The organism is Saprospira grandis str. Lewin, assembly GCF_000250635.1.
GTDB lineage: Bacteria > Bacteroidota > Bacteroidia > Chitinophagales > Saprospiraceae > Saprospira > Saprospira grandis.
On sequence record NC_016940.1, the window covers coordinates 2,431,372 to 2,546,714 of the forward strand.

Sequence of the window (115,343 nt, forward strand, 5' to 3'; positions counted from 1 at the left end):
ATAAGGCAAGCGGAAGCTAATTTCCTCCTGATAAGCGCTATTTTGCATAGCATTGGGAATGCTGTCTAAATAGACCGTATCGGCAGGCATTTGCGGAAGATTAACGGTACAGTTGGGGCATTGGGCCCAGCTGTATTGGCTACAAAGCAGTAGCAAAAGTGCGAAAAAAGAAAATTGACGCATAATTATAATAGTTTAATTGATTAGCTAAAATGTATGGGCCAGGGGCTAATCGGCCTAGCGATGCGGAAGGGTGGCCGCAGGCCAGACCGAGTTTTTTGAGCGCAGCGAAAAAAACGAAGGGCCGAGCGAACAGCGAGCCCTGTAGCGTAGCGCCGCAAGGCGAAGCCGCAGCGGAGGCCCCAAAAAAAAAGACTATTAAAGAAGCCAATAATTAGCATTCTCAAATAGTCTTTTATGGTTTATCCTAGAGATAGCGGCAAATTAGCGCAAGATAACTTTCTGTGTGCTAGAAGCGCTACCATTGTTGATCTCGATGAGGTAGATACCCGCAGTAAACTGAGCAGTAGGCAATTGGAATTGCTGTTGGCCCATTTGCTTGCCTAGGTTTTGGCTGTGTAGACGTTGGCCCAAGCTGTTATAGATGTTGATCTGTAGATCCTGCTCCTCCTGAAGATCGAGGAACAATTGTACATCGCCAGCGGCAGGGTTGGGGAATACGCTAAAGGCATTGAGGCCATCAATATGCGTAGTGGCTACAGTAGTAGATGTGCGGTAGTAGTGAACTTGAGAAGGGTTCAGGCCATAGCAGATGAGTACGTTGTCGGTAAGGTCGCCACATTCAACATCATTTACCGTAGTAGCATAGCTGTTCACAAGGTTCATATAAGAAATCAAAGCAGGAGCAGAAAGCTGAGCATCGGTAAAGGCGTCAAAAACAGTCAATACATCACTAAGAGTATTGATATCATTCACAGAAGTAATGCCTAAATTACTAAGCGTATCACAAAAGCCCATAGTAGCATTACTAACATTGAAAATATCACAACAAGGGCTGACGAAGGGGGGGGCAGATTGTCCATTTAGAATACTATCTAGGAGTGTTTGTACTTGTCCCATATCATATCCAATAGCAATCATACCAAAGGTATCGCCAGGAGCAACCGTTACGCCATAGCGGCTAAGGGTTGCGGGATCTAAGATTCCATCAGCATCAGTGCCAATGATCACATCTCCACCACCATTAGTGGTGTCGCAGGCCGTACGAGCGCTATCTAGAGCACAAGTTCCCTTCTTCACGATCAAGTACTCTACATTGGCAAAACCAACGCCCTGTATACTCATAGGAGGAGCAGGTGTCCAAACTGTACCGCCCACATCATAGCTATTTATGCCAGTTTGTACTTCGGGAGCCGTTCTGTTATTACAAGTAGTTGTGGCTTGAGCAAAAAGTTGTTGGCCAACAAAAAGTGATAGGGCCAAGAAAAGAGTGAGTTGTAGTCCTTTCATTAGATGAAATTTAAAGGTTCATAATTTTAGTGTCAGAATGCTTGCTAGGCTTACAAAGTTAAAGATTATCGGCAAACAAAATCTTTTTCCTTAGTTTTTTTAAGCCTAGAACTAGAGTAAGCTAAGGAAAATGAGGCTAAATGGCCCGTTTTGGCAGAAGTTCCCCCCTTTTTTACCCATTTAATTTTAGAAGCAAAGGCTTTTAGCTTGCTCCCCCTACTTTTGTTTGGCCAGTCTATGTCTATCCAAAATAAATAAGAAGAGAAGCGCCAAATGGAAGAAAATTATACATCTACCTAGAAATTAGTTTATTTGCCTTAAATTTGTCGGCGTTTTACTCAATGAGTCCAACGCAGAACATCCAAAATATACTTTAAAACTTGATGAAATGAAAAACTTTAACGTATTGGGCCTTTGCCTGCTACTCAGTTTGCTGACTAGCTGGGCCTATGGGCAAAAAGCCACGGTAAAGGGTGTCGTGACCGACGCTAACTCTAAAGAACCCCTTCCCGCTACCCTCCGTATCCTCGATACTGAGGGCAAGTTAGTGACTGGCGCCGGAGCCGATGTGCTTTCTGGAGAATATATGATCTCTGTAGATGCCGGAACCTATAAAATGACGGTCTCTTATATCGGCCTAGCCGATCAATCTTTTGATCTGGAATTAGCCGCAGGAGAAACCAAAGAGGTCAATGTGGAAATGAAAGAGGAGGATAACCTCATGAAAACAGTGACCGTAACAGGCTCTAAGGCCGGAACCCAATTGGCCAAGAATACCGTCTCTATTGATGTGGTAAAACCCACTCTAGTCGATAATACCAATGCCACTAAGGTAGATGAGGTGGTCGATAAGGTGCCTGGTGTAACTGTTGTAGACGGCCAAGCCAATATCCGCGGGGGCTCTGGCTATTCTTATGGAGCCGGTAGCCGAGTGCTTATCCTCGTAGATGACCTCCCCTTCATGTCTGCCGATGCCGGCTTTGCCAACTGGAGAGATATCCCCGTAGAAAATATTGAGCAAATCGAGGTCCTCAAAGGAGCCGCCTCTGCTCTCTATGGCTCTTCTGCCCTAAACGGAATTATTAATATCCGCACAGCTTATGCCAAAGCTAAACCCGTTACGAAGTTCTCGCTTTTCCAAACTTCTTTTGTTCAACCTAGCAGCAGAAAAATACCTTCTGTATATAATCCAGACACAATGGTGGAAGTCTCTGGCCAGGCTTGGTGGGCCCAAGACTCTATCTCCGCCAACCTTACCGATGATGGGGGAGCTTCTTATTATGATACTACTTTTACCCCCCAATGGCTAGCGGGCCCCCGTGGCTATCGCAAACCCATCGAGTTTGGCGCCTCTTTGGCCCACCGCCGAAAAATTGGTAAACTCGACCTTACCCTAGGTGCCAACGGTTTCTATAAAGATTCTTACCTAGCCGGAGAATACGAACGCAAACTCAGAGCCAACGCCAATGTCCGCTACCGCTTTACCGATAGCCTCAATGTTGGCGCAAATATCAATGTGAATTTCGGAAACTCTTCTTCTTTCTTCCTCTGGAATAACTCGAATTATTATCTCCTAGCCAGAGAAAGACGATATATAGATAATGCCTCTTTCGTTACTTACCCAGGTTCTGTGACCGAATCAGTAACCTCTCGGATCAATGTCGATCCCTACCTCACTTATTTTGATCGCAAAGGAAATCGCCACCGCCTACAAACTCGTATCTATTATATCAATAATGAGAATGGCAATAACCAAAGTAATAGCTCTACGCTCTACTATGGCGAGTACCAGTTCCAAAGAGAGTTCAAACAACTACAAGGCCTCAAAATGGTGGCCGGCCTAGTCGGTCAGTATTCTGCCGCCCAATCTCAACTCTATGGAAATGCCGAATACGATATCTCTAATTATGCCGCCTATGTCCAACTCGATAAGGGCTTCCTTACCGATGAATTTGGCGATAGTAAACTCAATTTCTCTTTCGGCGCCCGTATCGAACGTAATGCCATTACAAGCCCCGACTCTATCCTAGTTTCTGTCTCTCAACCCAAAATTGAGAACCCCGAACCTAGTTCTGTGGAAGCTAAACCCGTTTTCCGCGCTGGGGTAAATTACGAACTGACGCCCTTTACTTTCCTTCGCGCCTCTTGGGGACAAGGTTACCGCTATCCCACTATCGCCGAACGATATATCACTACTTTCGTAGGCGATCCCGCTGGCCTAGGCCTAGAAATCCGAGCCAACCCAGAACTAGAATCTGAAACTGGCTGGTCTGCTGAACTCGGTATCAAACAAGGCTTCATGATCACTTCTAACTGGAAGGGATTTGTTGATGTCTCTTTCTTCTGGACCCAATACCAGAATATGATGGAGTTCTCTTTCGGTGGTGGAGATACTGCCGCTATTAACAGAATTACTCTAGGAGGCGCAAATGATGGGTCTACTCCTGTCTTCTTCCAATCAGCCAATATCGGAAATACAAATATCCGTGGTGCTGAGTTTAGCGTAATGGGTACCGGAAAAATCGCTGGCGTAGATATGAACCTCCTCGCTGGCTATACGTTCCTCGATCCCCGCTTCCAAGATTTTGACGAGCGCCAACAACTCCTCAGCTCTAACGATACCACCAATATCCTCAAGTACCGCGCCCGCCATACGGTTAAGTTTGATGCCGAAGCCTTTTTCCTCAAAGAAAATAACCTCTCGGTCGGACTCTCTGTAAATGCTAGCAGTAGTATGCTCGCTATCGACCGCGTTTTCCAAGATCTCGTTTTCTCAGATAATGATTATGAACGCTATGGCCCAGCTGATGTCTTCGGTATCGGCCGCTACCGCCAACACGTTAATAGTGGCGAATATGTAAACCTCAGCGCCCGTATTGGCTACCGCCACGCTTTCAAAAATGCTGAAGGCGAAGAAAAATGGGGCGCTAAGATCTCTGTCGTAGGCAAAAACTTGCTCAATCAAGAGTATACTCTACGCCCCGCTCTAGTAGCTGCTCCTGCCAACTTTACTCTACGCCTAGATTTCGATTTCTAGTCTCCTGATACATATATTGTATAGCCTCTATTCTGCCTAAGAATAGGGGCTTTTTTTTGGGGCCTCCCGCCTTCGGCGGGCGCTACGCTTTGGGGCTCGCAGGTCTGCTCGGCCCTTCGCCAGCAAGCTGGCTCGGTCTGGCCTGACGGCCACCCCGCCGCATCGCTAGGCCGTTTGGCCTTCGGCCATAGCTGCAGGTTGAAACCCGCAGCCAATTTCGGAACCACTAAGCTAGATTTTGGCCACCCCTTGGCCTGCAGCTTAAAAGCCGCAGGTCCTGAAAAACGAATACCTTCGCCTTTCTTCAATGAAGCAGGGGCTTTTAAGCCGCCATGACTAAAGACAAAACAGCCCATCAAAACCTTTATGCCCTATTTGACAGAGATCAAACAGCCCATCAAAACTTGAACAGTCCCCCCCCAAAAAAAAGGAGCTGGCCTCCACAACCAACTCCTTGCTTCCAAAACAAAGAAGATAAAAGCAAGCTCAAGCTGCCTTATCTGGCCTAAAGACGCTAGGCCCATAGCAAGGTTTAATCTGGGCCAAATTTCCATCTTCTATAGCTTTTTGTACGTCTCTGTTCTATCTTATCTTATCTTATCTTCGGCCCGAAAACTAAAACCATAAAAATGAACTGGAAGCTAAAAGCTGTGGTCCAAAAAGGCATCTCCTTTTTACCCGCCCCCTTTGATCACAAAGTCAATTACCTCATGCAAAAATATGTGACCAAGGGTGTGCAACTCTCGGATGCCTATTTTCTAGACCGTTTAGAGCATGCGCAAAAACATATAGCCGCCTATCAGCAGTATGCGGGCAGTTTGCAGGGCATACAAACCTTAGAATTGGGAACGGGTTGGTATCCGGTGGTGCCCATTAGTTTGTTTTTGGTCGGGGCGGAGCAGGTCCGCAGCCTAGACCTTAACCCCTTGACGCATCGAGCGCATTGGGAGCGCTGCCTGCAAGTATTTCTGGAGAAAGAAGCGGAGGTCCGGCTGCGTTTGCCCATTTTGGAAGAGCGCTGGGCCATTCTTCAAGCCTTGGCCAAGGAGAGTAGCCATTTGGATGATGCCGCATTTTTGGCCCAATTGCGGCTGTCCTTCCTCTTGGGCGATGCTCGAGAATTGAGAGAATTTAAGGAGCAATCTATACAGCTAATCCACTCCAATAACACCTTTGAGCATGTGCATCCAGCAGCCTTGCGGCAGATTTTGCAGCGTTTTCAGCAATTGCTGGACCCCAAAGGCCTGATGTCCCACTTTGTCGATATGTCAGACCATTTTGCGCATGCCGACCCCAATATTACTATCTATAATTTCTTGCAATTTACGCCCAAACAATGGGCCCGCATAGACAATGAAGTGCAGCCACAGAACCGCTGGCGTCTCCCCCAATACTTGAGCCTTTACCAAGAGTTGGGCTTGGCCCTTTTGGCCGAAGAGCATCGCCCCGGCCGGCCCGAAGAAGTAAAAACAGTAGCCATAGACAAGAGCTTTTCGCAGTTTACAGTAGAAGAGTTGGCGGTCAGTCATGTCTATTTGTGGAGTCGGTAGTTGTTTTTTTCTCTTGAACTTGTATCTTTAAGGAAGAACAATTTTTCTCTGCACAGACCCTTTTTTATGAAACGATACACCCTTGCTGCCCTAAGTCTATTGGCTATTTTTGCCCTACTGCCTTTGTTGGCCTTCTTTAAGCCCGAATCGCTTAAAGTGAGCTTTTCTGAAATGGAATGGACGGCAGCCAAGCAACAAGCAAAAACAGAAAACAAACTCTATTTTGTCGATTTTGACGCCAGTTATTGTGCGGCCTGTCGCAATATGGATATCTCGACCTATCAGGATAGCCGCTTGGCCAGTTATATGGGCCAAAATGTAGTGGGCCTGCGCTTGGATGTCCAAGATTTTGATGGGGTCATGTGGTCCCAAAAATATGAGATTGAAGCCTTGCCGACCCTACTCATCTTTAATGAAGAAGGCAAATTGGTCAAGCGATTAGTGGGCTATCAGTCTTCGGCAGATTTGCTCAAGGCTTTTGAGGAGGTGCGCAGCCCCAAGGGCAGCCCTTCGGTGCCTAGCACAACAACAACGCCTAAGCAAAGCCCGCAACCACTTGCGGAAGAACCCATTTTGCCGCCTGCAAAATCGCCAGCCAAAACCAATGAGTCGCCCCGTTTATCGGGCAACCTCTCTATTTTTGAGCAGGGCATACAGGCCAGCGGAAAAGGTTTGTATGAGGTGGAGCTCAAGCGGCAAAAATCAGAGGGTTTTTCTTTGCAGATGGGCGTCTATAAAGAAGTCAATTACTGGACCTTAGAGGCGGAATCCCTGCAAAAGCAGCTGCCTGGCCACAAAATCCTCATGCATGTCGATGAGCTGCGGGGCAAAACGGTCTACCAGCTGTTGTTGGGCGAATTTGAGAGCCAGGCAGCCGCCAGACGCTTTCAGAATGTTTTGCAGCAAAAGAAAATCCGCAAAGGATTGATTAAAGATTTGCGATATTTTAAGTAATACCGCTCAGAGTTCAATATCTTCTCCCCCGCAGCCATGGGCTGCGGGGGAGTTTTTTTTAGCTGGGGCCTAGCCTAGGGCCGCAGGCCCTAAATGGCCCAGCGCTGCGCAGCCGTGGCGCGAAGCGCCAGACCAAAGCCCGCAGGGCTGCAGGGCCGAGCAGACTTGCGAGCGGCGAAGCCTAGCGGCGGCCGCCCCCCTGAACAGGGCGGCCGCGGGCCCCAAAAGAAACAACATAAATAGCAATAAAAACGAGATGCAATTACTAACAAACATTGGCTGCATTTGGCAGCAAGCGCAAGAGCTACCCGCCTTGCGCAGAGGCGCCGAATTGGCCCAATTACCCTATTTGAAAGATGCTTATATGCTATTGGAGGGTGACCGAATTGTAGAATTTGGCCCCATGGATAACTGTCCCGAAAAAGAGGGATATAGCGTTTATGATGTGCAAGGAAGAGACCTATTTCCGAGCTTTTGCGACTCGCATAGTCATTTGGTTTTTGCGGCCCCGCGGCAGGAGGAATTTGTCTATCGGATTCAGGGCTTGAGCTATCATGAAATAGCGGCCAAGGGGGGCGGTATCCTCAACTCGGCCAAGCGCTTGCAAGCCATGCCCGAGGAGCAGCTGTTGGCCGAGGCCAAAAAGCGCTTATTGGCCCTTTTGCGTTTGGGGACAGGCGCCTTGGAGATCAAAAGTGGATATGGATTGACCTATGAGGCCGAGCTCAAAATGCTGCGGGTCATTAAGGCCCTCAAAGCTTGGGCGCCCATTCCCATTAAGGCGACTTTTTTGGGGGCGCATGCTTTGCCACCCGAATATAAAGAAGACCGAGCCGCCTATATGGACCTATTAATAGAGCAACTATTGCCCAAAATTGCCGAAGAAGGACTAGCCGATTATATCGATGTATTTTGTGAGAAAGGCTTTTTCTCTTTGGAGGAAGCGCAGCGGATTATGGAAGCGGGCAAGGCCTATGGTTTGCCGGCCAAAATACATTGCAATCAGTTTAATTCTATGGGCGCTATTGAGGCGGCGATAGCGGCTGGGGCTCGTTCGGTGGACCATCTAGAGGTCCTCAATACCGATGAAATGAAGGCCTTGGGCCAAGCCGATACCCTAGCTTGCCTCTTGCCCACGGCCCCCTTCTTTTTGAATGATGATCATCGGACGCCAGCTAGGGCATTAATTGAGGCGGGAGCCGCTGTAGTTTTGGCCAGTGATTATAATCCGGGCACCACCCCTTCGGGCCGAATGAGCTTTGTTTGCTCTTTGGCCTGTATTCAGTTGCGGATGTTGCCCGAAGAGGCCATTAATGCCGCTTCTTTGCATGGGGCCTATGCCATGGACCTAGAGCAGGAGCTGGGCTGTATTCGTCCGGGCGCTAGGGCCAACTTCTTCCTCACCGAAGCCTTGCCCAGCTTGGCTTATTTGCCCTATAGCTTTGGTTCGGACCTCATTGAGGCCGTCTTTTTGAATGGGGAGTTGCATTGGGAAAAACAAGCCTTAATCTAAGATAAAAGCACTAGATTTCCATTGCTTTATTGGGTCTAACTCTTTTTATATGAAAGGAGTTAGGCTTTTTTGATGTATATACAACAATTTTCCACTTTGATTGTATATATTGTCGTTCTAATCAACAGCTTCTTATCTAAATCAATACCTTATGAAAAACTGCATAATGGCCCTAGGCCTATTCATGGCCTTGTTTATGGGCCCCAAAGCATGGTCTCAGGCCGAAGAGCTGCCCAAGGTTTACAACAGCTTGGATCTAGCCATAGGAGCAGGCTCTGCCTCGGAGAGTACGCTTTATATTAACGCCCTTTCTTTTCAGCGAGAGCATGCCCTGCTTAAAAACCGGCGATTGTTATTGGGCTATGGCCTTCGGTTTTCGGCCTTTGGGGCCAGCGATCAATTGCTTTATACCACGGCTCCCTACAAGCTGACCAAAGATGATTTGATTGATAGTATGTTGGTGGATCAGCCCTTTAGTGCTGCTTTGGCCGCCTCTTTGCATGTTGGCTACTTGATTACGCCCAAGCTTAAGGCGGGCTTCAATATTGATGCCCTCGGTTTTGGTTTTGGCAAAGAAACAACAGGCATTTTTACGAGTAGTGATAATAATAATCAGTATGCCATTAACCAAACGGGCCGCCCCACAACCCCTTCGGTCCTGCTCATTGGCGATAATGACATTGGGCAATTGGTTTCGGAGTTTTATCTGGCCTATGACATCACTGAAAAACTGGGTGTTCGTGGCGGCCTCAATATGACCTTTGTCGAATTTCAGTCGGATGAAAAACTAACCCAAGACAACGACCGTTTTCGGCATAAGGCGATCTTAGGCTTTTTGGCCTTCTATTACCGTCCCTTCTAAGATTTTTTCCCTTCCAAATTTAATTGACTATGAAACAACTATGGTTAAGTTTGAGCCTATTATTTATGCTCAGTTCGCTCACTGCTCAATCGAGTATTACGTTTAAAATTAAGAATGCGGGCTTTACGGTGCCGGGCTCTTTTTCCGATTTCAAGACCGAGATCAAATATGATAAAAAGGTGCCTCGACAAAGCTATTTTAATGGCAGCGTTCAGGTCAAGTCTATAGATACCGACAACAACGCTAGAGATAAACATTTGCGCAATGAAGACTTTTTTGAGGTGGATACTTATCCAGAAATGAGCTTTCAGTCGACGGCGGTTAGCGAGGTTTCGGCCAACCGCCTAAAGATTGCGGGCAATCTGAAAATCAAGAATGTGAGCAAAAAGGTCGTTTTTGATGTGAAGGTTAGCGAAAAGAACGGCAAAACGGTTTTTGATACCGAGCTGCAGATTAACCGCAGAGATTTTGAGGTGGGGGGCAGCAGTTGGACCCTAGCCAATAAGTTGACGCTCTTTTTGCATATCGAGCAATAAGTTTTCTTTAAGGTCCGAGGAGCATCCTCGGGCCTTTTCTATTTTGGGCGCTCCATAAAAAAGGCTTATTTTGTAAAAAAATTAACCAATGAGAAGATCAATTATAGGGCTAGCCTTTGCCCAATATCTATTATTATTGTTTGCCCTTTTGGGCAGTTCCTCAGCACTTTTGGCCCAAGAAGAAGAGGAGGATGATGAGCAGAGTGGCGGCTTTTATTATGGCCTTTATGGGGGTGGAACGGTAGCCACCCAAAACTGGAATAACTTTCAGCGAAATGCTTTGTTGGCCTATCATGCCGGCCTTTTTGTCGAAAGTTTGGGGGCCGCAGAAAATGGCCAACAAACCTCTTATCTCTTTGCTCTGGGCTACCACAAAAAGGGCAGTAGTTTCCGCAATATGTTTGTGGGCGGCAGTAGTGTTCCCGCCAATGAGTTTCACAATTTGAGCCTTTTAGGCGCCTTCAAAAAGAATTATCTAACTGGTCCCGAAGAGCGGGATCGCCTTTATTTTCTCCTCGGTTTGCGGGCCGAATATACCCTAGATTATCAGTTGGTGGGCTTTGGGGTAGAGGGCGTTAATCGAGCGCTTTTGGGCGTAAAATTAGCGGGCGGCTATGATTTGCGCTTGCCCGACTCGGGCCTGGGCTTGCGCTTAGAGGCCAGCATTAGTCCCGATATTACTCGGCAGGTTTTTGTGCCCGCTGGCTACTCTACGGGCACGGTGGACCAAAATGGAAATGCCATTATGAGCCAAGAACAAAAGGTCTATAACCTCATTTTTGAGCTCTCTGCCGCTGTATTTATCATGCAGTAAGATAAAATTTGGGGCCCGCGGCCAGCAAGCTGGCCGCCGCTATGCTGCGGGGCTCACAGGTCTGTTCGGCCCTGCGCGGGCTTCGCCCGCTGGGTCTGGCCTTCGGCCACCCGCTCCGCAGCGCTGGGCCTGCGGCGGCTTCGCCGCCTGTAGGACGCAGAACTTCATCCTCATCCTTAAACTATTGCCTTATGGACATCATGATTTATGCAATTCCGGTCTTCTTCCTCCTCATCGGAATAGAGTTATTGATTGGCTATTTTAGTCAGCAGCAGTTGTATCGCTTAGGCGATGCGGTGGCCAATATTAGCTGTGGGGTAGGGCAGCAGGTCACGGGGGTGTTTATCAAAATTATTGGCTTGGGCAGCTATGTTTATATCTATGAGCATTGGCGCTTATTGTCGGTACCAAATCATTGGGCCAGCTATATCCTGCTATTTATTTTGATCGACTTCCTTTATTATTGGTTTCATCGTTATTCGCATGAAATCAATAGCTTTTGGGGGGCGCATGTGGTCCATCATCAGAGTGAGGACTATAATTTGTCGGTGGCTTTGCGCCAAAGTGCGTTTCAGGGCGTTTTTTCGGCTATTTTTTACTGGCCCTTGGCCTTTTTGGGTTTTGATCCTGTTCCCTTTTTCATTATTGGGACCTTTCAGACCTTATACCAATTTTGGATTCATACGGAGGCCATTCGAAAAATGCCCGCTTGGTTTGAGTATGTCTTTAATACGCCTTCTCATCATCGGGTGCATCATGGCCGCAACCCAGAATATATTGATAAAAACCATGGGGGCACCCTCATTTTATTTGACCGTTGGTTTGGCAGCTTTGAGCCCGAAAAAGCGGAGGTGGTCTATGGCGTAACTAAGCCCTTAGCTACATATAATCCCATTTGGGCCAATTTAGATTATTATGCCGACTTATGGGCGGCGGCGGGGCAAATGCCCCGCTGGGAAGACCGTTTGCGACTTTGGGTAGAGCGGCCGGGCTGGTTGCCTGAAGATATGGGCGGGCAGCAAAAAGTACCCGCAGTAGATCGACAACAGACCGAGAAATATAATCCCTCCCTGCCGCCCTTTTTGCCCATTTATGTGCTCATACAATATGTCGTTATCCTTTTGGGGGCTACGGTCTTTCTGATGGTTGAAAGTCAGTTGGATTGGCCTAAACTTTTGGCTTTAAATGTCATCATACTTTGGGCACTAGGCAATTTGGGGGGCTTATTGGACCTCAAGAGATGGGGCCTGTCCTCCGAGTATTTACGGCTGCTCGCTACTCCCTTGGCCCTTTATTTCCTCTTTCCTTTGGGGAGCTATATTTGGGGACTAGCCGCCTGGGCCATCCTCTCTTTAGGGCTGCTATTTTACTACCAACGGCGAACGGCAAACTCCTAGTAAAAGCATAAAAGCTGGAGCTAGATTTTTAGAATGCGAACAAAAGCCTAACTTTGCGGCTGTTGGCCTAGCGATGTGCAGCAGTGGCCGTCAGGCCAGACCCAGGCGCTGTAAGCGCCGCAGGGCCGAGCGAACAGCGAGCTGCGAAACGTAGCGCCGCAAGGCGAAGCCGCAGCGGAGGCCCCAAAACAACAGCGAGCTGCGACAACAAGCCCTTTAGGGCGCAGTTCGACGACCGAAGGGAGTAAACGTAGCGCCGACGAGCGAAGCGAGGCGGAGGCCCCAAAAAATAAAAAGAAATGTCAGATACAATCAAAGTAACGGTTATTGACCGAAATGGGCAGGCCCATGAACTGGATGCCCCCACCGACATGAATATGAACATGATGGAGCTCTGCAAGGCCTATGAATTGCCTGTAGAAGGGACCTGTGGGGGGATGGCGCTTTGTGCAAGCTGCCATATGTATATAGAGAGCGATCATGAATTGAATGAGCCCTCTGATGATGAAGAAGATATGCTGGACCAGGCCTTTTTTGTGGAGGACAATAGCCGTTTGGGCTGTCAAATCCATTTGCGGCCCGAACTAGAGGGCTTGGTGGTGCGCTTGGCCGCAGCAGATGACTAAGGAACCTAAGCGGTTTTATTTTAGAAAACAAAAACAAGAAACAAAATGGCTGTTACATTAAAAGCAGGAGATAAGGCCCCTAACTTTGAGGGCAAAGACCAGAATGGGAAAAGCATTAGCTTGGCTGATTTTTCGGGTAAAACCCTGATTTTATATTTTTATCCCAAAGACGATACCCCCGGCTGTACCAAAGAAGCCTGCAACCTCCGAGATAACTATGAGGCTTTGTTGGAACAAGGCTATGCGGTCGTTGGCGTCAGCCCCGATGGCGAAGCCTCACATCAGAAGTTTATTGAAAAATATAGCCTACCTTTCCCTTTGATTGCCGATGAGGAAAAGGAAATTATGGAAGCCTATGGAACCTGGGGCGAGAAGAACATGTATGGCAAAATCAAACTAGGGGTATTGCGGACCACCTTCATCATAGATGGAGAGGGCGTCATTTTGAAAGTATTTAAGCGCCCCAAAACTGCAGAACACACAGAGCAGATTTTGAAGGCCATGGAGAAATTATCCTAGGCCAAACCATTTAGGAAGTGGGCATGAATACAGATCGTGAAACACTTTTGCTAGAGCAATTGAGTATGGGCCAAGAACTGGCCCTCAAGGCCATTTTTGAGCAGCATTATCAGTCGATATATCGCATTATTTATCGGATGTTGCAAAATAAAGCTACGGCCGAAGACCTCTCTCAGGAGGTCTTTCTCAAACTTTGGGAAAAGCGAGAAAAGCTGAATATACGTGGACCAATAGGGCCTTATTTGCGTCGGATGGCGGTAAATGAGGCCTTGGGCCATTTGCGCAAGCACAAAAAGTACTTTATAGAAGATATAGAGGAACAGCACGATCTGGCCGCGCCCCCAACTGCCGATGCAGAAGCGGTTTATGCAGAAAAAGAATTGAAGCAGGCCCTAAATAAAGCGATCAAAAGTTTGCCGCCTCGCTGCCGCTCTGTCTTTGTCCTTAGCCGATTTGATGGCCTCTCTTATAAGGAAATTGGAGAGAGCATGAATATCTCGGTGAAAACGGTAGAAAACCAAATGGGCAAGGCCCTAAAGGTGATGCGCAAATTACTGAGTCCCTACTTGCCTTTGGCGCTCTTTATTGTTAAAGTTTGTTCTAGCATAGGGGCCAAGCTCTTTTAAGGCATCCAGCAATAAACCAAAGGCAGAGCCCCAAATTAGATTCAAGAATATATGGCAACACTATACAATGGCGAAGATATTCCATGGTCCTTATTGGCCAAGGACATCCAAAATTGCTTAGCAAAAGAGGAGGAAGAAGCCCTGGCCGAATGGCTGGCCGCTTCAGAAGAACATCAGGCTCTACAAGCCGAGCTAGGACGCATTTGGAGCCTGCCAGAAGCCGATTTGCCCCCGAGCAGCCAGGCAGAGGTTTGGCTAGAGCTACAGAAAAAGCTACAGCAAAGAAGGCCGCAAAAAACCTTTTGGCAACGCTATACCAATCTGACGGCCGTCGCCGCTAGCCTGCTGCTGCTGGTTTTTGTGCTTTATGGGACAGATAGCTTTAACTGGAAATCAGAGGCCGTGGCCGAGCTCAATTGGCTAGAACTAGAGGCCCAAGATAGCCGCAATTTGCAAATGCCCGATGGCAGCATCATTTTCCTCAATAAAAAAAGTAAACTCCGCTATCCCGATCGCTTCCAAGATCGTAGAGAGGTGGAGCTTTTGGCCGGAGAGGCCTTTTTTGAGATTAACCGAGATCTAGAACATCCCTTCGTTTTGCAAATTGCTAAAGCTGGACAATTAGAGGTGCTAGGCACCAGCTTTAATGTTCGGGCCTATGAAAATGAAAGCGAAATGTGCCTGTCGGTAAGCACAGGAAAGGTCCGCTACCGTAGCCCAGAAGGAGAGGAGTACGTTTTGGAAAAAGGAGAGGCCGTTTATTATAACTATAAAGACAAAAGGGCCAAATTAAAAAGCCCGATCAATCCCACTTATTGGCGAGATGGCCTCCTCAATTATAAGGATTTTGCCCTAGCCGATTTGCGCCAAGATCTAGAACAAAAATATGGAGTGCATCTAGAGTTTGAAGATGAAGCTTTGGGCCAATGCCTTTTTAATGGCAGCTTTAAGTCGCCTAAGGTAGAGGAGATCCTACAAGCGCTTAGCTTTACCCTCAATTTATCGGTAAAAAAAGTCGCCGATAAGACCTATTTGCTCTCTGGAGCAGCCTGTACTTCTGCTTTAGATTAAAGCTTTTCAAGCTATTGTCATGCGTTTATTTACCCGCTTTCTTTTGCTGTTTTTATTAGGCAGCCTGCCGCTTTTGATTTGTGGGCAGCGGGCCCAATGGGATTTTAAGGGAGAAACTTTAAAGGAAGTCTTAGTTGAATTAGAGCAATCTTATGGATTGCGTTTTGCCTATGGCCAAGGTCGCTTGACTTTGGCCAAAGCTATTTTTCATAGGGCCAATAATTTGCCCCTAGATACGGCCCTAGTCGATTTGTTGGGGAAGAATAATTTGGCCTACCAAAAACTCGGGCAGCTTTGGGCCCTTAAGGATAGTACGCCCAAGGAACAATGGAGCTTGGCGGCCCCCCTTTTGGCCCCCAAGCAACAACCCCTAGCCCCCCAATCGCCTTTGCCTTATAGCCGCCCACTGCCGCCTGAGGTCCGCCTGAGTTCGGTGGTTTTGCCCCCTCTTTATAGCGAGGGCCTGCTGATTTCTCTAGATGCACAACCTCATGCTCAGGGCATTTTGGTCGACTGGGGAGCGCTTTGGAAGGAGGCCCTAGAACGGCAGTTTTTAGAGGAGTTGTCCATTTTTCAGCTGTCTTTTTTTGGTACGCCCGAGGAGGAGGCCGTCAAGGCGCAGGTTTTAGCCCTAGATATTGGCTGGGGCCGCCGCCGACAGCTTTTGGGCCTGCAGCTGAGTTTGGGCGCTAGCCGAGTCGATGAGTCGGCTATGGGCTTTCAGTTTGCACTTTTGGCCAATCAGGTGAAGGGCGAGCTGATGGGCTTGCAGGCCGCTGGGCTTTACAATCAGACGGCCACACTTTATGGGAGCCAGCTTTCTTTGGGCCTCAATCGAGTTGATAGCAGCTTGTCGGGCTCGCAGTTTTCACTTTTGGGTAATTTGGCCTTGGGCCAAGGCTATGCGGCCAATAGTTTGCAGTTGGCGGGCCTCTTCAATTATAGTCGGTCCAATGCGCATGTACAGTTGGGCGGCTACTACAATCGGGCGCCCAAATTGCAGGGCTGCCAGCTTTCTTTGGGCCTCAATGATACGGATAGTTTGCAGGGCCTACAGCTAGGCAGCATCAATTATACGGGCCATTTGCAGGGCTGCCAGTTGGGCCTCTTAAATATTTGCGATACGGCCGCCGCAGGCCTAGGCCTTGGCCTGCTCAATATCTATAAAAAAGGAGGCTACAACCGCATCAGTCTAGGGAGCTCTGCCGCTTTGCACGCCCAGCAAAGTCTGCAAATTGGCCACCCCCGCTTTTATACTATATATGAAATGGGCCAGCGCCTAGATCAGCCGATTTGGCTCTTGGGCTTTGGCTTGGGCTGCCGCCTGCCCATGGAAAAAGGCTATTATTTGCATCCCGAGCTGCTTGCTTATAGCTTGCAAGAAGGTCCCGATTGGACCAATGGCCGAGGGCATTTGTTTCAATTACGAGCCCTTTTTGCTCATCCCTTGGGGGCAGGTTTGGAGCTGCTCACGGGGCCCGAGCTCAATTTTATCCACCAAAATGTAGAAGCTAGCCAAGCCCTAGGCCAACAACTACTCTGGGAAAGAAGCCGAGGCGATTGGGAACAACGCTTGTTCTGGGGCTGGCAGTTGGCGGTTCGTTATAAGTTGTGGTAGGATTTGGGGCCTCCGCCTCCCTTCGGTCGTCGGCGCTACGCTTTGGGGCTCGCAGGTCTGCTCGGCCCTGCGTCGCCTTCGGCTCCTTGGTCTGGCCTGACGGCCACCCCGCCGCATCGCTAGGCCGCTCAACGGTCATCTTTTGGCTGGGCATTCTGCTTCGGCCGCCTAAAAGGCGCAAAACCTAAGTTTTGCGCCTTTTTTATGCTCAATTGTTACGAATAAGTTAAAATACTGACTTAATGAACTTATTCCCAAAGGCTAATGAGCTAACTTTTTCCTAGCTCGACTTAGAATTCGCCTAGCTCGACTTAGCGTTTGATTAGCTCGAGCTAGCTTTTTCCTAGCTCGACTTAGTGTTTGATTAGCTCGAGCTAGCTTTTTCCTAGCTCGACTTAGCGTTTGATTAGCTCGAGCTAGTTCTTTCCTAGCTCGACTTAGTGTTTGATTAGCTCGAGCTAGCTTTTTCCTAGCTCGACTTAGCGTTTGATTAGCTCGAGCTAGCTCTTTCCTAGCTCGACTTAGTATTCGCCTAGCTTGAGCTAGCTTTTTCCTAGCTCGACTTAGCATTTGACTAGCTCGAGCTAGCTTTTTCTTAGCTCGACTTAGCGTTTGGCCAATAGTCGCCTAGGGATAAGCCCCTAGGCGTAGGAAAGAGTCTCATTTTATGCGTCTAGAGGCGGCGAAGCCGCGGCAATAGCCAGATTTAAACGCACTCACTTTTATAGTTTGCAGCAATTTCCCGCTAGTCGGCCCTATTTTTCTCGGCCATAGCGAAGGCTATGCCCTTAAAAAATAGCTGGCCTAGCAGAAAATTCATAGCAAACTATGGCCAAAGCAGCGCGATTAAATCCGGCTGAGGGATGGTTAAGGGGGCGGCGAAGCCGCAGACCCAGCAAAATGAGCGTAGCGAAATTTTGCGCAGGGCCGAGCAGACCTGCGAGCCCTGACACAGCCCGACCCGCCCGCAGGGCGGGGCAGCCCCAAAACAAAAAACTTTGTAACTTAGTGAGTGAAAAAAATGAAAAGATATGCGACTAAAAATAATGCTGCTTCTAATCTGTTTATCGGGGAGTTTATGGGGGCAAAAAAAGCTGCTTTTACGGCTAGAGCCGGGGCAATCCTTGAACCTATTGGCGCAAAAAAAAGATTGTTTGGCCAAAGATTGGGGCATTTGGCGCTACAGCATAGCGGCAGAAGACAGCGCAGAAGTGCAGCAGTATTTGGACCAAAGCTTGGGGCCTCAAAACTGGCAGTGGGAGCATCAACTGCAGTATCGGGCTCGGCCCAACGACCCCGAATATGAATTTTGGCAGTGGAATATGGACCTATTGGGTTTGCCCGAAATTTGGGAAGAAACGACTGGCGGTTTGGCGGGCTCGGATACCCTTGTTGTGGCCCTAATTGATGGGGGAGGCGATTGGGCGCATGAGGATTTGGCGGAAAACATATATATAAACTGGGGGGAAGTTCCGGATGATGGAATAGACAATGACCAAAACGGCTACATAGATGATTATCGGGGTTGGCGAGCGGATAGTGGAGATGATGAGCATGCGCCCGACAGCCATGCGAGTTCGGTAGCGGGCATTATTGGGGCCAAGGGGAACAATGGGGTCGGCATGGCGGGCATCAATTGGAACATAAAAATAATGTTGCTTTCGGGGCAGTCGGCCAACAGCCTTTTGGAGGAGAGCAACATCTTGGCGAGCTACTACTACATCTGGAAAATGCGGCAGCTCTATGAAGAAAGTGGGGGGCAGCAGGGGGCCTATATTCTGGTCAGCAATTTATCGGCGGGCATAGACTTTGGGCGGCCCGAGGATCATCCGCTTTGGTGTGGAGTTTATGATAGTTTGGGGCAGGCGGGTATATTGAGTGTGGCGGCTAGTATGAATCGGAAAGAAAACATAGATGAGGTAGGAGACATGCCCTGTCTTTGTCCATCCGAGGCCTTAATGACCGTAAGTTTGAGCAATCGTTATGATGCATTGGACCGCAATGCGCCCTATGGCCCTTTGCATTTGGATTTGGCGGCGCCGGGGGCTGTTTATACGCTTCGGCCCAACAATACATATAATGTATTTGGGGGAACCTCTGGGGCGGCGCCTCATTTGGCGGGGGGCATCGCCCTATTGGCGAGTTATCCGGCAGCAGACTGGCAGGCCTACCTCAAGGCCGAGCCGCAGGCGGCTATGTACTTATTGCGGGATATTCTATTGGCCAGCGTGAGTAAAAAGGGCGATATGGAAGAATTAAAATCTGGGGGGCGTTTAGATTTGGGGGCGGCCTTTCGCTTATTGAAATTCTTATATGGGCCAAAAGAGGAGGAAAATTCTTTTTTGTGGCGGCGGACTTCGGATCAAATATATTTAAGTTATCGGGCCAAAAGAGCGGGAAATTACCGTTTGCGGATAGCCGATATTGGGGGGCGGCAAGTTTTTTTTGCAGAAAAAGCCTTGGGAGAAGAAGAACTAACTATTTGGGAACTAGGGCCTTTTGAGGGGCGGCAGCTTTTGTTTGTCTCGCTCTATGAAGAAAATCGTTTAATAAAGACAGAAAAATTTGTCTATTAGCAATTGCTTTTCTACCTTTGCAAAGCCCAAACGGGAAGCCCACAAGCGGCTTAAGAAAAGAAATAGTGAAAAAAACTTCAAAAAGTTTTGCGAATATAAAAAACCATCTTATATTTGCAACCGCAACGAAGAAAACACACTACTTGCAAAATGGCTCTGTAGCTCAATTGGATAGAGCATCTGACTACGGATCAGAAGGTTAGGGGTTCGACTCCCTTCAGGGTCACATCTTTATTGTTTTAAAGAATTGATTAGGTTCCACAAGCAATTGTGGAACTTTTTAAATTAGAAAGAGCAGTCATGTCGAGAATTTGTCAATTGACCGGAAAGAAAGCTATGGTGGGAAACAACGTTTCTCACTCTAATCGCAAGACCAGACGTCGTTTCAATGCGAATATTAAAACTAAGCGTATTTTTGTACCCGAATCAAATGTTTGGATCAAAGTAAAGGTGAGCATGCGTGCTCTACGTACGATGAACAAATTGGGGGTATATAACTTCTTGAAGCGTCAGATCGCTAAAGGATATGATCCCTTTATTTGGGTAGAAGATCCTAAGGCTGCTGAAAAGAGTAATGAGCGTGGTTACCGTCGCCTAGAGCACACTGATGCTCAGGGTAACAAGAGCTACAGCATTACTTTTGAGCCTGAAGCTGCAGATAATAATCGCAAAGTGCGTCTCTCTTCTGTTATTAAGTAAATAGAAAAAATCATCACACATTATGGCTAAGAAAAGCAAAGGTAATCGCGTACAGGTGATTTTGGAGTGCACAGAGCACAAAGATTCTGGTCTTCCTGGCACTTCACGTTACATCACTGTGAAGAACCGTAAGAACACACCTGCTCGTATGGAGTTGAAGAAATACAATCCCATCTTGAAGCGTTACACTATCCATAAAGAGATTAAGTAATTTTTCGAGAACTATCCGCTCGACAAAAAATAAATCGTCATGGCTAAGAAAGTATCAAAAAACGCACGTGTAGCCCAACGTGCTGCGAATGCAGGCAGTGGTAAAGATCACGTGAGAGTTGTTAAGTCCGTAAAGGACCCCAACACAGGAAAGTATTCTTATAAGGAAGTTATCGTCCACAAAGATCAAGTGGAAGACTTCTTCAAGAATAAATAATCAGGTAATTAAGGCAAATTATGAAAGTGGCTCTTCCTGTTGAGGGATGAGCCCTTTCTGTTTTTTTATTTGACCTTTTTTTGCGTTCTTTAGGCGCGCTCCTTATTGTTCATCTAGATTAAGCAGTCTCGTATGGGATTTTTTAACAAACTTTTTGGGAAGAAAGAAAAAGAAGACCTGGATAAAGGCCTAGAAAAAACGAAGACCAATTTCTTCAATAAAATGTCTAGGGCTATTGCCGGTAAAACGAAGGTAGATGATGAGGTACTAGATGAATTAGAGTCGGTACTGATTCAGTCTGATGTAGGACTAAAAACGACCATTAAAATTATTGAGCGGATTGAGGAGCGAGTAGCTCGCGATAAGTATATGTCTACTTCTGAGCTCAATGAGATTCTCCGAGACGAGATTGTTCAGTTATTAGGCGAAAACACCACAGAGGAGACCAATTTCTTTTCTATTCCCAAGGAGGCCAAGCGCCCTTATATCATTTTGATTGTAGGCGTAAATGGAGCGGGCAAAACAACCACTATTGGCAAATTGGCTAAGCGTTTTGTAGATCAGGGCCATAAGGTGGTTTTGGGTGCAGCCGACACTTTCCGTGCTGCCGCTGTTGATCAGCTAGGCATTTGGGCCGAAAGAGTGGGCTGTGATTTTTATAGCAAGGGCATGAATACAGACCCTGCTGCAGTGGCCTATGAAACGACTCAGTACGCTATCCAAAATAACTGCGATATTGCTATTATTGATACGGCTGGACGCTTGCACAACAATAAGCAGTTGATGGCCGAGCTCTCTAAGATTAAGCGCTCTTTGTCTAAGCAAATTGAGGATGCTCCTCATGAGGTGATGTTGGTCCTCGATGGCTCTGTAGGCCAAAATGCCTTCATTCAGGCCGAGGAGTTTACCAAGGCAACAGATGTAAGTTCGCTCGCTATTACCAAATTAGACGGTACCGCCAAGGGCGGGGTGGTCATTGGAATTAGCGACCAGTTTAAGATTCCTATTAAATATATTGGGGTAGGAGAGGGCATAGAGCACCTCCAAGCCTTTAATAAGCGCAGCTTTGTCGATTCTTTCTTCTCACAAAAAGAAGGATAGTAGATGCTGCTACTTACAGATATTGACCAGCTCGAGCTGGCTTTTAGTCCAAGTACCCAACTTCTTTTGAAGCTGGTACTTGGACTTATTATTTTTGGGGTGGCCCTAGACCTTCGGGGGCAAGATTTTATGGCTCTATTCAAACAGCCATTAGCTATTGTTTTGGGGCTGTTGGGGCAGCTGCTGCTTTTACCCGCCCTTTCTTTTGCTTTTTTGTATCTGGCCTATTTTTTCAATATGGCGCCCCTGCCGAGCATTGCGCTAGGCATGCTGTTGGTGGCCGCTTGTCCAGGCGGCAATATGTCCAACTTTTTTACGCATCTGGCCAAAGGAGATACGGCCCTTTCGGTGAGCTTATCGGCTTGTACTACCCTTTTGGCTGCCCTGACTACGCCCCTCAATTTTATGTTTTGGGGGAGCCGTTTGCCCTTTGCTCAAGAAGAGATGAAGAGCCTTTCGCTAGACTTTCTTCCGCTTTTTCTAGATGTTAGCCTGATGCTGGCCTTACCGCTTTTGCTAGGCCTTATCTTGGCCCATTTTAAGCCGAAGTTGGCAGCTAGGATGTCGCCCATTTTCAAATGGTTGTCTATTCTGTTTTTTGGCCTTTTGCTGGTCTTGGCCTTTATCTCCAATATTCAGGTTTTCCTAAATTATATCGGCGCAGTTATTTTCTTGGTCATTTTGCAAAATGCCTTGGCCTTAGGGCTGGGTTTTGCACTGGCTAAAGGAAGCAAGCTGTCTTGGCCCCAACAGAAAACTCTGAGCATTGAGCTGGGCATTCAGAATTCTGGCCTTGGCTTGTTACTCTGCTTTCAATATTTTAGTGGGCTGGGCGGTATGGCCCTTATTGCGGCCTGTTGGGGCATTTGGCATATTGTCTCTGGCCTGAGCCTGGCCTTTTATTGGTCCAAGAAATGAAAAAGCGCAACAGCTAAAATAGCTGTTGCGCTTTGGTCCTAAAACGGCTTCAATTAGAAATTGGGGCTCGCTTTTACAATGCGATCATTCACGGGCTGCTCATTGCGGTAATTATGAACAGGCATGTTTTCTTCTAGTACTTTGGCCTGCTTCAAAGAAATGTCAATGGGTGTCTTGAAAACATACCACTGCACATTTTCAGAACAAGGAGGAGTGGTCAAGGAACCCGTGTAATGGTAGTAACTTCTGTCTTTAGGAAGGTTGAGGTTCATGTCAAATGGCTTCCCAATTTCTTTCTTCGCTCCTGGCTCTAAAGGAAGGTAAGCCTCCAAGAAGTCAAAGGGAGCACTCTGCCCACCTTCTTTGGCCATAACCGCCAAAACAGCAATGTCGCCCTCTTTGTTGGCATGTACCAAATGCATCTCTAAAGGATAACGAACGCCCTCAATGGTGTGCTCAGAAGGCTCGTGAAAGTGAAATTGCTTGAGGTAGTATTTCTCTCCCTCCAAAACAATATAGTCGCCTTCTTCAAAATCATACTGAATAGAGTGACCATTGTTGACCACATCATGCAATACCGTCTGATCTGCATACTGAATGTCTAATGGAGGAAGGGTCTCGTCTGTTTTGTACTCTACAATGTTAATTGGAGACTGATGCATCCCCCCACAATCAGAGGTTTTTTCTAACTCAGCCCAATGTTCTGGCCCGGTCTCTCCCTGATAACTCCAGTCCTCATGATGATGCCCCTCATGCCCTTCTTCTGGAGCCGCCTCTAGTTTTACGGGGCTTTTTTCTACAGTTTCTGGGTGGTGCTCATTAAGGTGTTGCTCATTGGAAGAACAGGCCGTTAGGCCTAGCCCTAATAGAAATAGGGCTAAGTAGCTTAGCGTTTTCATAAATTTTCTTTTTTGTAGCTATTGGATAACTACAAATGTCGAGGCCACTCTAGACTTCTTTGATGATTTTTGTCACAAAGTCAAATTTTTGTCATGAAAAAATGAAGTACGGTTATATTTTAGAATGTTTATAAAGTAAAATTGTGTTCTAGGTTCCTAATTAGGATGTAACCAAATAAAAAAGCCAGCTAATTAGCTGGCTTCTGTATTTATATAGATAATATTCTACTTAGTCATCATCTTCTTCCTCCAAATCAATCTCCAAACCAATTTGCTCCTCTATAGAGGGTTTGGGCTTTTCTTCTTCCTCCAAAACAGTAGGCTCTTCTTGGTCTACTACAGGCGCAATAGCTTCCTCTTTAGCGGCTTTCTCTTCTTCTTTGGGCGGATTGCCCACGGTTTCCATAAAGTCCTGATAACAGAAGATGATTAAAAATACCCCTAAGCTAATCGAAGCATCGGCCAAATTGAAAATGGGCTGGAAAAACAAGAAGTGCTTGCCTCCCACAAAGGGCATCCAAGCCGGATAATCCCCCTCCAAAAGCGGAAAGTAAAACATATCAACTACCCGACCATATAATAAGGGCGCATAGCCTTCTCCAAATGCAGTAACTTCAGCCAAACCACCATGTATCGGACTTTCCGTGAAAAATGCCCCATAAAATACACTATCCAAAATGTTCCCCAAGGCCCCAGCCAAAATAAAGGATACACTGCTGATTAAGGTCCGCCCTTTCTTTTTCTTGATGATCTGATATAGGTAGACAGACATGATGCTGACAGCCACCAAACGAAAACTAGTCAGTAGTAGTTTGCCGTATTCTCCCCCCAGTTCTAGGCCAAAGGCCATGCCCGGGTTCTCCGTAAAATAAATCTGTCCCCAATCTTGCCCCTCGCCAAAGATGTTAAAATGTTGGCCCATCTGCATGTTGAGCTTGACCCAAATCTTGAGCCACTGATCCGCCACTAAGACAATGATCAATAACAGACTCGCTAGTATTCCTCTTTTCAAAATGTATTTGTTTTCTGTTCCAGATATGCTATCTCAACAAAAATAATAAAGTTCTGCATAACTAGCTTTGAGAAACCCAAATTCTAAACTTTATTGCCGCTCTGGCCCCGCCAAGCGAAAGTATTTCCGATATATCGGTTTCCGATAGGCAAATTGTAACCAAAGCGAAGGATACAACAATAAATTTAAGCCCGAAGGAGCCTCATAATCAATCTCGTCTACAATCCAACTCCCCGAGTCCGCCGGCAGTACCCAATGCTTATGCCGCCACTTTTTTAAGAAAAAAGGCAGCTCTTCCCCCTCGGCCTCATCCACAAAGTAATATCCGCCCCGCTCTTCGCCATGATCCGTAATCCGCCCCCGCCAGTTTTGCTTAAATAACCCAAAGTTCAATTGCATTTCTACCCGATCTCCCGTTTCACTACCATCAAAACGCAGCAATTTTAAGCCAACTCCAGGCGGCTTGAGCTGAATAAATAGTTCTCGGTCAAAAGCCGCCATGACCGCTTTGGGAGCCTGCTCTACCTTCGTTTTTAATAAAATTTGCATCTCTTTTTTTTCTGCTTGATGAGTTGATTATTTTGGGGCCTCCCGCCTTCGGCGGGCGCTACGCTTTGGGGCTCGCAGGTCTGCTCGGCCCTTCGGCGGCTTTGCCGCCTCGGTCTGGCGCTTTGCGCCACCCCGCCGCATCGCTAGGCCTGCGGGCCTGACGGCCCTGCAAAACCTTTTATTGGACCATCATATCTATATTTATGTCTGCTTCTATTCCATTGTTTTTTCCAGAAATAGAAATCCTTTTAGCTTCCAAATCGCCCAGAAGACAACAACTGTTGCGAGATATGGGCCTGCGCTTTCAGCAAATTGCCCAAAATGTAGAAGAGGATTATCCCCCTACTCTCCCCCTAGCCGATATTGCCCTCTTTTTGGCCCAAAAAAAGGCCCGCTCGGTGTTGCACCTACTAAAGAAACCCGAACAGCTGCTCCTCTGTTCAGACACTACCGTCATTGATGCCAAAAATAGCTACGAAAAACCCCAATCTGCAGAAGAGGCCAAGGCCTTTTTAAGGGCCTTATCGGGCAAAACGCATGAGGTCCGTACCGCTGTTTGCCTTTGGGGCCAAGAAAAACGCTACGATATTGTGGGCAGCTCTAAAGTAGAATTTGCCGAACTGACCGACCAACAAATTGAGTATTACGTCAGCCATTTTCAACCCTTTGATAAGGCAGGCGGCTACGCCATCCAAGAATGGATCGGCCTCATTGGCATTAAGGGCATCCAAGGCAGTTATTTTAATATTGTGGGCCTGCCCAGCCAACAATTATTTGCCGCCCTTTGCGATTACCAAACTATTTTGGACCAAAAAAAATAGCGCTCCTACAGGCGGCGAAGCCGCCGCAAAGGCGCGCAGCGCCTCGGCTGAGGGATGGACAGCAGTGGCCGAAGGCCAGACCAAGGCGCTGTAAGCGCCGCAGGGCCGAGCGAATAGCGAGCTGCGAAACAGCCCGACCCGCCCGCAGGGCGGGGCAGCCCCAAATCCTTTAAAACAACAAAAAAAGCGACTCGCTCAGCAGCAAGTCGCTTTTTTTATAGCCTTTGAAAAAAAAGGCAAAAAAAACTGTAACCAAAACATAAGATAAGACTTATTGAAGTGAAATCTGTCGTTCCTCAATCATTCGGCGAATATTGATCAAAGCATAGCGCATGCGGCCCAAAGCCGTATTGATGCTTACTTTGGTGAGCTGAGCAATTTCTTTGAAAGAAAGCTCGGCATAATGGCGGAGGATAATGACCTCACGTTGTTCTTTGGGTAGGCAATCGACCAGTTGACGGACTTTATCGTAGGTTTGGCGCTTCATGATGCGAGTTTCTTGATTATCCTCATTGACTTTAAGGATGTCGAGGATATCAAAATCATCGCTAGCGGCCACAGTAGGCCGGCGCTTATTCTTGCGGAAATGATCGACACAAAGATTGTAAGAGATGCGCAAAGCCCATTGAAGAAATTTGCCTTCTTCATTGTAGCGGCCAGAGCGAAAAGTGTCGATAATTTTGATGAAAGTCTCTTGGAAAAGATCATTGGCTAGATCCTTATCTTTGACAAACATATAGATAGAAGTATAAATTCTAGCTTTATGCTTGTTCAATAGGTTTTCAAAAGACTTTTCGTCTCCTTGCATATAGCTACGGATAAGGTCCCGATCGTGAGCAGATTTACAGGTCATGGCAGTATTTTTTAGGTACAACAAGAGTATGCAGTCCTGGGACAGGCTGTTCTGGGCAGACTATGCCCATAAGGTAAGGAGTGAACAGATTAAGGAGTGGCCCAAGGCGCATGTTTAAGAACTAGGAAATTTGAACTAAAGGTGTAAATCTTTGTACGATAGGCAAAGCTTGTTTTTTCTTATTAGAGGAGAAGGTTATTTTTTTTGGAGTATTGGGGGCTAGGCGCAAATATAATTCATTATTTAGGGAATTGGCCTATGTCCAAGTTTGTTTTTTATCTTTGTGGGCCTAATAATTAGCTGTGGGACATTATTTTTTGCCGCAGCGAGGACCCATTTTTTAGTTTTCCTTAAGATTACGCACAATTGCCTGAAAGGTTGCAAGATGAGAGAAAAAAAATCAATTCGCATTAAGGGGGCCAATGCCAACAACCTTAAAAACGTAGATGTTCATATTCCCTATCATCAGCTAGTCGTGGTGACTGGTGTTTCGGGTTCGGGAAAATCATCCTTGACCATGGACACCCTCTATGCAGAAGGGCAGCGCCGCTATGTCGAGAGTTTATCTTCTTATGCTCGACAGTTTTTGATGCGGATGAAAAAGCCCGAAGTAGACCAAATTAGCGGCCTTTGTCCCGCTATTGCTATTGAGCAAAGAGTGGGCAATAAAAACGCCAGATCTACAGTAGGCACCCTAACCGAAGTCTATGATTATCTCCGAGTGCTCTTTGCTAGAGTAGGGCATACTTTCTCGCCAATTTCTGGCCAAGAAGTTAAGAAGCAATCCGTAACCGATGTGATTGATTTTTTACATCAGCTAGAAAATGGCCAAAAGGTCCTTTTACTCGCTCCTGTTTTGCTCCAAGGCCGAAGCCTAGAACAAAGCCTAGATCTACTCCTCCAAAAAGGCTATACTCGCTTGCAATGGGAGGGCAAAACACGTAAAATACAAGAACTTTTAGAAGCAGAACTGCCCAAAACGGAGGCTGTTCCTTATCTTCTGATTGATCGATTTGTGATAAACAAAGACGATGCCGAAAACAATAAACGAATTGCGGATTCCGTTGACTCTGCCTTTCAGGAGGGCCTTGGCCGCTGCTTTATTGATTGCCTAGATGGCCAGTTGCATAGCTTTAGTACTCGCTTTGAACTAGACGGCCAAAGCTTTGAAGAACCCAGCCCCCAACTCTTTAATTTTAATAGCTCTTTGGGCGCCTGTCCCGCCTGCGAAGGCTATGGCAAAGCCCTAGGCATTGATGAGGAAAAAGTAATTCCCAATAAACAAAAGTCTATTTTTGAGGATGCCGTGGCCTGCTGGCGTGGAGATAAGGCCAGCCGCTGGCTCAAAAAATTACTCAAAGTAGCCGATAAGTTCGATTTCCCCGTTCACCGCCCCTATCGAGAACTCAATGCCCAACAACTTAAGGACCTCTGGGAGGGAAATAAGCATTTTGCTGGTATCAATGGCTTTTTTGAGGACCTCGAAAGCCATTCCTATAAAATCCAAAACCGAGTGATGCTGGCCCGCTACCGAGGGAAAACAGTTTGCCCCGCCTGTAACGGAACTCGCCTACGCCCCGAAGCCCTCTATATAAAAATCAATGGTTATCATATCGGAGAATTGGTCCAAATGCCCATCGATCAGTTGGTCAAGGTTCTGGATGCGCTGGAGCTAAGCCCACAGGAGGCCGAAATCGCCGACCGCCTGCTGGAAGAAATCAAAAGCCGCCTAAATATTATGCTAGAGGTCGGCCTGAGCTATCTTAGCCTCGATCGACTTTCGGCTAGCCTCTCTGGCGGAGAAATTCAACGTATTCACCTTACCCGAACCCTAGGTAGCAACCTAACGAGCTCGCTCTATGTCCTCGATGAACCCAGTATTGGGCTGCACCCCAGAGATACGGACCGCCTGATTAAGGTCTTGCGCAAGTTGCGCGATTTGGGCAATACCGTGGTGGTGGTCGAACATGAAGAGGATATTATCGCCCAGGCCGACTATCTCATTGATGTAGGCCCTTTTGCTGGCGTACATGGCGGAGAAATCGTTTTTGCTGGCCCTTATCCCGAAATTCATAGCACTGCCGCCGATAGCCTTACCGCTAAGTATATGAGCGGCCGCATGAGCATTCCCCTGCCCGATAATCGCCGAAAACCGCATAGTTTTATCCGCCTAGAAGGTGCGGCAGAACATAATCTCAAGAATATTGATGTCAATTTTCCCCTGCATAGCTTTTCGGTGGTAACAGGCGTGAGCGGTAGCGGAAAAACAACTCTGGTCAAGGGCATTTTATATCCTGCGCTTTTGCGAGCCCTGGGCGAAGACAGTAAGAAAAAACCTGGCGCCTTTAAGGCCCTAACCGGAGATTATGAGCAAATTGGCCAAATCGAAATGGTCAATCAATCGCCAATTGGCCGCTCTTCTCGCTCCAATCCCGTCACTTATGTCAAGGCCTATGATGCCATCCGTAAGCTCTTTGCCAAACAGCATACGGCCAAAATGCAAAATTTTAAGCCCAAGCATTTCTCCTTTAATGTAGAGGCGGGCCGCTGCGAAAGCTGCAAAGGCGAAGGCGAAACAGTCGTGTCTATGCAGTTCCTCGCCGATGTGCGCCTGATCTGTGAAGATTGCAATGGCCAACGTTTCCAAAAAGAGGTGCTAGCCGTAAAGTATAATGATAAGTCGATCTATGATGTTTTGGAAATGACGGTAGAGGAGGCGCTGCTCTTTTTTGAGGACCAAAAAGATATTGTCCGTAAGCTACAACCCCTAGCCGATGTCGGTCTGGGCTATATCCGCCTCGGCCAATCCTCTAGTACGCTCTCTGGCGGAGAGGCCCAAAGGGTAAAACTGGCCGCTTTTTTAGGCAAGGACGAAGGCCGAACCCCACATATCCTCTTCATTTTTGATGAACCCACCACGGGCCTGCATTTTCACGATATCAAAAAATTACTAGATGCCTTTAATGCCCTAGTAGAGGCTGGCCATAGCGTGATTGTGATCGAGCACAATATGGAGGTCATCAAATCTGCCGATTATATTATTGACCTTGGCTTAGAAGGCGGCAAAAATGGCGGCCAACTCCTCTTCCAAGGAAGCCCAGAGGAAATGCTCAAAATCAAAGGCTCTTATACAGCCGATTTCCTCCGAACAAAGCTCAAAGAAGTAATGAAGTCTTAAATTAAGATGCTGTTTTGGGGCTGCCCCAGCCTTCGGCTGGGTCGGGCCATTGCGCAGCTCGCAGCTCTGCTCGGCCCTGCAGCGCTTTCAGCGCTTTGGTCTGCCGCCTGCGGCGGCCCTGCTACAGCCCCTCAGCCTGCGGGCGCTTTGCGCCCTGCTAAACGCAAAAGTAAAAGCCCCCTTTTCCAAATCGGAAAAGGGGGCTTTTGCTTGGGGAGCAAGGCCTACCAGCCCTCTCCATCAGAATTATCGTTCTGATCAAATTCCCATTCGCCATCATCTTCATAACGACGGCTGTATTCTTCGTAGTCGTAGTCTGGCAACAACTCCGTTTTAACATGATCAACTACATCGTTTAAGCTTTCGACAAAACGATTGAAGTCCTCTTTGTACAAGAAAATCTTGTGTCTAGAGTAACTGTCGTCCTCAAAACGGCGCGTACTCTCCGTAATGGTCACATAATAATCATTCCCTCTGGTCTGCCGTACATCAAAGAAGTACGTTCGGCGTTTGCCCGCTTTTACTTTGCGCGAGAAAACACTCTCGAAGCGCCGGTCTTTTTTGTCAAATCCCACGTCCTACAAATTTTGGTTGCGTAAAAAGAAAATCTTGCGAACAAATGTAATTTTTTTATCCCAAAAAAAAGAAAGCCAGCTTTAGCATTCTTGCCCTTTTTGCGATTAACAGGCGGCGAAGCCGCCGCACGCCTCGGCTGAGGGATGGATAGGGTGGCCGAAGGCCAGACCAAAGCCGCCGCAGGCGGCTGCAGGGCCGAGCAGACTTGCGAGCCCGGCACAGCCCGACCCAGCCGATCATTCATGAGGGTTTTAACCCTCATTTTGTATAAGCTCGCAAAGCGATACCGCTTTGCGCTGGGTTTTAACCCGGCGGAAGGGGCAGCCCCAAAAAAATATCCTAACCTCTCAACTGATCCAATAAATCACTGAGCTGTCCTGCCTCTTCTTCCTCCAAATGACTCATGCAGTCCGCCATCTGGGCCTCTAGTTGGGCAGAAGCCTCCGCCAAGACCTTTAAGCCCTCCTCCTCAATGTAAATGTCTACCCGCCGACGATCCTGCCTGCAGGATTTACGCAAAACCAAACCCTTGCGCTGCAATTTCTCCACCAAACGAGAAGCATTAGAGGTCTTGTCAATCATGCGCTCTGTCAATAACTTGACCGTGGCCGGCTTGCCCCGCATCCCCCGTAAAATCCGCAAAATGTTAAATTGCTGCACCGATAAACCATAGGGCTTCAAAACATCGGTCTGTAGCTTACTGAGCCAAGAGGCCGTAAACAAAATATTGACTCCTACCTTCTGATACATATCTTTAAATGGACGCTGTTGATTGATCTCTTCCTCTATTTTCATCTTGCTTTAAGTTGTTAATTATTAGACAATTTTAAGCCTAAAAAGTTGCTAAACTGTCTAACTGGCTTTTATCTATTTTGATCCCTAAAAAGGCTTCTATCTCGTCTAGCTTTTCATAAATAGGCGTGGCCCGCCCCGCCTCAATTAAACGCAAACTCTCTAAGGATATCCCCAAACCCTCTGCCAGTTCCTCCTGGCTCCAAGCCCGCCGCTGCCGCTCCAATCGAATCTGCTCTCCCAAGTCGTTGGGCCAATCCATCTTTGGCGCAGGCTCCGATATACAAGCAACAAAAAGAAGGCAAAACCCAAAAGTAATTGGATATAAATTGTTTTTTATCGAAAAATATCCAAACATATGCGTTTATTTTTTGCCAAAAATACTAATTTTAAGGCCTAATTGTTTGAAACATAAGTATTTAAAACTTTTTGTTGCTCCTTTGGCCACTATTCTATTAATTGCAACTTTATGTTGCTAGTTGGCTAGGCGCAAACGAATTCTATAGCTATATGACTGACTTCAGTAAAAATATCGTCAACCAACGCTTCGGCCTTATCTATGATGAGCTGACCAAAAGTAATAAAATTAAAGGAAAATCAGATCTCGCCGATAAACTGGAGACCTATAATCATGTGATCAATAATGTCCTTAAAGGAGATCGCAGCCTAACCGTTAAGCAAATCAATCTGCTGGTCGAGCATTTCGATATTAACGCCAATTTTGTCTTCGGCTGTAGCGAGCAACTCTATAATAGCGATAGCGACGAAATCCCTACTCACTCTCTAGCCGAAAAGATTATCCAGGGCCGTAATAATATTACCCTAGTGCCCGATAAGGCCTCGGCAGGTTATGCCCTCGCAGTAGATAGTAAGGAGTACCTAGAGCAGTTCAAACGCTTTTCGGTCCCCGGCCTAGAAGGCCCCCTGCTGGCCTTCGAAATTAGCGGAGATAGTATGCTCCCACATATTACTAATGGCGATCTCGTGATCTGCGAAGCCCTAGAACGCAACCAAATGCCCCGAGATAATGGGGTCTATGTGGTAGTTACCGATACAGTAGTCACTAAACGCATCCGCCGAATTAAAGACAGCGATAGCAACCAAGTGGTGGGCCTCGAATTGCTCTCCGATAATGAGGTCTATCGCCCTTATCAAGTCGATCTAGAGGAGATTCGCCAAATCCTAAAGGTAAAGGCCCGCCTAACCGCTCACGGCCTAGCTTAATCTTCTGCTAGTTTTTCTTATCTTTCAAGGACCTAAGGTAATTTCACCTTAGGTCCTTTTTTATACTTACTGAACTATGCAAACCTATAACTTTCATTGGAAGAATGCCCAAGGCAAAAAGATCTTTGGCCAAGGCTGGCTTCCCAATACGCAAGCCCCCAAAGGGGTGGTTCTTTTGGTCCACGGATTGGGCGAACATATTGGCCGATATGCCCATCTCGCTCACTTTTTTACGCAAAGAGGCTGGGCCCTGCTGGCTTCCGACCGCATCGGGCATGGCCAATCTGAAGGCCAACGCGGCCACACGCCTAAATATGAGGACCTCTTTAAGGAGATCGATCAACTGCTGGCCGAAAGCCAACGCAAGTTTAATAGCTTGCCCACTTTTCTCTATGGCCACTCTATGGGCGGCAATCTGGTCCTCAATTATATGATCCAAAACCCTAAGGTGCCTATTCAGTGCGTAATCGCTACCTCCTCGGCGCTCCGCCTAGCTTTCGAGCCCCCCGCCATCCAACTCTTTCTAGGCAAACTGATGCGCAAGATTTATCCCGCTTTCTCGCAGGGAAATGGCCTAGAACTAGAAGCCCTCTGCCAAGACCCCAAGATCATCCAAGCCTATCAAAATGATCCGCTGGTGCATACCAAAATCTCCGCAGAAACTGCCATCGGCATGATCGAATGGGGGCAAAAAGCCCTAGCAACCGCCCCCCAACTGAAAAAGCCCGCCTTGCTGCTCCATGGTAGCGCCGACCGTATCTGCTCGCCCCTCGGGAGCCGCCAATTTGCCGAGGCCAATCCCATTGCCCAACTCAAACTTTGGGAGGCAGGCTATCATGAGTTGCACAATGAAGCTTTTCAAGATGAACTTTTTGCTTATATTTGGCAGTGGATGCAGGCCCAACTGTAGTTGCCGCCCCCTCCAAATTATATAGCACTACCTAATAAAAATAGAATAACTATGAATGTTCGCGAATTCCTAATGGATCTCCCCTCTAAGATTAGCCCCGAAGCTATTGAGGGAAAAGAAAGTTTGTTCCACTTCCTCATCTCTGGAGAAGAAGGAGGCAATTTTACTGCCCGTATTAAAGACGGTAAGGCAGAGGTGATCGAAGGTCTAGAAGATGAGCCCAAATGCGTGATCAAAACTTCTGATAGCGTATTTAGCAAGATCCTTTCTGGTAAACAAAATCCCCAAATGGCGGTCTTTACTGGCAAACTCAAGATTAGCAACCTCAGCGAAATGATGAAGTTTGCTAAGGTGCTTGGCCTTATGTAGCCGATTGTCCATGCTCTGGACCCAAAGCCAGTATGCTTTTTTAGCGTACTGGCTTTTTCTATTTTTTCCCCTGCTGCTTTTCTTTTTGTTTGGGGTTTGGGGCCCGCGGCCAGCTAGGCAAAGCCTAGCTTGGCCGCCGCTATGCTGCGGGGCTCACAGGGCTGTTCGGCCCTGCAGCCGCCTGCGGCGGCTTTGGTCTGGCCTTCGGCCACCCCTCCGCAGCGCTGGGCCGCTCAACGGCCTTTTTTTCTCTGGGCTTGCTGCTTCGGCCCCCAATTTTAGAATGAAAAAAGGCTCCGCTTCATATTTTAGCGCCTAAGCGCTTATCGATCAATGCTAGTAGGGGCGTACCCGAAAAAAGCAATAGGACCATTTAGATGCCCCCACGGCTAAATGTAAGGATCCAGATGGCTGTGGGGAATCCCCACGGCTAAATGTAAGGATCCAGATGGCTGTGGGGAATCCCCACGGCTAAATGTAAGGATCCAGATGGCTGTGGGGAATCCCCACAGCTAAATGTAAGGATCCAGATGGCTGTGGGGAATCCCCACAGTTAAATGTAAGGATCCAGACGGCTGTGGGGAATCCCCACAGCTAAATGTAAGGATCCAGATGGCTGTGGGGAATCCCCCAGCTCAAATGTAACGATCCAGATGGCTAGGGGGAATCCCCCAGCTTAAATGTAACGATCCAGATGGCTAGGGGGAATCCCCCAGCTCAAATGTAACGATCCAGATGGCTAGGGGGAATCCCCCAGCTTAAATGTAACGATCCAGATGGCTAGGGGGAATCCCCCAGCTTAAATGTAACGATCCAGATGGCTAGGGGGAATCCCCCAGCTCAAATGTAACGATCCAGATGGCTAGGGGGAATCCCCCAGCTTAAATGTAACGATCCAGATGGCTAGGGGGAATCCCCCAGCTCAAATGTAAGGATCCAGATGGCTAGGGGGAATCCCCCAGCTCAAATGTAACGATCCAGATGGCCAGGGGGAATCTCCTTCAGCCAAAGCAAAAGGGCCTGCTCATTCATTATTATTCATTGATTTATCAATAAGAGAGACAAAATTTTAAAGAGCGGCCCTTTGAGTTAGACTGACTTTAGTAGAAAGTTGTATTTTTAGGCAGTACAGCCCTAAGCAGGGCGTTTTGGTCCAGAAGGGCGCGAAGCGCCCGCGGCTGAGGGATGGAAAGCAGTGGCCCGAAGGGCCAGACCTAGCAAAAAAGCGCTTTGCGCTTTTTTGCGCAGGGCCGAGCAGACTTGCGAGCTGCGACACAGCCCGACCCGCCCGCAGGGCGGGGCAGCCCCAAAAGAAAACATCAAAAAACATCCTTTTCCTTGAACATTGCCATATTTATCGCCCGTCGATTAGGGTTGGGGGCAGGCCCCTCTTTTTCAAAGACCATTATGCGCATCGCCATTTTGGCCATTGCCCTCTCGGTGACCGTCATGATTTTGGCCACTGCCATCGTGCGAGGCTTCAAAACGAGTATTTCAGAAAAAGTCTTTGGCTTTTGGGGGCACATTCATATTACGAGCAGCAGCTCGCCCTCTAGCTATGCCTTTGAGGCCCAACCGATGAACAAAGACCAAATCTATTATCCCGATTTGGGGCAGCGGGGACCTATATATTATATAGAGCAGGCTAGCAATTGGCGGGGGGAGATCCAAGAAGAAGAACGGCAAACCCAAGGGGGGCTGCGACATATACAGGCCTTTGCCCAAAAAGAAGGCATCATTAAAACCGAGCAGCAAATTGAGGGAATCATTTTGCGTGGGGTGGGGGAGGACTACGACTGGAGCTTTCTGAAAAATTACCTCTTAGAAGGAGAATTGCTAGACCCTAAAAGCGAGGAAAACGCCAATCAGATTCTTATTTCGGAGGTGACCGCTAGGCGGCTTAGCCTCAAAGTTGGCGATGATTTTCGGATTTACTTTGTACAAAATGGAAGTTCTCAGGCGCGCAAATATAAAATCAAAGGGATATTTAAGACAGGTTTAGAGGAATACGACCGTCGTTTTGCCTTGGTTGATCTGCGTCAAATTCAGAAGCTCAACAACTGGCGGCCCTACCGAAACTACGGGCCAGATTTGGAGCTACATGAAGAAAACCTCTACCTCAAAGGCGTGACCAATGCTAGCTTTGCAGAAAGCCGAACCGCCATTCAGAACTACCTCAAAGCGGGGCAGATTCCAGATTTTTCAGACAGCAGTAGCCAGCTTGTAATTGTCTCCTCGGTTTTGGCGGGAGCCAGAGGCTGGTCCCTAGGCGATACCATTGGCCTAAAATACCTTGACTTTGGCGAGCAGAAATACGTCTATCGCTTTATCATTGGGGCCATTTATCAGGCTCCGGCCAATTTGCGTTGGGAGAAAACGATTTTTGTCCCTTGGCAGGCCCTACAAGGCCCCAACTATTTGCTGAGCGAGCAGGTTTCTGGCTTTGAGGTCTTTGTTGAAAACATAGACGATCTCGATGCTTTTGGGGAGTATATCAACTACAACACCCTTATGGGCAAAGATCAGTTTGCCAATACCATCAAGGAAGTAGAGCCCAATATTTTTGATTGGCTCAATTTGACCGATATGAACGAGCGCATTATTATTTTGCTCATGATTTTGGTTTCTATCATCAATATGACCACCTCTTTGATGATCCTTATTTTGGAGCGCACCAACATGATTGGTTTGCTCAAGGCTATGGGGGCCAGCAACTGGAGCATTCGGCAACTCTTCTTGTACAAGGCCAGCCAAATTATTATCTATGGCTTATTTTGGGGCAACCTCTTGGGCATTGGTCTTTGCTACCTGCAGCAAAGCTTTGGCCTAATTCGCTTGCCCGAAGACCTTTATTATGTATCGGTGGCTCCGGTCCAATTAGAATTTTGGCCTATTTTTTTGCTCAATTTAGGGACCTTGTTGCTTACCTTATTGGTCTTGATTATTCCCTCTTGGTTGGTGGCGACTATTGCCCCCCTCAAGGCCATCCGCTTTAAATAGCGCCCAAAAACAGACAACCTATGCGAAAACTACTGCTGCTTTTTCTGGCTTTTTTGGCCAGTATCTTTTTCCTCCTTCTATTATTTAATACCCTAAGCTGGCGGTCTATGCAGCCAGCCCCGCCCGCTCCCGAAAAGGCCGCCTTTTCGCTAAAAAAGGCTGCCAAACGTTTGAGCTTGGCCATCAAGCGGCCTTCGCCCAAGCAGCAGCAACTGGACAGCCTAAGCTGGGAGGCTTTTTTACGCCGCTATTATCCTAGTTTGCTTAAGCACCCCAATACCGAGCTCATTGTTTTGGGCGAAAACCTTACAATTTTGCATTGGAAGGGCCGAGACCTGCGGCTATTGCCCTTTTTGGCGGTCAGTTATATACAGTTTAAAGAGCCCGAGCTAGATAACTTGCCGGCTTGGACCCATGGCCCTTACTCTGGGGAGCAACAAGATGCTTTTATTTGGGGATTGGGCAGTCAAAGAGGCATGGCCAACGCCATAGCTTATTTAGAGGTCTTTCAGCAGAAGCTAGCCGAAAACAGCTGGCCCGAACGCAGCTTTTACTTGCTTATGGGCCCAAAAGATCGGGCTTCTGCCCAGCGAGCGGCCCGCTACTTCAAGCGCAAAGGGCTTCGTTTTGAGCTGGCTTTAGGTCCAGAATCTGATATTTATACAGAAAACGAAATGGGCATTGGGGCTCCTATTGCGGCCTTGGCCATTGGAGAAGTACAAACCCTAGAAACCAAGATTTGGCAGGCCGATGAAAGTCAATTGAAGGCCGCTTTACATTACCTAGAGGGGCAAACTTATGACTGGAGCCAGGAGCAGGCCGCTTATCAGGCCATTTATCCCTATTTGGGGCCAGAGTTGCCTTTTGTCAAGCGTTTCCTTTGGGCCAATCGCTTCTATTTGGGCGATTGGAGCAGCAGTAGTTTGGGCCAAGGCCCCATATTATCGGCCTGGAAGAATGAGGTCGCCATTAAGGAGGAAGAAGCGGGTTATTTGCGCCTGCAACAGCCCTTGGCCCCGCATTATCAGGCTAGCGACTTTAGTGAACTTGGGCAATATGTCGATTCAGTTAAGCATAGGAGTTGGGGCGATAGCACGCTCAGCCTTACGCAAGGTTTTGCCTATGAGTTACTACAGACGCATGTCCGCCAAATTTTTCCCAAGACCTTAGTCTTGCCCACTGTTCTGCCCAAAACAAGCTGCTATCGGGCTAATTTACAGCCTTTTTGCGAGCAATATTATCATTTTTCGCCTTGGCGCTTTGATGCGGCAGAGCGTTTGCGCTTGTCTAAGCAAGAAGATGAGCGTTTGGGCCTAGACAACTTCATGCGGGGCCTTCAGTTCTACGAACAACTACTCGAAAGGCTGTTGTTTTAATAGGGATTTGGGGCCCGCGCCCAGCTAGGCAAAGCCTAGCTGGGCCGCCGCTATGCTGCGGGGCTCGCAGGTCTGCTCGGCCCTGCGGCGGCTTTGCCGCCTTGGTCTGGCGCTATGCGCCCCCCCTCCGCAGCGCTGGGCCGAGGGCCTTGGCTAGGCCTTAGGCCTTCATTTCTCTTTCGGCCTTTTCGGTCAGGGCCTGCCAATCTACCTGAGAGCAGTCGCTACAGCCGCCGGCACAGCCAGGCGCCTTCTGTTTGGGCCAAAAATGCCAAACTAAATAGGCTAGGGCCAAAAGGCCAATGGCCCAAACGATATAATCTTGTATTCCCATACACTAAATTTTTTATAGAACCCTTAAAAAAAGAGAGGGGGTTGTAAAATCCTGTCTATCCTCTTAACTTAAAGGGCGCAAAACCGTTTAAGGTAGACGCTAAAACTGCTATTTTATGTTGAAATCCCTATTGAGTTTGCTCTTTCTGGCCCTTCCTTTTTGGGGGCTATGGGCCCAAGATGCCCCCCAAGACTTTATCATTACTATTAGCTATGATACCCTCTACGGCAAAGTTGTGGGCGGCTTTACCCCAGGCAAAAGCTCGGTAATGGTCAAATTTAAAGAAGCCGAAACGGGCGAAACTAAAGTCTATAAGGCCAAAGATATTAAATCTTGGCATGCTGCAGGGGCTCCCTACTACTTTGAGTCTAAGGTCTATCATCCTAAGGGGCGGCATAAGCTGGATATGGGCTATGCCGTCTTTATGCGTCGGCTCAATCCGGGCAAGGTCAAAGTAAAGCTCTATGAATATTATAATACTGAGGGCTCTATTGGCTACACCCAAACCTATTTAGAGCGCAAAGGGGAAATGGAAGAAGTGGTTTTTCGCCGTTTTCGCAAACAACTGGCCGCCTATTTGGCCGATCAGCCAGAAATTGTGGCCAAAATTCAGCAAAAGGAATACAAAAAGCGAGATCTTGAGCGCCTCATTGCCGATTATAATCAAGCGGCTAAATAGTAGGCCCGAAGGGCCGTCGGCCACAACAAGCCCTTCAGGGCGCAGTTCGACGACCATCGGGAGTAACCGCCCGCAGCTTGCTGCGGGAGGCCCCAAGAGATACAAAAGTATCTACTTGCCTAGCTTCACTTAAAATATAGAACACTGTGAATATTGTTTTTCAATATCCGACCTACTTTATCCTTTTTTGTTTGCTCACGGCTGCAGCTTATGCTGCGGCCTTGTACCTCAAAGACCGTCGTTTTGGCGAGGCGACTCGCTGGCTCAATCCGCTCTTGATGGGGCTGCGGTTTTTGGCCGTTTTCATCATCTGCTTATTGCTCTTAGAGCCCGTCATGCGAAACCGAGTTGTGGAGCAAAAGAAACCCATTGTGGTATTGGCCCAAGATCAGTCTAGCTCTTTGGTCGATGAGGTAGATTCGGCGAAATATGCCGCTCAAATCCGTGCCTTGCAAGAAAAACTGGGCGCCGATTATGAGCTGGAGACCTACGCCTTTGGGCAGGAGGTGCGGCCGGGTATTGATTTTAAATTTACGGACCCTAGTAGTAACCTATCGGCCCTGATGCAGGAGCTTTCTGCCCTTTATGGCAATCAGGATTTGGCCACGGTTATTCTCGCTTCGGATGGAATTTACAACCAAGGCAACAACCCCATTTATGCTGCGGGCCAACTCAATACGCCCATCTATACTATTGCTTTGGGCGATAGTTTGCCTAAAAAAGACCTTTATATCAAGGAGGTCTATAATAACCAAATTGCCTATTTGGGCGATAAATTTAGTGTGCAACTAGATGTGGCGGCCAATAACTGTGCGGGCCAACTAAGTCGCCTAGAATTGCGGCAGGGCCAAAGGGTCTTGTATCAAGAGAATATTAACATTAAGGAGAAAGACTTTTTCCAGACCATTGAGTTTGAGCTGCCTGCCGACAAAGTGGGCCTACAAAGCTATGAGCTGAGTTTGAGTCCGGTAGAAGGGGAGTATAGCAAAAGCAACAACCGCAAGAAAATTTATATCGAAGTCCTAGATGCTCGTCAAAAGATCTTATTATTGGCCCATTCGCCCCATCCCGATTTGGGGGTCTTTCGTCGGGTGGTAGAAGGCAATAAAAACTATGAGATAGAGCTGGCTTATCCCAAGGATTTCAAGGGGCGGCTCAAGGATTATGATTTGGTCCTTTTGCATCAGTTGCCCTCTGCGGTTTACCCCATTACGGCCCAGCTCAATGCCCTAAAAAAAGACAAGATTCCCCATGCTTTTGTAGTGGGGGCACAAACCGATCTGGCCGCTTATAATCAGGCCCAGAACCTACTCAGTATCCGCGCTTTGGGCAATGGAGATGCCAATGAGGTAACGCCTATTGCAGCGCCCAACTTTAGGGCCTTTACCCTCAATGAGAAATGGGCCGATATTGGGGCGCAACTGCCGCCTATGCAGGCCCCCTTTGGCGAATTTACCGCCCGTGGCGATGCCGATATTTTGTTCAAGCAACGAGTGGGCAGTGTCAGCACCGATTATCCGCTCTTGCTCGTTGGCGAAGAGGGCAATCTGCGGCAGGGCGTTTTGGCCGCCGAAGGCCTCTGGAAGTGGCGCATCTTTGATTATGTGCAGCACAAAAACTTTGATCTCTTTGATGAGCTGATTAGTCAAACGATTCAGTATCTCAGCGTCAAGGCCGATAAGCGTCGTTTTCGGGCCATGGCTACCCAAAGCGTTTATGGCGAAAATGAGCGCATCCGCTTTGCCGCCGAGCTTTATAATAGCAGCTATGAGCGGGTCAATGAACCCGATGCCTTTCTAAATATTTATGATGAGGAGGGCAAGGAATTTAACTTCACCTTGGCCAAAAATGAGAAGCAGGCCTATGCCCTAGATGCGGGTATTTTTCCCGAGGGGAACTACCGCTTCAAGGCCAAGACTAGCTACAATGGCGAGTCCTTCACGGCCGAGGGGCAATTTAGTGTGCAGGCCTTGCAGCTAGAGCGCTTCGAGACCCAGGCCCGGCATGACTTGCTTTATGCCATGAGTGAACAAACGGGCGGCAAGCTCTATTTTAGCGATCAGTTGGACCAACTTGCGGCAGAAATTGACCAAAAGGGCCTAGCCAAACCCGTCCTATTTGATAGCCTAAAAACGCAGGGCCTCATCCACCTCAAATGGATCTTTTTCTTGATCCTCGGCCTCTTGAGCCTCGAGTGGTTCTTGCGTCGCTATTACGGAAGTTATTAAATGATAATTTGGGGCTGCCCCGCCCTGCGGGCGGGTCGGGCCATTGCGCAGCTCGCAGGTCTGCTCGGCCCTGCAGCCCTTCGGGCTTTGGTCTGCCGCCTTCGGCGGCCCTGCTACAGCCCCTCAGCCAGATTTAATTGCGCTGCTTTGGCCATAGTTTGTTATGAATTTTTGGCTAGGCCAGCTATTTTTTAAGGGCATAGCCTTCGCTATGGTCGAGAAAAATAGGGCCGACTAGCCGAAAATTGCTGCAAACTATAAAAGTGAGTGTGATTAAGTCTGGCTATTGCCTGCGGCCCTATTGGGCCTGTAGGACGCAGAAAAAGAAGTATGTCAGCAATAGATAAACTCTTACAGCTATTTAGTAGTCCTTTGCCCAGCAACTGGGAATTGGGCCTACAATTGGCGCAGGCCAATGCTATATCCTTGGAGCCCTTGGCCCAGGGAATTAAGCAGTTATTGGCCTTAGGCGAGAGCCGTCCCAACCTACAGCAATGGGAGGGAGCTAGTTTTGAGCAACTGTTGCCAGCTTGTCGGCAAATATATGCCATGAGTATAGAAGAAGAGGAGTTGCTAGCATTGCCTGCGGTCATTGCCATTTTTCAGCGTTTGGGGATTTTGGAGTTGCATGCTTTGGGTTTGCAAACTTTGCCCGAAAGTCTGGGCCAGCTTCAAGCCTTGCGCAGTTTGGGCCTAAAAAACAATCAGTTGCAGCAGCTGCCCCAAAGCATGGGAGAGCTCAAGAAGTTGAAAACCCTCTTATTGCCCAACAATCAATTGCGGGAGCTACCAGAAAGCATGCGTTATATGTCTGCTCTACAAACCCTAGACCTAGCGGAAAACCCCTATCTCCTAGAACTACCCACTTGGCTGGCTGAGCTCCCCAATTTAAAAACCTTGGCCCTAGACCCCAGCGTCTTTGCCTACCAACTACCGGCTAATTTGACCCATTTGCCGGCTAGGGTAGGGCTGCGTTGGGGGCGTTTGAGCTCTAAATTTGAGTTTTAGAGGAATAAGCAAATATAAATCGCTATATTTGAAACAAAATGTTTTACCTATTAAAGGAAGCAGGATAAACCATGTTGAATACAATACTGAATGCGCTATTGGTAGAAACTCAAAAAAGTAAAGATCCTCAGCGCTTTTTTGACTTAGCTGTTTTAACTCACCAATTATATGAAGCAAAAGAGGTAAGTTCTACAGCGCTTTATACTCAGATAAAAGAGTTTAGTTTTAATAAGTTAGAAAAGATAGAGGCCTTACTGGAAGAAAAAGCATTGCAGTATAAGCTATTTACGCCGAATAATTTAGATGTTCCATTTCCGCCAGCACAACCTGCTAAGTTCAAGTTTATAGACTTATTTGCAGGAATCGGGGGCTTTCGTTTAGCACTTCAATCCTTGGGGGGGGAGTGTGTCTTTTCTAGTGAGTGGGACAAGCAGGCCCAAAAGACCTATTATACCAATTTTGGGGAGTATCCTTTTGGAGATATTACGAAGGAGAGCGTAAAATCTCAAATACCAGATGATTTTGATATTCTTTGTGCTGGATTTCCCTGCCAGGCTTTTTCCATTGCAGGTAAGCGTGGAGGTTTTGAAGACACTCGAGGAACCTTATTTTTTGATGTAGCAGAAATCATCCGTCGTAAAAAGCCTAAGGCTATTTTCCTGGAGAATGTAAAGGGGTTGAGAAATCATGATAAGGGAAAGACCTTAAGCACTATTTTACATGTCTTGAGAGAAGATTTAGGTTATTCTGTTCCAGATCCTCAGGTTGTAAATGCAAGAGATTTTGGTGTGCCTCAAAATAGAGAGCGAATTTTTATTGTGGGTTTTAGAGAAGACATAGCCAATGAAGTAGCATTTGAATATCCTAAAGCATTAAATGAAGAGGTTACTTTTTCTGATATTAAAGAGGAGGAAGAGGTTTCGGTAAAGTACTATCTGTCAGAAACTTATTTGGATACTTTAAGAAAACACAAGGAACGACATGCTCAAAAAGGCAATGGGTTTGGCTATCAAATTATTGCAGATGATGAGATTGCGAATGCTGTTGTTTGTGGTGGGATGGGAAGAGAACGCAACTTGGTACTTGATCATAGATTGACAAATTTTACTCCTGTTACCAATATTAAAGGAGAGGTGAATCGTGAAGGGATCAGAAAAATGACCCCAAGAGAATGGGCTAGACTGCAAGGGTTTCCAGATAACTATATTATTCCAGTTTCAGATGCAGCAGCATATAAGCAGTTTGGAAATTCTGTAGCCGTACCCGCAATAAAAGCTACTGCAGAAAAAATTGTAATGGAGCTAGAGCCATTCTTTCAAAAAGACTAAGGGCGCAAGGGGATGAAGAAGGGAAATAAAGGAGAGTGGAGTGAAATCTATACTTTACTCAAGCTAATTTCAGATGGTGTTTTGCCTCAAGGAGATGCACATCTAGTAGCAACAGACTTTGAGTATATTGTTGAAGCCGTCTATCGATCCGAGAAAGATGGGCTTAAGGAATATCATATTAACTCAGATCAAAAATCTGTTTTGCTTATAGACGGAGAGGAGCAAGTTGAGATCCCTTTAGAGGAGTTTGAGGCTATAAAGACCGTTGTACTAGATGGCATTCGTCAGGCTCCAAAAGGAACATTTCTTATTGAAGAGGCTATTCCTTTTTTATCTACAATTCATTGCTTGAGTTTAAAGGCTAAATCGTCTTCAAAAAAAGATATTGAAGTACTTATCTATGATTATAGGGTTGCACGTTCTTCGAAATTAGGGTTTAGCATTAAATCGCAGTTGGGAAATCCGTCAACTTTACTTAATGCAAGTAAAGCAACAAATTTTCAGTTCTGGCTGCCTCAAGAAGTAAATGCTGAGTCAATCAATAAGATTAGTACTTCTTCTAAGATAAAAAAGAGGATAGAGGCCATTTATGAAGAGGTTGGGCAACTTGTATTTACAACCATTCAAAACCAGACATTTGCTAATAACCTCTGTTTAATTGATAGTGCACTACCTCAAATTATAGCAGCATTATTACTCATTTATTATAGTGGAAGGGCTAAGAGCAGCAAGATTACAGATCTAGTAGAACAGCTTAGAATAGAAAATCCACTGGGTTTTCCAGAGATAGAAGGGCAGCATTTCTATGAGTATAAGATCAAGCGATTTTTAACTGATGTCGCACTAGGAATGACGCCCAATACAGTTTGGGATGGTCGTTTTGATGCTGGAGGAGGATATATTGTTGTTCGTAATGATGGAGAATTAGTTTGTTACCATATCTATGATCGCAATCAGTTTGAAGATTATCTTTTTCATAATACAAAGTTAGATACGCCTAGTAGTAGTCGTCATGGTTTTGGCCTTATTTATAGAGAAGGGGGAGAAAACTATTTTAATCTCAATATACAGATACGCTTTAGCAACTAACCCCCAAACATAAAAAAAGCCCCCAGTTTTGCATTTGCAAAACTGGGGGCTAGCTTTTGGGGCCAGACCTAGGCTAGAATAGGCCCGAAGGGCCGTCGGCCACAACAAGCCCTTTAGGGCGCAGTTCGACGACCAAAGGGAGTAACCGATGTGTAGCAGTGGCCGAAGGCCAGACCTAGGCGGCAAAGCCGCCGCAGGGCCGAGCGAAAAGCGAGCTGCGAAACGTAGCGCCGCAAGGCGAAGCCGCAGCGGAGGCCCCAAAACAGCTTAATAACCAAATACCTGATCTACAGAGAGCTCTTTATAATCGCCCAAAGATTTGAGATAGTCGGTATCCATGCGGCTCTTATCGCCAAGGACCAAAACCGTGTATTTGCGGTCTTTGATCTTGTTTTCATGAAATTTATTGAAGGCCTCTACACCGCCTTTGCCCTCTACATTGAGGCCAGAGAAGAACTCATAGCGGTCTTTGCGGAGATCTTGGGCGTAGCCGCGCTTTTTGTTGCTGCGGTAGGTCCAATAAACATCAGAGCCCTTGAGGCGGTCCGCTTCTAGCTTTTTGAGGATGGCCCCAATCGCATTGTTGAGCTGATCCTCTACCAGAGGAACTTCCTCGATAATGCCTTTCATGGCCGGAATTGCCTGCTTGATCTTATCTGATTGAGTACCTACAAAGGCACGGAAATAATGCGAATCATCGGCACGAACGGGTGAGCTGTTGAAGGCATAGGCAGAATAAGCCAAAGCGCGCTTTTCACGGATTTCTTGGAAAACAATAGAAGACAAACCTGCGCCAAAGTACTCATTGTAGAGCTGCGACATGATGTTTTCTTCTAGATTGAAGCCTTCGGTCCCCTTAGACACCATCATGATTTCGGCCTGAGGCATGCCCGCAAAAGGAACGAAAATTACCTGGTCCTTTTCGGTGGCTAGCTCCTTATAATCGGGACGTTTGGGACAAGGAAGCAACTGGTCGGCAATTTTGTGCTCCATTTCCAAAACCTTGGCAATATCTGCCTGCTCTTGGCTACCATAATAAAATACCGAATGCTCGTATTGGGTCAAGCTCTTGATTTTGGCCACCAATTGCTCGGCAGTCAAGGCATCCATTTCCTCAAAGCTCAAGATATCTCTAAAGGGCGATTTTTCGCCATAGCGAGCATAGTTAAACATGGCATTGTTGAGGATCTGACGCTTGTCCTTTTTGGCATCTAGGCGGTCCTTTTTGATTTGGGCCACTAGATTCTTGAGCGCTTCCTCATTGGGTTGAGCATTGGCCAAAATGTGCTCAAAGAGCGCTACCCCTTCTTGGAAAGAGCGATCTAGACCGCGAAGGGTCACATAGCTAACATCTCCACTGGTGTATACATCGAAGCTGAGACCCAACTTGAAGAACTCTTGTTGCAGTTGCTCTGGGCTGTACTTATCGGTGCCCAAGAAGGGAAGATAACGAACGGCAATAGGCAAGACCTTATCATTTTGTGAGCCCATTTCAAGGATATAATAGAGGCTAAAGGTCTCGTTGGTCTTGTTCTGTACATAGTCAAAAGGAATCTTCCCTTTGAGTTGGCTCTGTTGAATAGCTTCTTTGAAATCGACAAACTGAGGGCTGAGGTTTTGGCTAGGCATTTCCTCAAAAGCTTGGCGGAAAGTAGAAAGCGTATCTTTAGCGGGCTCTACGGCGGTAATGCTGGGCTTGTCTACCTTAGCAATATTGTTGTCTTTGCCTTCTCTTTTGAAGACCACTACCCCATTATCTTCGCCCATATAGGTTTTGGCAAAGTCGGTAATTTGCTGCTTGCTAAATTTGCGCATGCGAGCAAACTTTTTGCTTACTTTGGCCCAATCCTGATTGCTAATAAAGGCATCGAGCATTTGGCCAGCACGGCCACGGTTGCTTTCCAATGACTTTTGGTAACGATATTCCATATCATTGATTACCGCTTCAATCATCCAGTCTTCAAATTCGCCAGCTTTGAGCTTGCGAACCTGTTCCAAGACCAACTCCTTAGCTTCTTCTAGGCTTTGGCCAGGTTTGGGGTAGGCATAAATACCCAAGAAAGAATAATCGTTGGCGGTCCAGCAAAAGGCCATACTATTGCTTCCTACGGCTTGTTTTTGGACCAAGTTAAGGTCAATCAAACCGGCTTTGCCATTCGACAAAATGCCCATGGCAATATCTGCGATTAAGGCCTCATCTGTACCTGCGCCAGGAGCCACCCAACCCATATCGAGAACAGCGGCTTCTTGGCCAATTACTTCTTTGACAACCATTTCTTTGCGCTCGGGCAATGGCTTTTTCTCAAATTGGGGAACCTCTTTGCTTTCATAGCCCCCAAAGTACTTTTCAATCAGTTCTACGGTTTGGTCGGGATCAAAGTCTCCAGCCAAAACGATGGCCATATTGTTAGGCACATAGTAGGTGTTAAAGAACTCATGGATCTTAACCATAGAGGGACGCTTGAGGTGCTCGCTGGTTCCAATGGTCGTTTGTGTGCCATAAGGGTGGTTGGGGAGTAGGCCCGACATAAAGGCCTGAAAAACCTTGCGGCCATCATTGCTCTGCCCAATATTAAACTCTTCATAAACGGCTTCTAGCTCGGTATGAAAGAGACGAAGAACCAATTCGCCAAAGCGCTCTGACTCTACTTTCATCCAACGCTCTAGTTCGTTAGATGGAATATCATTCACATAAACGGTTTGGTCCAAAGAGGTGTAGGCATTGGTCCCTTTGGCCCCCAATTGCGAAATCATTTTGTCATACTCATTGGCGGCAACCAATTTGGCGGCCTCAAAAGAGATGCTATCAATCTTTTTATAGATGGTTTTGCGGGCTTCTGGATCGGCCTTGAAATGCTCTTCATAAAGGGCCGAAATTTGGTCCAACATGGGTTTTTCTTTCTCCCAATCTAAGGCTCCAATTTTAGAGCTGCCCTTAAAGAGCATATGCTCTAGGTAGTGGGCCAAACCGGTTGCATCGGCGGGGTCATTCTTAGAACCTGCACGAGTGGCAATATAAGTTTGGATACGTGGCTCGTCTTTATTGACGCTCATATAGACCTTCAGGCCATTTTTGAGGGTATAGATTTTGGTCCCCAAAGGGTCATTCTCTACCGTTTCGTATTGATACTTTGTCATTTCTTTTTCTTCTGTCTTTTTTTCGGATGGACTACAACTCCAACTCAGACAACATAAACTGAGTAGGCAGCTAAAGATGCTAATTTTTGAGGACATAGGCTAGTCTAATTCTATGGGTAAAATAATAGTATTCACTTTTCTACTAGCTAAAGATACAAATATCTCTAAGGCTCTTTAGGTCCTTGTTCTTTTATTAGATCAATTACAGATTTTATTGGATGAGAAGGGGCCTCCCGCCTTCGGCGGGCGCTACGCTTTGGGGCTCGCAGGTCTGCTCGGCCCTTCGCTTTTTCGCTTTGCTCAAAAGCTCGGTCTGGCCTGCGGCCACCCCGCCGCATCGCTAGGCCGTTTGGCCTTCGGCCATTACTGCGGGTTGAAACCCGCAGCCAGATTAGACCCGAATTAGCTAGCTTTTAGCGATCCCATGGCTTGCAGCTTAAAAGCCGCAAGACCTGAAAATCGGATGGCTGCGGCCTTTCTCCAATGGAGCAGGGGCTTTTAAGCCGCTGCGGCGAGCAGAATGATGGCCCAACATGATTGGCTGCGGCCTTTAGGCTGCAGAATCTTAAGCAAAAAATACAACCGTATCCAATATTTTGCTGCTAAGCGAGCTTAACTTTCTTGCAGAAGGGGCTAAAAAAGGCCGAAGAAAATAGCCCAAAGCAACAACTAAAGATGAGCGGCCTAGCGATGTGCAGCAGTGGCCGTCAGGCCAGACCGAGGAGCGAAGCGACGAAGGGCCGAGCGAACAGCGAGCTGCGGAACGTAGCGCCCGCCAAAGGCGGGAGGCCCCCAAAAAAACAAGAAAAAACAAAGGACTTAGGGCCTTGAAAAGGAGTCCTTCAGCGCTTTGGAAAATGTAAAAAAGGAGCTGCGAGTCCGCAAATCCGCAAAAAGCTTTGTATCTTCGAACCTTGGGAGAGGGACGCCTCTTCAAACCTTAAAAAGTATAGCTATACCTATTCTTATGAAACAGTTTTCTTATTTGTTGTTGTTGGCCCTGTTGGTCTACAATGGCAGCAACTTGCAAGCACAGTCTGCTCGAAATCCTTGGGGCCTTGGTATTTATCCGGGGGCCTATAGTTTTTATGCCCTAGAAGGAACCGATCTTTTTGCCCCCGAAAAGTATGGGACGGGCGTAGAGCTCTCTTTGATGCGCCGTATTGGTAGTTACTTTGACCTAGGCGTAGAGACTAATTTTGCTCGTTTGGCTCATCCGCTAGATTCTGCCTCGGCTTTGGCCGCAGATCAGGGAAATTATGGCAACCGCAGCAACTTTTTGTCGGGCCAAATGGCCCTGCGTTTCCGCTTAGACGGAGGCATTATGGATAAAAACTCGGCTTTTGTGCCCTTCTTTAAAGTGGGTGTTGGCGGAAGCAGTTATGGTGATTTTGCCAATTGGAGCCTGTACGTGCCGGTTGGTTTGGGCTTTCATTATCATTTGCCCAAAACGCCCCTAACGATTACGGCCCAATCGAATTATAATCCGCATTTTCTCTTGCCTGATGGCCAAGAAATGATTGGTGTTTTGCACCATTCTATTGGTTTGACCGTGCAGTTGGGCAAAACCCAAAAGAAAACGGATAATACAGAATTTATTGAGCTGGCCAAGCAGGAGGGACCCAAAGCGCCCGACCGCGATTATGATGGCGTGCCCGATGAAAATGACCTTTGTCCCGATATTTATGGCTCTCAAAAAACAATGGGCTGCCCCGATAGCGATGGCGATGGCATCAAGGATATTGATGATAAATGTCCACAACAAGCAGGTTTTGCTAACCTAGAAGGTTGTGCAGATAGTGATTATGATGGCATTATTGACCCAGAAGATAATTGCCCAGATATCTATTCTGAAAATGAAAATGGTTGCCCCGATGGTATGGGCGGCGGCGAGGATGCCGATGGCGATGGCATTGCTGATGCGGATGATCTTTGCCCCAATGAAGCCGGCTCATTTACAGCCAATGGCTGCCCCGATGCCGATGGCGATGGCGTGCAAGATGCCCTAGATATCTGCCCCGATTATTATGGCACCGATGAGTATGCAGGTTGTCCCATGCCTAAAAAACAATTGGATAGCCTCAAGGCTTTGGTGGATGCCGTACGCACACAAAGCGACTTCAATGAGAAAGGCTATACCACCACCAATGGCGGTAAAACCATCCAAGATAAGTTTGGCAATGTTCTAGAAATTGATGTAGATGGAAACATCATGAATGCCAAAACAGAAGAAAAATTGACCACTACAGGCGGTTACCGCCTAGAAAAAGGCCAAATCCTCAATGAAAATGATGAAGTCATGAACATTGGCGATGATGGCTTCCTTTATGCCAATGGGCAAAAAGTAGATACCGAAAACAACCTCTGGGCTTGGGGCTCTAATCCCGACCCTTCTGGCGCACGCACAGGAGGAATCAGCCTGGGTAATCCCGTTTCTGATAAGTTTGCCAATAGCAACCTTACGGGTTATGCGCCTGTCAAGCAACTAAGCCCTCAAGAAGCGGCCTACTGCCAGCAATTGGACCTCAGCGAGCTTCGGGCCGCTATCTATTTTGATTATGATGCTGGCCAAGCCGATGCCAACTCACTTCGCGCCCTCAACCGCATTGTAGAAGCCATGCGCCGCTGCGCCATTTTGGAACTACAGGTGGCTGGCCATGCCGATGCAGATGGTTCGGAAGTTTATAACCTAGAGCTTTCTGAACGCCGAGCAAAATCTATCCTCCGCTATATCAGTGGCGCCGGGGTAGATGATCGCCGCCTCAAGTTTAATGCTTATGGAGAGCGCTACCCCATTGCCCCCAATGTAGAGGGCAGTAAATCTAAAAACCGCCGCGCAGAAATTCGCGTACAGAGAGCCTACTAAAATGGCGATCTATTGATAAAAGAACAAAGCAGAAGCATCTCCCTTGCGGGCGCTTCTGCTTTTTTTTGGACCAACCAACGACTTATGTTTGACCTCATCCCGAGCTTCATTACGGCCTTTATTATTACCTTTTTTGCCATCCCTTCTATTATTAAAGTGGCCATAGAAAAGAATCTTTGCGATGAACCTGGCGAACGCCGTTCGCACAGCCGAAGCATTCCCACCCTTGGCGGTTTGGGCATTTTTGCAGGCCTTATTTTTTCAATTACCTTCTGGATCCCCTTTGATAGTGCCGCTTATCCGGCCCACCGCTACGTACAATATGTCCTTTGCGCCTATATCATCATTTTCCTGATTGGGGCCAAGGATGATATTATCCCGCTCAGCCCCGTCAAAAAGTTTTTGGGCCAAATTGTGGCCGCCTGTATTTTGGTTTTCAAAGCAGGCATCTATCTCAGCAGTCTTTATGGTATTTTTGGGATCAATGATATTCCCTATGCCTTGGCGGCCCCGCTTTCGGTCTTCAGTATGTTGGTCATTATCAACGCCCTCAATCTCATTGATGGCATCAATGGCTTGGCCGCCACGATTGGCATCATTTGCTGCGGAGCCCTAGGCCTTTGGTTCTATCAGTTTGGCCGACTCGATTTGGCCATTTTGGCCTTTGCTATGCTGGGCTCATTGGCCGCTTTCCTTTATTATAATGCCAGTCCCGCCGAGATTTTTATGGGCGATACGGGCTCGCTTTTGCTGGGCCTCACCCTCTCGGTTTTGGCCATTTCTTTTATCGAGAGCAATAAGTTGCCGCATGAGCATTGCTATATCGAATCGGTGCCAGCCGTAGCGATCGCCATCCTGATTATTCCCCTTTTTGATACCCTCAGGGTCTTTAGCCTTAGGGCCATGCGCGGCAAATCGCCCTTCCAACCCGATCGCACGCATATTCATCATATTCTCATCGATCTGGGCTGTAGCCATATGCAAGCCACCGCCATTTTGGCCCTCGTCAATCTGCTTTTCATTGGCATTGCCTTTCAGTTGCAGTTTTTGGGCAGCCTAGAACTCCTTTTAGTCTTGCTATTGATTGCCGTTTTACTCACTAGCTTTTCCTTTTATCTGATCAATCGCAAGCAAAAAAAACAGCTCTAAAGGTATAAATTTAGTAGTTTTTGGGGCCTCCGCTGCGGCTTCGCCTTGCGGCGCTACGCTTTGGGGCTCGCTATTCGCTCGGCCCTTCGCCAGCAAGCTGGCTCGGTCTGGCCTTCGGCCACCCCGCCGCATCGCTAGGCCGTTTGGCCTTCGGCCATGGCGGCTTCGCCGCACTGCTGCACATCGGTTACTCCCTTTGGTCGTCGAAGACGCCCTAAAGGGCTTGTTGTGGCCTGCGGCGGCAAAGCCGCCTGCAAAGCGCAGAAGGGCCAGAATAGCCGAATTCTAGCAATTTCAAGACTAAAATTCTTCAATGCCATAGTTTTCCCCTATTTTTGTAGACCAACACCTTTTGATGATTTTCATTAAAAAAACGGCCCTATTTGCCCGTTTTTTCCATTTTGAGACTAAGTAGATTACATGAAAAATATTCGCAATTTCTGCATTATTGCCCATATCGACCACGGAAAAAGTACCTTGGCCGACCGTATGCTCGAGATGACCAACGCCATCTCTGAACGTGAAATGCAAAGCCAAGCCTTAGATGATATGGACCTCGAAAGAGAAAGAGGGATTACCATTAAGGCCCACGCTATCCAAATTCAACATGAACATGAGGGAGAAACCTATATCTTCAACCTCATCGATACCCCCGGCCACGTAGATTTCTCTTATGAGGTTTCTCGCTCTATTGCCGCCTGTGAGGGGGCCCTCCTTTTGGTAGATGCTACTCAAGGCGTACAGGCCCAAACTATTTCTAACCTCTATTTGGCCATTGAGCACGACCTAGAAATTATTCCGGTCCTCAACAAAATTGATATGCCCTCGGCTATGGTCGAAGAAGTATCAGAAGAGGTCATTGATTTGCTTGGCTGCGATCCCGATGATATTTTGACCGCCAGCGGTAAAACTGGAGAAGGGGTAGACAAAATCTTTGAGGCAATTATCAATCGGATTCCCGCCCCCGAAGGCGACCCCGAAGCTCCCCTACAAGCCATGATTTTCGATTCTGTCTTTGATAAGTACCGGGGCGTTATTGCTTATTTCCGTATTTTCAATGGCAAGATTCGCAAAAATGATATGGTGCAGTTCTTTAGCAATAAAAAGAACTTGCAAGCCAATGAAATCGGCGTACTCAAAATGATCCAACAGCCCGAAAAAGAGCTATCTGCAGGGGCGGTAGGTTATGTAATTACAGGAACTAAGGACTCTAGTGATATCAAAGTGGGAGATACGCTCACTTTGCAAGAAAATCCCACCCCCACTCCCGTAAAGGGGTTTGAGGAAGTAAAACCTATGGTTTTTGCCGGTATTTTCCCTATTGATAATGACGATTTTGAGGACCTTCGCGATGCCCTCGAAAAACTACAGCTCAATGATGCTTCACTCATCTTTGCCCCCGAAACTTCAGCCGCATTGGGCTTTGGTTTCCGCTGTGGTTTCTTAGGGATGCTGCATTTGGAGATTATCCAAGAGCGCTTGGAGCGAGAGTTTGACCAAAATGTCATTACCACCGTACCCAACGTAGGTTATTTTGCCTACAACAAAAAAGGGGAGGAGATTATCGTGAATAACCCTTCCGAATTGCCTGACCCCACGGTTTTGGACCGAGTAGAAGAGCCTTATATCCAAGCTCAAATTATTACTTCTCCAGATTATATTGGACCAATTATGGGCCTTTGTATGGAAAAACGGGGGATGATTAAGAATCAGGTCTATCTTACCACCAACCGCGTAGAACTCACCTTTGAATTGCCCTTGGCAGAAATCGTTTTTGATTTCTACGATAAGCTAAAAACAATTTCTAGAGGATATGCCTCTTTTGATTATACGCCTATTGATTATCGAGCTTCTGATTTGGTCAAACTCGATATCAAACTCAATAGCGAGGCCGTAGATGCCTTCTCTAGCTTAATTCACCGAGATAAGGCTGCTGCTTTTGGCCGCCGTCTTTGTAAGCGCCTCAAAGAGATTTTACCCAGACAGCAGTTCCAGATTGCCATTCAGGCAGCTATTGGGGCCAAGATTGTCGCTCGAGAAACCATTTCGGCCCTCCGTAAGGATGTAACCGCAAAATGTTATGGTGGAGATATTAGCCGTAAGCGTAAACTCCTCGAAAAGCAGAAAGCGGGTAAAAAGCGCATGAGAGAGGTGGGGAATGTTCAGGTTCCACAAAAGGCTTTCCTCGACGTTCTCAAATTAGGAGATTAAGCCTAAGTTTATGAAAATCATCACAGTTGTGGCGGCCATCTGGCAAAGAGCAGATGGCCGCTTTTTTTTAGCCCAACGAGCTACAGGCCAATCATTTGCGGGCCAATGGGAGTTTCCAGGCGGAAAGCTAGAGGCCCAAGAAACGGAGCCCCAGGCTTTGGCCCGAGAAATGGAGGAGGAGTTTGGCGTTCAGGCCCAAATTGGTCCCTTCTTTATGGAGAGCCTGCACCCCTATAAGCCCCAAAAAACAATTCGTTTGCGGGCCTATTGGATCAAGTCTGTTCAAGGAGTACCCCAAGCTTTGGAGCATGCTCAACTGGCTTGGGTTTTGCCCCAAGAGCTATTAAATTATAGCCTCTCTCAGGCCGATATTCCCATTGCCAAGGCCTTGTTGGAGCAGTTGGATTAAGGAGTCCTCCCTTTAAAAATCTTTATACTTATGTCTATACTCAAATACATGTTGTTGTCTTCTGCACTTTTGGCTAGCCAATTGGGCCAAGCACAAAAGGCAGAGGAGCAACGGCCAGAAGAAGCCGAAATACTCTTGCAAAAACAATTTATTGAGGCCTCTAGAGAAAAGATTTTGGGCAATAGCAGCGAGGCATTAGCCCGCTATAAGGAAATTGTAGAAAAGGCGCCCAAATTGACTGCGCCCTACTACCAAATGGCCGAAATCTATGAGGAGCTTAAGCAGCCCGAAGAAGCGCTGAAGGCCTTGGCCCGTTGCCATGAGCTCGCCCCAAAAGAACCCATTTATTTGACGGCCTATGCCAAAGCGCTAAGTAAACAGGGCAAACATAAGGAGGCGGCCAAACTTTATGAGGATCTGGTCAAAGAGAATAAAGAAGAACGCTACTTTCATGATTGGATTTTCTATTTGCTCCGAGATAAGGACCAAAAAATGGCCCTTAAGGTCTATGACCGCCTAGAAAAAGAGAAAGGCCCTAAAGCAGATTACTACCTCAAGCGGCATAAGATTTATGCTCAAATGGGGAAGGATAAAAAGGCGCTCAAAGAGTTGGAAGAGCTACAAAAGAAGCTGCCCCCCTCTGCGGAGCATTATTTGCTTTTGGCCCAATACCAAGAACGCTTGGGTTTAGAAAAAGAAGCCAAAGCCAGCTATAAAGAAGTATTGGCCCTAGATCCCAAACAAGCCGATGCGAACATTGCCATGGCCGAGGTTTTTCGGGCCGAGGGGGATTACCCCCGCTACTTAAAGGCCCTAGAACAGGTCTTTGCCGATGGGGGACAACCGCCTTTGGCCAAGATAAAAGTCTTAGAACCCTTGGTCAATGCCTATTTATCGGGCAATAGCCAAATTGATGGACCAAGTTTGCAGCGTTTGGCCAAAAATATTCTTCAGCAGCATCCGGGCTATGCGCAGGCGAGCCTGCTCTATGGCGATTTGCTCAGCCAGGATAGAAAATATGGCCTAGCCGCCCAAGCTTATGAGGAAGCCCTGGCCCAAAACAAAAACCAACTGCCCATTTGGGGGCAATTGATGGCGAGCTACAACCGCTTACAGAATAGTCAAGCCTTATTGAAAACGGCCCAGGAATGTGTGAGTTTGTTTCCTGCCCAAGCCCTAGGCTATTACTATCAGGGATTGGCCCAAAACCAACTAGAGGATTATACCGCAGCAGGCAAAAGCCTAAAAAGAGCCATTGAGCGGGCCTTTGACCAGCAGCAGCTCAAGGCGCATGCGCAGGCGGCCTTGGGGCAAGCCTTGGCTGGGCAAAAGAAATATACAGAGGCCGAAAAGCAATTTGAGCAAGCTCGGGCTATTTTACCCAAGGCGCCTGCGCCTATGGCCAGCTATTGCCAAAGTTTATTGGCCCAAAATAAGTCTTTGGAGGAGGTAGAAAAAATGAGCAAAACCCTACTGAAAGAAGATGCCTATAATCCGCTTTATTTGGGCATTGCCGCCCGTTTGGCCTATTTGAAAAACGACTTTAGAGGGGCCAAAAAAGAATTTGGAAAAGCCTTTGACAATGGGGGCGAACGAAATCCGCTTTTGCAAGAACAATATGGCGATCTGTTGTTTAAAATGGGAGATATGGAGGGTGCCCTTACGGCTTGGAAAAAAGCCAAAGAACTGGGGAGCGTCTCGACTATATTAGAGCGGAAAATTGAAAGCAAGAGCTTATATGAGTAAATCTGTGCGAAGAAAAACGGCCCTAGCCGCCCTAGGCGGCAGCGGCCTAGCGATGCGGAGCGGGTGCCCCGCAGGGGCAGACCGAGGCGGCCAAGCCGCCGAAGGGCCGAGCGAGCAGCGAGCCCCGCAGCGTAGCGCCGCAGCTTGCTGCGGAGGCCCAAAAAAACAGTACTTAGAATTCCTACTTTTCTTCTTTTTAGTGCTCAGCTTGGGCGCTTGTAAATCTGGCGAGCGCTTGGCCAAAAAGACTGAAGAGCGGACGAAAAAAGAGCTGCTCAATCGCTTAAAAGCCCAATATCTGGATTTTGAGTGGTTGGAGGCCAAGGGTAAGGGCAAACTGAAGACTGAAGAAGAAAACCTTTCTTTTAGTCTGAAAATGAGGATGCGAAGGGATAGCCTGATTTGGATGACCTTTAAAAAAGTGAGTGTAGAGGGCCTGCGTTTGCAGATTTCTAAAGACCGTTTGGAGACCTTAAATCGACAGGCCAATGAATATCGGGCAGAGCCTTATGGCAAACTGGAAGAGCAATTGGGGGTGAGTTTGAGCCTGCGAGAACTGCAAGATTTGCTCTTGGGGAACCCGATTTTGCTGGAGCGTTTAGATTTCAAATTAAAGCAGGATAGTCAGTATTATCATTTGACGAGCCCCCTGCCAAAGGATGGGCAACTGCAGCTCTGGTTGGATGCTGATTATCGGATTCGGAAAAGCCGTATTCAGCGGACGGAAGCGGAATATATGACCGTTACTTTTGAGGATTATCAGGAGGTAAATGGGAAATATTTGGCTTTTACAAAGATCTTGGAGGCCCAAAATGCAGCGGGAAAATCCGTATATTTGAAGATTGATTTGAAGAAAATAGAATTAAACGAGCCGCAGCGCATGCGTTTTAAGGTGCCCGATCATTATGAGCAATGGATTAATGGCTATAAGCAGTAGCATTTGTTTATTGATATGTTTGTGGACCCTGCCCTTGCTCGGGCAGAGTCGGGCCGAGCTATTGGCCAAACGCAAGCGCCTGAGCCAACAAATTGCGCAAACGGCCTCTTTATTGGACCAAACCGCCAGCAACAAAAGCCAAACCGTAGAAGAATTGGCCTCTTTGCAAAAGCAGTTGGAGCAGCGGCAAGAGCTCTTGGAGGTTTTGGAAAAAGAACAGGCCCAATTGGCCGCCGAAACCAAGGAAAGAGAGGGTAAACTGGCCGAACTACAAGGCCAATTATCCGCTTTTAAGGCCAGCTATAAAAAGGTGTTAGTGGAGCTCTACAAAACCAAAAAGACCAGCTCCTATTGGGGAAATTGGTTGAGCTTTAGTGGCTGGAGCCGCTCTTACCGCCAAAGCATTTACCTTAAAGAATTGGAGGAGAAACGGCGGCGACAAGCCCTGCTCTTGCAAAAAACCGCCGATAAAGAAGCCGAGGAATTGGCCCAACTAGAAAAAAAGCGCATCGAGCAAGAACAACTGCTCATCGCCACCAAAGAACAGCAGCTACAACTAGAAGAAGAACTGAGCGATAAGGACCAATTACTCAAATCGCTTAAGCGCAAAGAAGGCAGCTTGCGGCAGGCCCTAAAAGCCAAAGAACGGCAGAAAAAACAGCTCAACCGAAACATTGAAGCCGCTATTCAGGCCCAAATGCTCGCCGCCAAAAAGAAAGCCCGAGTCTATGAAGACGGAGGTAGTAGCAATAGCTACAAAACAAGTAGTAATCAACAATTTAAATCTAAAAAAGGGAAACTTCCCGCCCCCGTAAACGGTAGCATCATTGCCGCCTTTGGCCGAAGAAGACACCCTCTTTTTGAAGAAGTATATTTAGAAAACAATGGAGTAGATTATCGAACAGCGGCCAAGGCGAGTGTCCGTAGCATTGCCGACGGACGAGTGGTCAGCCTTTTTGAGATACCCGGCAGCGGAAAAGCAATATTGGTCCAACATGCCAATTATTATAGCTCTTACGCCCATATCCAAAACGCCAAAGTAAAAGCTGGACAAAAAGTAAGTGCGGGCCAGCAATTGGCCGAAGTGAGCAAAGACCCGCAATCAGGAACCTATATCCTGCATTTTGAATTATGGGAGGGCAAGAAAAAACTGAACCCACAACAGTGGTTACGCCCTTAGATTTTGAACGAACTCGAAGTTATATAGTATGTCAGAGAAGTGGAACTTAGGAGAAAAGAATTTTCAGCCCAAATTGGGCATCGAAAAGGCCGTTTTGGTGGCCGTTATTTTACCCGATCAGCCCGAAGAATTGGTGCATGAGCATTTGGATGAACTAGAGTTTTTGGCCGAAACCGCCGGGGCAAAAACGGTCAAACGCTTTACCCAACGCCTAGATCATCCCGATCGCAGAACCTTTGTGCGCAAAGGGAAAATGGAGGAGATCCGAGATTATGTAGAAGATAAAGAGATCAATCTGGTCATCTTTGATGACGATTTGACGGGTAAGCAAACGAGCTTTTTGGAAGAGGAAATTAAGTGTAAAATTGTCGATCGCTCTAGCCTGATCCTCGATATTTTTGCCTCTAATGCCCAAACCGCCCAAGCCAAAGCGCAGGTAGAATTGGCCCAAATGCAATACCTTTTGCCCCGTTTGAGAGGGCTCTGGACCCACCTCGAACGCCAAAGAGGGGGGATCGGTATGCGTGGACCTGGAGAAAAGGAAATTGAAACGGATAGACGGATTGTCCGCGACCGCATTTCTTTGCTCAAAAAGAAGCTGGCCAAAATTGACCTGCAAGCCAGCACCCAAAGAAAAAGCCGTCAGGGCATGATCCGGGCCGCTTTGGTGGGCTATACCAATGTCGGAAAATCTACCCTGATGAATCGCCTCGGAAAATCAGAGGTTTTGGTTGAAAATAAACTCTTTGCCACCCTCGATACTACGGTCCGTAAGGTGGTGGTGGGCAATATGCCTTTCCTGCTCTCCGATACGGTCGGTTTTATCCGAAAACTGCCCCACCATTTGGTCGAAAGTTTTAAGTCTACCCTCGATGAGGTCCGAGAAAGTGACCTGCTGATCCATGTGGTCGATATCTCGCATCCCCAATATCGCGACCATATTCAGGTGGTGGAGCAAACCCTCAAGGAGCTGGGCGCGGGCAGCATTCCCTGCCTCTATGTCTTCAATAAAATGGACCGCTACCGCTCGGAGGTTTTTGACGATTTCTTGACCGCTGAAGAAAGAGAGCAGCTCGAAAGCGAACTGAGAAAACAATGGCAGGAGAAAACCCAAAATAAGGCGACCTTCATGGCCGTTACCGAAGAGGAGGGCATCGAGGAGTTTAGAGAAAGCCTGGCCCAACATATCGGCGAGCTCTATATAGAGCGCTACCCGCACAAAAAGAACTTTTGGTATTAACCGCCTTTTTTAAGGGATCATATAAATAGCAAGTGGATGTTAGATCTGCTTGCTATTTTTTTGGGGCCCGCGGCCGGCTAGCCTTCGGCTAGCTCGGCCGCCGCTATGCTGCGCCGCTCGCAGCTCTGCTCGGCCCTGCGTCGCTTCGCTCCTTGGTCTGGCCCTGCGGGCCACGGCTGCGCAGCGCTGGGCCGCTCAGCGGTCTTTCTTCTTTTGGCGGTCTTCTTCGGCGGCTTGGCCGTTTTGGGGAGACTGTTTAAAATTTTGTGTTTCTCCTTTTTGCTGCCTAGGGACAAGCCCCTAGGCTAGCTTTTTCAGACAGCCCTCTAAAGAGGGCCTTTGGATGAGGTCCTTTTTTGAAATAACTACTTAGCAAGGCCTTATATATCAGCAGTTGAGGCCCTCGCAGAGGGCTGACTCCATTGGATTAGCCTAGGGGCTTGTCCCTAGGCGATGAATGGCTGAATCCTGCTTTTGAGCACTAAGCTAAAGGCCAAAATTTTATTCTAATACACACAAAATCCTGAACAGTCCCTTAGCGCAGTTTACAAATGCCGTTTCACAAATTGCGAATAGGGCAAAAAGGTATTGATGAGGTATTTGATCTCTATCAAATAGGGCGTAAAGGTTTTGATGGGGTATTTGATCTCTGTCAAATAGGGCAAAAAGGTTTTGATGGGGTGTTTGATCTCTGTCAAATAGGGCAAAAAGGTTTTGATGAGGTGTTTGATCTCTGTCAAATAGGGCAAAAAGGTTTTGATGAGGTGTTTGATCTCTGTCCAATAGGACAAAAAGGTTTTGATGGGGTATTTGATCTCTGTCCAATAGGGCAAAAAGGTTTTGATGGGGTATTTGATCTCTGTCCAATAGGGCGTAAAGGTTTTGGTGAGCTGTTTTGCCTTTAGTCATGGCGGCTTAAAAGTCCCTGCTTCATTGAAGAAAGGTGAAGGTATTCGATTTTCAGGACCTGCGGCTTTTAAGCTGCAGGCCAAGGGGTGGCCAAAATCTAGCTTAGTGGTTCCGAAATTGGCTGCGGGTTTCAACCTGCAGTTATGGCCGAAGGCCAAACGGCCTAGCGATGTGCAGCAGTGGCCGTCAGGCCAGACCCAGCGGGCGCAGCCCGCGCAGGGCCGAGCGAACAGCGAGCTGCGAAACGTAGCGCCGACGAGCGTAGCGAGGCGGAGGCCCCAAAAAAATAGAACTAGAATAGGATACTCTATAATAGCTTATGTACCTTTGTGGAAACTACAACTGCGATGAAATACCCTCTCCTCCTTTTCCTTCAGTTTTTGAGTTTTTGTTTATTGGCCCAAACGGGCTCTATTCGGGGTAAGGTCAGTGATGCCGAGGCGGGCAAGCCTTTGGTTGGGGCTTTACTGCTTTTGGAGCAAAATGGGCAACAGCTCAAAGAAGTACAAACTGATTTAGATGGCAACTTTGTCATTTTGTCGGTACCTGCGGGCGTATACAGTTTAATTTGTACGCATCCGGAGGCGCCCAAACAAGAAATAAAAGGCATGACAATTCGGGAGGGCGGCATTCGCTTGGCCTATTTCCGCTTGGGGAACCCCGATATAGATTTGGGCGGTAAGGCCGAAGAAAATCATCAGAGCCAGAACCTCAATCGCTATTCGGCCCAAAGTATGCTCCTGCGCAGAAAAAGTAGCCAGCAAATTATAGAAACCCTAGCGGCCGAATCTGTTTTCCACTCTGGCGATGAGGACCTGAGTAAGGCCTTGCGCCAATTGCCCCAAGTTAATGTAGAAAACAACAACCAATTATTTATCCGAGGACTAGGCGGGCGCTATCTAAAAACCCTGCTCAATGGGGCCGAACTACCCAGCTTGGACCTCAACAATAGCCTGATTCAACTCGACCTTTTTCCCAGCACGATCATTGACCATATCATTTTGGAAAAAGGCTATTCGGCAGAGCAGTTGGCGAGCTCGGGCACGGGCATTATCAATATAGAAACCCGCCGCTTTCCAGAAAAACAACAGTTGCAGCATCAATTGCATATTGGGATGCACCAAAGCGCTAGCTTCAACCCCAACTTTATGAGCTATGAGGGGGGGACGCTAGACTTTATCGGCCTAGATGATGGCAGCCGAAGTCTGCCCTCCGATGCCCTGAACCTACCCGATAATCCCTCTTCTAGAGACCTCACCCTAGCCTTGCGCAATAGAAGTCTGGCTTTTCCAGCCAACTTTAGCACGAAAATGAATATGCCTGGCCCCAATCTGGGCCTCAATTTCTCCATCAGCCGCCGAAAAGACCTTAAAAAAGGCCGCTCGATTAGCTACGCTTTTGTGGCCCTCTTCAAGCGATTTTCTATGATGTATGAGGGCGGTTATGCCGCTATGCACCACCTCACTGGCGACTATGAAGCCAATTATGAGCTAGAAAATCAGTTGGAGCTTAGCGACCAATTTTATCAGGAACAAAGCCGAGCCAATCTCTTTTTTACCCTATCTTATAAGAGCCGCCGTAACCGCATCTCCTTGGTTATTATGGATAATCTAGGGACCGAAAAAAGCTATCGAGAGCTAGAAGGCCTGGGTGGCAGATATCAATTTGCCTCGGGCTTAGGAGAAGATACTCGCTACCGCACAAAGAGCTGGGATTTTGAGCAGAAGAATATTGCAGCCTTGCAGCTTTTGGGCCGGCATCTCCGCCAAAATGAAGCCCTAGAAATTGATTGGACCCTCTCGGCTAGCCTCTCTAATAATAACCAACCCGACCTCCGCTATTTTAATGAGGTCTATAGCGTGAATACCTTTAGCGGAGAAGAACAAAGCCACCGCATTATTGAGGGCGCCGGGGGAGAACCTCGCCGTTTTTACCGACAAATTCAGGCCTTTAGCGGAGAAGGACAACTCAATTTTAAGCGAAAGTATAAGCAAAAACGACTCAAAAGCCTGAGCTGGGGCTTTAGAGGCACCGCCAAATACCAATACTTTGATGAACGCCAATTGCGCTATTCTACGAGCTATTTGCCCTATACGGGCGGGGGCGCAGCCAATTATATTCAAAGCAGCAACTACATCAATTGGTCTGATAGTACAAACAGCCTTGTGCCAGGTATCTTCATCGAAAATGCCTATGATTCTACCAATAATTATGTGGCTCTAGAGCTCCTTTTGGGCGGCTATACCTCTACTCTCTGGACCCTCGGGCCAAAAACGCAGCTAGAGGCGGGCTTCCGCCTAGAAGGCGTCATCAATGCCTATACGGGCTTCGATCAAGATAGCATTTCGGTCGATGGGCTCAATATGTATCCCGTCCTTCTACCCGCCTTTTCGCTTCGGCATGAACTGGATAAAGATATGCTTTTCCGCCTGGCCTATTCGGCCACTATTGCCCGCCCTTCTTTGCGAGAACTTTCGGCCTTTACCTCTTTTGATTATATGGGCGACTACCAAATTACGGGAAATTTGGAGCTGGCCAAGCAGCCTACGCATTTACAACATCTCGATATTCGCTGGGAGAATTATGAGGGCCAACGCAGCCTTTTGGCTGGGGGATTTTTTGCCAAATACCTCCAAAACCCTATTGAGTTGGCTACTCTAGAACCTGGCTTTAGCGACCAAATGCAGTTTCGAGCCGCTCCTTGGGGCTATCTGCTGGGCATGGAAATCGAACTGCGGCAAGAGCTAGGCATGCTGGGCCAATGGGGAGATGCCTGGTGGATGCAGTTCAATTTTAGCTACATCTATGCCCGAGCCAAAATTGCCAAAGAAGAACTAGATTTTATGCGCCTAGAACGAGCCGATGCCCCTAGTTTTCGCCCGCTTTTTGGCCAATCTCCCTATAATTTGAGCATTCTCTTGCAATATCAAAATAAAAAGTTAAATTTTGAGGCTAACTTGGGCCTTCAGGTCCAAGGCGAACGCCTAGCTTATGTCATTTATGGCAATACCCCCGATATTATCGAGCAGCCTCGCCCCAATTTAGATGTTCATCTGAACAAACCGTTGGGCCGACATTTTGAGCTTCGCTTTTCGGTACAAAACCTCTTAGATAGCCCATTTTTGCAAACCCAAACCTTCAAGGCGAGGGAATACGCTTATCGGCAGTTCAATTGGGGCCGTAGCTTCAATTTTGGCTTCTATTATAATATGTAATTTTTTGGGGCCTCAGCAGCAAGCTGCTGCGGGCTGTGTCGCGGCTCGCAGGTCTGCTCGGCCCTTCGGCGCTTGCAGCGCCTTGGTCTGCGGCTTCGCCGCCCCGCTTTCCATCCCTAGGCCGCTCAACAGTTGGCCTAGCTCAGGGCCCTCTTCTTCGGCCCCCCAAACGAACTTATCTCCCTAAATAAAATTTCCCCCTTATGATTTATCGGATACTCCTCTTTTCTTCCTTTTTGCTCTTTAGCCTGAGCCTTTTGGGCCAAAATAATTTGGGCGACTCTGTGCTGCAAGCCCGAAAAGCCCTGGCCGAAGTCGAATTGCTCAATTCTAAAGAACATCCCAATTATGCCGAAAAGGCCATGGATTTGGCCATGCTCTATTATCGCCAAGACCTAAGCGAAGAACCCGATAGCTTGGTCGCCCAAGCCCTAAGAGTTTTGGGCCGAGAATATGGCGAAGCCTCCGACAAGTTTCAAAGCCAATTGGCCAAATTAGAAGATGAAAAAGCTTGCTTCCTCTATAGCAATTACCAAATCGAAAAGGCCAAATATACCGATGGCGAAAATAGTCTGGCCCACCTCAAAGCGATGCGAGAACTGGTAAAATGTTACCTCATTACCGTAGATTATGCTGGCCACGATTTAGCCGTCTTAATCGCCCAAAAATTAGAAGAAAATTATCCCGAAGAGGATCTCGCCGACTTTATAGCCTTTCTGCCCAAAAACTTAAATCAGCTGGTCCTGCTTCAACGCAGCTTTGAACGCCAAAGAGGCGAAAACTTTCAGGATTTATCAGACCTGATTGAAACAGAAGCTCAAAATAAAACCGAACGACTTATCCTACAAGATATTAGCCTTTTGCTGTATAAGGCCCTTTTGGTCGAAAGTGAGTCTTCCCTCTATTACGGAAGTAAGTTTCAGTCTTATATGCAGCTAAGGGAACAAATTCTTAGCCTCCAAGAAGAAGGGCTAGATGCCGAAGCTAGACGCATTAAACAAAAAATGCCCGCCGAAATGCAACGCTTTTTTGCCCAAGAAATGGAGGTCCGTGCTCTGCTCGCTAAGCATGAAACCAATAGCGAAACCTTCTATAAAAAGTTTAAGGCTTTTATTGATGATAGTGACCAAGGCTATGCCTATGAATTTACCGATGTAGATATTACCGAGGAAGTAAATGCTGTATTAGCAGACCTGAAAAAATATCATGGCGGCCGCAAAGCTCCTTTCTATTATCAGTTTAAATATATCAAAGATAGTCAGCGCTATAGCGATGAAGAAATAGAACGCCGCAGCCTAGCCGAGGAGCTAGAAGCTATTCAGGAAGAAAATGATGGAGATATTAGTGAGGAGGAACTAGATGTCCGCCTCAAAATGGCCCTGCTAGCCGTTAAGGACCTAGATGATGAACTGGCTTTTCAGTCTTTTCAAGACCTATTATCTGCCGCCCTAAGTAAAGACCTAGACGACCTCGATCTTGATGCCATAATGGCCGATGATTATGTTCCAGATGATAGCCCCGATACGGAAGAGATTTACTTGGCCAAAATTCCACAACCTTGGCGGGATATTATGGAGGAAGAGACCAAAATTCTCATTGCTGACTATAATGAAGATCAAAAACTTCCCTTTTATAAGGTAGCCGCAGGAGCCCAATTGGTTAAAGCCGGGATTCTGGTCTATGAGAAGGGCTTCAAGTATATTCAGGAGGCCATCCGAGAAGTAAAACCCAAGGATGAAGAGGCGCTCGTTCAGGCCATTATTCCTATTCTAGAAGAACGCCCACTAATGTTCTATGATGATATTTATAAGGCCGCTGTGGCCCATTTATCTTTGGCCAGCAATAGAGCATTAACCGCTGCCACCCTAGAGTTTATCCGCAAAGCAGAGGGCGGCATCTACAATGATGAGTATGCCGATGTTTTGGCCATGAAGGCCCGCTACCTTTATGATCAGGAGGATAGCGAAAAGAATGGCCTGGCCCAAGAAGCCCTAGCCACCTACGAACAAGCCCTCATGATTTATGAGAAAACAGAGGGGATCTCTATCTTTTATGTAGAACTACTAGAAAAAATTACCGATAAGCTCCTTAAGGATGACCGCTGGGAGACCGCTAGTAGCCAACAACTTTTTGAGCGCCGCCTCAAGGGGTTTGAGCTGCAAGATATAGAGGTCTATATGGGCCGCTACTTGCGGGCCTATCAGGATTTTGCCAATTGGCATTATGACAACGACCGCTATGTAAAGGCCGAGGGACTCTATAAAAAGATGCTGCTCCGCCTGCCCGATGCCGATGAATTTGACCGCGAAGTGGTGGATGAGGCAGAAGTCTACTACCGCCTAGGCCGTATTTATCGCAAAACGGGCCGCTATATTGCCGCCTATGAAGCCCTACAAACGGCCCAACAAAAGGTGGCCGAGCCCAGTGGCCTTTTGGTCCAAATTCTAGATGATTTTGGCCAAACACTACAAGCCCTAGGCGAATACCAAGAGGCTAAAGATTATTTTGACCAAGCTCTTGTCCTACTCCTAGAACTCGAAAGCCAAGGCCAAGTAAACCGCAGTACAAAGTTTAAGGATGCCCTGAATTATATCAAAATCCTTCGCCACCAAGGAGGCGCCATGCTCGAAGAAGGAGAGTACGAACAGGCCTACGATATCTTTAAGCGAATTATGGCCTATGAGGAGCAGTCTAGCTTGCTCGACTTTAAATACGATGCCTCTCTACAACAATTGTTGGCCCTTTATTATGACCTCATGTATGAGGATGAAAAAGCCAAAAAATATCAGGAAATGGCCCTAAAGGGCTTAAAAGACCCTACCGAATTGGCCGACCTTCAACTGCAAATAGCTAGCTTTTACCAAAAAAGAGAACAGCTAGAAAAAGCAGAGGTCCACTACCTAAAGGCCTTGGATATTGACCTAAAACGCCTAGAGGATAGCTATAATGATTTGCCCGAAGAGGAACGCCTAGAGTTTTTGCGCCCCTTGGCCAAACGACTCAATGCCTTTTTCTTGTTTGTGGCCCAAAACCCTCAGCCCAATTTGGTCCAAACAGCCCTAAACGCTCACTTTAGAGTAAAGGGCCTAGCCCTAGAAACTAGTAGCAATATCCGCCAAGTTATTTATGCCTCCGATAATGTGGTGCTGCAAAATAACTTTGAGAAAATGCAAAATCTCAAAAAGGAGGTGGCCCGCCTGCTTAGCCTTAGCCCCAAAGAACGAAAGGCCGAAGGCGTACAACTGACGGTCCTAGAAAAAGAAATTAAGGACCTAGAAGAACGAATTAGCCGAGACTCTAAACCCCTCAGAGAGGTCTTTGAACAAGAAAATCAACAGCTCAATTTGGCCCAACTCAAAGAAAAGTTAGGCGAAAATGAGGCCGCTGTCGATTTCTTGCGCCTAGAGCGAAGCGATGATTATGGAAATATTAGCGCCCAGTATTATGGAATGCTCATGCGGCCCGAATGGGAGGGACCAAAAATGATCCCCCTTTGCCTAGAAAGCGAATTGGCGATGAGCCTGCAAAATGAGGTTTCTCCTGCTGGACTCAACTATATTACAGATGACCTAGAGAGCAATAATCTCTATTTTATGCTTTGGGAACCCATGGAAAAAGAGCTGGAAGGCGCCAAAACTATCCACCTTTGTCCCACCGGATTATTGGCCAAAATTGCCTTTGCCACTCTGCGAGTAGATGATTTTTCTCGCCTGCGCCTGATGGACCGCCACGATATTATTTATCATAGCGCCATGCGAGACCTCCTCCGAGAACAGACCGCTAGCCAAAAGGCCAAAATCTCTTTGATTGGTGGGGTGAAATTTGACCTTAGCCAAACAGAACTAGAAGTTGTGGCCCAAGCACAAAATGTAGAACTCCCCTTTGATAAAATCAAAGAGGGCGAACTGGGTATTCCAGATTTTGGAACCTTTAATGAGGAGGCCCTAGCCGCCAATTTACCAACCCCCAAGGCTGGCGCTAGCCGTGGCGAAGACTTCCTTTATTTGCAAGGAACAGAAAAAGAGGTCAACCAAATTGCCCAGCAGTTTCAGGCCGAAAACTGGGGCGTAAATAAAATTATGGGCCTCAATGCCCTAGAAGAAACCGTAGTAGAGCATATCAACCGAGAGGAGCCCAATATTTTGCATGTAGCCACACATGGCTATTTTTTCCCTGCGCCAAAAGTAGAAACGGACCTGCGCAAGGCCTTGGCCCAAAAGAAGCAAGAAAAAACCTTTGAAGAGCGCTTGGCCGAAATCGAAAATCCGCTCTTCCGCTCGGGCTTGGCCCTGACTAATATTAACTATGTCTGGAAAGGCCGAGCTCCCATTGAGGGCCTAGCCGATGGAATCTTTAGTGCCTATGAGGTCTCTAACCTCAATCTTTTCCAAACAGAATTGGTGGTCCTTTCGGCCTGTGAAACAGGCCGAGGCGATATTGATAATAACGAAGGAATTATGGGCTTGCAAAGGGCATTTAAGATGGCCGGTGCCCAACGCCTGATTATTAGTCTTTGGAAGGTGCCCGATGCCCAGACCTCTGAACTGATGCAGCGTTTTTATCGCCACTACTTATCTTTGGGCAATTATCATAAGGCTTTCCGCTTGGCCCAAGACGAAATGCGGGCGCAGTACCGTAACCCCTATTATTGGGCGGCCTTTATTCTGCTCGAGTAAACGGCCCCGCCTGGCCTAGCGCTGCGGAGCGGGTGGCCGAAGGCCAGACCGAAGGCGAAACGAAGTGAAGCCTGAAGGGCCGAGCAGACTTGCGAGCCCCGTAGCATAGCGGCGGCCGAGCTAGGCGTAGCCTAGCCGGCCGCAGGCCCCAAAAGTATATCCAAAACAAACATTCATCATATTTAATTGCAATTGTATGAAAACCTATCTCCATTATTTTGCAGCCCTTCTGCTGCTGTTTACCCTAAGCCCTTCCCTAGAGGCCCAGATGATTCATGACGCCCGAAAAATTCGGGAAATGATTGATGAAGATGGGATGCTGATGACGACAAAATCGACACAATCAGAACTCATTAAGTTGTTGGCCTACAACTTGGACCGCCCCTTAGCCAAGTCGGCTAGCCAGGCGGATGTACTAGAAGCCTATGAAGACAACCCCTTTATTGCCCCCTATTTGGTCCTAGTAATGGCCGAGGAAGACCGAGGCGTAGAGGGCGACGGACAGCGGGCCATTGGTGGTTTGGCCGGAGCCGCTAGTGGTTTGGGCATGCCCGGTTCTACCTTTATTATGGGCCTAACCGACTTTCTAGTCAATCGGACCAAACAAGAGCTGACGATTGCCTTTTTTAAGGATTTTCAGAAAAAAGTGGAGGAATCTGAGGAGATGCGCTACCTCTTTCCCACCACTTCGGCCGTTTTGCTCCAAATTGATAAGGATATTTACCGCTTTAATGCCTTTTGGGAGGTTTTGAGAGAAAGCTTTTTGACCGACCTCAATGACTTGGGCTACCATCTAGATGATTTTGTGCAAAATTCTTCTCGCATCAAGAGCCCCATGCAGCGCCATATGATGAGCGACTTTTTTAAGGTAGGCGAGCTCTTGCAAGAGCAAACTCCTCCCGCTCAAATTGTGAGCTATATGGCTGAAGATGCCTATTTGCACGTGCTTACGCCCGAGGATGATAGCGCCGCTTTTGTGCCCGTGATGCAACGCAACCTCAAGCTATTGGGCTTGTTCTCTAAGGCCTTGGAGCAAAAAGATCAGTCTGGCTATTGGGTGACCCCCAATGAGGTGGTGGACCTTGTTCGCGACACTACTTTTAATGATATTTTCTTTGGCCTACTCTACCAAAAAGGAAAAGATTATCAAATTGATGAGGAGAAAACCTTGGGCGAAAGCCTTTTGGACCTCCGTGGCGATAACCTCAAGATGCGTTCATTGGTCAATAACCTTAAGCGCTTTGCCGATGAGGGCAAAAATGTACAGCGCATTGCCAAGGATATTCGCGGCAGAAAAAATGCTCGCCGCCGTGCCAAAGGAGGTGCTACCCTAGACGAAAGCGAGAAGGAACTGGAGTTTGACGACTATTATCATTTTACTCAGGGAGTCTCGAATATGCTGCTAGAAGGTTATAATTTTAAGAAGCAGTTGGTGGGCGCCACTACCGAGCAAGATAGTATTGTAGACCGTTATTTGGGCATTGTGGGCGACCTCAACACCCTGGGCCTCAATATCCGCAAGAAGCATTATACTTCTGCCGTGATCAATACTTTGGTCATTATTGAAAAGCTCTTGCCCCAAGACGAATATGCTTGTGAGCGCAAGAATTTGATGAAGTACGGTAGCTTTATCGCTACGGCGGTACAGGCCAAATCTTCTAAGGAAGTGAGCCAGGCGATTTCGGCTTTTGCTTTGCCTCCTGGCGGCTCTGCCATCAAGAAATACTCTCGCTTTAGTGTGGCCATCAATGCCTATGTGGGCCTTTCTGCTGGCCAAGAGCACCTAAATGGTGTTGGAACGAGCAGCTTTTATTCTTTGGCCACTCCCGTTGGCGTGACCTTCAACTGGGGCTTCAAAGGCGCGGGTTCTATCAGTATTTTGGCCTCGGCTATCGATCTTGGCGCCCTGACTACCTTCCGCTTTGAGGCCGAAGGCGAGGATAATGTGAGCGAATTGCCCGAGCTAAAAATGGAAAATGTCTTTGCTCCCGGCGCTTACCTCATTTATGGGGTGCCCAAATATCCACTTTCTATTGGGGTGGGTGCACAGTTAGGCCCCAACCTCAGAGAGGTGACCAATGCGAGCCTGAATATCGATAAAACTAGCGGCTGGCGCTGGGGCGCATTCATCGCCGTCGATATTCCCATCGTGAGCCTTTATAGCTCTAATAAATACTACAAAAAATGCTGCAAAAGCTGTAATCAATAGATAACGCAAAGAGAAGTGCTTCAACAAGTGCTTCTCTTTTTTTTGGGGCCCGCGGCCGCCCAAAATAGGGCGGGCGGCCGCCGCTATGCTGCGGGGCTCGCTGTTCGCTCGGCCCTGCGCGGGCTTTGCCCGCTCGGTCTGGCCTTCGGCCACCCGCTCCGCAGCGCTGGGCCATGGCTCGCTGCGCTCGCAGGCGGCTTCGCCGCCTATTAAGGACCAAAAAGGACATAAAATAGCCGAATAAAGGCCTTAAACTATGCGCTAGTTCTTTAACTTTGCGGGCAGTTTGATGTTAAAATCAAAAAATAAACGATCCGATGAAAAATATGTCTAAAATATGGGCCTTCGGGAGCCTGTCGCTCAGCTTTTTATTAACGGCCTGCTTTGCTATCGAAAATGGCCAAGGCTTTCAGAAAATTGCCCCCGGCGGCTGGCGGGCGGTCTTTATGTTTGGAGAAGGAGAAGATGCCGAGCGAGTGCCCGTCCTCTTTAAATCTATTAGCAGCCAAGAGGTGGATAAACCCCGCCTGCTTTTCTATAATGGAGAGGATAGCGTCTATGCCGATAGCCTCCGTTTTTGGGGCGATACCCTCTTTGTGCACTTCAAAGAAACCGAAAACTACCTCCGCCTTATTCGAGAAGTAGACCTGATGGAAGGCAATTATATGGTGAAAGGCGCCGCCGCCAAAGGCGAGGACCTCCCGATTAAGCTCTATGCTAAGTTTAGCCGCCCACATCGCTTTAAGGATCTGCATATGGAACCCGCACATGATATCAATGGAAATTGGGCCTTAGATATTTTGGACCAAGAAGAAAACTTGATTCCCGGACAACTTAAGTTGCGGACAGATAAAAATACAGTCTATGCCGAGCTCAAATCAGGCATTAGCAAAAGCCCCATCCACTTAGAAGGTACGGTCCAAAAGGACCAAATTAGACTTTCTGCTTTTACAGGCAAGGAACTGGTCTATATTTCGGCAGACCTTAGAGATGCCAATACCCTCGGCCGAGCTAAAATTCGCTATAATCAGCTAGAGTATGCCTGCTCTGCCAAAAAAATGAATCAATAATGTTGTTATTTGCCTTATTAGCCAGTTTGCTTTTGGTTGGTTTGGGGAGCTATTTTTTGCTGGCCCACTGGAACAAAAGACAAGAAAAGGCCATGCAAATACAATGGCAGTTTCTGCTCGACGAATATGCTCTCCAAAGCCTAAGCGCAGAAGAAGACGAGGCCTTTTTTCGCCTAGCCGCCAAAGGGAAATTGGCCGGCTTTCCGCTCTATATGGAACAGTATAGCCGCAGCAGCAATAAAGCCGATAGCTATCAGTTTTTTGCCGAGCTGAGTCTCCCCAAAAATAGTCCGAAAACTTATTTGGGCCAAGAAACCCTGCTCAGCCAAATTCAAGCAGAACTAGGCTGGATAGATATCCAAATAGGAGAGGCCAAACTAGATGATAACTTCTTGCTCCGCTCAGAAAATGAGGCTTTTGTCCATCAGCTACTCAATGAAGAACTCATTCATAAATTGCTGCGCCTAGAACGCCAATGGAAAGGGCATTTTGAATGGGAGGCCAATACTCTCCGATTTGAAGCCTCTGCCATTTTGCTAGATGCAGAGGACCTGAAATGGGCCAAAGCGATGCTCAACCTCCTAGCTCTATTGGCCCAAAAAACAATTAAATAGTAGAAAACCACCTTTTTGTCGAATATAAAGGAATTATCTATTGACTAAAGGGAAAGCTTAAGGCCGTGGCAATATTTTTGAAGAAAATGTTAAGAAAATTGCCTATCTACTAAGCAATTAAGAATAATTCTACGTTCTAGTAGTATACCTATAACTAGAGGCTTTATTTTTTATACCTTAGCTGCTCAACGCCCTACACCTATGAAGTACATATATGGACCTTTTGTCCTCCTCTTGTTCTGTCTGTATAGCTGCCAGCCAGAAATGAAAGATGCAGCAGCACTTAGCCAAATTCCTACCGAAAAGGAGTTGGTAGAACGCCCAGTTTTATCGCCTACCCCTATGGCCGATAGTATCTCGCTTCGTTTAGAAATGAAGGAGCACTCTATTGAAATTGCCATGAAGGAGGAAGAGTTGGGCCAAAAGGAATTATCGGCAGAGCGCTTGGCCGCTTTGCGGGCGTGGTGGGAGCAACTGCCCGAAAATGTGCAGCAGCAAATCCAAAGAAAAGAGGTGGAGCTCGAGCTGGTCACGCAGCTAAGCTCTACCGATGAGGCCAAAATGCAGCCCGAACAAACGGACCCTCAAATTGAGCAAACTGGAGAAGCCCTAGAAGAAATTATTGGCAGTAGCCCAGAAATGACGTTTAGAGTGAATACCACTTTACTCAATAAAACAGCAGAACTAGCCAGTACAGAAGGCTCTACTTCTATCCATATCCTGAAAAAGGTATCTGCTGATTTGAAGAGTTTTGACCAAGAGGTGCATTTGACTACGGCCAGCATTCGCCAAGCTAATTTGCAAACGATGCAGCAATGGTGGATGAACCTGCCCGAAGATATACAACTTAAAATCCAACAAGGCGAGTTGCGGATCGATCTCAGTGCGGTGGCTTTGGACCGAGGCATTGAGTCGGCAGAGCTCCTCGGCGAAAAGTCACATCAGCAGGCGCTGTTGATGGGTGATTTGCTGCAACAAATTGTGGGTTTTTATCGCCAAGATGGAAAAAATTATCCCTTGGGCCGCATTCGCACTCAAGCGCTCATTGAGCCTTATCAAGAAGAGATGAAGCTAGACGAAAAAGTGAATACTTTGATTCGCATACAGTTGCGCCCAGCCAATGAATTACCCGCTGGTCCAATTTAAACGCCTAGCCGCATTAACGCAAAGCGAGCTCAGCCATTTGGCTGAGCTCGCTTTTTTCTTGGCCTAGCGCTGTGGAGCAGTGCGGCGCAGCCGCAGACCAAAGCCCGAAGGGCTGCAGGGCCGAGCGAGCAGCGAGCTGCGCAACATAGCGCAGCAGCTTTAGCTGCTGAGGCCCCAAATCTTTAATAAATTACTTCGCCTCGAACCAAAGGGGGCTATCATCAAAGCGTTGGCCATTATAATTGAAGCAAATCTCTTGACCAGGCTCAATGTCCTCGCCCGCATAAACATCAATAGATTGGCCATCTTTATTCATCTGATAATAGGCATTGGGCTGATAGGAATGGTTGTACAAAGAGCCGTAGCCCAGGGCAATAGCGGCCTGTTTGCCCTCTTTATCCCACAAAAAATAGTAATCGTGCAAAAAGGTCTGATGAATCTTTTCTCGATCTTCATTAGAGAGGACCAGCACGGGGCAGATCTCGATCAGGGTGTCTTTGGGAATATAATCGGCGGTAAAAATGCCGCGGCCCCCCTTGGGGCTATCCTTAAAATAGATAAAGTCTAATCGTTGCATCTTAATCGGCTTGATTTGGTCCAGAACTAATGCGACTTGCTCGTAAGGCGGGCAAATAAGCGGCCCCAGTTCCTATAGTTAAAACGGTAATAATGACAATCAGAAAGTCGCTTAGGCGCATGCTCACGGGATAAGATTGGACCACAAAGTTGCTGCCGGCCCCTTCTAAGGCCACCAAGCCAAATTCCTGCTGCAAAAGGCAAAGCAAAACGGCCATTAGGCAGCCGCCAAAGAGGCCAAAGGCAGAGAGCAAAAAGCCCTCGGCCAAAAAGATGTTGCGCAAAAGCGATTTTTGGGCGCCCATGGCTTGCAGATGGGCAATATCGGCCTTTTTTTCTAGGACCAGCATCCAGAGCGCACCCACCATATTGAAGGCCACCAAAAGCAGGGTGAAGGCAAAGATCAGAAAGCCCACCCATTTTTCCATATTGGTAATTTTATAAAAGGCCTCATCTTGTTGGTAGCGGTTTTGGACCTTAAAGTTGGGGCCCATAATTTCCTGAACAGCAGCTTGAACGCTTTGCTCATTGGCGCCAGGCCGCAGGCGCAGCTCCAAAGCCGAGATTTCTCCCGCCTTATAAGCCAATACATCTTGGACAAAAGCCAGGGGCAAAATGGCCATATTATCATAGTCAATTTGCCGAACCGCATAAATGGCCCCCGGATAAAAGTTCCGCTTGCGAAAAGGCTCTCCCGTGGTGGCCGTATACTTTTTTAGCTCTCTTTTGGGCATAAAAATTTTTACCGGCCGATCGCGTAGGGCCCGCAGCCCTAAGGTATGCTCCAAAGTAGCGCCGAGCAAGCCCACCGGCTGGCTATCATCGGCAAAGTCTTTGGGCAAAGGCCGCTTGCCTCGCTCAATGCAGGTATCCAAGCTCAAGACCTCCCAAAAACTAGGGTCTACACCTTTTAGACTGCCCAAATTTTGCCGGCCCTCATACTCAAAAAGGGCAATTTCTTCTAAGGTTTGGCTGAGGGCCAAAATGTCGGGATGATCTTGCAAACGCAAAATTTGCTCTTCTTCTGGAGAAAAAACTTTGCCCTCTATAGGCGAGACCAAAAGCTCCGGTTTGAAGCTATTCATCAGGCTTTGGAGCAATTCCTCAAAGCCATTAAAGACCGACATAATGACCAATAGGGCCATACTCCCTAGGCCAATCCCGAAAACCGAGATGGCAGAGATCAAATGAATGGCATTGGTCGATTTCTTAGAAAAAATATAGCGCAGGGCAATCCAAAAGGCTAAACGCATAAGTTGGGGGATTTAGTCCTCTTCACGGTCCTGCTGCGCCTCTTTCATCGAGCGCATCGTATTCTTTTCTCCATTGATTTTCTGAAAGAGCTTATCGATCTCTTCCACCTGGTCCAAGGTGTCATCAATAAAAAACTTGAGGCGAGGAATGCGACGCACCTGCTTGCGAATGCGCTTGCCCAATTCGGTCCGCAAACGTACCAAATTTTCCCACATTTCCTTAATGACTTCCTGCTTGTATACGCTATTATAGACGCTGAGATAAATATAAGCAATCCCCATATCAGAGCTCATGCGCACTCGGGTAACGGTCACCAAAGCATCGCCATAAATGAGGCGGCCTTCATTTTGGAGGACCACAGAAAATTCTCTTTGAATCATAGCAGCTACTTGCCGCTGCTTTATCGTTTGCTGTTCCATTTCTATTATTATTTTATGCTGATTTTGGGGCCTGCGGCCAGTTCGGCCTTTGGCCTCCCTTGGCCGCCGCTATGTTGTCGGGGCTCGCAGGTCTGCTCGGCCCTGCGGCGGCTTTGCCGCCTTGGTCTGGCCTAACGGCCACCCCTACACAGCGCTAGGCCAATAAACGCCTAGCCAATGGGCCAAACGCAAAGGTAAAAAAGAGCGGGCAGCTTTTTTAATTTTATCGTTCAGAAGCTTAAAGCCCCAAATTCCCTTAATACTGACGAGCATTTTTAAGGCAGCATTGTTTGTACTTTTTGCCACTGCCGCAGGGACAAGGGCTGTTGCGGCCCAGTTTGCGCCCATTATAGCCAATCATGGCTTGGGCCGCTAGGCGAAAATGCTGTTTGGTATCTTGTTGGAAAATCTTTTGCATCAGCTCGTAAAGCTCGGGCTCTCTTTTTTGCATAACTTCGGGCCGCTCAAAGAAGTATTCGCTGGCCACGGCAAAAAATTCCACCTTATTAGTGGCCCCATAGGGATTCATATTCGATTTGCCCGCCTTGATGTTCTCAATTTCTTTGTGCATGACCTCTAGCCAAGGCTCCAAATATTGATTTTGTAAAAAGACCTCGGGCACCCCATCGTAGTTGCCATCGGCGGCATCTAGCAAATGAGCAAACTCATGAATGCCCACATTGAGCTTATCGCCAGAATTTTGGAAGCCAGAAATTAGGGCCGGTTTAGAGAGAATCATCATGCCCTGCATCACACCCGTGCCCACCATGCCCCAAACGGAGCGGCCATGGCCTTCGGTGCGAAAATTTTTATCAAAAGCGCCGGGATAAATAAGGATTTCGCCTAAGTTTTCATACTCCCAATCGGGAAAACTAAAAACGGGAATTTCGGCGCTGGCGGCAGCTAAGACCAAGGTGAGGTCATCCACCTCAGTTTTGACGCCCGTCACTCGGGTTTCATGCAAAAAGATTTGGATTTCGGTTTCAAAGCGTCTTTTATCTACTTCAGAAAGGGCGCGATAAAAGGCCACATACTCCTCTAAAATCTCCCGCCATTTTTCGGGGAAAGGCGTGTTTTCTAGCTTTTGCCGTTCTCTGTATTTTTTGGTCAGAATGCTATATATATTATAGCTGACGACAAAGTTGGTCAGTATGAGTATAATTAAGATCTCGGGAGTAACGGCGCTAACAAAGGTAAATAGATGAAAGGTCGCGCTAATAATGAGCACAATAGCTAGGGATAGCAGTTGATTGATACGGACTTTTTTGGCGGAGAGTAGCATAGGCAAATCTAAGATGAAGCTTGGAGTTTGGCTTGAAAATACCGCTTTTAGCTTAAAAACTGCTAGTTTTGCCCTCCAATATCTAGTTTATGATTTATACCGTATTGCGCCAGTTTGTTCGCTTATTGCTCTTTGGTTTTTTTCGCCGTATGTATTGGCGACAAAAGCAGAGTTTGCCTAAAAATGGGCCCTTATTGATTATTGTCAATCATTCGACTGCTTTTACGGAAATGCTCATTTTGGGGGCATTTCTGCCCCGCTCTATTTATTATTGGGCCAGGGCGTCGGTTTTTACTAATCCTTGGGCCCGTTGGTTTTATCGGCAAATTCACATTTTGCCCATCATGCGGGCCGAGGAAGGGCTGCGGAAGTTGGACCAAAATGCCTCGACTATGCAGCAATCGCAAGCTTATCTAAAAGAGGGCTTGGCGGTGGTCATTGCGCCAGAGGGAAATTGCGTGATGGAAAAGCGTTTGCGGCATTTTCGGACGGGCACGGCACGTTTGGCGCTCTCTACTTTGGAGCAATTGCCAGCGGGCCAAGATTTGCAAGTTTTGCCCATTGGGGTCAACTTTAGCCATCATAAAAATTGGCGGGCGGAGGTCAAAATTAGCATTGGCGAGCGCTTTTCGGTCCGAGATTTTGACGAAGATTACCAAAAAGACCCACAAAGAGGGGCCAAGTTATTGACCTACGCCATGCGGGAAGCCTTGGCCAAAGAAGTCATTTGGATAGAGCGAGAAGAGGATGAAGAACTGGCCGAATACCTCTACAGTTTTGCCCGTCAGGGCCAGGGCCAAGCCACTGGCTTCCTACAGGCCGATGCGGGAGCCTTAGGCGAAGATCAGCGCTTAACCGAGCAGCTCAATGCCTTGGAGGAAGAGAAAAAAGCGCAGCATTTGGCCGCTTGTCGAGATTATTTTGGGACTTTGGCCGAGCATAAATTGCCCTTGGCCATTTTTCAGCCAAACCCAATTTCGCCTGTTTTATTTATTTTGTTTTTGCCGCTCTATTTGGCGGGTTGGCTACTTTCTTGGCCCTTATTTACGGCTATTCGGGCCTTGAGGGCGCATTTTATCCGCTCGCCTAAAAGTCAGCATTTTTGGGGCCCTATGGCCATGGCCTTTGCCCTAATTTGTTGGCTGCCTTACAGCTTAATTTGGAGTATTTTGGGCTTGATTTACTTTGGTGGCTTGGGTTTGCTTTTGCCCGTATTGGTCCTTTGCCTCAGCTTATTTTATGTTCGGATGCGAGATGCGGCCCTTTTATTTTTGGCCAAACTGCGTTGGATGAAATTGGGCGCTAGCCAAAAAGAAAGCCTGCAAGAGCGAGGAAAATCGCTATTGCAGGCCTTGCGTCAAGATTTTGATCTTTAGAACTGAAAAGTATCAATATCCTTCACTTTATTTTCGAACCAGGCAATGGGCTGTTGGGTCTTGTTGCCCGTCCAAGTATCACATTTAAAGAAGTTATAGAAGAGCTGTTTATTTTCTGGCCCAAGCTGCTTAAAAGTTTGGGCCAGTTTATTTTCTGCCTCCTCCTTGCGGCCTTTTTGCCAAAATTTCCAAGCATAATAGGCTTCATCATGCAGGGCAATCAGTTGCAAAAGCCGCTCATCGCTCAAGTAATTTTTGGCAAAGCGCTTAGCAATTGCCGCATGATGCTTAGACCAATCTCTTCTGGGGCGCTGGCTTTCCTCCAAATACTTAAAGGTATCGTGAATAATAGCCACCAAACGAAGATCTTGGCGCACATCGGCCGAAAAATTCACGGCATTAATATTGGCCAAAACATCTTGGATATGAAAAAGAATTTGCCCCTCGGGATGGCCAGGTCGAGGCTTACCCCAAAAGGCACCACGCAGCCAAGCCGGATCCATCAAGAGAATCTGCTCTAGCTTGGTTTCGGGTTGAATATAATGCTCCAAAACCGCCCGCTGTCGGTTAACCGTTAGCGGAACATGAATAGGCCTGGGCGCTTGATAGTTGAGGTTAAACATAAAATTAGGGCGTAAAACTGCTTTTTAGCTAAAAAATAAGGCCCAATAAGGGGCCAATGCTGTCTCTATTTAGACCAAATATCTTACCAAAAGTTAAGTTTTCTTTAGTAAATTAAACGATCGTACAAAGTCTTTTAGTATAGACGAAAACAGGGGGCTCTAGGTTCGATAAAGCCTGTTTATTCCTTATTTTTATTTGGGGCTGCCCCGCCCTGCGGGCGGGTCGGGCTGTGCCGGGCTCGCAGCTCTGCTCGGCCCATCGCTTTTTTCGCTTCGCTCAAAAAGCTCGGTCTGGCCTTCGGCCACCCTTTCCATCCCTCAGCCGCGGGCCTTCGGCCCTTTGTAGCGCCAAAAATTGGTCAGTATACGATAACAAAATTTTGACAATTAGTTGATTACCCAATAAAAATGCCTATATTAGAAACAACTAGTAGGGCCAAAAGCACTACTTTTTTTTATACAATTTTATAAATTAAATAAACGTACAATCAAAAAAATGAAAAAAGTCTCCTTCCTCCCCTTTTTTTTACTGCTCGGGCTTTCTTTATCGGCCCAAAAGGCGACATCTTTTAGCCTTTTAGATTTTCCTTATACGGATGTGCATTTACATTCTGCGCTCAAGCCTTTCAATTCTTTGGATGTTTGTAGTTATAGTATTTGGGAGCCCATCAATCATAATTGTGAGGGCAAGTTATCTAAATTATTTGTGAGCAGCTCTAAGGAGGTCCCTCGCTATTCGCAATGTCATTTTGAGGGCTTAATGCAGGGAAATGTGGGCCTAGGCTTTTTATCGCTTACGCCTTTAGAAAAGGGAATGATGCATGTGCGTTTACTGAATGAAAAGAAAAAGGGGAAGGGGACCATGGCCTGTGTCTCTGGAGTAGAGCTTGAGGATATGCCCTGCCGTAAGGCCCAGATTAACTACTATGAAGATTTGCGGGCCAATATAGAATATGTATTGGCGGCAGAGGGCCAAAATTATTATATGAATGCCATGCCCAAGCAGTATGAGGTGGCCAAAAGTCGAGAGCATCTGCAAGAGCTCTTGGCCGATGAGCATAAACTGGCCATTGTATTAAATATAGAGGGCGGGCATAGTTTGGGGCTTTCCTTAGAAGAAAATGATATTTCTCAAACAGAAGAGTATGCCCAGTTCTACCTCAAGAATGTGGACCGTATGAAAGGGGTTTTGCCCCTGACCGAAGGTAAGGAGGATTATTTGGAGCAGCCCATTTTGAGCATGAACATCAACCACTTTTTCTGGAACGGCCTTTCTGGACATGCCAGAACCTTTAGCGGACTACAAACCTTTGTGTTTGGAGGCAAAAAAGGAGTAGGAGAGGGGCTGACCCCCTTGGGCAAAAAAGTGATTAAGAAAATGCTAGACCAAGAAAATGGTCGCCGCATTTTAGTCGATGTAAAACATATGAGTCTAGATGCTCGTCTTTGGTACTACAGCTATCTAGAAGAGCTCCGCGCCCAAGGAGATACCGTAGGCATCATTAGCTCGCATTCTACAGTAGCGGGCTGCTCTATTCATGATAAGGCCTTTAAGCGCAAAGACAATAAGGCCAAAAATAAACATGCTTACCTCAATCGCTGGACCATCAGCCTGGCCGATGAGGATATTCGCCAAATACATCAATCTAAAGGCATTGTCGGCATCATGCTAGATAAATACCGCCTGATGGGCAATAAGGCCAAAAAGGCCGTAGAACAAACCGTAGAAGGCTCGGCCCAAAGAAGAAAACTCTATGTTCAGGTCATTATGGCCAATGTTTTTGCTACCGTAAAGGCTGTAAACGAACCCTCTGCCTGGGATATATTGGCCCTAGGCTCTGACTTTGACGGCATGATTGCCCCCTTTGAATGCTATGCTAGCTCTGCCGATATGCCCCTTTTGGCACAAGACCTTTATGCCTTTTTGCAGGAACCAGAAGCTATCTTTGATCTCTTTACTAAAGAAGAAGTAGAGGCCCTGATGTTTGACCTTAGCCCAGAAGAAATTATACGCAAATTTATGTACGAAAATGGACGAAATTTTGCCCTGCGCAATTTACCTAGCTATTTGTCGGAAGGTTAAAATTCAAAATTTTATATAGCTAAATAGCGGAAACTGCATTTCTTTTAAGTAGAATTACGTCAGAAAGGCCAATATATTAGGCCAAATGCCGTTATTGATAGATGAATAGAAATTAATTATGGGTTAAGGTGACCTAAATATTTGGAAATCTGACTTTTGCCCCCTACTTTTATTCTAGAATTCTATTTTTATCATTCTTAAACTAATGCATTATGAGAATCCTAACCGCTGTACTTGCATTTGTGCTCGCTTTTAATAGCTTCGCATTTGCTGCACCTCAAAATGAGGACAAAATGGTAGCTGTTGTTCTACTTATGGACAATGGTGACGACAAAGAAGTTGTAGCTACTATCTACACTAGCCTTATGGCCGCTGAAAAAGTAGCCAAAGTAATGAACATCGAGATGATCGCTTCTGATGATCCCGTTGAAAATGATGTTTTCGTTTTCTCTCTAAAGTCTGAAGAGCAGAAGGACGTAACCATGAAAATGTTCGATGAAGAAGGTTATGAGTTGGCTGCCCACCGTGTGATGGAAGTTAACGAAGGTAGCAACTACAACGCACTTAATGTAGAAACTCTCGATGACGGAACTTACATGTTCCAGATCACTGATGAGTCTGGTGCTGAGCTTAACCGCAAAGTAACTATCAAGCGTCAGTAATCTCCTGTCGTCTGAAATGTATAAAGGGTAGCAGTTTGTTCTGCTGCCCTTTTTTTATGCCCATATTTGGCCCTTTTGCGGTTTTGCAGGCCCGAAGGGCCGCAGGCCTAGCGATGTGCAGCAGGGGCCCGCAGGGCCAGACCGAGCCGCTGAAGGCGGCGAAGGGCCGAGCAGACCTGCGAGCTGCGAAACGTAGCGCCCGCCGCAGGCGGGAGGCCCCAAAAAACATCGAGCTGCGACAACAAGAACTTTAGTTCGCCGTTCAACGACCAAAGGGAGTAAAGGTAGCGCCGCAAGGCGTAGCCGCAGCGGAGGCCCATTATAAAAAAGCCCATAACAACTTGTGTTGCTATGGGCTTTAGTTTATGCTGTTAGGCAGGAAATTATCCTTCTACAGTGCTTTTCTTCAAAAACTCTTTGATGGCTTTAGAAGTCATTGACTTAGGACGCTCTAGTGGCATACCGAGGGCACGAGACCAAACGCCGGCGGCCAAAACACCCATGGCGCGAGACACGCCAAAAAGTACAGTGTAGAAGCTAAACTCTTTGAGGCCATAGTGCATGAGTAGCGCACCAGAGTGAGCATCTACATTGGGCCAAGGGTTTTTCACTTTGCCCAAATCCTGAAGGATGGGAGGAACAATAGTGAAGAGCTTCCAAACGATGCTGACAATAGCGTCATCCTTGATGTACTCCTCGGCAAAGTGGCGCTGAGCAATATAACGAGGATCGGGCTGGCGAAGAACCGCATGACCGTAGCCAGGGATCACCTTACCGGCTTCCAAAGTTTGGTTGATGTATTCTGTAATTTGCTCGTTGGTGGGCGTATCGGTACCTAGTTCTTCTACCATTTCCAAGATCCATTTGATCACCTCTTGGTTGGCCAAACCGTGAAGGGGGCCCGCCAAGGCGTTCATACCACCAGAGAGTGAGTAATAAGGATCGCTAAGCGTAGAACCGACCAAATGCGTGCTGTGTGCAGAGGCATTTCCACCTTCATGATCTGCATGAATAGTGAGGTACAAACGCATCAATGACTTAAAGTCCGCATGCTCAGAAATACCAAGCATATGAGCAAAGTTGGCTCCCCAATCTAGGCTAGGATCAGCAGCAATATGCTCATTATTGTGGAAAGTACGGCGGTAGATATAAGCCGCCAAGCGAGGAAGCTTAGCAATGAGGTTCATGCTATCTTCATAGTAAGCATCCCAATATTCATTCTTGGGCATGCCCTCCTCATAGCGCTTGGCAAAAACGCTATCGTTTTGTAGCGATAGAATTCCCATACTCAATTGAGTCATGGGGTGAGTATCTGCAGGCATAGCGTCTAGCATAGCAGTGGTGCGAGCAGGAAGTTCTCCTCTCTTTTTCCATTCTTCTGTTAGCCAGTTCACCTCCTCTTGGCTAGGAATTTCACCGACTAGCATGAGCCAGAACAATCCCTCGGGTAGAGGCTCCTTGCAGTTGGGCGCCTTGGGCAACAACTTGCGTAGCTCACGGATCGAGTAGCCCCGGAAACGGATCCCTTCATAGGCATCTAGCTCAGAAGTCTCCCAAATCATACTTTTCATGCCGCGCATACCACCATATAACTGGCGAATAGCAACTTGGTCGATAATCTTATCTCCATGTTCTTTGAGCATTGCTCGGTTTTCCTGAAAGAGCGCAGCGGCTTTCTCCGCAAATTTTTGTTTTAAGGCGTCCATTTGAATTTTATATTTAATATGTCATTATCAGCAATGAGCTTGATAATTTTGGTGATAATATGGATGGGGAATAAAACCAATGTAGCAACAACTATAAGTTAAAAAGGTTGTTTGTTCGGCCAATGGCTTACTCCCAAAGTTTACAGTCCCATTTTGAGTAGGTGCAACAAGTACTCGCCATACCCACTCTTTTTATATTTCTCGCCCAATTGGGCTAGTTGTTCCGCATCAATAAAGCCCATCTGATAGGCCACTTCTTCAATACAGCCAATCTTAAGGCCCTGACGTTGCTCAATGACCTCAATAAACTGACCCGCCTGCATCAAGGAGGCATGCGTGCCCGTATCTAACCAAGCAATTCCTCTACCCATCGGGCTAACCTTCAAACGGCCCGCCTTGAGATAGTGCAAGTTCACATCCGTAATCTCTAACTCCCCTCTAGCAGAAGGCTCCAAGTTACGAGCAATTTCTATTACGTCATTGTCATAAAAGTAAATGCCCGGTACCGCATAATTAGATTTGGGCGTCTGGGGCTTCTCCTCAATAGAAATCGCCTGACGATCTTTATCAAATTCTACTACTCCATAACGCTCCGGATCAGAAACTGGATAGGCAAATACTAAACCGCCCTCCACTTTTGTGGCCGCCTGAAGTTGCTCATCTAAACGGTCTCCGTAAAAAATATTGTCGCCCAAAATAAGGGCTACCGAATCTCCCCCAATAAAGTCCTCCGCCAAAATAAAGGCCTGGGCAATGCCCTCCGGCTTGGGCTGCTCGATATAACTAAACTGGCAACCAATCTGACTGCCATCACCCAATAGTTTCTGGAAGTTAGGCAGGTCGTGAGGCGTAGAAATAATCAAGATTTCTCTAATTCCCGCCGACATTAAGGTCGATAAAGGATAGTAAATCATAGGCTTATCATAAACCGGCATGAGCTGCTTACTTACCGCTAATGTCAATGGATACAAACGCGTTCCTTGCCCACCGGCTAGAATAATTCCTTTCATGATTTTATGGCTTTGTTCTCTGACTTTTGCACAAAAGTCAATATATAGATAATTCAATATTTATCCCAAAAAAAGCTAGCTTTTTTAAGCTAGCCCCACAGACTTTAGGCTTCTTTTAAAGCCCTACTAAAGTCTGTTAAGGGCCTTTGTTTGCGCCTAAAAATAGCCATATTTGCGACATTCCGAAAACAAAAGCAAAAAAAAGTAAGCAACCTTTAGGGCCTTATTTTGTTTTGCCTACTGCATTCAAATCTCAACATTATGAAAATAAAATTTAGCTCCAGCGAAAAACTCTTACTTTTTAGTTTGGCCGGGGCAAAGTTTACGCACATTATGGACTTTATGGTCCTTATGCCACTTGGCCCACAACTTATGCGAGTACTCGATATCTCGGCTAAGGAGTTTGGGGTCCTCGTTTCTTCTTATACCTTCAGTGCAGGCGCTACCGTTTTGGCTAGTGCTTTTTTTATTGACCGATTGGATCGAAAAAAGGCGCTTTTATGGACCTATGCGGGCTTTTGGCTGGGAACTCTTGCCTGTGGCTTGGTCAATAGCTACGAAACTCTGGTCCTCGCCCGTATCCTAACGGGCCTTTTTGGTGGCTTGCTCAATGCCCTGGTGCTTTCGCTAATCGGCGATGTCTTTAGCCTAGAAAAACGCGCCTCTGCTATGGGGGTGGTTATGGCTGCCTTTTCTGCTGCCGCCGCCTTTGGGGTGCCTTTTGGTATTTATATGGCTAGTATGGGCAACTGGCGCTGGCCTTTCCTGATTTTGGCCCTGGCTTCTTTGCCCGTTTTGATCGGCCTTTGGTATTTTATCCCCAATTTAGAAAGTAAGGAGGAGGGACCCAAGGCGCCAGCGCTCAGCATTATTCAGCGTACCTTTAGCAATCCCAATCAACTCCGTGCTTTGGGCATGACGCTCTTGCTGGTCCTCGGACAGTTTATGATTATTCCCTATATCAGCCCTTTTATGGTGGGCAATATCGGCTTTAGCGAGATTCAATTGGTCTATATTTATCTCTGTGGGGGACTCCTTACGCTCTTTACTGGCCCCGCTATTGGCCGCCTAGCCGATAAAAAAGGACATAAAAATATCTTTGTCACTTTTGCCATTTTATCCATTCTCCCCCTGCTGCTGATCACGCATTTACCCGATTATGGGATCCCTTTCGCCCTTTTGGCCAGCTCCCTCTTTTTTATCCTCATTAGTGGCCGAATTATTCCCTCTACTACGATGGTGGTCTCTAGCGTAGAACGAAAGTACCGGGCCGGGTTTATGAGCCTAAATACGGCTATGCAACAATTGGCCGCCGGTATGGCTGCCCTCATTAGCGGAAATATTGTGGTCGAAATTGCCCAAAAAAATACCGATGTCGTTGCTATTGGCAATTATAATTATTTGGGCTATTTGGCGGTGGGCCTGACGTTCTTGGCCATTTTCTTGGGCCGAAAGATTGTCCCGCTAAAAGAAGCTGAATAACCTCTTTCTCCTTTTATTTTGGGGCCCGCGGCCGCCTTGGCAAAGCCAAGGCGGCCGCCGCTATGCTGCGCCGCTCGCAGGTCTGCTCGGCCCTGCGTCGCTTTGCTCCTTGGTCTGGCCTGCGGCCACGGCTGCGCAGCGCTGGGCCGCTCATCTTTTGTCTTTCTTTGGGCGATTTTCTTCGGCGGCTGGGCCGCTTTTTCTGGACAGTTTAAAATTTGGTGTTTTCCCTTCGCTGATTGGCTGGATTTGTTTTCTTTCTCTTGGCTTGTAGTTGTTCTAGCCCCTGTTTCCCCTCTTTTTATCTCCCATTTCTCTTCTTTAGTCTTTGGTTCTACTCTTTTACTGTTGCTATGTCGTGCTTGTACTGCTTTGATGGAGTAATTTACTGTTGTTATGCAGTAGTTGTACTGCTTAAGAGACGTCCTGAACTTCATGGTATAGGTTGCGAAAGTGTCTAATATACGTTATGGAAGTGTACGATATAGGTTGTGGAAGTCCATGATATAGGTTGTAGGACCCCAAATAGACGTCCCAGGACGTCTATTTTGAGGTCTCTAGACGTATAATTAGGGGTTTAGGAACCTACCTCATGGGGTTCAAGACGTCGTCAATGGGGTTTAGGGACCTATCCAATGGAGTATGGGGACGTACCTCATGGAGTTCAGGACGTCGTCAATGGGGTTTAGGGACGTATCTGATGGAGTATAGGAAGGTACCTCATGGGGTTTAGGGACGTACCTCATGGGGTTCAGGGACGTACCTCATGGGGTTCAGGGACCTAGCTGATAGACTTAGAGGACGTGCATTATAGGTTTTTAGGCTGTTCGGGACTGTTCAGGATTTTGTGTATTAGAATAAAATTTGGGCCTTTAGCTGCTTAGGATTTGGCCAATAGTCGCCCAGGGACAAGCCCCTAGGCTAATCCAATGGAGTCAGCCCTCTGCGAGGGCCTCAACTATTGATTACAAGGCCTGGTTCAGTTGTTGTCGCAGAGAAGAACCTTATCTAAAGGCCCTCTTTAGAGGGCTGTCTGAAAAAGCTAGCCTAGGGGCTTGTCCCTAGGCAGCAAAAAGGGGAAACACAAAATTTTAAACAGTCTCGTTTTTAGCCTCAGTTTTCTAGCTGGCCGAGACAAAATAAATTCCCCTTCTGTATACCTAAGCACCAAAGAACAGCCCATAAAAAGCGATATTATAGTAGGCCCAAAGGTGGCTTAAAAAGGGCCGAAGGCCCGCGGCTGAGGGATGGAAAGTGGTGCGGCGCAGCCGCAGACCCAGCAAAATGAGCGTAGCGAATTTTGCGCAGGGCCGAGCAGACCTGCGAGCCACGACACAGCCCGACCCGACCGCAGGGAGGGGCAGCCCCAAAACAATAAGAATAGAATAAAAACAAGCCTTTAGTTCCTCCCTATTTGGCAGAACTTTCGGTTTCTGTTATCTTTGAAAAGATTTTTGAACACAAAATTACAGCAACATGCAAACAGCAGAGCAAATTGACATGAGCCAAGTGCTCAAAGAACTAGGATTGGCCGAGGTCAATGCCGGTAGCAGCACAGGCTTAGAGGATTTTCATGAGGCCAATGCGCCCCTGATTTCTTCCTACTCTCCAGTAGATGGCGCCTTGATCGCTAAGGTATATGCCACTAGCCAGGCCGAATATGAGCGTATCGTATCGGCTGGACAAGCCGCTTTTAAGAGCTGGAGAACTACGCCTGCCCCTCAACGTGGCGAAATCGTTCGCCAATATGGAGAAGCATTGCGCCGCCACAAAGACGCTTTGGGCCGCCTAGTGTCTTATGAAATGGGAAAAAGCCTGCAAGAAGGCTGGGGTGAAGTACAGGAAATGATTGATATCTGTGACTTTGCTGTTGGACTTTCGCGCCAACTTTATGGCCTCAGCATGAAATCGGAGCGCCCCAACCACAGAATGTATGAGCAATGGCATCCGCTAGGGATCGTAGGGATTATCTCTGCCTTTAATTTCCCCGTGGCCGTTTGGTCTTGGAATGCCATGATTGCCCTCGTTTGTGGCGATGTTTGTATCTGGAAAGGCTCTGAAAAGGCTCCTCTTTGTGCTATTGCTTGCCAGAATATCTTGAAAGAGGTTTTGCAAGAGAATAAATTGCCCGAAGGACTTTCGGCAATCGTTACTGGCGATTATCATGTAGGGGAATGGATGACCAATGACGAGCGCATTCCATTGATCTCTGCTACAGGTTCTAGCCGTATGGGCCGCATTGTGGGCCAAACAGTAGCTGGCCGCTTTGGTAAAACCCTTTTGGAATTGGGCGGAAACAACGCCATTATCGTTACGCCTCAGGCTGACCTAAAAGTGACCCTAACCGCTACCATCTTTGGTGCCGTAGGTACTTGCGGACAGCGTTGTACGTCTACTCGTCGCCTCATCGTTCACGATTCTGTTTATGATAAAGTAAAAGAGTTGTTGGTGAATGCTTACCCCCAACTTCGCATTGGTAATCCTTTGGACCAGAATAACCATGTTGGTCCATTGATCGACCAAGATTCTGTAAACACTTATCTAGCCGCTATTGAAGCCGCTAAAGCCGCTGGCGGAAACGTCTTGGTTGAAGGGGGTGTATTGGAAGGTGAAGGTTATGAAAGCGGTTGCTATGTGAAGCCTTGTTTGATTGAGGTAAGCGAGCAATTTGATATCGTAAAAACAGAAACTTTTGCCCCTATCCTTTACTTGCTCAAGTACAGCGATTTGGAAGAGGCCATTGCCATGCAAAATGATGTTCCTCAAGGATTGTCTTCGGCCATTATGACCGATTCTATCCGCGAGGCCGAGCTCTTCCTTTCTGCTCAGGGTTCTGATTGCGGAATTGCCAACGTAAACATTGGTACTTCTGGAGCTGAAATTGGAGGTGCTTTTGGTGGAGAAAAAGAAACTGGTGGAGGACGTGAGTCGGGCTCTGACGCTTGGAAGGCCTATATGCGTCGCCAAACCAATACGATTAACTATGGTGCAGATGTACCTTTGGCGCAGGGAATCAAATTTGATTTCTAAGCTAAATAGCTAATTACTAAGGGGCTGCGGAAGATCTTTCGCAGCCCTTTTTTTGTATAATAAGTCAGGAAAAATAAACAGGCATTAAACCTCGGCCCTTTTGGGGTATCCTAGAAGCGAAACAAGGAAGATGGTCTATGAACAAAATGAAAATGGCCCTAGAAGAAAGTAGTTACCTACAACCAGAAGAGCAAGAATTGCTACAGCAACTCCAAATGCCGCTAAGCTTCGAGCGTGCTTTTAGCCAGTTGGTGCAACAATATCAAGAGCGCCTATACTGGCATTTGAGAGGAATGCTAGGCCCTCATGAAGAAGCCGATGAGGTCTTGCAAAATACCTTTATTAAGGTCTATAAGGGGATTGATAAGTTTAGAGGACAGTCTAAACTCTATACCTGGCTCTACCGAATTGCCACCAATGAGGCCCTGAGCCACTTGCGCAAGCGCAAGCGGCATCGGACCGAAAGTCTGGAGCTTTTGGACCATCAGGCGCCCGCCCAAGCCGATAGCTACTTGCCCGCAGAAGATATTCAAAACCTATTGCAAGAGGCTATCGCCCTTTTGCCCGATAGACAGCGACAAGTATTTTTGCTTCGCTACTATGATGAAATGCCCTATCAAGATATGGCCGAGATCCTAGAACTTTCGGTCGGTAGCCTGAAGGCCAGTTATCATCATGCCGTGAAAAAAATTGAAAACTACATTAAACAGCAATAAGATGAAGGACCCCAAAAAAGGAGCAGAAGTTTGGGCAGAGCTAGCGGATATGAGTCCGCTCTTGGCCAAGCATCGGCAGCCCTTGCCCCAAAGTCGAACTGCTCCCCCAAGGGATTATTTCCAAAAATTACCCCAGCGCCTAGAAGAGCGCCTGCAGGCCGAAGACGAACTGGCTAGTATCAGTCCCTTTTTGGCCCAACATAAAAAGCCCTTAGCGGAAGAACGCAGCGCTCCCCCAATTGGCTACTTTGAGCAAAACCTCTTGGACCTCAAGAAGAATAGAGCTCGGAAAAAGAAGAACCGCCTTTGGCCAAAATTAGGCCTAGCTGCCTCTGTGGCCCTATTGGCGGGAGCTGTTAGCTTTTGGCTATTCTCCAGCCCTCGGCTCAACAACAACAGCATGGCCATCAATAGTGAAATGGCCGAAACCTACCTCTTGGCCGAACTCGATGATTTGCCTATGGATGACCTCATGGCTTATGTCGATGATCAGACCTTGGACCAACTAGAAGCCAATTTGCTTCCCCCAGCCAATGGCATTAGCCTAGAAAACGAACTACTAGAAGAAACAAACAACGACGAGCTTCAAGAGTATCTAGATCTGGATGTTCTAGACGATCTTGAAGATGATTTGCTCAACTAAGCTGCTTCAACAGGCAGTTCCTAAACAACAATCTAAATTCTGATGACTATGAAATATTTATCATTTATGATGCTACTCTTATTGGGTGGCTTGGGCCTCAATGCACAACCCCCGGTAGATGGCCCCAAAGAAGACGGTCCCCGCAAGGAGCGTATGCAAGCCCTTCGCATTGCGTATTTAACCAAAGAGCTAGAATTGTCTAGTGATGAGGCTAAAAAGTTTTGGCCCGTATACGAGGCCTTTAAAGAAGAGAAAAAAGCTTTGCGCAAAGCAGGCAAAGCCCTACATCAAAAAGATCTGGCTTTGATGTCAGACAAAGAGGTAGAGGGTGCTTTTGAAGAAAGAATGAAGCTCAAAGAAAAGCATATTGCCCTAGAGCGCAAATACCATAAGGAGTTTAAAAAGGTTTTACCTTTGCGCAAAGTACTCATGCTTCAAAAGGCTGAAAGAGGCTTTAAAAGAGAGGTGCTCAAGGCCATGAAAGGCCATCATAAAGATGGAAAACATCATGGCGGCAAGCACCGCAGAGGGGGCAAGCATCATCGCGGAGAGCGTGGCGATGGTCCTCCTCCGCCCCCCAGAGATTAGGGTTAATCTCAGTCATGCTTTGGAAAAGAAGGTCTGCTTTGGCGGGCCTTTTTTTTTGTTTTGGGGCCTGCCGCCTTCGGCGGCCGGGCCCTTGCAGGGCTCGCAGGTCTGCTCGGCCCTTCGCTTTTTTCGCTACGCTCAAAAAGCTTGGTCTGCCGCTTCGCGGCCCCCTTTCAGGCCCCTAGGCCGAAGCGCAGGGCTTTGGTTTGGCCTTCCTTTCTACCAAGCAGAGACCCCATCTTCTTCATCGGCTTCTTTTTGGGGATAAGCTTGGCGGTAGGCCCATTTTTCTTTGGCCCGAGCAATAAACAATTGGGCCAGTAAAATATTGATGGCTTCATTTTGGGGCTGCTCCAAAATCTGTCGGACCTTATGTTCGGGAATATCCCAGCGGTAACAAAGCTGAAAAAAAGCCTCTTGCAGAGGATCTAGATAGGGGAGTAGGGCTTGGGCCAAAGCTTCTTCTAATTGGGCCTCTTCTTGGGCCTGTAAAGCGGGAAAATCCTTGGCCAAAATAGTACTTAAGGCAGAAATCGACATGGCTGTATATTTTTGGATGTAGAGGAGCGAAGCGACTGGCTGAGGGATGGAAAAGGGTGGCCCGAAGGGCCAGACCCAGCAAAAATGCGAAGCATTTTTTGCGCAGGGCCGAGCAGACCTGCGAGCCCTGACACAGCCCGACCCGCCCGCAGGGCGGGGCAGCCCCAAAAAAAAATTAACCCTCAGCGAGATAGCAATCCTCTAGTTTTTTGGCCCAATAGCTAGGGGGCTGTTCATTGAGCAGGGCTTGATTTCGGATAGGAATATTTTCGGGCTGCGGATAATGGGCCAGGGCCAGTTCCATTTCTGCCTCTCGGATGAGGTGGAGCATGGGAAAGGGCGAGCGGTTGCTATAATGGCTGCTGGCCTGTTCATCTTCGCCAGCAAAAAGGTATTTGGGATGAAAACTGGCGAGTTGATAATGGCCGCGCAAATTGAGTTGGTCAATGAGCAGATCGGCCAGATCGAGCAGGTCTAGATAATCAAAAAACTGGGTAAAGCCGCTTTCAAAAATGAGCAAGCTCGTACTAATTTCTGGATGAGCTTGTAGTTCTTGCAAAGCCTGTTCAAGGTCCAGCAGGGCCGCTTCTACGGTTTGGGCCTTAGAGCTGTGGTAGGCAATACGATTTTGGCGGTGTGGGGCATAGGCAAAAGGGCAAAGTTGGAGGTCGAGCACCACTGATTTTAGCCAAGCTTGGGTAGCTGGAATCGCCTTAGAATTTTTATTTTCTTGCATAAAAGCTTATTTTGAACAAGTTCTGGACGAAGATAAAGAATGCAAATTAGAATATGGAAATAAAAGAAGCACAGGCCGCCGTAGACCATTGGATCAAGACGGTAGGCGTTCGTTATTATAATGAGTTGACCAATACGGCCATCTTGATGGAAGAGGTGGGGGAGTTGGCTCGTTTGATGGCTCGCATATATGGGGAGCAATCCTTTAAGCGGCCTGAAGATGAGGCGAATGCTCAGGAGAACTTGGGCAGTGAGATGGGCGATATTTTGTTTGTATTGCTCTGTTTGGCCAATCAGACCGGGGTAGATTTGGGCCAAGCCTTGGAGGATATTATGGAAAAGCGCAAAATTCGGGATGCCGAGCGGCATGCCAACAACCCCAAATTGAAATCATAGGCCCTAGTTGGCTGACAAAAAGAACCTTATGAAGAAGCATAATTTTTCGGCTGGACCAGCCATTTTACCCGCCACAGTTTTGGCCGAAGCGGCCGAGGCGGTAAAAGAATTTGGACAAGAAGGGCTATCTATTTTAGAGATGTCGCATCGTTCTAAGCCGATTACGGCTGTAGTGGATGAGGCTCGGGATTTGGTGCGGGAACTCTTGGAGCTAGAAGATGACTTTGAGGTACTTTTCCTAACGGGAGGGGCTTCCTCGCAGTTTTTTATGGTCCCGATGAACTTGTTGGGAGAAGGCGAAACGGCGGCTTATATTGATACGGGGACATGGGCGACCAAAGCCATCAAAGAGGCCAAAAACTTTGGAGAGGTAGTCGTTGTGGGTAGTTCTGCGGATAAAGACTATACGTATATTCCCAAAGCTTGTCAGATTCCGGCCCATTGCAAATACCTGCATATAACGACCAACAATACCGTTCGGGGGAGTCAGTTTCATCATTTGCCAGAGCGTCCCGAGGGTTGTTTATTGGTTGCGGATATGTCATCAGACATTTTTAGTCGCCCGATTGATGCCAACCAATACGACTTAATTTATGCTGGGGCGCAGAAGAACTTGGGGCCAGCGGGAGTGACCTTAGTGATTGTCCGCAAATCTATTTTGGGCAACATCCAGCGTCAGATTCCGACCATGCTCGATTATCAGACGCATGTCAAAAAGGGCTCGATGTTTAATACACCGCCGGTATATCCCATTTATGTATCTATGTTGACCTTGCGATGGATTCAGGGGCAGGGTGGCTTAAAGGCCATGCAGCGTCGGAATAAAGAAAAGGCCGATTTGTTGTATCAGGCGGTAGAGGCGCATCCTAATTTCCGTCCCACCGTAGCCAAGGCGGATCGTTCTATCATGAACGCCTGTTTTGTGGCGGATACGGCAGCGCATGAGGCGGCCTTTTTGGCCTATTGCGAGGCCAATGGCATTAGTGGTTTGAAGGGCCACCGATCGGTGGGGGGCTTTCGGGCTTCTATGTACAATGCTATGGATTTGGCATCGGTGCAACATCTCGTTGATTTGCTGAACAACTTTAAGCCATAGGGAAAATGCAAAAGCCCTCGCCTGAAATTGGGCGAGGGCTTTCTTTCTAAAAATAGCTTGTACTTATTCAAAAATGACGCTATTGGCTTCTAAAACGAGCTGAGATCCTTCCCCGCCTTTATATTCGCTATAGGGGGTTGCTTTTGTGGGCTCGCCATTGAGGTCGATCACCCAGAAGTGATGAACGGGAGCATCTTCTACTAGCCCCATCTCCACAACATTTTCATCGGCAGAAATATTGGTCCAGTAGTTTTGGTCCATAAAAAAGTAGGCTTGGTCTTCTACATCTTTGGTTTGTGCTTTCTGGCTAATATGGGCTTGTCCTTTGTCGTCGTAACGGACCGAAAGCTGTACTTTTTTGCCGTCAAAGTTATAGGTTTTACCTACCTCATAATGTTGGGCAAAAAGAAAAGAGCTGCAGAATAGGCAGAGGAATAAAAGTAAGTGCTTCATTGTATTTGCTTGTAAAATTATAGAATACTTTAAGATAGTTGTTTTTTATTTACAAGTAGTAGTTAAGATGGTCTTTTTTATGGAATTAGGTCGTTTTCTGGGGCTTGCCCGCCCTGTGGGCGGGCCGGGCTGTGTCAGGGCTCGCAAGTCTGCTCGGCCCTGCGGCCTGACGGCCTTGGTCTGCGGCTACGCCGCCCCCTTTTCCATCCCTAAGCCTGCGGCCCTTCGGGCCTGTAGGATGGATATATACCTGTAGGTTGAAACCTACAGCAACAGTGGTATTGCTTCGCAATGCTTATAAATGAGGGTTGAAACCCTCATGAAGTTAACGCCATACTTTAGCAAGGCCAGCTATATGAACAGTGGAGGCCCTTTAGGGCTGACTCTATTGGATTAGCCTAGGGGCTTGTCCCTAGGCGATGAACAGCAGGCGGCAAAGCCGCCATGGCCGAAGGCCAAACGGCCTAGCGATGTGCAGCAGTGGCCCGCAGGGCCAGACCGAGCCGCTGAAAGCGGCAAAGGGCCGAGCGAACAGCGAGCTGCGGAACGTAGCGCCCGCCGCAGGCGGGAGGCCCCAAAACAACAGCGAGCTGCGGAACGACAACAAGGCCTTTAGGCCGCAGTTCGACGACCGAAGGGAGTAACCGCCGCAGCTTTGCTGCGAAGGCCCCAAAGAAAAAGGCTAAAAAAATTTGGAATCGAACAAACGTTTGGTAAATTTGCCAAAGCAACAAACCAAATAAAAATGCCCGTACAAAAGATTACGAAAGAGGAAATTGTGCGAAAAGCGATTATTGTTTTTCGAAAGCAAGGATACAACAAAACCTCTATGCGTGATTTGGCCCAGGCTTGTGGCTTGCAAAAAGGGAGTTTTTATCATTATTTTTCTTCTAAAGAGGCCTTAATGTTAGAGGTCTTGACTACCTTATTGGAGTATTATCGCAAGAAGATTTTTGCCATTGCCTATGAGGAGGAGAGGAGTCCCTTGGCGCGTTTACAAGCTTTTTTTGACCAACAAGCGCCTATATTTACGCAAGATTTGGCGGGTTGTCTCTTTGGCAATATTACCTTAGAAACCATTTCTGTAGAACCTGAATTTAGGCGGGTGTTGCAAGCTTTTTTTGAAGATTGGATAGCTGCTTTTGCCCATTTATTTCTGCGGGCAGGAGCCTCTGAAGAGGAGGCGCTCAAGGCGGCTCGGCAGACAGTTATGCAGATAGAAGGCGCATTAATGATGATGCGTGTTTTTCAAGATATTAAATTGTTGGGCTCGGCCTGCAATTGGGCCCTAGAGCGGCTCAAGCGTTGGCCAAAAGCCGAAAAAAAATAATTCCTTCATTAAATTAATTAGAATCACAAGATGAGCAGACGGATTAGTAAAGTCGCTGTACTCGGATCTGGTGTTATGGGAATGGGTATTGCTGCCCATTGTGCAAACATTGGACTAGAGGTATTGCTATTGGACATTGTTCCTTTTGACCTTTCTGAAGAGGAAAAGCAAAACCCCGCAGCGCGCAATCGATTGGCCGATCAGGCCCTTAAAGCCGCTGTTAAGGCCAAGAAAATTGAGCCCTTTTATGATCCTGCTTTTGCTAGCCGTGTAAGCACAGGCAACTTTGAGGATGATTTCCATAAAATTGCTGATTGCGATTGGATTATTGAGGTTGTTGTAGAGCGCCTCGATATTAAGCAAAAGGTATTTGCACAAGTAGAAAAATATCGTAAGGCTGGGGCTATTGTGAGCTCAAACACCTCGGGTATTCCCATTTCTATGATGCTAGAAGGACGTAGCGAAGATTTTCAGAAGAACTTCTGTGGGACGCACTTTTTCAACCCCCCTCGTTACCTCCAACTTCTCGAGATTATTCCCACAAAAAAGACCGATCCTGCATTGATCGACTTTTTTATGGATTATGGTAGCCGTTTCCTTGGAAAGCAAACGGTACTTTGTAAAGATACTCCCGCCTTTATCGCTAACCGCGTAGGGGTATATGCTATGGCCAAGATTTTCCAGTTGACGGAAGAGCTTGGTCTTTCTATTGAAGAGGTAGATCAGTTGACTGGCCCAGCGCTTGGCCGCCCTAAAACGGGAACTTTTGCCTTGGCTGATTTGGTGGGTCTAGATACTGCCGAAAAGGTAATCAAGGGAATCAAAGATAACTGCCCAACGGATGAGCAAGCTGCCGCTTTTGAAGTACCTGCTTATCTGCAGTTTTTGCTAGAGAACAAATTTTTGGGGAACAAAACCAAAAAAGGGTTCTATGAGCGCACTAAACAAAAAGATGAGAATGGCCGCAAAATTAAGTTGGCCCTCAATTTAGCGACTCAGGAGTATGCTCCTGCTCAGCGGGTGAAGACTGCACTTTTGGGCGACCTCAAAAATGTTTCTGGTCTAGCGGGCAAGGTAAAAACCTTCTTCAAAGATAAATATCAAGAGGACAAAGGGGCCGAGTTGGTTCGCCGCTCATTGTTGGGTCTTTTTGCCTATGTGTCTAACCGCATTCCCGAAATCTCTGATCAGTTGTATAGCATTGATGATGCTTTGCGTGCTGGTTTTGCATGGAAAGTTGGTCCTTTCCAGTACTGGGACATGATTGGCCTAGAAAAAGGAGTAGAATTGGCTGAGGCCGATGGACAAACAGTGGCCGCTTGGGTAAAAGAAATGATTGCTGCAGGTCATACTAGCTTCTATAAGGTAGTGAATGGCGTAACTAACTACTATAATGTAGACAGCAAATCTTATCAGCCCGTACCCGGCGCCGAGCAGTCTATTATCTTGGACAATATCCGGGATAAGTCTGTAGTTTGGGAAAACAGCGATGTTCAGCTACACGATATTGGAGACCAAGTGCTTTGCTTGGAGTTCCGTTCTTACCAAAACACTTTGGGAGAGGGTGTCGTTCGCGGTGTCATGCAAGCTATTGAAATTGCTGAGCAAGGAGACTGGAGAGGTTTGGTGATTGGTAACAATGCCACGAACTTCTCTGTTGGGGCCAACTTGATGTTGATTGCCCAGATGGCTTATGAGCAAGATTTTGATGAGCTCAATATGGCCATTCACGCTTTCCAGCAAATGAATATGCGCGTGCGCTATTCTAGCATTCCCGTTGTAGTCGCTACTCAAGGATTCACCTTTGGTGGGGGTTGCGAAATGGCCATGCATGCCGATGCTGTCATTGCTTCTGCCGAATCTTATATCGGTTTGGTTGAGGTAGGTGTTGGTTTGATCCCTGGTGGTGCTGGAACCAAAGAGTTTGCTCTCCGTGCCTCAGATAGCTTCCACAAAGAGGATGTATATGTTCCCAAATTGATCGACCGTTTCAAAACGATCGCTATGGCTTCTGTGGCTACCTCTGCCCCCAAAGCCTTCAATGAAGGATACCTCCGTCATGGAATCGATCAAGTATCTGTAAATACGAGCCTCACGCTTCAAAAAGCGAAGCAAAAGGTGATTGCTTTGGCCAATGCAGGTTATGTACAGCCAGCTAGCCGCCATGATATCGAAGTATTGGGCCGTGGTGGTCTAGGCGCACTTTATGTAGCTGCCGAAAGCCTCCGCCTAGGTCGCTATGCTAGCGATCACGATATCAAGATTGCCAAAAAAGTAGCTTATGTGCTTTGTGGTGGAGATCTTTCTGCCCAGCAAAAAGTATCGGAGCAATATCTACTCGATATCGAAAGAGAGGCCTTCTTGCAGCTTTGTGGCGAGCAAAAGACCCTCGAGCGTATTCAGGCGATGCTCACCACCGGCAGACCTTTGCGTAACTAAGCCGAGCGACTCATTATTATTTCAGACTTTAAAGATGCTAATATAAATATGGATGCATATATCGTAGCGGGCTATCGTACCGCTGTAGGACGTGCCAAGAAAGGAGGTTTTCGCTTTATGCGCTCTGATGATTTGGCCGTAGAGGTAATCCAACACCTCCTCAAAAAAGTAGAAGGCGTAGAAGCCGATATGGTAGATGATGTTTTGGTAGGTTGCGCCAACCCCGAAGGGGAGCAGGGCCTCCAAATCGGTCGCCAAATTTCTATGCGCGCCCTAAGCAAATCAGTAGCTGGGGTAACCGTAAACCGCTATTGTGCTTCTGGCCTCGAAACAATTGCTATGGCTACCGCTAAGATTAAGGCCGGTATGGGCCATATCTTTGTGGCCGGTGGTGCCGAGAGCATGAGCATGATTCCCATGACGGGCTATAAGTTGGCCCCCAACTATAATGTAGCTTCTACTACTCCCGATTATTTGGTGGGTATGGGACTTACTGCCGAGGCGGTGAGCAATAAATACAATATTTCTAGAGAGGACCAAGATGAGTTCGCCTACCTTTCTCATGTGAAGGCCGCCAAAGCTTTGGATGAAGGCTATTTCAATGATCAGATTGTCCCTGTAGATGTTCAGGAGGTTTATGTAGAAAATGGCCAGCGCAAAGAACGTAGCTTTACTGTTGCCCAGGATGAAGGCGTGCGCCGTAGCACTACTCCCGAGGCTTTGGCTAAATTGCGTCCCGTTTTTGCCCAAGGAGGTAGCGTTACCGCAGGTAACTCTTCTCAAACTTCTGATGGAGCTGCCTTCGTTTTGGTGGTTTCTGAAGAAATGGTCAAGCAACTCAATCTACAACCTATCGCTCGCCTAGCCGCCTGCGCCGTAGGTGGTGTAGAGCCCTTGTATATGGGTATTGGTCCCTGCGTGGCCATCCCCAAAGCACTCAAGCAAGCTGGTTTGCAGTTGGGCGATATCGACCAAATTGAATTGAATGAGGCTTTTGCCGCTCAATCTTTGGCCGTTATCCGCGAGGCGGGCCTAGATCCCAATATCGTGAACGTCAATGGAGGCGCTATCGCTCTTGGCCACCCCTTGGGATGTACCGGCGCGAAGTTGTCGATCCAACTCCTCAACGAAATGCGTCGCCGTAACCAAAAATACGGTATGGTGACTGCCTGTGTTGGTGGTGGACAAGGTATTGCGGGTATCTACGAGCTACTCTAGATTAAGGAATACTTATAATATTGAAAGACCTGCTCCTGCTCTGGAGTAGGTCTTTTTCTTTTTAATTTAGAATGTTTTGGGGCTTGCCCGCCCTGTGGGCGGGCCGGGCTGTGTCAGGGCTCGCAAGTCTGCTCGGCCCTGCGGCCTAACGGCCTTGGTCTGCGGCTGCGCCGCCCCCTTTTCCATCCCTAAGCCTGCGGCGGCTTCGCCGCCTGCTAGCTGTGGCTGCAGGTTAAAACCAGCAGCCATACAACAGCGGTATTGCTCCACAATACTAGCAGAATGAGAGTTGCCTTTACTCTTTAAGCAAAACAAAGTAACCTGCCATATCTTTTGATTCTGTGCGTTTAACTTCGTTCAGCTTATAGCGGAGAGGATGAAAATCTTTGCCTTTCAGTTCTTTGATGTGTTTATTTAAGCGTTCTGTCAATTTTTGGCAGACCTCATTAACTGTACCTTCATTGTATGAATGTCTAAAAGTAGCTCTGAAAATCAATTGTGTAGCCTTGTAGTAGTTGAAATAAAAGTTGTAAGTTCTTCTTTTTGTTGTACGTAAAAACTTAATTGCTCAGATAATTCTTTATCTAAAGGGTTGCTTATTTCTTGTTTGCGAAGCTTGTGTACAAGTTTTTTGTAATTTTCTTGCTCCTCCTTGAAGGCAAGCAAAATTTTACTTATTTCCGCTAATATTTCTTTTTTGTCCATGACTTTATTTTTATGGTGCTGGTTAGGTAAGAAGATTCTATGAATTGCTTTGGTAATGAATCCATTTTTTTTGATATACTATCAGCCAATATATAAGATCCCGTATCGTTTTGAATATATGAAAATATGTAATCGCCATTCATATGAAAATATGACTTTCTGATTATATGAGCTGACTCGCTATCTAGTTTTTTATTGAATTCGTTTTCTATTATAGTAGGGATGACTTTAGGGTCAAAGCTAAGCCCTCTATCTTCCTTTGTATTGCTTCTCATAGAAATTGATTTATTAGAAGCATAGTTGTCTTTAGGGATATATTCCATTAATAGATATTCTTTTAGAGGAATGTTTTTTGGATTAAAAAGATCTAATCCTCGGAAAGAATCAATGGCTATAGAATAATCTTTGGAAGTAGTAACGGATTTTAAAAATTCAAATCCACTAGAACTGTAGGTCGAAGTTTCTTTATAGATACTTATACGCGCACTACTAGAGTCCTTCTTTGGGGAGTATACCATTAGCCCTACTTCTAGTGTATCATTTTCAAATTTGCTGCTAGATAGCCTTGTAATCTTCCCATCGGTCCAAGTTGTATCGCCCTCAACAATAGGTTCGGCTAGACTATCCTTAGCTGTAGTTTTTTGAGGGGGTTCCTCTCCACAGCTACTGAAAAATAAAAAGCCACTCATGCTTAGCAGAAGCAAGCTCATTTTAGATAGATATTCCATAGTCTTTGAATTTAGTTTTAAGTTCATTTTTAAGTGATTGTAATTTATTCGAACTTTGGTTTAAGTCATTTAATAAAGTGCGGAGCTCTCCCCGCACTTCATCCAAACTCCCCTCTACCGTTCGGTTTTTTAAATGCTGTTTTAGATTAGCCACAATCTTAATGAGTCGAGGCTCTTTGGCCTTAGCTTCTGCTACAAAAGCGCTGTATTTCTGCTGTTTTTGCTCACTAATTTCTTGCAGTTTGTCTTGCAGGGATTTAGAGAGTTTTAGTAATCGAAGTGATAGTTGATAATGTCGCTCTTCAATTTTTTTAGCTCATCTAACTTAATTTTAGCTTTAAAAGCCATACGCTAAAGTTTTTACGGTTATTAGATACGACTAAGCTAACGGCTTTTTTTCGCAAACGCAAGTTATGTCTTAACGTTTATTCATTTTTTATTTTCTGGGGCTTGCCCGCCCGATGGGCGGGCCGGGCTGTTTCGCAGCTCGCTATTCGCTCGGCCCTGCGCGGGCTATGCCCGCTTGGTCTGGCCTACGGCCACTGCTGTCCATCCCTAAGCCTGCGGCCCTGCGGGCCTTTTTACTGTAGGTTGAAACCTACAGCAACAGTGGTATTGCTTCGCAATGCTTATAAATGAGGGTGGAAACCCTCATGAAGTTAACGTCATCCTTTAGAGGGTAAGGCCAGCTATATGAACAGTGGAGGCCCTTTAGGGCTGACTCCATTGGATTAGCCTAGGGGCTTGTCCCTAGGCGATGAACAGCAGGCGGCAAAGCCGCCGCAAAGGAGCGAAGCGACTGGCCTAGCGATGCGGCGGGGTGGCCGTTAGGCCAGACCGAGCCAGCTTGCTGGCGAAGGGCCGAGCAGACCTGCGAGCCCCAAAGCGTAGCGCCGACGACCGAAGGGAGGCGGAGGCCCCAAAAAAATAAATCAGTTGCAGCTTTGGCTTAAATTCTGCAATTTTGCCCTACTCATCATTCCAACAACTTATGCAGTATTATCTACTTTTTGCCCTCTTCCTTTTGGGCTACTCCAATAGCTATGCGCAAAGCAAGGCGCAAGAAGCAAAAGCCGAAACTTGCGAAAAGGTCTATCGGGAAATTGCACAGGCCATTAATGACCCCCGCCCACTGCCGGCCTTTAATTTTATTTACCAAAAAGGCAGCAAGCCCTATTATAATGCTTACTATAATCCGCAAAATAACTCTATTAATTTCGGAGAAGGGATTTATGACCTGGCCCTAGAATTTGGCGCCGACTCCCTAAATGCCCTAGCCATGGTGCTGGGCCATGAACTGGCCCATTATTATAAGGACCACGGTTGGGGAATGTCTTTTGGTACCGCCAATGAAGACAGCGAAATCGCCGATAAGATTTATGAAATGGAGCTGGACGAAACCCAACGCGCCCGCATGGAAGCCGAAGCCGATTATTTTGGTGGCCTTTTTGGCTATCTGGCAGGCTATAATACTCTAGAGGTAGGAGGGGAGTTTTATAGCCGCTTGTATGAGACGATCGGCCTGCCCGATTCGACCAAGGGCTACCCCAGCCGAAAAGACCGCATCGCCATCTGCGATAATTCTCAAAAGATGCTGCAAGACCTTTTGCCCCTTTTTCAAATGGCAAATTACTTGGCATTAATGGGACAAGAAGAACGGGCCGCCAGAGCCTACGCCCAACTGGCCCAACAGTTTCCAGGCCGAGCAATTTATAATAATGCAGCCGTGAATTTTCTGCTGGCCGCTCTCAAAGAATATAAGGCCGAAGATTTACCCTTTCAGTTGCCTTTGCAGCTAGAACTCCAAAGCCGATTGGAGCAAAATAGTAAGGGCAACCGCCAACCCAAAAAAGAACGCTTTCTGGCCCAAGCCCGCCAAATGCTAGATAAATCCCTACAGGTTTCGCCCAATTATGGACCCGCTTTACTCAATGAAATTATCTGGGCCCTGCTCAAAGAAGATCGAGATTTAGCCCTCTTTAAGGCTAAACGCCTGGCCAAAAATGAAGAGATGCCCGCCCATATTCAAGATAAAGCCCATCTCCTGATCGGAATTATTTTGGCCCAAAATGGAGAGGAAAAAGCCGCCAAAAAACAATTTAAACAATTGCGAAAAGCCCTGCCCGATTTGGCCGAGGCTAACCTCTCTGCCCTTAAATCTAAACGCTGGCAAGCCCGACAAGCCACTAAACGCCAAGAGATTAGCGGAGAAGCCGAGCGCTATGACAAACTTCCCCTGGCCGAACTCCCTAGCTATTTTGAAAATAATCAACCCGACATCATCCAAATGATGGAACGCCAACAAGAGGATAGTCCCGAGTTGCTATTAATCGCTAGCCGATTGGAGCAAAAAGAGGCCCTGCTTTTGGCTAGCTACGGCCAAGCCAATGAAGAGGAAATCTGGGGCTTTTTGCAGTTTAATGCCGATTATCAGGGAGAAACCGCCCGCGGAATTAAAATCGGTAGCCGCCAAAGCGAAATCGAAAAATTATACGGCTTTGCCGCCAATAGCCTAAGTACGGGCAAGGGGAAGTTGCTCTATTATCCTTTGGCTGGACTCATTTTTAGTCTGGACCAAAATGGGCAGCTAGACCGTTGGTTGCAGTTTTCTAAATTGCAATAATATGCTCTATATCTACGGCTTAATCCTTTTCCTTAGCCTCGGCTACGGCGCATTAATGGCCAGCTATTGCTTTTTTTGGGCAAGGCTGGCCCCTTCTTTTTTACCCCCCAATTATCAGCCGAAAAAGAAGATTAGTATTGTCTTGGCGGCCCGAAATGAGGAGGAACATATCGAAAGCTGCCTCCGCTCTCTCTTGGCCCAAGATTATCCCCCCGAATTAATGGAGATTGTTCTGGTGGATGACCATTCTGAAGATACCACCCGCAGCATTGCCGAGAGTTTCCAAGACGACCGCCTGCAGATCATCGCTCTGCAAAAGGGCCTAGGCAAAAAAGCCGCTCTGGCCCAAGCTATTGCCGCCGCTCAAGGCGAATACCTGCTTTTTACCGATGCCGATTGCCAATTGCCCCCTCTTTGGGCCAAACAACTTTGCTTCCCGATGGAGCAAGAAAATATGCAGTTTGTGGCCGCTCCCGTCCTCTTTTCTTATCGAAATCGCTTTTTGGAAAAAGCCCAGGCCCTCGATTTTATGGGCATGATGGCCATCACGGGCGCTGGCATTAATGGCCAATATATGCGGATGTGCAATGGGGCCAATATGGCCTATCCCAAGGCCCGATATATCGAACTAAACGGCTTTGCTGGCATGGACCAGATTGCCTCTGGCGACGATATGCTCTTTTTGCAAAAAGTAGCCGAAAAATACCCCCAACAAATCGCTTTTGTCAAAAGCCTAGAGGCCGCCGTGCAAACTCCCGCCGTACAAACTTATGCCGCTTTTTGGCGACAACGCCTCCGCTGGTCCTCCAAATCTGGGTCCTACAAAGACCGCCGAACCGAACTACAATTGGGCCTCGTTTGGGCCTTCTCTTGCTCCCTTTTTATCAGCAGTATCGCCCTGTTTTTCGGCTTTTCGCCCTATTGGGTCCTCGGCCAATGGGCCCTCAAAGCCCTAGCCGATTACTGCCTGCTGTCTAGCGCTAGCCGCTTTTTTCAGCGCCGCCAACTCCTCCGCATTTTCTGGCCCGCCCTGCTGGCTCACCTGCTTTATATTGTGCTGGTCGGCACGGCCTCGCTTTTTCCACAAAATTACCAATGGAAAGGCCGTTCATGGCGATAAGATGAAGGGGGTGGGCCTCCGCTGCGGCTTCGCCTTGCGGCGCTACGTTTACTCCCTATGGTCGTCGAACTGCGAACTAAAGTTCTTGTTGTCGCAGCTCGCTGATTTTTTGGGGCCTCCGCCCCCCTTCGGTCGTCGGCGCTACGCTTCAGGGCTCGCAGGTCTGCTCGGCCCTGCGGCCTGACGGCCTTGGTCTGCGGCTTCGCCACCCCCTTTCGCATCGCTAGGCCTGCGGCCCTTCGGGCCTGTAGGATGGATATATAGACCTGCGGGTTGAAACCCGCAGCCAGATTAGGTCCCAATTAGCAAGCTTTTAGCGCTCCCATGGCTTGCAGCTTAAAAGCCGCAAGACCTGAAAACTGAATGCTTTCGCCTATCTCCAATGAAGCCGGGGCTTTTAAGCCGCTGCGGCGAACAAAATGATGGCCCAACAAGATTGGCTGCGGCCTTTAGGCTGCAGAAACAGGATTTTCGCCCCCAAATGTTAGGGAATTGTTAAAAATGAAAATAATGTAACAAAATCAAAAAGGGTAAAAGTTCGGTATTTTACCGAACTAGTTCACCTCCGCACCGAACTGGTTTACCTCCAGACCGAACTGGTTTACCTCCGCACCGAACTGGTTTACCTCCGCACCGAACTAGTTTACCTCCGCACCGAACTGGTTTACCTCCAGACCGAACTAGTTTACCTCCGCACCGAACTAGTTTACCTCCGCATCGAACTGGTTTACCTCCGCACCGAACTAGTTTACCTCCAGACCGAACTGGTTTGCTAAACCCTAGGACCAATGCCCTAGGCGTAGGAAAGGGCGCACACAAAATTTTAAACAGTCTCCCCAAATTTCCGCATAAGGAGCTGGACCATCTTAATCAAAGAGAAGGTATCGAGTTGGCAATAATCGATTAGGGCTTGGCGGGTTTGGGCTTGTTCTTGGGGCGGCTGTTGGTCCAACTGCCACCAAGCATCGGCAGCGGCTAGGCCCTCGGCAATGGGGAGCTCATCATAGCTCATTTGGGGAAGCAGGACAGGCAAAACCTTTTTGAGGGAGCTGCGGCCCTCAAATTTAGCGTCTATATAGAGTCCTTTGGTCACAATTTCTTCTAGGTCCACTAAGCGCTCATTGAGGCGGTATAAAAAATCTCGATGTTCGGGATAGCGTTTGGCGAGTTCTCGGTTGCGTTCTCTTTCAAAGGTTTTGTGCCAGACCAAAATGCTGCCTTGGGGCTGGGCACAATCTAAGAGGGCTTGCATCAGGCCAGCGGTGGGCTCTTTTTTGTCTTGGGCCAAAAAGTTGGTAGAAACAATATCCTCTGTTTCTTTATTGGGCCAAACTTGCCAGCTAAACTGAAAGGGAATATGTTGGAAGGGGCGGCTATGGGGAATAAAGGGAACGGCTGGATTGACCGCCTCATAATCTAGGGCCTGCAAGGGAAACTGGAGTTGGGCCAACCATTCTTTTAGGGCGGGAACATCTACTTGAGCTTGGCCCGTTTTGGCTGATTGTTGTTGGAGCAGCCAGCGTTCGGGCAGAAGTTCGGGGTCCAATTCTGTGAGGTCCCATTTTTTTTGGGCCAGGGCTTGGTCCAAAGGTGGCCGATCTAGGCGATGGCGGGGGAGTTGAAAAATGCTAAAGGCTGGAATCTCTTGGCCGTGATATTTTTGAATAAAGGGGCAGGCCAGCTTCTTTTTGCAAAAACTTTGGCCATCCCATTTTGGGGCTGTTTTTTGGAGGCGGAGGGCCTCGGCCTTTTGCATGAGCAGAGCGGTTTCGGCTCTGAGCTCGGCAAGTTCTTGGCCTAGGGGATGAATTTTAAGCAGGCGTTTGGGGGGAATTTCTCCGCCGGGGTAGCGATAATCCTTATCGATCCAGATGGCATAGCATTGTTCCACTTCATAGCCAGCCAGACAAAAGAGATGATAACTAAAGGCCCATTCCTTGAGGTACTTCTCTTTAAAGCCATGTTTGGGTGAATAGACCGAGCCCGAGGCCTGCACAAAATAGAGGCGAACTTGATTGGGATGATTGGGGCTAGCTTTAATAAAATCTACAGCAGCTCGCCAGGGGCCAAAGTTGGCCCAGATAGGATCTTGGTCTTGCAGCTCGATTCGTTGAGCGGCCAGTTGGCGGAGCTCGGGGGCGAGGGGGTAGGGCAGGCGGGGGCGGGGCGTTTCGGCCTGTTGGGCCAGCCAAAACTCTCTGGGACAATCGATAAACTGCTGTAAATCGGGAAAATGCAAACTACTCATAAGAAAAGGACTTCAGTAAAGGGGCGCAAAAAGGGCGCTCTTGGGCCACAAGATACAGAAGTTAGGCTATATATCGCCTTTTTTGGTCCAGCAGGCGGCGAAGCCGCCGCAAAGGCGCGCAGCGCCTCGGCTGAGGGGCTGTAGCAGGGCCGCCGCAGGCGGCAGACCAAAGCGGCTTTGCCGCTGCAGGGCCGAGCAGGCTTGCGAGCTGCGCAATGGCCCGACCCGAGCGTAGCGAGTGGGCAGCCCCAAAAAAAACAGCAGAAAAAAGCAACTGATTGTAAACCCAATGTTTAGGCAGTGTTTTTTTTAAGAAAATATTTCTTTTTGAGGGCCGAAAAAGGGGGATAGCTAAATTCTATTAAAAATATAACGTTTGAAATAAAATTTTACTAAAGTTAAAAACCGTAAAATATAAAAAGCTTAAAAAGCTGAAATTTGGGGGTTTGCTAAAATTTTATTTTGTTTAAAGTTTGTCTAAGTAGAAAAATGCCTTTAGATTTGCATCAGCAAAGGGAGAGCTAGTCTCCATTAAAATTTAAAGTTACTTCAAGACGATATATAAGATGAAACATATTTTTACACTAATCTGCTGTTGTTTTTTTGCCCTACAAGTTTCTTGGGCGCAATCTACAAAGACCCTCGTACAAAGCATGCCTTTGGCTGCGGCCACGGCTAGTTTGGAAATTGCGGCAGAGGTAGAAATTGAGTATTGGGAAGAGGAGCAAGTTCGGATTACCACCGAAGTGATTGCGGAGAATGTGAGCGAGGCCATTTTGAAAAAGCTAGTGATGATTGGCCGTTATAATATTGTACAAAAAGAGACCCCTAAAGGCTTGGTGTTGTACATGCCTAAGATGGAACATCAGGTGATTTTGCGCGGACAAATTCTGGACGAGCAGCTTAAGATAAAAGTACAGCTCCCCAAGGGGATGAAGCTACAAACAATAGATAAATCAGCGCTTTAGACGCAAAAAAGAGTTAGATTTATTTAGTGTATGAACAAGGGTGAAAGCCGAGGCAGTAAGGAGCCTTGGCTTTTTTTGTTTGGCATTGCTTGGCCAAGCTTAAAAAAAGGTCTAAATTTGAAGCCAAAGCAAGTAAATAAAATTAGCTAAAAAGCAGATTATCAAAATTTAATACATCTAACTTTTCTTTAAAAGCATAGCCCTCTATGCAAGATACCTACAGACATAAGGGGATGAGGCGGAAGCTTTTGCAGCAATTGCAAAAAAACGCGGCTTTTCGTCCAGAGGTTTTGGCAGCAATAGGGAGTCTGCCAAGGCATTTTTTTGTGGACTCTGCTTTTGAGGAACTGGCCTATAAGGATCAGGCGCTACCTATTGGTGGGGGGCAAACGCTTTCGCAGCCTTCTACGGTGGCTTGGCAATGTAGTTTGTTGGAGCTAAGCGCTGGGCAGCGCATTTTAGAAATTGGAACGGGTTCGGGTTATCAGGCGGCCATATTGCAAAGAATGGGAGCCGAGCTAGATACCTATGAGCGGCAAGAGGCCTTGCAGTTGGCGGCAAAAAAGCGCTTTGATGCGCTAAAGCTAGAAAATTTGCGTTCTTATTTTGGCGATGCAAGCGAGTTGCCTTTGGCAGAGCCGCCCTATGATGGCATTTTGATGAGCTGTGCGGCCGAACAGATTCCCAAGCAGTTATTGGCCCGATTGAAAATTGGGGGACGGATGGTTTTGCCCTTGCTTTATCAGGAGCAGCAGCGGATGTTTGTTGTAGAGCGAAAGGGAGAAAAAACCTTTGAATATGAGGATTGTGGTCCCTGCCGTTTTGTTCCTTTTTTGAAGGGAGCCCTGCCTGTGCAGAGAAAGTAGTGCTGACATCTAGCTCCCTTTTTTTTACGTAAAAAAGTAAAATTACCTCTTCCCAAAATCCTATTTGTATTAAGCTTGCTTTGCAGCAAGTTTATCATCCCTAAACAAAATGGCTGTGCTTTTAGCCCTCTTATTTATTGTTTATTCTTGCTTGGCAACCCTTTGGATTATGAAGGGGCGTAGTTTTAAGCAGTGGGGAATTTCTCCCAAAATAATCCTTATGCTCTTTTTTTTGCGCTTAGGGCTGGGAGCCATTTATGGGCAGTTGCATTTAGAGTATTTTGATGCTGGAGACACCTTTTTGTACTTTGAGGAAAGCCAGCTTATTGCGCAGACGATTTGGCCTTATTGGGATTATTATTGGGGGAGCTGGACGGGCCAAGCGCCTATTCCCCCAGCCGATGCCGAGCTCTATTTGTATCCCGATTGGTCATTTATACAGCGAGATTTTGGCACCTATGCCTTGGTGCATATTCATGCTATTCCACAGTTTTTTTCGGCGGGTTCTTATTTTTTGCATGGCTTTTTTGTGGCTTTTCTGGGCCTTTTTGCCAGTCTCAATTTTTATTGGGTTTTGGAGCGGCATCTGCAATTGCCCCGCAAACTGCTTCAGTTTGCTTGCTTTTTTATGCCTTCTGTTTTGTTCTGGACCTCGGGGTTTCATAAGGATGTATGGGTATATTTATCGATTAGTGGGCTGTTTTTGGGCCTAGATGCCTATTATCGGCAGCTTTGGAAGAGGGCGTTTTGCTTTTTGGGCTTAGGGCTTTTGGGCTTGGCCGTTTTTCGGACCTATCTATTGGGCCTGGTTTTTCCGGCGCTGACAGCTGCTAGTTTGCTGCCTTTTTTCTTCAAAAATCGCCCAATTCAGGCCTACCTTTCCGTTTATGCCTTTTTTGGCCTTGGTCTTTTTGCGCTGGAAATGACGGGCTATTTTTCTCCGCTCCAATTGCTGGCCAACCGCCAAGGGGCTTTTTTGGCCGAAAAAGGAGGCTCTGTGATTGCCGGGGCAACTAGCTGGCAACCCAATTTTTTTAGCTTTTTTGCCTATCTGCCCAAAGCCCTTTTTAATGTCTGTTTTCGCCCCTTAATATGGAATGTCAAAGACAGTTTACAGCTGGCCGCTGCCCTAGAAATCCTTTCTTTTTGGCTGCTTTTTTTTCTGGGCCTAAACAAAGGCAGAAATCCTCAAAAGCGCTCGCCACTCTTCTATTTTATGTTCTTTTATGCCCTGAGCAACCTCTTGCTGATTGGTCTTTTGGTGGTCAATTTGGGCACAATTGTCCGCTATCGGAGCATCGCCCTGCACTTTTTGGTGATCTTGCTGCTCCAAAGTTTTCACTTTTTTCACCAGTATTTTCAGGCTAAAGAAAGTGGCAAAAAAACGCTGTTGTCAAGCAAAGAACACTCAGTAGCTAGCCGTAAAGCAGAATTACAAGATTAAAGTTTTGGGGCCTCCCGCAGCAAGCTGCGGGCGGTTACTCCCTTCGGTCGTCGAACTGCGGCCTAAAGGCCTTGTTGTCGTTCGGCAGCTCGCTGCTCGCTCGGCCCTGCGGCCTGACGGCCTTGGTCTGCGGCTTTGCCGCACTGCCTACCATCGCTAGGCCAAGAAAAGCGCCCCTTTGGGGCGCCCAGTATAAAAAAGAAGACTGACATTTTGTCACCTTTGTCCAAAATATGAATTATCTTTGTCCCCTAGCCAAGCGCTAAAGCCGTAAAGCCAGGCGTTTTTTGGCCTAGCGCTGCGGAGCGGGTGGCCCGAAGGGCCAGACCCAACAAAACGAGCCTTGGCGATGTTTTGTGCAGGGCCGAGCAGACCTGCGAGCCCCGCAGCATAGCGCCCCGACCGCAGGGAGGGGAGGCCCCAAAAAAAAAGAATAGCACCGATACTGATATGAAACTGTACAACGATAATCCAACCCTGGACAAAAAAATGTTGCCCGAAGATAAGCAGGGCGATGTCTTTTTCAAGGAGCAATTGCAAGCTCAACAGCAAGATGGCCAAAAGCGCTTTTATATTGAGAGCTATGGTTGCCAGATGAATTTTAGCGATAGTGAAATTGTTGCGTCTATTTTGCAAGAGGCGGGATATGCCTCTACCAAATATATGGATGCGGCCGATTTGATTTTGGTCAATACTTGTTCTATTCGCGAAAAGGCCGAGGATACGGTCCGCAAGCGTTTGCGTATTTTTGATAAGCTCAAAAAGGAGCGTCCGGGCCTATTGGTTGGGGTTTTGGGCTGTATGGCCGAGCGCCTCAAGGCCAAACTTTTGGATGAGGAAAAACTGGTTGATTTAGTCTTAGGTCCCGATGCCTATCGCGATTTGCCCAACCTCATTGCCACAGCAGAAGATGGCGATAAGGGGATCAACGTCTTTTTGTCTAGAGAAGAAACCTATGCCGATATTAGTCCCGTTCGGCTTAGCGATAGCGGCGTAACGGCTTTTGTGACCATTATGCGGGGTTGCGATAATATGTGTTCTTTTTGCGTGGTGCCCTTTACCCGTGGTCGAGAGCGCAGCCGCGATCCTTATAGCATTTTGGCTGAATGCCAAGACCTATTTGACCGTGGTTTTAGAGAAGTGACCCTTTTGGGCCAGAATGTAGATAGTTATCATTGGGAGCATCCAGAAGGCCTCGAGCAGGTTGATTTTGCCGACTTATTGGAGAAAACGGCCTTGATTCATCCCGATTTGCGCATTCGTTTTTCTACCTCTCACCCTAAAGACATTACCGATAAGGTACTGATCAATATGGGCAAATATGAAAACATCTGCGAGTACATTCACTTTCCTGTACAATCGGGTAGCAGCCGCATTCTCAAGAAAATGAACCGCACTTATGACCGAGAGTGGTACATGAATAAGATTGATCGTATTTATGAGCTTTTGCCCAATTGCGCTGTTTCCTCAGATGTGATTGCTGGTTTTTGTACGGAGACCGAAGAGGACCATCAGGATACTCTTTCGATTATTGAGCACAGCCAATACAGCATGTCTTATATGTTCTTCTATTCGGAGCGCCCAGGTACCCTAGCCGCCCGAAAATACGAGGATGATGTACCTTTGGAAGTGAAAAAACGCCGTTTGCAAGAGATCATTCGTTTGCAGAATCAAATCTCTTTTGCGCATAACAAAAAAGACATTGGCAAAACCTTTAAGGTCTTGATTGAGAAGGTTTCTAAGCGCAGCGAAGATGATTTTGCGGGTCGAAATTCACAGAATAAGATGATTGTTTTCCCTAGAGAAAATACAGAAATTGGACAATATGTCTATGTAAAAGTGACTGATTGTACGCAGGCTACGCTTCGTGGGCATTTGGTGCCTGCTCCAGCAGAAGCTTAGGCGCAGCTTTTCGGCAGGCCTTGGCCTGCCGAAAGGCCCACCAATTTGGCGGTAGTTCTCATCTAATAGAGCGATAACAACTTCCTCACTTAACATCACTTATTTATGTTTACTTATCGCTATTTTGCTTTAGCCCTTTTGCTCTGCTTTTCGGCTAGTAGTTGGGCTCAAAAAGGCCTAGAAACCGAGGCGGTTTCTATTTTTAAGAACCAAACGGCATTCTTTGTAAAAGAAGGTCAGGTAAAGACCCAAAAAGGCAAATGGGAGCTAGTGGGAGACACGATTCCGCAGGCCTTAAATGGGACCCTTTGGTTTTCTGCTCCTAGTTTGCAAATTGTTCGTTCTTTTCAGCAAGAGAAGGAGGTCGAGGGTCTAGTTAGTAATTATAGTAGTATGTTTTTGGCCAATGATGGCAAAAACGTACGTCTCTTATTATCTGGAGATACGACTTGGACCGAAGGAAAAATCAAGGTCCTACAAGTGCCCAACCCCGATCCCAGCAAACCCAATATCAAAACGGGGGCGCTTTTCGCTATTCAGATGAAAACGGGCCGCAGCTTGATTCTCAAGCAAGCACAAATTGAATCATTGCGCAAATTTGAGATTTTAGACTCGCCCAATTTTACCAATAGCAGCATCCAAAGATTGCCTGTGCTTCAAGCTGATTTTGGCGGCACGGCCAATAGTAGCCAAAAGCTACAAATGATGTATTTGCGTCAAAACCTGAGCTGGAAACCCGATTACTTGGTGGAGCTGCTCAATGATAAGGAAGCTCGCATCTCCTTGCGCACTACGGTGGTTAATGAAGCAGAAGATGTAAAGACCAAGTCGCTCAATTTGGTGGCTGGCGTCCCTAATTTTAAGTATGCCAATCGCATTTCTGATCTTTTGAGTTTTGGTTATGTGCAGCCTGTTCAGCCTCAGCGTTATGTGCATACCTTGAGCAATGCTATGGTAGAAAATGTGGCCAGCTATGATGTGATGCCGACTATTGCCTCGGCACCAGGCAATGGTGGAAATGGCATGCCTGGCCCTGCTCCTGCAGTAGGTGAAAGCGTGGAGGACCTCTTTTATTATACGCTCAAGGATGTAGAAATTAAGAAGGGAGAACGGGCATTGCTAGATGTATTCTCGGATAAGGTTCCCGTAGAACATATTTACGAGTCGATTATTGGCGCCAATTCTTACTCTTATAGTACAGCCTATAGCTTTGAAAAGCAGACGATTCCCGTTTTGCATACCATTAAGCTAGAAAACAAAACGGATTATGTTTGGACAGCCGCCCCCGTGATGGTGGTCCAAAATAAGGACAATAAGATTTTGCCCATCAGTCAAGATGTGCTTTACTACACCTCTAAGCAAGATGAGGTAAGCGTAAAATTGACCGAGGCCCCAGATGTGGCTCTCAAGTTTTCTGAAAAAGAAATCAAGCGGACTAACAATACCAAGCAAATCCGTGAAACCAACACCAACCGCATTCGCTACTACGACTTAGTGACTGTAGAAGCAGAAATTGAAATTCAGAATTTTAAAGGAAAGGATATTCGCCTAGATATAAAAAGAGCCATTTATGGCGAGTTGATGGAAAGCTCTGAAAAATGGCTAAAGTCGCCCCGCCTACAGCCTCGTAGTAGCTATACTACTTATAACCCTTATACTGATGTTTGCTGGGAGATGAAAATCAAAAAAGGCGAACAAAAGAAGATTACCTACACCTATAAGGTCTACCTCAGCCATTATTAAATGTTAAAAAACAGTATGGATAATATTCAAGCGATTAAGCAACGTTTCGGAATCATTGGCCATTCCCCTCAATTGCAACATGCCCTAAAAACAGCTATTCAGGTGGCCGCAACGGACCTCTCTGTTTTGGTTTTGGGCCAAAGTGGGGTGGGCAAGGAGTCTTTTTCCAAAATTATCCATCAACTGTCTAACCGCAAGCATAATAACTTTATTGCGATTAACTGTGGCGCCCTGCCCGAAAGTACCATTAACTCGGAGCTCTTTGGCCACACCAAAGGGGCCTTTACGGGAGCAGTCAATGAGCGAAAAGGCTATTTTGAAACCGTAAATGGTGGCACCATATTCCTCGATGAAATTGGGGAAATGCCTTTGGATACTCAAACCTACCTTTTAAGGGTACTTGAGCAGGGCGAATTTGTTAAAGTGGGTTCTTCTCAGGTAGAAAAGACCGATGTGCGCATTGTGGCGGCTACTAATGTCAATTTGTTGGAACGCATTGAGCAGGGTAAATTTAGAGAGGACCTCTATTATCGCCTGAGCACGGTGGTCATTCAGGTGCCTGAGCTCCACAAAAGAGGCGATGATGTGCTTTTGCTTTTCCGCAAGTTCGTTTCTGATTTTGCCGATCAATACCATACGCCTATGGTTCGCCTTACGGAAGAGGCGGAGGATATTTTGTTGCGCTACCCCTGGCCCGGCAATATCCGAGAGCTGCGCAATGTAGCCAAAAGAGCGGCCCTTTTTTCGGAGGATAAAACGATTACGGCAGAGCAATTACTAGAGTTCCTCCCGCAGTTGGGCCAAAAACAAAGGCATTTGCCTTTGCCCCATAAGGAGGCCAATGACAGCAGCCAAGGATTTTACGAAAGGGAGATTTTGTTTAAGTTTCTCTATGAGATGAAGCAGGACCTCAATGATGTAAAGCAACTCATTGCCGAATTGGTCCAAACCAATAATCTCCAAATGCCGCGCCCCATGCCTAAGGGCCATAGTATGCAGGGTTACCTACCTTTGCCTAGCCCGAATAGCGATAATTATAGCTCGTCTTATCCTGAAAATACCTTTAATGAGGAGCCCCGCTCCGAGGAAGGGCCCATTATTCTAAATAAAGATTATCATAATCAAGAGCAAGATAGAGAACGCTATAATGAGGTGGAGGAACTAGAAGAATCGCTCTCTATGGAACAAATGGAAAGGGAGCTCATCGAAAGAGCACTCAAAAAACACCGAGGAAAACGCAAGGATGCAGCCCAGGAATTGGGCATTTCTGAGCGGACACTTTACCGCAAAATCAAATTGCACGATATTCAGTCCTAAATGAAAAGGGCGAAACCAATACTTGGTTTCGCCCTTTTTTTGTAGCCGCCAAATTATTGGGCAATAGTAAATTGCTGCTGCCCTAACAATTGCCGATCGGCAGAAAAAAGCTGTAGTAAATAGACTCCATTGGGCCAATCGCCTAACTGAATTTGCCCCTGAGGACCTAATAAAGGATAACGGCCCAGCTCTTGCCCCAACATATTATATAGGCGGATCTCTTGCCCTTGCTCCCAGCCTTGCAGGGCCGAGTAGTTTAAGCGCTCTTGGGCGGGCAAAGGCCAAAAACGATAGGATAAAGTCTCCGTATTTGAAGTTGGAGCATTGCTCAATACGCTAAAGAAATTATGTCCCACTACCCTAGAATTTAGAGCCGTAAAGGCCCAGGGCAAACTATCTTTCTGATAGCTCCATTGCTGATGAATTAGGCTGCTAGGCCGATTGTTATCCCGCTGCTCAATGGCATAACTAAAGAGGAGCTCCTCTTCTGCGGCCAAATCAATAAAACCAAAATCAACCTTCAGTATACCCTGCTCCTCCAAGGCCCAATTGGCCGAGTGACTGCTGGCTTGCTGCCGCAAACTACTAGGCAATAGATAAGGAGATAGACTATCTCTTAGCCTGAGCTGCCCCTTAAATGGCCCCCGCAATAAAAACTGAACATGCAAGGGGTCAGAAGGGAATATATAGGCCGGGGCAGCATAGCCCAAAGGCAAAACCTGCGTCTGTGGATGCCCCAGCGATTTAAAGGAGTCTTGCAAAACAATA

94 protein-coding genes and 1 tRNA gene (2 of these 95 only partly in view) are annotated in these 115,343 nt (G+C 47.2%); 68 read left to right on the forward strand and 27 right to left on the reverse strand.

What is annotated here, in order from left to right; translation table 11 throughout:
• Positions 1-183, reverse strand: partial view of a T9SS type A sorting domain-containing protein gene (locus SGRA_RS10835; protein WP_015692723.1) — the 5' end (the start) only. 1,218 nt of this gene lie to the left of the window's left edge; only the first 183 of its 1,401 coding nucleotides appear in the window; it begins with the start codon at positions 181-183; the stop codon falls past the left edge of the window.
• Between the two features lie 261 nt (positions 184-444).
• A complete protein-coding gene (locus SGRA_RS10845) occupies positions 445-1,470 on the reverse strand; it encodes a T9SS type A sorting domain-containing protein (protein ID WP_015692725.1) in 1,026 nt (341 codons plus the stop codon).
• Between the two features lie 388 nt (positions 1,471-1,858).
• Between SGRA_RS10845 and SGRA_RS10850 the strand changes: the two genes are divergently transcribed.
• The 20 genes from SGRA_RS10850 (at position 1,859) to SGRA_RS10950 (ending at position 22,314) form a co-directional block, all read left to right on the forward strand.
• Positions 1,859-4,507 (forward strand): TonB-dependent receptor, encoded by a 2,649-nt coding sequence (locus tag SGRA_RS10850; protein WP_015692727.1) that lies wholly within the window; start codon positions 1,859-1,861, stop codon positions 4,505-4,507.
• Positions 4,508-5,136: 629 nt separating this feature from the next.
• Positions 5,137-6,057 (forward strand): class I SAM-dependent methyltransferase, encoded by a 921-nt coding sequence (locus SGRA_RS10860; RefSeq protein WP_015692730.1) that lies wholly within the window; start codon positions 5,137-5,139, stop codon positions 6,055-6,057.
• A 66-nt stretch (positions 6,058-6,123) separates the two neighbouring features.
• Complete coding sequence (locus tag SGRA_RS10865; protein WP_015692731.1) at positions 6,124-7,011, forward strand: thioredoxin domain-containing protein; 888 nt, start codon at positions 6,124-6,126, stop codon at positions 7,009-7,011.
• A 256-nt stretch (positions 7,012-7,267) separates the two neighbouring features.
• A complete protein-coding gene (hutI, locus tag SGRA_RS10870) occupies positions 7,268-8,524 on the forward strand; it encodes an imidazolonepropionase (protein WP_015692732.1) in 1,257 nt (418 codons plus the stop codon).
• A gap of 151 nt (positions 8,525-8,675) precedes the next feature.
• Positions 8,676-9,386 (forward strand): hypothetical protein, encoded by a 711-nt coding sequence (locus SGRA_RS10875; RefSeq protein WP_245538540.1) that lies wholly within the window; start codon positions 8,676-8,678, stop codon positions 9,384-9,386.
• 29 nt (positions 9,387-9,415) lie between these two features.
• Positions 9,416-9,922, forward strand: a complete 507-nt coding sequence (locus SGRA_RS10880) for a YceI family protein (protein WP_015692734.1) — start codon at positions 9,416-9,418, stop codon at positions 9,920-9,922.
• 88 nt (positions 9,923-10,010) lie between these two features.
• A complete protein-coding gene (locus SGRA_RS10885; RefSeq protein ID WP_015692735.1) occupies positions 10,011-10,736 on the forward strand; it encodes a hypothetical protein in 726 nt (241 codons plus the stop codon).
• 191 nt (positions 10,737-10,927) lie between these two features.
• A complete protein-coding gene (locus SGRA_RS10890) occupies positions 10,928-12,133 on the forward strand; it encodes a sterol desaturase family protein (protein ID WP_015692736.1) in 1,206 nt (401 codons plus the stop codon).
• Between the two features lie 299 nt (positions 12,134-12,432).
• The gene (locus tag SGRA_RS10895) at positions 12,433-12,759 is read left to right on the forward strand and encodes a 2Fe-2S iron-sulfur cluster-binding protein (RefSeq protein WP_015692737.1); all 327 of its coding nucleotides are present in this window, start codon (positions 12,433-12,435) and stop codon (positions 12,757-12,759) included.
• Between the two features lie 45 nt (positions 12,760-12,804).
• Positions 12,805-13,278, forward strand: coding sequence for a thioredoxin-dependent thiol peroxidase (bcp, locus tag SGRA_RS10900; RefSeq protein WP_015692738.1), 474 nt, complete (start codon positions 12,805-12,807; stop codon positions 13,276-13,278).
• A gap of 23 nt (positions 13,279-13,301) precedes the next feature.
• Entirely contained in the window at positions 13,302-13,904 is a 603-nt protein-coding gene (locus SGRA_RS10905; protein WP_015692739.1) for an RNA polymerase sigma factor, read from the forward strand.
• Positions 13,905-13,955: 51 nt separating this feature from the next.
• Positions 13,956-14,975, forward strand: coding sequence for a FecR family protein (locus SGRA_RS10910; protein WP_015692740.1), 1,020 nt, complete (start codon positions 13,956-13,958; stop codon positions 14,973-14,975).
• A gap of 19 nt (positions 14,976-14,994) precedes the next feature.
• Positions 14,995-16,593, forward strand: a complete 1,599-nt coding sequence (locus tag SGRA_RS10915) for a hypothetical protein (protein ID WP_015692741.1) — start codon at positions 14,995-14,997, stop codon at positions 16,591-16,593.
• A 1,031-nt stretch (positions 16,594-17,624) separates the two neighbouring features.
• Positions 17,625-19,169: a S8 family serine peptidase gene (locus SGRA_RS10925; RefSeq protein ID WP_015692743.1), complete on the forward strand. Its 1,545-nt coding sequence runs from the start codon at positions 17,625-17,627 to the stop codon at positions 19,167-19,169.
• A gap of 152 nt (positions 19,170-19,321) precedes the next feature.
• Positions 19,322-19,395 (forward strand) — tRNA-Arg (locus SGRA_RS10930).
• Between the two features lie 74 nt (positions 19,396-19,469).
• Complete coding sequence (gene rpmB / locus SGRA_RS24320) at positions 19,470-19,868, forward strand: 50S ribosomal protein L28 (RefSeq protein ID WP_015692744.1); 399 nt, start codon at positions 19,470-19,472, stop codon at positions 19,866-19,868.
• Between the two features lie 22 nt (positions 19,869-19,890).
• Positions 19,891-20,079 (forward strand): 50S ribosomal protein L33, encoded by a 189-nt coding sequence (rpmG, locus tag SGRA_RS10940; protein ID WP_015692745.1) that lies wholly within the window; start codon positions 19,891-19,893, stop codon positions 20,077-20,079.
• Positions 20,080-20,118: 39 nt separating this feature from the next.
• Positions 20,119-20,295 (forward strand): DUF4295 domain-containing protein, encoded by a 177-nt coding sequence (locus SGRA_RS20550; RefSeq protein ID WP_002658232.1) that lies wholly within the window; start codon positions 20,119-20,121, stop codon positions 20,293-20,295.
• Positions 20,296-20,427: 132 nt separating this feature from the next.
• A complete protein-coding gene (gene ftsY / locus SGRA_RS10945; protein ID WP_015692746.1) occupies positions 20,428-21,396 on the forward strand; it encodes a signal recognition particle-docking protein FtsY in 969 nt (322 codons plus the stop codon).
• 3 nt (positions 21,397-21,399) lie between these two features.
• Positions 21,400-22,314, forward strand: coding sequence for a bile acid:sodium symporter family protein (locus SGRA_RS10950; protein WP_015692747.1), 915 nt, complete (start codon positions 21,400-21,402; stop codon positions 22,312-22,314).
• Positions 22,315-22,367: 53 nt separating this feature from the next.
• Here SGRA_RS10950 and SGRA_RS10955 read toward each other — a convergent pair whose 3' ends face one another.
• The 3 genes from SGRA_RS10955 to SGRA_RS10965 form a co-directional block, all read right to left on the reverse strand.
• Positions 22,368-23,213, reverse strand: coding sequence for a carbonic anhydrase (locus SGRA_RS10955; protein WP_015692748.1), 846 nt, complete (start codon positions 23,211-23,213; stop codon positions 22,368-22,370).
• Between the two features lie 229 nt (positions 23,214-23,442).
• Positions 23,443-24,225 (reverse strand): lipoprotein signal peptidase, encoded by a 783-nt coding sequence (locus SGRA_RS10960; RefSeq protein WP_041329627.1) that lies wholly within the window; start codon positions 24,223-24,225, stop codon positions 23,443-23,445.
• A 90-nt stretch (positions 24,226-24,315) separates the two neighbouring features.
• Complete coding sequence (locus SGRA_RS10965) at positions 24,316-24,774, reverse strand: SRPBCC family protein (protein ID WP_015692750.1); 459 nt, start codon at positions 24,772-24,774, stop codon at positions 24,316-24,318.
• 203 nt (positions 24,775-24,977) lie between these two features.
• Between SGRA_RS10965 and SGRA_RS10970 the strand changes: the two genes are divergently transcribed.
• Positions 24,978-25,595 (forward strand): Maf family protein, encoded by a 618-nt coding sequence (locus SGRA_RS10970; protein ID WP_015692751.1) that lies wholly within the window; start codon positions 24,978-24,980, stop codon positions 25,593-25,595.
• A 271-nt stretch (positions 25,596-25,866) separates the two neighbouring features.
• On the opposite strand, the gene SGRA_RS10975 is transcribed toward SGRA_RS10970, so the two are convergent.
• Positions 25,867-26,448 (reverse strand): sigma-70 family RNA polymerase sigma factor, encoded by a 582-nt coding sequence (locus SGRA_RS10975; protein WP_002658221.1) that lies wholly within the window; start codon positions 26,446-26,448, stop codon positions 25,867-25,869.
• A gap of 385 nt (positions 26,449-26,833) precedes the next feature.
• Between SGRA_RS10975 and uvrA the strand changes: the two genes are divergently transcribed.
• Positions 26,834-29,626: an excinuclease ABC subunit UvrA gene (uvrA, locus tag SGRA_RS10980; protein WP_015692752.1), complete on the forward strand. Its 2,793-nt coding sequence runs from the start codon at positions 26,834-26,836 to the stop codon at positions 29,624-29,626.
• 224 nt (positions 29,627-29,850) lie between these two features.
• On the opposite strand, the gene SGRA_RS20560 is transcribed toward uvrA, so the two are convergent.
• From SGRA_RS20560 to SGRA_RS11000, 3 genes are all read right to left on the reverse strand, one after another.
• Positions 29,851-30,201, reverse strand: a complete 351-nt coding sequence (locus SGRA_RS20560; protein ID WP_071823169.1) for a DUF3276 family protein — start codon at positions 30,199-30,201, stop codon at positions 29,851-29,853.
• 340 nt (positions 30,202-30,541) lie between these two features.
• On the reverse strand, positions 30,542-30,997 hold the full coding sequence (locus tag SGRA_RS10995) for a MarR family winged helix-turn-helix transcriptional regulator (RefSeq protein ID WP_015692756.1): 456 nt from the start codon (positions 30,995-30,997) through the stop codon (positions 30,542-30,544).
• Positions 30,998-31,034: 37 nt separating this feature from the next.
• A complete protein-coding gene (locus SGRA_RS11000; RefSeq protein ID WP_015692757.1) occupies positions 31,035-31,352 on the reverse strand; it encodes a helix-turn-helix domain-containing protein in 318 nt (105 codons plus the stop codon).
• A gap of 152 nt (positions 31,353-31,504) precedes the next feature.
• On the opposite strand from SGRA_RS11000, the gene SGRA_RS11005 reads away from it, so the two are divergent.
• The 5 genes from SGRA_RS11005 to SGRA_RS11030 all read left to right on the forward strand — a co-directional run bounded on the left by SGRA_RS11005 (position 31,505) and on the right by SGRA_RS11030 (position 37,873).
• Positions 31,505-32,218, forward strand: coding sequence for a S24 family peptidase (locus SGRA_RS11005; protein WP_002658211.1), 714 nt, complete (start codon positions 31,505-31,507; stop codon positions 32,216-32,218).
• A gap of 76 nt (positions 32,219-32,294) precedes the next feature.
• The gene (locus SGRA_RS11010; protein ID WP_015692759.1) at positions 32,295-33,128 is read left to right on the forward strand and encodes an alpha/beta hydrolase; all 834 of its coding nucleotides are present in this window, start codon (positions 32,295-32,297) and stop codon (positions 33,126-33,128) included.
• Between the two features lie 51 nt (positions 33,129-33,179).
• Positions 33,180-33,497 carry an SCP2 sterol-binding domain-containing protein gene (locus SGRA_RS11015; protein WP_015692760.1) on the forward strand — a complete coding sequence of 106 codons (318 nt, stop codon included), beginning with the start codon at positions 33,180-33,182 and terminating at the stop codon, positions 33,495-33,497.
• Positions 33,498-34,835: 1,338 nt separating this feature from the next.
• Positions 34,836-36,497: an ABC transporter permease gene (locus tag SGRA_RS11025; RefSeq protein ID WP_041329629.1), complete on the forward strand. Its 1,662-nt coding sequence runs from the start codon at positions 34,836-34,838 to the stop codon at positions 36,495-36,497.
• A gap of 20 nt (positions 36,498-36,517) precedes the next feature.
• Entirely contained in the window at positions 36,518-37,873 is a 1,356-nt protein-coding gene (locus tag SGRA_RS11030) for a zinc-binding metallopeptidase family protein (protein WP_015692763.1), read from the forward strand.
• A 160-nt stretch (positions 37,874-38,033) separates the two neighbouring features.
• Here SGRA_RS11030 and SGRA_RS20565 read toward each other — a convergent pair whose 3' ends face one another.
• On the reverse strand, positions 38,034-38,207 hold the full coding sequence (locus tag SGRA_RS20565; protein ID WP_015692764.1) for a FeoB-associated Cys-rich membrane protein: 174 nt from the start codon (positions 38,205-38,207) through the stop codon (positions 38,034-38,036).
• Between the two features lie 115 nt (positions 38,208-38,322).
• Here SGRA_RS20565 and SGRA_RS11035 point away from each other — a divergent pair, with 115 nt between their 5' ends.
• The 5 genes from SGRA_RS11035 (at position 38,323) to SGRA_RS11060 (ending at position 44,539) form a co-directional block, all read left to right on the forward strand.
• Complete coding sequence (locus tag SGRA_RS11035; protein ID WP_015692765.1) at positions 38,323-38,886, forward strand: hypothetical protein; 564 nt, start codon at positions 38,323-38,325, stop codon at positions 38,884-38,886.
• 146 nt (positions 38,887-39,032) lie between these two features.
• Complete coding sequence (locus SGRA_RS11040) at positions 39,033-41,114, forward strand: hypothetical protein (protein WP_015692766.1); 2,082 nt, start codon at positions 39,033-39,035, stop codon at positions 41,112-41,114.
• A gap of 330 nt (positions 41,115-41,444) precedes the next feature.
• Positions 41,445-42,122, forward strand: a complete 678-nt coding sequence (locus SGRA_RS11050; RefSeq protein ID WP_015692768.1) for a leucine-rich repeat domain-containing protein — start codon at positions 41,445-41,447, stop codon at positions 42,120-42,122.
• A 71-nt stretch (positions 42,123-42,193) separates the two neighbouring features.
• Positions 42,194-43,450 carry a DNA cytosine methyltransferase gene (locus SGRA_RS11055; RefSeq protein WP_015692769.1) on the forward strand — a complete coding sequence of 419 codons (1,257 nt, stop codon included), beginning with the start codon at positions 42,194-42,196 and terminating at the stop codon, positions 43,448-43,450.
• 12 nt (positions 43,451-43,462) lie between these two features.
• Positions 43,463-44,539, forward strand: a complete 1,077-nt coding sequence (locus tag SGRA_RS11060) for an HpaII family restriction endonuclease (RefSeq protein ID WP_015692770.1) — start codon at positions 43,463-43,465, stop codon at positions 44,537-44,539.
• 267 nt (positions 44,540-44,806) lie between these two features.
• Here SGRA_RS11060 and SGRA_RS11065 read toward each other — a convergent pair whose 3' ends face one another.
• Positions 44,807-47,773 carry a M16 family metallopeptidase gene (locus SGRA_RS11065; protein WP_041329630.1) on the reverse strand — a complete coding sequence of 989 codons (2,967 nt, stop codon included), beginning with the start codon at positions 47,771-47,773 and terminating at the stop codon, positions 44,807-44,809.
• A gap of 871 nt (positions 47,774-48,644) precedes the next feature.
• Here SGRA_RS11065 and SGRA_RS11075 point away from each other — a divergent pair.
• On the forward strand, positions 48,645-50,543 hold the full coding sequence (locus SGRA_RS11075; protein WP_015692774.1) for an OmpA family protein: 1,899 nt from the start codon (positions 48,645-48,647) through the stop codon (positions 50,541-50,543).
• A 12-nt stretch (positions 50,544-50,555) separates the two neighbouring features.
• Positions 50,556-51,692: a glycosyltransferase family 4 protein gene (locus SGRA_RS11080; RefSeq protein ID WP_015692775.1), complete on the forward strand. Its 1,137-nt coding sequence runs from the start codon at positions 50,556-50,558 to the stop codon at positions 51,690-51,692.
• 134 nt (positions 51,693-51,826) lie between these two features.
• On the opposite strand, the gene SGRA_RS11085 is transcribed toward SGRA_RS11080, so the two are convergent.
• A complete protein-coding gene (locus tag SGRA_RS11085) occupies positions 51,827-52,012 on the reverse strand; it encodes a hypothetical protein (RefSeq protein WP_015692776.1) in 186 nt (61 codons plus the stop codon).
• Between the two features lie 100 nt (positions 52,013-52,112).
• Here SGRA_RS11085 and lepA point away from each other — a divergent pair, with 100 nt between their 5' ends.
• The 6 genes from lepA to hflX are packed head-to-tail and all read left to right on the forward strand — an operon-like array spanning position 52,113 to position 59,415.
• The gene (lepA, locus tag SGRA_RS11090) at positions 52,113-53,903 is read left to right on the forward strand and encodes a translation elongation factor 4 (protein ID WP_015692777.1); all 1,791 of its coding nucleotides are present in this window, start codon (positions 52,113-52,115) and stop codon (positions 53,901-53,903) included.
• Positions 53,904-53,913: 10 nt separating this feature from the next.
• Positions 53,914-54,312 carry a (deoxy)nucleoside triphosphate pyrophosphohydrolase gene (locus tag SGRA_RS11095; RefSeq protein WP_015692778.1) on the forward strand — a complete coding sequence of 133 codons (399 nt, stop codon included), beginning with the start codon at positions 53,914-53,916 and terminating at the stop codon, positions 54,310-54,312.
• Between the two features lie 30 nt (positions 54,313-54,342).
• Positions 54,343-56,058: a tetratricopeptide repeat protein gene (locus SGRA_RS11100; protein ID WP_015692779.1), complete on the forward strand. Its 1,716-nt coding sequence runs from the start codon at positions 54,343-54,345 to the stop codon at positions 56,056-56,058.
• Between the two features lie 52 nt (positions 56,059-56,110).
• Positions 56,111-56,995, forward strand: a complete 885-nt coding sequence (lolB1, locus tag SGRA_RS11105) for a lipoprotein insertase outer membrane protein LolB1 (protein ID WP_483475595.1) — start codon at positions 56,111-56,113, stop codon at positions 56,993-56,995.
• On the forward strand, positions 56,964-58,175 hold the full coding sequence (locus tag SGRA_RS11110) for a murein hydrolase activator EnvC family protein (protein ID WP_041329631.1): 1,212 nt from the start codon (positions 56,964-56,966) through the stop codon (positions 58,173-58,175). Before lolB1 ends, SGRA_RS11110 begins: the two co-directional genes overlap by 32 nt.
• 28 nt (positions 58,176-58,203) lie before the next feature.
• Complete coding sequence (gene hflX / locus SGRA_RS11115) at positions 58,204-59,415, forward strand: GTPase HflX (RefSeq protein WP_015692782.1); 1,212 nt, start codon at positions 58,204-58,206, stop codon at positions 59,413-59,415.
• A gap of 545 nt (positions 59,416-59,960) precedes the next feature.
• On the opposite strand, the gene SGRA_RS11125 is transcribed toward hflX, so the two are convergent.
• Complete coding sequence (locus SGRA_RS11125) at positions 59,961-60,248, reverse strand: hypothetical protein (RefSeq protein WP_015692784.1); 288 nt, start codon at positions 60,246-60,248, stop codon at positions 59,961-59,963.
• 423 nt (positions 60,249-60,671) lie between these two features.
• Between SGRA_RS11125 and SGRA_RS11135 the strand changes: the two genes are divergently transcribed.
• The 6 genes from SGRA_RS11135 (at position 60,672) to SGRA_RS11160 (ending at position 73,254) form a co-directional block, all read left to right on the forward strand.
• Complete coding sequence (locus SGRA_RS11135; protein ID WP_015692786.1) at positions 60,672-63,539, forward strand: TonB-dependent receptor; 2,868 nt, start codon at positions 60,672-60,674, stop codon at positions 63,537-63,539.
• Positions 63,540-63,742: 203 nt separating this feature from the next.
• Positions 63,743-68,215 (forward strand): CHAT domain-containing protein, encoded by a 4,473-nt coding sequence (locus SGRA_RS11140; RefSeq protein ID WP_015692787.1) that lies wholly within the window; start codon positions 63,743-63,745, stop codon positions 68,213-68,215.
• Between the two features lie 196 nt (positions 68,216-68,411).
• On the forward strand, positions 68,412-70,424 hold the full coding sequence (locus SGRA_RS11145) for a hypothetical protein (RefSeq protein WP_015692788.1): 2,013 nt from the start codon (positions 68,412-68,414) through the stop codon (positions 70,422-70,424).
• Positions 70,425-70,750: 326 nt separating this feature from the next.
• Positions 70,751-71,494, forward strand: a complete 744-nt coding sequence (locus SGRA_RS11150; RefSeq protein ID WP_245538542.1) for a redoxin — start codon at positions 70,751-70,753, stop codon at positions 71,492-71,494.
• Positions 71,494-72,108: a hypothetical protein gene (locus tag SGRA_RS11155; RefSeq protein WP_015692791.1), complete on the forward strand. Its 615-nt coding sequence runs from the start codon at positions 71,494-71,496 to the stop codon at positions 72,106-72,108. The genes SGRA_RS11150 and SGRA_RS11155 overlap by 1 nt, the downstream gene beginning before the upstream one ends.
• A gap of 201 nt (positions 72,109-72,309) precedes the next feature.
• A complete protein-coding gene (locus SGRA_RS11160; RefSeq protein WP_041329632.1) occupies positions 72,310-73,254 on the forward strand; it encodes a hypothetical protein in 945 nt (314 codons plus the stop codon).
• Positions 73,255-73,444: 190 nt separating this feature from the next.
• On the opposite strand, the gene SGRA_RS11165 is transcribed toward SGRA_RS11160, so the two are convergent.
• From SGRA_RS11165 to SGRA_RS11180, 4 genes are all read right to left on the reverse strand, one after another.
• Positions 73,445-73,831 carry an SET domain-containing protein gene (locus tag SGRA_RS11165; RefSeq protein WP_015692794.1) on the reverse strand — a complete coding sequence of 129 codons (387 nt, stop codon included), beginning with the start codon at positions 73,829-73,831 and terminating at the stop codon, positions 73,445-73,447.
• Between the two features lies 1 nt (position 73,832).
• Positions 73,833-75,083, reverse strand: a complete 1,251-nt coding sequence (locus SGRA_RS11170) for an ABC transporter permease (RefSeq protein ID WP_015692795.1) — start codon at positions 75,081-75,083, stop codon at positions 73,833-73,835.
• 12 nt (positions 75,084-75,095) lie between these two features.
• Positions 75,096-75,503 (reverse strand): 30S ribosome-binding factor RbfA, encoded by a 408-nt coding sequence (rbfA, locus tag SGRA_RS11175; RefSeq protein WP_015692796.1) that lies wholly within the window; start codon positions 75,501-75,503, stop codon positions 75,096-75,098.
• Between the two features lie 256 nt (positions 75,504-75,759).
• Positions 75,760-76,785, reverse strand: coding sequence for a M90 family metallopeptidase (locus tag SGRA_RS11180; protein WP_015692798.1), 1,026 nt, complete (start codon positions 76,783-76,785; stop codon positions 75,760-75,762).
• An 89-nt stretch (positions 76,786-76,874) separates the two neighbouring features.
• On the opposite strand from SGRA_RS11180, the gene SGRA_RS11185 reads away from it, so the two are divergent.
• On the forward strand, positions 76,875-78,161 hold the full coding sequence (locus SGRA_RS11185; RefSeq protein ID WP_015692799.1) for a 1-acyl-sn-glycerol-3-phosphate acyltransferase: 1,287 nt from the start codon (positions 76,875-76,877) through the stop codon (positions 78,159-78,161).
• Here the strand turns inward: SGRA_RS11185 and SGRA_RS11190 are convergent.
• On the reverse strand, positions 78,158-78,784 hold the full coding sequence (locus tag SGRA_RS11190) for a hypothetical protein (protein ID WP_015692800.1): 627 nt from the start codon (positions 78,782-78,784) through the stop codon (positions 78,158-78,160). The two genes, SGRA_RS11185 and SGRA_RS11190, sit on opposite strands and share 4 nt — an antisense overlap.
• A gap of 496 nt (positions 78,785-79,280) precedes the next feature.
• Here SGRA_RS11190 and SGRA_RS11195 point away from each other — a divergent pair, with 496 nt between their 5' ends.
• Together SGRA_RS11195 and SGRA_RS11200 are read left to right on the forward strand one after the other, a co-directional pair.
• Entirely contained in the window at positions 79,281-80,867 is a 1,587-nt protein-coding gene (locus tag SGRA_RS11195) for an amidohydrolase family protein (RefSeq protein WP_015692801.1), read from the forward strand.
• A 212-nt stretch (positions 80,868-81,079) separates the two neighbouring features.
• A complete protein-coding gene (locus SGRA_RS11200) occupies positions 81,080-81,529 on the forward strand; it encodes a T9SS type A sorting domain-containing protein (RefSeq protein WP_015692802.1) in 450 nt (149 codons plus the stop codon).
• A 383-nt stretch (positions 81,530-81,912) separates the two neighbouring features.
• Here SGRA_RS11200 and SGRA_RS11210 read toward each other — a convergent pair whose 3' ends face one another.
• Together SGRA_RS11210 and rfbA are read right to left on the reverse strand one after the other, a co-directional pair.
• The gene (locus SGRA_RS11210; protein WP_015692804.1) at positions 81,913-83,235 is read right to left on the reverse strand and encodes a citrate (Si)-synthase; all 1,323 of its coding nucleotides are present in this window, start codon (positions 83,233-83,235) and stop codon (positions 81,913-81,915) included.
• A gap of 140 nt (positions 83,236-83,375) precedes the next feature.
• Positions 83,376-84,245, reverse strand: coding sequence for a glucose-1-phosphate thymidylyltransferase RfbA (gene rfbA, locus SGRA_RS11215; RefSeq protein WP_015692805.1), 870 nt, complete (start codon positions 84,243-84,245; stop codon positions 83,376-83,378).
• A 261-nt stretch (positions 84,246-84,506) separates the two neighbouring features.
• On the opposite strand from rfbA, the gene SGRA_RS11220 reads away from it, so the two are divergent.
• From SGRA_RS11220 to SGRA_RS11245, 5 genes are all read left to right on the forward strand, one after another.
• The gene (locus SGRA_RS11220) at positions 84,507-85,727 is read left to right on the forward strand and encodes an MFS transporter (protein ID WP_015692807.1); all 1,221 of its coding nucleotides are present in this window, start codon (positions 84,507-84,509) and stop codon (positions 85,725-85,727) included.
• A 1,476-nt stretch (positions 85,728-87,203) separates the two neighbouring features.
• Positions 87,204-88,757, forward strand: coding sequence for an L-piperidine-6-carboxylate dehydrogenase (amaB, locus tag SGRA_RS11230; RefSeq protein WP_015692810.1), 1,554 nt, complete (start codon positions 87,204-87,206; stop codon positions 88,755-88,757).
• 137 nt (positions 88,758-88,894) lie between these two features.
• A complete protein-coding gene (locus SGRA_RS11235; protein ID WP_015692811.1) occupies positions 88,895-89,473 on the forward strand; it encodes an RNA polymerase sigma factor in 579 nt (192 codons plus the stop codon).
• Positions 89,448-90,116, forward strand: coding sequence for a hypothetical protein (locus tag SGRA_RS11240; RefSeq protein ID WP_245538543.1), 669 nt, complete (start codon positions 89,448-89,450; stop codon positions 90,114-90,116). Before SGRA_RS11235 ends, SGRA_RS11240 begins: the two co-directional genes overlap by 26 nt.
• Positions 90,117-90,164: 48 nt before the next feature.
• The gene (locus SGRA_RS11245) at positions 90,165-90,704 is read left to right on the forward strand and encodes a hypothetical protein (protein WP_245538544.1); all 540 of its coding nucleotides are present in this window, start codon (positions 90,165-90,167) and stop codon (positions 90,702-90,704) included.
• Positions 90,705-90,923: 219 nt separating this feature from the next.
• Here SGRA_RS11245 and SGRA_RS11255 read toward each other — a convergent pair whose 3' ends face one another.
• Positions 90,924-91,244: a hypothetical protein gene (locus SGRA_RS11255; RefSeq protein WP_015692814.1), complete on the reverse strand. Its 321-nt coding sequence runs from the start codon at positions 91,242-91,244 to the stop codon at positions 90,924-90,926.
• A 175-nt stretch (positions 91,245-91,419) separates the two neighbouring features.
• Positions 91,420-91,980: a DUF1415 domain-containing protein gene (locus tag SGRA_RS11260; RefSeq protein ID WP_015692815.1), complete on the reverse strand. Its 561-nt coding sequence runs from the start codon at positions 91,978-91,980 to the stop codon at positions 91,420-91,422.
• Positions 91,981-92,033: 53 nt separating this feature from the next.
• On the opposite strand from SGRA_RS11260, the gene SGRA_RS11265 reads away from it, so the two are divergent.
• Positions 92,034-92,375, forward strand: a complete 342-nt coding sequence (locus SGRA_RS11265; protein WP_015692816.1) for a nucleotide pyrophosphohydrolase — start codon at positions 92,034-92,036, stop codon at positions 92,373-92,375.
• Between the two features lie 28 nt (positions 92,376-92,403).
• Positions 92,404-93,471, forward strand: a complete 1,068-nt coding sequence (gene serC / locus SGRA_RS11270; RefSeq protein WP_015692817.1) for a 3-phosphoserine/phosphohydroxythreonine transaminase — start codon at positions 92,404-92,406, stop codon at positions 93,469-93,471.
• A gap of 63 nt (positions 93,472-93,534) precedes the next feature.
• Here serC and SGRA_RS11275 read toward each other — a convergent pair whose 3' ends face one another.
• A complete protein-coding gene (locus tag SGRA_RS11275) occupies positions 93,535-93,924 on the reverse strand; it encodes a hypothetical protein (protein WP_015692818.1) in 390 nt (129 codons plus the stop codon).
• Positions 93,925-94,669: 745 nt separating this feature from the next.
• Here SGRA_RS11275 and SGRA_RS11285 point away from each other — a divergent pair.
• From SGRA_RS11285 to SGRA_RS11295, 3 genes are read left to right on the forward strand one after another with little or no spacing between them, the layout of a single operon-like run.
• On the forward strand, positions 94,670-95,254 hold the full coding sequence (locus SGRA_RS11285; protein WP_015692821.1) for a TetR/AcrR family transcriptional regulator: 585 nt from the start codon (positions 94,670-94,672) through the stop codon (positions 95,252-95,254).
• Between the two features lie 30 nt (positions 95,255-95,284).
• A complete protein-coding gene (locus tag SGRA_RS11290; RefSeq protein ID WP_041329635.1) occupies positions 95,285-97,693 on the forward strand; it encodes a 3-hydroxyacyl-CoA dehydrogenase/enoyl-CoA hydratase family protein in 2,409 nt (802 codons plus the stop codon).
• A 48-nt stretch (positions 97,694-97,741) separates the two neighbouring features.
• Positions 97,742-98,911: a thiolase family protein gene (locus tag SGRA_RS11295; RefSeq protein ID WP_015692823.1), complete on the forward strand. Its 1,170-nt coding sequence runs from the start codon at positions 97,742-97,744 to the stop codon at positions 98,909-98,911.
• 492 nt (positions 98,912-99,403) lie between these two features.
• On the opposite strand, the gene SGRA_RS11310 is transcribed toward SGRA_RS11295, so the two are convergent.
• Together SGRA_RS11310 and SGRA_RS11315 are read right to left on the reverse strand one after the other, a co-directional pair.
• The gene (locus SGRA_RS11310) at positions 99,404-99,616 is read right to left on the reverse strand and encodes a hypothetical protein (RefSeq protein WP_015692826.1); all 213 of its coding nucleotides are present in this window, start codon (positions 99,614-99,616) and stop codon (positions 99,404-99,406) included.
• Positions 99,595-100,344 (reverse strand): hypothetical protein, encoded by a 750-nt coding sequence (locus SGRA_RS11315; RefSeq protein WP_041329636.1) that lies wholly within the window; start codon positions 100,342-100,344, stop codon positions 99,595-99,597. The genes SGRA_RS11310 and SGRA_RS11315 overlap by 22 nt, the downstream gene beginning before the upstream one ends.
• 964 nt (positions 100,345-101,308) lie before the next feature.
• Here SGRA_RS11315 and SGRA_RS11325 point away from each other — a divergent pair.
• The 3 genes from SGRA_RS11325 (at position 101,309) to SGRA_RS24325 (ending at position 104,994) form a co-directional block, all read left to right on the forward strand.
• On the forward strand, positions 101,309-102,967 hold the full coding sequence (locus SGRA_RS11325; RefSeq protein ID WP_245538545.1) for a M48 family metalloprotease: 1,659 nt from the start codon (positions 101,309-101,311) through the stop codon (positions 102,965-102,967).
• A gap of 1 nt (position 102,968) precedes the next feature.
• Complete coding sequence (locus tag SGRA_RS11330; RefSeq protein WP_015692830.1) at positions 102,969-104,087, forward strand: glycosyltransferase; 1,119 nt, start codon at positions 102,969-102,971, stop codon at positions 104,085-104,087.
• Positions 104,088-104,607: 520 nt separating this feature from the next.
• Positions 104,608-104,994 carry a ribosomal eL19 family protein gene (locus tag SGRA_RS24325; RefSeq protein ID WP_425358657.1) on the forward strand — a complete coding sequence of 129 codons (387 nt, stop codon included), beginning with the start codon at positions 104,608-104,610 and terminating at the stop codon, positions 104,992-104,994.
• On the opposite strand, the gene SGRA_RS11335 is transcribed toward SGRA_RS24325, so the two are convergent.
• A complete protein-coding gene (locus SGRA_RS11335; protein WP_015692832.1) occupies positions 104,911-106,335 on the reverse strand; it encodes a DUF2779 domain-containing protein in 1,425 nt (474 codons plus the stop codon). The two genes, SGRA_RS24325 and SGRA_RS11335, sit on opposite strands and share 84 nt — an antisense overlap.
• 566 nt (positions 106,336-106,901) lie before the next feature.
• Here SGRA_RS11335 and SGRA_RS11340 point away from each other — a divergent pair.
• From SGRA_RS11340 to SGRA_RS11365, 6 genes are all read left to right on the forward strand, one after another.
• A complete protein-coding gene (locus SGRA_RS11340) occupies positions 106,902-107,303 on the forward strand; it encodes a hypothetical protein (RefSeq protein WP_015692834.1) in 402 nt (133 codons plus the stop codon).
• Positions 107,304-107,509: 206 nt separating this feature from the next.
• Positions 107,510-108,169 carry a protein-L-isoaspartate(D-aspartate) O-methyltransferase gene (locus tag SGRA_RS11345; protein WP_015692836.1) on the forward strand — a complete coding sequence of 220 codons (660 nt, stop codon included), beginning with the start codon at positions 107,510-107,512 and terminating at the stop codon, positions 108,167-108,169.
• A 220-nt stretch (positions 108,170-108,389) separates the two neighbouring features.
• Positions 108,390-109,613 (forward strand): hypothetical protein, encoded by a 1,224-nt coding sequence (locus tag SGRA_RS11350; RefSeq protein ID WP_245538546.1) that lies wholly within the window; start codon positions 108,390-108,392, stop codon positions 109,611-109,613.
• A gap of 450 nt (positions 109,614-110,063) precedes the next feature.
• Positions 110,064-111,515, forward strand: a complete 1,452-nt coding sequence (gene miaB / locus SGRA_RS11355) for a tRNA (N6-isopentenyl adenosine(37)-C2)-methylthiotransferase MiaB (RefSeq protein ID WP_015692839.1) — start codon at positions 110,064-110,066, stop codon at positions 111,513-111,515.
• 105 nt (positions 111,516-111,620) lie between these two features.
• Complete coding sequence (locus tag SGRA_RS11360) at positions 111,621-113,258, forward strand: hypothetical protein (protein WP_015692840.1); 1,638 nt, start codon at positions 111,621-111,623, stop codon at positions 113,256-113,258.
• 15 nt (positions 113,259-113,273) lie between these two features.
• Positions 113,274-114,575, forward strand: coding sequence for a sigma-54 interaction domain-containing protein (locus SGRA_RS11365; protein WP_015692841.1), 1,302 nt, complete (start codon positions 113,274-113,276; stop codon positions 114,573-114,575).
• Positions 114,576-114,628: 53 nt separating this feature from the next.
• Here the strand turns inward: SGRA_RS11365 and SGRA_RS11370 are convergent, their stop codons facing one another.
• On the reverse strand, positions 114,629-115,343 hold the final stretch of the coding sequence (locus SGRA_RS11370) for a T9SS type A sorting domain-containing protein (RefSeq protein ID WP_015692842.1). It continues 2,450 nt past the right edge of the window; 715 of the gene's 3,165 nt are visible here — the last part of the coding sequence; its start codon lies off the right edge, out of view — the gene reads right to left on this strand; it ends in the stop codon at positions 114,629-114,631.

What these genes read in the sequence shown, in the direction of transcription:
- SGRA_RS11165 (WP_015692794.1), bottom strand. Translation starts at nt 73,831, where the DNA reads ATGCAACGATTAGACTTTATCTATTTTAAGGATAGCCCCAAGGGGGGC.
- SGRA_RS11135 (WP_015692786.1), top strand. Translation starts at nt 60,672, where the DNA reads ATGAAATACCCTCTCCTCCTTTTCCTTCAGTTTTTGAGTTTTTGTTTA.
- lepA (WP_015692777.1), top strand. Translation starts at nt 52,113, where the DNA reads ATGAAAAATATTCGCAATTTCTGCATTATTGCCCATATCGACCACGGA.
- SGRA_RS11155 (WP_015692791.1), top strand. Translation starts at nt 71,494, where the DNA reads ATGTTGTTATTTGCCTTATTAGCCAGTTTGCTTTTGGTTGGTTTGGGG.
- SGRA_RS11220 (WP_015692807.1), top strand. Translation starts at nt 84,507, where the DNA reads ATGAAAATAAAATTTAGCTCCAGCGAAAAACTCTTACTTTTTAGTTTG.
- SGRA_RS11015 (WP_015692760.1), top strand. Translation starts at nt 33,180, where the DNA reads ATGAATGTTCGCGAATTCCTAATGGATCTCCCCTCTAAGATTAGCCCC.
- SGRA_RS11150 (WP_245538542.1), top strand. Translation starts at nt 70,751, where the DNA reads ATGTCTAAAATATGGGCCTTCGGGAGCCTGTCGCTCAGCTTTTTATTA.
- SGRA_RS20550 (WP_002658232.1), top strand. Translation starts at nt 20,119, where the DNA reads ATGGCTAAGAAAGTATCAAAAAACGCACGTGTAGCCCAACGTGCTGCG.
- SGRA_RS11140 (WP_015692787.1), top strand. Translation starts at nt 63,743, where the DNA reads ATGATTTATCGGATACTCCTCTTTTCTTCCTTTTTGCTCTTTAGCCTG.
- serC (WP_015692817.1), top strand. Translation starts at nt 92,404, where the DNA reads ATGAAGAAGCATAATTTTTCGGCTGGACCAGCCATTTTACCCGCCACA.
- SGRA_RS10950 (WP_015692747.1), top strand. Translation starts at nt 21,400, where the DNA reads ATGCTGCTACTTACAGATATTGACCAGCTCGAGCTGGCTTTTAGTCCA.
- bcp (WP_015692738.1), top strand. Translation starts at nt 12,805, where the DNA reads ATGGCTGTTACATTAAAAGCAGGAGATAAGGCCCCTAACTTTGAGGGC.
- uvrA (WP_015692752.1), top strand. Translation starts at nt 26,834, where the DNA reads ATGAGAGAAAAAAAATCAATTCGCATTAAGGGGGCCAATGCCAACAAC.
- SGRA_RS11005 (WP_002658211.1), top strand. Translation starts at nt 31,505, where the DNA reads ATGACTGACTTCAGTAAAAATATCGTCAACCAACGCTTCGGCCTTATC.
- SGRA_RS11330 (WP_015692830.1), top strand. Translation starts at nt 102,969, where the DNA reads ATGCTCTATATCTACGGCTTAATCCTTTTCCTTAGCCTCGGCTACGGC.
- SGRA_RS11245 (WP_245538544.1), top strand. Translation starts at nt 90,165, where the DNA reads ATGAAATATTTATCATTTATGATGCTACTCTTATTGGGTGGCTTGGGC.
- SGRA_RS10955 (WP_015692748.1), bottom strand. Translation starts at nt 23,213, where the DNA reads ATGAAAACGCTAAGCTACTTAGCCCTATTTCTATTAGGGCTAGGCCTA.
- SGRA_RS11285 (WP_015692821.1), top strand. Translation starts at nt 94,670, where the DNA reads ATGCCCGTACAAAAGATTACGAAAGAGGAAATTGTGCGAAAAGCGATT.
- rfbA (WP_015692805.1), bottom strand. Translation starts at nt 84,245, where the DNA reads ATGAAAGGAATTATTCTAGCCGGTGGGCAAGGAACGCGTTTGTATCCA.
- SGRA_RS10860 (WP_015692730.1), top strand. Translation starts at nt 5,137, where the DNA reads ATGAACTGGAAGCTAAAAGCTGTGGTCCAAAAAGGCATCTCCTTTTTA.
- SGRA_RS10850 (WP_015692727.1), top strand. Translation starts at nt 1,859, where the DNA reads ATGAAAAACTTTAACGTATTGGGCCTTTGCCTGCTACTCAGTTTGCTG.
- rpmG (WP_015692745.1), top strand. Translation starts at nt 19,891, where the DNA reads ATGGCTAAGAAAAGCAAAGGTAATCGCGTACAGGTGATTTTGGAGTGC.
- hflX (WP_015692782.1), top strand. Translation starts at nt 58,204, where the DNA reads ATGTCAGAGAAGTGGAACTTAGGAGAAAAGAATTTTCAGCCCAAATTG.
- SGRA_RS20565 (WP_015692764.1), bottom strand. Translation starts at nt 38,207, where the DNA reads ATGGGAATACAAGATTATATCGTTTGGGCCATTGGCCTTTTGGCCCTA.
- SGRA_RS10975 (WP_002658221.1), bottom strand. Translation starts at nt 26,448, where the DNA reads ATGACCTGTAAATCTGCTCACGATCGGGACCTTATCCGTAGCTATATG.
- SGRA_RS10875 (WP_245538540.1), top strand. Translation starts at nt 8,676, where the DNA reads ATGAAAAACTGCATAATGGCCCTAGGCCTATTCATGGCCTTGTTTATG.
- SGRA_RS11275 (WP_015692818.1), bottom strand. Translation starts at nt 93,924, where the DNA reads ATGAAGCACTTACTTTTATTCCTCTGCCTATTCTGCAGCTCTTTTCTT.
- SGRA_RS11290 (WP_041329635.1), top strand. Translation starts at nt 95,285, where the DNA reads ATGAGCAGACGGATTAGTAAAGTCGCTGTACTCGGATCTGGTGTTATG.
- SGRA_RS11055 (WP_015692769.1), top strand. Translation starts at nt 42,194, where the DNA reads ATGTTGAATACAATACTGAATGCGCTATTGGTAGAAACTCAAAAAAGT.
- SGRA_RS11100 (WP_015692779.1), top strand. Translation starts at nt 54,343, where the DNA reads ATGTCTATACTCAAATACATGTTGTTGTCTTCTGCACTTTTGGCTAGC.
- SGRA_RS11050 (WP_015692768.1), top strand. Translation starts at nt 41,445, where the DNA reads ATGTCAGCAATAGATAAACTCTTACAGCTATTTAGTAGTCCTTTGCCC.
- amaB (WP_015692810.1), top strand. Translation starts at nt 87,204, where the DNA reads ATGCAAACAGCAGAGCAAATTGACATGAGCCAAGTGCTCAAAGAACTA.
- SGRA_RS11295 (WP_015692823.1), top strand. Translation starts at nt 97,742, where the DNA reads ATGGATGCATATATCGTAGCGGGCTATCGTACCGCTGTAGGACGTGCC.
- SGRA_RS11185 (WP_015692799.1), top strand. Translation starts at nt 76,875, where the DNA reads ATGATTTATACCGTATTGCGCCAGTTTGTTCGCTTATTGCTCTTTGGT.
- SGRA_RS10925 (WP_015692743.1), top strand. Translation starts at nt 17,625, where the DNA reads ATGCGACTAAAAATAATGCTGCTTCTAATCTGTTTATCGGGGAGTTTA.
- SGRA_RS11350 (WP_245538546.1), top strand. Translation starts at nt 108,390, where the DNA reads ATGCTCTTTTTTTTGCGCTTAGGGCTGGGAGCCATTTATGGGCAGTTG.
- SGRA_RS11200 (WP_015692802.1), top strand. Translation starts at nt 81,080, where the DNA reads ATGAGAATCCTAACCGCTGTACTTGCATTTGTGCTCGCTTTTAATAGC.
- rpmB (WP_015692744.1), top strand. Translation starts at nt 19,470, where the DNA reads ATGTCGAGAATTTGTCAATTGACCGGAAAGAAAGCTATGGTGGGAAAC.
- rbfA (WP_015692796.1), bottom strand. Translation starts at nt 75,503, where the DNA reads ATGGAACAGCAAACGATAAAGCAGCGGCAAGTAGCTGCTATGATTCAA.
- SGRA_RS11335 (WP_015692832.1), bottom strand. Translation starts at nt 106,335, where the DNA reads ATGAGTAGTTTGCATTTTCCCGATTTACAGCAGTTTATCGATTGTCCC.
- SGRA_RS10970 (WP_015692751.1), top strand. Translation starts at nt 24,978, where the DNA reads ATGTCTGCTTCTATTCCATTGTTTTTTCCAGAAATAGAAATCCTTTTA.
- SGRA_RS11340 (WP_015692834.1), top strand. Translation starts at nt 106,902, where the DNA reads ATGAAACATATTTTTACACTAATCTGCTGTTGTTTTTTTGCCCTACAA.
- hutI (WP_015692732.1), top strand. Translation starts at nt 7,268, where the DNA reads ATGCAATTACTAACAAACATTGGCTGCATTTGGCAGCAAGCGCAAGAG.
- SGRA_RS11095 (WP_015692778.1), top strand. Translation starts at nt 53,914, where the DNA reads ATGAAAATCATCACAGTTGTGGCGGCCATCTGGCAAAGAGCAGATGGC.
- SGRA_RS11195 (WP_015692801.1), top strand. Translation starts at nt 79,281, where the DNA reads ATGAAAAAAGTCTCCTTCCTCCCCTTTTTTTTACTGCTCGGGCTTTCT.
- SGRA_RS10910 (WP_015692740.1), top strand. Translation starts at nt 13,956, where the DNA reads ATGGCAACACTATACAATGGCGAAGATATTCCATGGTCCTTATTGGCC.
- SGRA_RS10905 (WP_015692739.1), top strand. Translation starts at nt 13,302, where the DNA reads ATGAATACAGATCGTGAAACACTTTTGCTAGAGCAATTGAGTATGGGC.
- SGRA_RS10880 (WP_015692734.1), top strand. Translation starts at nt 9,416, where the DNA reads ATGAAACAACTATGGTTAAGTTTGAGCCTATTATTTATGCTCAGTTCG.
- SGRA_RS11065 (WP_041329630.1), bottom strand. Translation starts at nt 47,773, where the DNA reads ATGTCCTCAAAAATTAGCATCTTTAGCTGCCTACTCAGTTTATGTTGT.
- SGRA_RS11060 (WP_015692770.1), top strand. Translation starts at nt 43,463, where the DNA reads ATGAAGAAGGGAAATAAAGGAGAGTGGAGTGAAATCTATACTTTACTC.
- SGRA_RS11190 (WP_015692800.1), bottom strand. Translation starts at nt 78,784, where the DNA reads ATGTTTAACCTCAACTATCAAGCGCCCAGGCCTATTCATGTTCCGCTA.
- SGRA_RS11235 (WP_015692811.1), top strand. Translation starts at nt 88,895, where the DNA reads ATGAACAAAATGAAAATGGCCCTAGAAGAAAGTAGTTACCTACAACCA.
- SGRA_RS11345 (WP_015692836.1), top strand. Translation starts at nt 107,510, where the DNA reads ATGCAAGATACCTACAGACATAAGGGGATGAGGCGGAAGCTTTTGCAG.
- SGRA_RS11075 (WP_015692774.1), top strand. Translation starts at nt 48,645, where the DNA reads ATGAAACAGTTTTCTTATTTGTTGTTGTTGGCCCTGTTGGTCTACAAT.
- SGRA_RS11255 (WP_015692814.1), bottom strand. Translation starts at nt 91,244, where the DNA reads ATGTCGATTTCTGCCTTAAGTACTATTTTGGCCAAGGATTTTCCCGCT.
- SGRA_RS11180 (WP_015692798.1), bottom strand. Translation starts at nt 76,785, where the DNA reads ATGCTACTCTCCGCCAAAAAAGTCCGTATCAATCAACTGCTATCCCTA.
- ftsY (WP_015692746.1), top strand. Translation starts at nt 20,428, where the DNA reads ATGGGATTTTTTAACAAACTTTTTGGGAAGAAAGAAAAAGAAGACCTG.
- SGRA_RS11085 (WP_015692776.1), bottom strand. Translation starts at nt 52,012, where the DNA reads ATGGCATTGAAGAATTTTAGTCTTGAAATTGCTAGAATTCGGCTATTC.
- SGRA_RS11170 (WP_015692795.1), bottom strand. Translation starts at nt 75,083, where the DNA reads ATGCGTTTAGCCTTTTGGATTGCCCTGCGCTATATTTTTTCTAAGAAA.
- SGRA_RS10885 (WP_015692735.1), top strand. Translation starts at nt 10,011, where the DNA reads ATGAGAAGATCAATTATAGGGCTAGCCTTTGCCCAATATCTATTATTA.
- lolB1 (WP_483475595.1), top strand. Translation starts at nt 56,111, where the DNA reads ATGCGGAGCGGGTGCCCCGCAGGGGCAGACCGAGGCGGCCAAGCCGCC.
- SGRA_RS10995 (WP_015692756.1), bottom strand. Translation starts at nt 30,997, where the DNA reads ATGAAAATAGAGGAAGAGATCAATCAACAGCGTCCATTTAAAGATATG.
- SGRA_RS11210 (WP_015692804.1), bottom strand. Translation starts at nt 83,235, where the DNA reads ATGGACGCCTTAAAACAAAAATTTGCGGAGAAAGCCGCTGCGCTCTTT.
- SGRA_RS11145 (WP_015692788.1), top strand. Translation starts at nt 68,412, where the DNA reads ATGAAAACCTATCTCCATTATTTTGCAGCCCTTCTGCTGCTGTTTACC.
- SGRA_RS11035 (WP_015692765.1), top strand. Translation starts at nt 38,323, where the DNA reads ATGTTGAAATCCCTATTGAGTTTGCTCTTTCTGGCCCTTCCTTTTTGG.
- SGRA_RS11030 (WP_015692763.1), top strand. Translation starts at nt 36,518, where the DNA reads ATGCGAAAACTACTGCTGCTTTTTCTGGCTTTTTTGGCCAGTATCTTT.
- SGRA_RS10965 (WP_015692750.1), bottom strand. Translation starts at nt 24,774, where the DNA reads ATGCAAATTTTATTAAAAACGAAGGTAGAGCAGGCTCCCAAAGCGGTC.
- SGRA_RS10865 (WP_015692731.1), top strand. Translation starts at nt 6,124, where the DNA reads ATGAAACGATACACCCTTGCTGCCCTAAGTCTATTGGCTATTTTTGCC.
- SGRA_RS11000 (WP_015692757.1), bottom strand. Translation starts at nt 31,352, where the DNA reads ATGTTTGGATATTTTTCGATAAAAAACAATTTATATCCAATTACTTTT.
- SGRA_RS11260 (WP_015692815.1), bottom strand. Translation starts at nt 91,980, where the DNA reads ATGCAAGAAAATAAAAATTCTAAGGCGATTCCAGCTACCCAAGCTTGG.
- SGRA_RS11310 (WP_015692826.1), bottom strand. Translation starts at nt 99,616, where the DNA reads ATGGACAAAAAAGAAATATTAGCGGAAATAAGTAAAATTTTGCTTGCC.
- SGRA_RS10915 (WP_015692741.1), top strand. Translation starts at nt 14,995, where the DNA reads ATGCGTTTATTTACCCGCTTTCTTTTGCTGTTTTTATTAGGCAGCCTG.
- SGRA_RS11110 (WP_041329631.1), top strand. Translation starts at nt 56,964, where the DNA reads ATGAGCAATGGATTAATGGCTATAAGCAGTAGCATTTGTTTATTGATA.
- SGRA_RS11360 (WP_015692840.1), top strand. Translation starts at nt 111,621, where the DNA reads ATGTTTACTTATCGCTATTTTGCTTTAGCCCTTTTGCTCTGCTTTTCG.
- SGRA_RS10895 (WP_015692737.1), top strand. Translation starts at nt 12,433, where the DNA reads ATGTCAGATACAATCAAAGTAACGGTTATTGACCGAAATGGGCAGGCC.
- SGRA_RS11365 (WP_015692841.1), top strand. Translation starts at nt 113,274, where the DNA reads ATGGATAATATTCAAGCGATTAAGCAACGTTTCGGAATCATTGGCCAT.
- SGRA_RS11010 (WP_015692759.1), top strand. Translation starts at nt 32,295, where the DNA reads ATGCAAACCTATAACTTTCATTGGAAGAATGCCCAAGGCAAAAAGATC.
- SGRA_RS11160 (WP_041329632.1), top strand. Translation starts at nt 72,310, where the DNA reads ATGAAGTACATATATGGACCTTTTGTCCTCCTCTTGTTCTGTCTGTAT.
- SGRA_RS11315 (WP_041329636.1), bottom strand. Translation starts at nt 100,344, where the DNA reads ATGGAATATCTATCTAAAATGAGCTTGCTTCTGCTAAGCATGAGTGGC.
- miaB (WP_015692839.1), top strand. Translation starts at nt 110,064, where the DNA reads ATGAAACTGTACAACGATAATCCAACCCTGGACAAAAAAATGTTGCCC.
- SGRA_RS10890 (WP_015692736.1), top strand. Translation starts at nt 10,928, where the DNA reads ATGGACATCATGATTTATGCAATTCCGGTCTTCTTCCTCCTCATCGGA.
- SGRA_RS10845 (WP_015692725.1), bottom strand. Translation starts at nt 1,470, where the DNA reads ATGAAAGGACTACAACTCACTCTTTTCTTGGCCCTATCACTTTTTGTT.
- SGRA_RS11265 (WP_015692816.1), top strand. Translation starts at nt 92,034, where the DNA reads ATGGAAATAAAAGAAGCACAGGCCGCCGTAGACCATTGGATCAAGACG.